Here is a 115,343-nt window from a genome sequence, read left to right as displayed (position 1 = left end):
TGCATATAACTGTTCACCTTCATTTAACTGGAAACAAAAATTAGATGAAAAAACAATTGCAAGCTTCCAAAAAGAAATCGCATCTTACGGTTATAAGTTCCAGTTCGTAACACTAGCTGGATTCCACTCGTTAAACTACGGCATGTTTGAATTAGCACGTGGCTATAAAGAGCGCGGCATGGCAGCGTACTCTGAACTACAACAAGCAGAATTCGCAGCAGAAAAACACGGATACTCTGCAACTCGTCACCAACGCGAAGTAGGAACAGGTTACTTTGATGAAGTAGCTCAAGTTATTACAGGTGGTACTTCATCAACGACAGCGCTAAAAGGATCTACAGAAGAAGCACAGTTTACGAAATAAAAGGAAGGGGCACCTTTTTAAAGGGTGCCCTTGTTATTTTCGGAACGATTCGAGAGTAAATGGAAATACATCAACGGTTTTTCGAATATATTGACTTACCGACAAAAAAGACGATAGTATCAAATCCACTCAGCTCTATGATCGCGAATAAACTTCATATCTTTCTCATAATGCTCTAAATGTCCTTCATCAATCATTCTCTGGAAATTCAAGTCGCCTTCTTGTGCTTTTCTTTTCATATATGTACATAATGCTTCTAATCGTAGTAACACTATTCCTAAGTAATCTTCGTCCATACTTTTACCGTAGGACTGGACAAACAATTTCACTCTTTCTTTCATACGGCTAGCATGTTGTGCCGATTCATAATGAACTGCCTCACCCGATTCTGTATAATACACTCTACTTAAAGGTACACAAGTATAAAGCGTATAAGCGATATCCCAAATTCTTGGACCAGGAGCAGCAACATCGAAATCAATAATACCTACTGGTTTCTCGTCATGAAAAATAATGTTATATATAGCAAAATCGTTATGGCAAATAACCTCAATGTTATTTGGAGTAAGATCCATCGGTTGCCATTCATCTGATAAGGGAAAGTCACTTACCGCATCATGATAAAGGCGGAGCATCTTTGCTATTTCCTTTAAAACATCATTAGATCGCATATATTCTTTTAAAGGATAATTCCCAGCGTCTCCTTCAATAAAGGATAAAATCTCTCTATCTTTTTCATCTACACCTAAAAACTTTGGAGCATGATGAAACCCTTTGTTTTCTAAGTGCTGTAATAATGTATGAATTTTTGCACTACCTGGCTTTAATTCTCGCCGAACAGTATTTTCAGAACGATACACATTTGATACATTTCCCCCTGTAAGCTTTTCCTCGTTGGTGTAGTTTGACATATAATCCCCTCCAATATAACGACTGTACAATTATATTGTAACACTTCAGAACAAGGGATGTAATCGTATTCAAATGATGTTTGTGTTCACTTCATAGTGAAATCCGCACATACTAAAATCAATTATTTACGAATGTACAATCAATTTAATTTGTCAGTTATTTTCAAAAAAGATTGTACATTTCATTTTAAGTATGCTATGATGAAGTCAGTTGAATAGTTAAATTAAGCAATCCATATATTATCAAGTGCCGAAAAACGAACGAGAAAAAGTATGTGAGAACTAGTTTATGTTTCGTGTTTGATAATGTGTGGATTCTTTTTTTATACAGGAAGACTAAAATAAATTGTGTTTTCTTTAGGAGGAAATAATTATGGCAGTAACAGGACAAGTAAAATGGTTTAACAACGAAAAAGGATTCGGTTTCATCGAAGTTCCAGGCGAAAACGATGTATTCGTACATTTCTCTGCAATCGAAACTGAAGGTTTCAAATCTCTAGAAGAAGGTCAAAAAGTTAGCTTCGAAATCGAAGATGGTAACCGTGGACCTCAAGCTAAAAACGTAATCAAACTATAATTTTATAGTTCATTATGGAAAAAAGGATGGCTGCTGCCATCCTTTTTTTTGTTGTAATATACGAGCATAATGATTATATTTGGGGGAAAAGTATACAAATGAAGTCATACTCGATGTTCGTAGTGGGAATAAAGAAGATCTACACAATACGATTGAAGAAATCTCATTCGCCCGTTTTAGATGAATAAGAAAAAATAGTCGGTTTTTTTGAGGACGAAGAAGAGTAAAAGGCTTTCCAAAATGGAAGGCCTTTTACTCTTCTTTTCCAATCTTTTTCTTCTCACGTTTCTTACATTCAGAGCATTTCGATTTACGAAAAGGCTTTGCGAAGAATAGTAGAATGAAAAACAAACCGAATATAATACTAGCTGAATTTTTCACGATCACAATGCTGCTATTTTTCATTTGAATTGTTGGTTGCATTTCTTTTTCTTCCATAGTGGACCTCCATTTATTGGATTTTCCTTTTAATTATAGCAAAGTTAATTGTCGTAATGATGCGAAATGAGGAAGCAGTTGTAAATATTTATCGGTAGTATAAATACATTTTATATAGGTTTTTATTACGGAAACAATATATTGTTATTTTATAATTTAAAAGATGTTTGATAAATGATAAATTATTGTAAAAAAGCGGAATCTGAAAACCATTTCCTTTTCATAGGTGCTAGAATTATATATGCAGCTGCTAATATAAATAGAAAAAAGGAGACAGTAGAATATGGAAAGTAAAGTAGAACGCTATGTTGAAAACTATGTGGTAAATAAAAATACAATGGCCTTACTTCCTGTTATTCTAAGTGAGAAGAAAATTGTTACACGAGTTGTTGAGATGGAAGATTCTTTTTTCGTATTTCAAAGGCCCCTAGATATTATAGAAAGAAGTTGCCGCAAGCATGGCTCTAGTTTCTTAGGTAGAAAAGAAGGAACGAAAGAGTTAACTCATATTACACATAAAGCACCGATTGCGATTAGTCCGGCAGATCAACTTTATTTTTTCCCTACGTATTCTTACTCTAGAAAAGAGTGCGCTTGGTTGTCTCATTTTTATATTGAAAGTAATAAAGAGTTAAAAGATGGAAATGTTATTGTTAGATTTATAAATGGTTTTGCTGTGAAATTAGAAATATCAAAAAGTAGTTTTGAAAATCAACAAAATCGTACAGCGAAATTGCGTACTGAATATGAAGATCGTAGAAAAAAACAAGGAAACCCTTGTTTTAAAGAGATTGATCAAAGGGATGAATCGACATTAAGACCAGCTTATGAGAGAGTGTATGTTGTTAGAGAAGAGGATGTGTAAAAAAGGATTTTAGAAGTAGTTTAAAAAATAGTATTGAGTTTTTTAATATATATTTTTATATAATATAATATTAAAAGAGATTATATCGATTTCGAATTATAGAATAAAAAATAGAAAGTGGGTATTAAATATGAAAAAAGCAGCAAGTGCAGCGGGACCAGAAGCTAAACAAGCGTTGCTAGATTTCTTTGCTTTAGGAAGTATTTATTCTGCTTGTTTTGAATAATGATATAGGAGTGAAATATGACTATCATCAGTACGATTTTCTTCTTTAGTTTTTCAGTATTTTTTGTAATTCGTTACTTAAAATTAAAAAAGACATACGATTTATTAATGATATTTGTAAGCTTGTATGCAGGGATTATGAGTGTGGAATTAATAAGTTTAAGTAAAACGGTATCATATGTTTTAGATACCATAGTTATTGTTCTAGTAATAATTGCTGTAATTCTTTTTCTTAAAGATAAAAAGAATCATTAAATTTTATTATTAAAATTATATTGAAATTCAAAAAGAGTTTGACCCAAAAGTAGCTGAATAGCTACTCGGGTTAACCTCTTTTTTATTTATAGGGTGTATTGTTGATATAAAAACAGCATTATGCACAGCGAATTTATTTTTGAAAAGTACTGAGTGTCACTATGTATATTATTCCTTTCTAAATATTGTCGAATATTGAAAGATTATCATAGCGTAATAATGAAGGAATTCTAATGAAAGATATGGAAACTTAATAATTACATCTCCATATGTCGTATCTACCATTTCCTCTTTCATATAAGCAATGATACAGTAGAGGTAGTACTTAGAGTAAAGGGGTAAAGTGTAGAATGGATTTTCAGACAATCAAAGAGTATTTTTCACCAGAAAATATGGATCATATTGTTGAAAGCTATAAAGCGTTCGGACCACTTCTTGGTATTGGTTTACCGATGATAGAAGCGTTGATTCCGGCATTGCCACTCATCGTATTTGTACTGGCGAATGCTGTTGCATTTGGGTTTTGGCTCGGTTTTCTTTATTCTTGGCTTGGATCAGTAATGGGCGCCTTACTTGTCTTTTTCATTATCCGCCATTTTGGCCGAAGTCGTTTCTTTTCTTTTGTAAATAAGCATGAGAGAGTACGAAAGGCAATGGGGTGGATTGAAAGGAAAGGGTTTGCGCCAATTTTCGTCATATTTTGTTTTCCGTTTACACCGTCTGCGCTTATAAATGTTGTTGCTGGTTTATCTCGCATTAGTGTAAAGCAGTTTGGACTTGCGCTCGCGTTCGGAAAGCTTGTGATGATTTTTATTTTAACGTATATCGGTCATGATTTAATGTCATTTATTCATAATCCGGTGAAATCAGTCATTGTAGCAATTGGTATTTTTATTTTATGGTATGTCGGTAAGAAAATCGAAGTAAAGTTAGAACTACATTAAGAATAGTCTTCTTTATTCAGCTATTTGAGGGTAGTAAAACTCCCACCTCAAAATTCGGTTGGATAGGTGAGAGCCTTGTTGCTCGTAAATGCTGGATTGGTGCGGCTGAAAAGGAGTGGGATGAACAAAACTCCCGCCGATTCAGTTTCACTTTATAAATGCAGGCTTCATTATTAAAGGATAAGGGGAGAAGCTGATGAAGAAAACTTTGAAAAAAGAAGGCATAGAGTGGATACGAACAATTTTAATTGGTGTATTATTAGCTGTATTTTTTCGAACGTTTTTCTTTTCAACGTACGTTGTAGAGGGGAAGTCAATGATGCCGACATTGCAAGATGGCAATATGCTCGTTGTAAATAAGGTGAGTTATCAAGTAGGGGACTTGAACAGGTTTGATGTTGTTGTATTTCATGCGAATAAAAAAGAGGACTACGTAAAACGAATTATCGGTTTACCTGGGGATCAAATTGAATATAAGCATGATAAACTGTATATAAACGGACAATTCGTGGATGAACCTTATTTAGAGACATATAAGAAAGAGATAAATGGACGACAACTAACGGGTGATTTTAAACTAGAAGAGTTAACGAAAGAAAATTCGGTGCCGCCTGGATATATTTTTGTAGTAGGTGATAATCGCCTCGGGAGCTGGGATAGTAGACACTTTGGATTTGTAAAAGCTGATACAGTTGTCGGTAAAGTTGATTTACGATATTGGCCAATTCAAGAGGTGCAAACGAATTTTTCAAAAGGTTGATATAATAGGTAGAAGTATAGAAAAAGACAAACTACTCTGTTTGTCTTTTTTCGTGTACTATAATACAATTATAGTAGCAAACTAACGTTCGTTATGTAAGTGAAAGGTGGGGTTACATGTCACTTCGATTTGTAATTGGTAGAGCGGGAAGTGGAAAAAGTACACTTTGTTTACACGAAGTGCAGGAAGAGTTAAAGCAACGCCCAAGAGGGAAAACAATATTATATCTTGTGCCAGAACAGATGACATTCCAAACGCAGCAGGCGTTAATTGGTAGTGAGGATGTAAGAGGTTCTATTCGGGCACAAGTTTTTAGTTTTTCACGATTAGCGTGGAAGGTACTGCAAGAAGTTGGTGGAGCGAGTCGTCTTCACATTGATGAAGCGGGCGTACATATGTTACTTCGTAAAATTGTAGAGTCTCGTAAAGATGGATTATCGGTGTTCCAAAAAGCAGCGGAGCAAAACGGTTTCTTTGAACATCTTGGCAGTATGATTGCGGAGTTTAAACGTTACAACGTGACGCCATCTAACGTATATGAAATGTGGCAACAATTAGATGCGCATAGTAGCAGTGCAGAACAAAAGCTATTAGCGAATAAAGTGTATGATTTACAACTATTATATGATGATTTTGAACGTGCTTTAATCGGAAAATATTTGGATTCAGAAGACTACCTACAATTGCTAGTCGAAAAGCTTCCACAGTCTGAATATGTAAATGGGGCTGAAATTTATATAGATGGATTTCATTCATTTTCACCGCAAGAACTAGAAATTGTAAGACAGCTTATGATTTGCGGTGCGCGAGTTACGATCACGTTAACGATAGATGAAAAAACGTTAGCACAGCCAGTAAATGAACTAGATTTATTTTATGAAACGACGTTAACGTATGAAAAAATAAAGCAAGTGGCGCGTGAAGAGAAGATAGAAATTGAAAAAACAATTCCACTTATGGAACAACCGCGTTTTCATTCGCAAGCATTAGCGCATTTAGAAACGCATTACGAAGCACGTCCAAATGAAAAGTTTCACGGAGAAGCAAGTGTAACGATTAGTACAGCAGCGAATTTACGAGCTGAAGTAGAAGGTGTTGCCCGTGAAATTCGTAGACTTGTGGCAGATGAAGACTATCGTTACCGAGATATTGCAGTCCTTCTTCGTAACGGAGAAAGTTATTACGATGTGATGCGAACGCTATTTACAGATTATAATATCCCGCATTTCATCGATGAAAAACGCCCGATGTCACATCATCCGCTAGTAGAATGCATTCGTTCTGCACTCGAGATTATTAGCGGAAATTGGCGTTATGATGCAGTGTTCCGCTGCGTGAAAACAGAGCTTTTATATCCATTAGACGTAAGAAAAGAAACGATGCGCGAAGAGATGGATGAGTTTGAAAACTACTGTTTAGCGTACGGTGTACAAGGGAAGAGATGGACTTCTGAGGATCCGTGGATGTATCGCCGCTATCGTTCTCTTGACGATACAGACGAGATGATTACAGACAGTGAACGTGAAATGGAAGAGAGAATAAATCGACTGCGCGACGTTGTAAGAACGCCTGTTATTCGTATGCAAAAAAGGCTGAAGCGAGCGGGAACAGTTATGCAAATGTGCGAAGCTGTTTATTTATTTTTAGAAGAGCTAGACGTTCCGAAAAAACTAGAAGCATTACGTATTCGTGCAGAAGAGAGTGGAGATTTCTTATTTGCGACAGATCATGAGCAAGTATGGGAAGAAGTAATGAGTCTTCTTGATACGTTCGTTGAGATGCTTGGCGAAGAGAAAATGTCACTTTCTATGTTCACAGACGTTATGTCGACAGGTCTTGAGGCGCTTCAATTTGCAAACATTCCGCCGTCATTAGACCAAGTGTTAATTGCTAATATTGATCGTTCTAGATTGTCAAATGTGAAAGCAACATTTGTCATTGGCGTGAATGAAGGAGTTATTCCGGCAGCACCGATGGATGAAGGGATGCTTTCTGATGAGGAAAGAGATGTTCTTAGTGTTGCAGGTATCGAATTAGCACCAACGACGAGACAAACCTTATTAGAAGAACAGTTCGTTATGTACCAAATGGTAACGAGAGCAACTGAGAAATTATATATTTCATGCCCGCTTGCAGATGAGGAAGGGAAGACGTTACTTGCGTCTAGCTTTATTAAGAAAATAAAAAGAATGTTCCCTGATGTGAAAGATACATTTATTACAAATGACGTAAATGATTTATCACGTTCGGAACAAATTTCATACGTAGCAACGCCAGAAGTAACGTTGTCATATGTTATGCAGCAACTTCAAACGTGGAAGCGATATGGATTTGAAGGGAATTTAGATTTTTGGTGGGATGTATATAACTTCTACGTAACTTCAGATGAATGGAAACAAAAAAGTAGCCGCGTATTATCAAGTTTATTCTACCGAAATCGTGCGCAAAAGCTAAGTACAGTTGTAAGTAGAGATTTATATGGAGATAAAATAAAAGGAAGCGTATCTCGTATGGAACTATTTAACCGTTGCGCATATGCTCATTTCGCGCAGCACGGTTTATCGTTAAGAGAGCGTGACATTTTCAAATTGGATGCGCCAGATATCGGGGAACTATTCCATGCAGCGCTGAAGAGAATTGCAGACAGGCTATTACGTGAAAACCGTACTTGGGCGGATTTATCAATAAAAGAGTGTGAGCATCTTTCGGCTGTAGTAATAGAAGAGATTGCACCGTTATTACAAAGACAAATTTTATTAAGTTCAAATCGTCATTTCTATTTAAAACAAAAACTACAACAAATCATTTTCCGTACATCAATCATTCTTCGTGAACATGCGAAGTCAAGTGGTTTCGTACCAGTTGATTTAGAAGTGCCATTCGGTATGGGCGGTACAGGATCGCTTCCGCCGATGGAATTCTCATTACCAAATGGCGTGAAGATGGAAGTAGTTGGCCGTATTGACCGTGTTGATAAGGCAGAAGATGAAAACGGGACGTTCCTACGTATTATTGACTATAAATCAAGCTCAAAAGTGTTAGACTTAACAGAAGTGTATTACGGATTAGCACTTCAAATGTTAACGTATTTAGATGTTGTTACTTCAAATGCACATACGTGGATGAAAAAGGGAGGTACTGCATCACCGGCTGGTGTACTGTACTTCCATATTCATAACCCGATCGTTGAGATGAAGGGTGACGCATCTGAAGCAGAAATTGAGAAAGAGATTTTAAAGAAATTTAAAATGAAAGGACTCGTACTAGGAGATGCTGATGTTGTTCGTTTAATGGATAACAAACTTTCAACAGGAAGCTCTGATATTATTTCTGCTGGTTTGAAAAAAGACGGTAGCTTTAGTGCGCGTTCGAGTATTGCAAGTGAACAAGAGTTTAACGTACTTCAAAAATATGTACACCATACGTTTGAAAATATCGGAAAAGACATTACAGAAGGCGTTATCGATATTGCTCCTTATAAGAAGGGGAATAAAGCGGCGTGTACGTTCTGTAACTTCAAATCTGTTTGTCAGTTCGATGAATCACTTGAAGATAACCAGTTCCGTACGCTAAAAGATATGAAAGATAGCGAAGCGATGGAGAAAATTAGAGAGGAGGTTGGCGGAGAATGATTGAAAATTGGCCTAAAAAACCAGAAGGTAGTCAGTGGACGGATGACCAGTGGAAAGCGGTTGTAGCGAACGGACGTGATATTTTAGTTGCGGCAGCAGCTGGATCAGGGAAAACAGCAGTATTAGTTGAACGTATTATTAAAAAGATTATAAATGAAGAAAACCCAGTCGATGTCGACCGCCTGCTCGTTGTAACATTTACGAATGCAGCGGCGCAAGAGATGAAAAACAGAATTGGGGAAGCGTTAGAAAAGGTATTAATTGATGAGCCAGGATCGCAGCACGTAAGAAAGCAGCTTAGCTTATTAAATAAAGCTTCTATTTCAACGATCCATTCCTTTTGTTTACAAGTAATTAGAGGATATTATTACATGCTTGATGTTGATCCTCGTTTCCGCATTGCGAATCAAACAGAAAACGAATTATTAAAAGAAGAAGTGCTAGATGATATATTAGAAGAAGAGTATGGAATTGAAGATAATAGTATTTTCTTTGAACTCGTTGATCGTTATACGAGTGACCGTAGTGATGATGACTTACAGCGTATGATTTTAGCGCTTCATACAGAATCAAGAGCGCATCCAAATCCGGAAAAATGGCTCGATAAATTAGTAGAAGCATACGACGTGGAAGGAAAGACAATTGAAGATTTAGTGTATGCTTCTTACTTATTAGAAGATGTGAAATTCCAGCTTGAAACAGCAGAGGCACATATTCGTAAAGCGACTGAACTCGCAATGCTTCCTGACGGTCCGGCACCCCGCGTTGAAACACTGCAAGCTGATGCAGTTTTACTTGGAACGTTGTCATCAGCTGCTCGTGAGTCATGGACAAGTGTGTATGAAGCGATGCAAAATGTATCGTGGCAAACGTTAAAGCGCATTAAGAAAAGTGATTACAACGAGGATGTTGTAAAACAAGTGGACTCTCTTCGTAATAAAGCGAAAGATGAAGTGAAGAAATTACAAGAAGAGTTATTTAGCCGCAGACCTGAAAGTTTCTTACGAGATTTTCAAGATATGCATCCTGTATTAGAAAAACTCGTACAGCTTGTAAAAGTATTTACAGAGCGTTTCCAAGCGATGAAGCGGGATAAAGGAATGGTCGATTTCACAGATTTAGAGCATTTCTGCTTACAAATTTTAAGTGAACAAAGTGAAAGTGGTGAAATGAAGCCATCAGCAGTAGCACTTCAATATCGTAATAAATTTGCTGAAGTACTAGTTGATGAATATCAAGATACGAACTTTGTGCAGGAATCCATTATTAAATTCGTAACGAAAGATTCTGAGAGTGAAGGGAACTTGTTCATGGTAGGTGACGTGAAGCAGTCGATCTATCGTTTCCGACTAGCAGAACCAGGCCTGTTCCTAGGAAAGTATAAACGCTTTACGCAAGAAGGATTAGACGGCGGAATGAAAATCGATTTAGCGAAAAACTTCCGTAGTCGTCATGAAGTGTTAGCAGGTACGAACTTTATTTTCAAACAAATTATGGGTGAAGAAGTCGGAGAAATTGATTACGATGCTGACGCTGAATTAAAGTTAGGTGCTACCTATCCAGAAGGTGAAGATGTAGCGGCAGAACTACTATGCATTCAGCAAACGGAAGAAGAGGTAATAGACGGAGAAGAAGGTGCAGAAGTCGAAAAAGCACAGCTTGAAGCTCGCCTTATGGCGCAGCGAATAAAGGCTATGGTTGATTCAGGATATACCGTCTATGATCGCAAAACGAATGAAATGCGACAAGTACAATACCGCGACTTCGTTATTTTACTTCGCTCCATGCCATGGGCGCCGCAAATTATGGAAGAGTTAAAGCTGCAAGGAATTCCAGTATACGCTGATCTTGCGACTGGTTACTTTGAAGCGACAGAAGTAAATATTATGATGAACGTCTTCCGCGTGATCGATAATCCGATGCAAGATATTCCGCTTGCCGCCGTACTTCGTTCACCAATCGTTGGGTTAAATGATGAGGAACTTGCGACGCTTCGTGCTCACGGGAAGAAAGGTTCGTTTTATGAAGTAATGAGCACATTCTTAAAAGGGGCACCACTTGAAGAAGAGCAAGAACTACATGATAAATTAGAGTGGTTCTATAACTTACTGCAAGGATGGCGTGAATTCGCGCGTCAACAGTCACTTTCTGATTTAATTTGGAAAGTGTACGGTGAGACAGGTTATTACGACTTTGTTGGCGGTTTACCAGCCGGAAAGCAAAGGCAAGCAAACCTGCGTGTACTTTATGACCGTGCAAGACAATATGAAGCAACATCGTTTAGAGGATTATTCCGCTTCTTACGCTTTATTGAGCGTATTTTAGAACGCGGTGATGATATGGGAACTGCGAGAGCTTTAGGTGAACAAGAAGATGTCGTTCGTATTATGACGATTCATAAAAGTAAAGGACTTGAGTTCCCAGTCGTATTTGTAGCGGGACTAGGTCGTCGTTTTAATACACAAGATTTAATGAAACGTTTCTTACTGCATAAAGACTTCGGTTTCGGTTCACAATTTATCGATCCTCGTAAACGAATTAAATATACGACATTATCGCAACTAGCAATTAAGCGTAAAATGAAAATGGAATTAATCGCGGAAGAAATGCGCGTGTTATACGTAGCGTTAACGCGTGCGAAAGAGAAGTTAATTTTAATTGGAACGGTTAAAGATGCCAATAAAGAAATGGAAAAATGGCTCGATGCAAGGGAGCATAGTGAATGGTTATTACCAGACCATATACGTGCCGGAGCTTCTTGTTATTTAGACTGGATTGCACCTTCATTATATAGACATCGTGACAGTGAAATGCTTCTTGAATTAGGACAAGGAAGCATTCCAGGTGAAATTTATGAATATGACACGAACTGGAAAGTGGAAGTTGTTGACGGCAAAACGTTACTTGCACCGGAACCGGTTCAAGAAGAGAAACAAGAATTGTTAGAAGCACTTCGTGAGAAAAAAGCTGTTCCGCTACAAAGTGAACGGAAAGAAGAAGTGTACGACAGATTAATGTGGAAGTACGGATATGAGGAAGCAACATCTCACCGTGCGAAACAGTCTGTTACAGAAATAAAGAGAAACTACCAATCAGAAGAAGGTAGCGATAATGCCTTTATTAAAAAACTGCGTGCACCAATTAAAACGCGTCCTCGTTTTATGGAGAAAAAAGGATTGACGTACGCAGAGCGTGGGACAGCAGTCCATGCTGTTATGCAACATGTAGATTTGAAGAAACCAATTACGATTGAAGTTCTTCAAGAGCAAATTGCCGGAATGGTAAATAAGGAATTATTAACATTCGAACAAGCTGAAGAAGTAGCAATTGAAAAAGTGATTTCATTCTTTGACAGTGACCTAGGTAAGAGGGTATTAGCGGCGGAAAGTGTTGAGCGTGAAGTACCATTTACGATGATGCTTGCAGCAGAAGAGGCGTATCAAGATTGGCAAGGTAAGAGTGACGAAACGATACTTGTCCAAGGGGTTATCGACTGCATGATTGAAGAGGAAGATGGTATCACTTTAATCGACTTTAAAACGGATACGATTGAAGGGAAGTTCCCAGGCGGATTCGATCAAGCGAAACCGATTTTAGAAGATCGATATAAAGTACAGCTTTCGTTATATGCAAAGGCGCTTGAAAAAAGCTTGCAACATCCTGTGAAAGAGAAATGCTTATACTTCTTTGATGGCAATCATGTTGTCAAAGTTGAGGAATAGAGGGACTTGAAAATGGCAATGGAAAAAACGTTAAGAACGTGTGAAAAAGGACATGAATACTATAAAAGTAGCGATTGTCCAACTTGCCCAGATTGTGAGAAAGAAAAGAAACCTAAAACAGGATTTCTTTCACTTCTGTCATCACCAGCACGAAATGCGTTACAACATCATGGAATTCACACTATAGAAGAACTCTCAAAATACAGTGAAAAAGAGATTTTAAAACTACATGGTATGGGTCCAGCATCTTTGCCAAAGCTTAGAAAGGCTTTGGAGGAGAGCGGATTATCATTTAAATAAAATGAAACAGTAAACAGTGGAGTTTTTTGATAATCTTGAATGAGATAAAAGAAAAAAGTAGGAGAATATCTCCTACTTTTTTTACGCTGTTCCGATCTGATCTTGATCGGCCACATCAGAATCAAACGTATTTGTTGCGCTAACGCCGCTAAAAGTGTTCACGACAAATCCAACATTGGAAGCTCCAGATCCATTATACGCTTTCGTGTTTTCTTTCGGAGACACGTTATAAAAATCCCCTAAATTGAACGAACCATTACTGTTTTGAACGACGAGATTTCCAACAACAGAAGGCATACTACCCACCTACTTTACTAAGCTTTTTAATTACTATATGAATTATTGTGCGGAAGGTTCATCCGTAATATATTGGCGGATTTGCATAATACGAGAGTTATTAAAAACATAATCAACATTTCCAATTTGAAAGCAACCAGAATTTAAAAGTGTTCGCAATTCAACATTGTTTACTTCAATAAAAGGGCATTCATTTACAATGTTTAATTTTACATCTGTCGTTCGTTTTGGGATTGTGATGTGTTCATCTGTAAAGATTTCAAATGCGTCTAAGCGGCCTTCGTCTTTTATATAACAAGGAATTTCCCTATGGACGGCAAGAGCTCTACTTTTTAATTCCATTTGATTGGCATCTCCAACTTGAAATACGGCACTAATCCCTAAAGAAATAATAGAAACATTTTGGACAACAGACACATGATGTAACATAGTTTCTCAGTCTCCTTAACCTGGAGTAGGAGGGACATCTGTGACTAATGGTACAAATGGACCCTCTGTAACAGTTTCAAATGGTGTATCAAGAATAGAAGATAGTATGAGGAAATTTGCATCCCCAATTAAAAAGAGTGCGGACGACGATACGCCGTTCATTTTAATCTGGCCAACTTTTAATTCGCGATTTACAACGTTAAGATTCATACATACTTACTCCTTTCGGAAATTGCCCGGTATGTGTTGAATAAAAGAGAGGAAAGCTTTGTCGATATCATGTTTCATCGCTTGAATAATGATATCTCGTAAATAATCTGGATCTGTTGAAATTCCTTCATAGGATTGCGTTTGTGATAAATAATAAGGAAGTCTATGCTCCATCTGTTTTTTTATGTCATCAACCATCATTTGTCGATACATTTCATCAAGCGGCGTTCTCTCTTCTTGTTCAAAATGGAGAATTCGATTATATGCTTCATCATCTAAGTAACGATGCATTTCTTGAAGGATGCCTTGGTAAAAATCTGGGTTTGTATCTGTTTCAGGATTTACTTTTAATGTTTCTGTATCCACTTGGAAATCTTCAATTTGCTGTCCTTTTGCTGAAAACGGATTTAAACCGATATTTAAAGTACCATTTAAATTTTCTACTTTTAATTGATCGAATTTGTATTCCACTTTTCCTACAGAAGAGGAGGGGCGATTTTTTAATTCGTTAAGCTCTTCTTGGAGTTGGCGAACTTGATCTTCTAGGTTAAGGATGGTTGCTTGTTGTGCTTGAAGAGCTTGTTGAAGTTGGTGTAAGTAAGTATATATATCTTGATTCATTTTGTGAAACCTCCTTTTCAGTAGGGAGGGTAAAAATATTCCTGCTATATATTTATGACAAGGATGTCTTAAGAAGAACTAGTTGATGGTTTGATAGAAATAATTTGTCCTTTCGCCTGCAATGGGCGAAGGGGCTCTGTAAATCCACCGCTATTTGAGAATTTAGATAGAGCTTTAATACTTCCTGCAGTACCAATTTGGAATACAGAAGAGGTTGTAATGCTATCAATTTTAATGCTATTAATGATGATGCTTTGGTTTACATAAAAATTCAATGCAATCGCCTCCTCTAAGTTGAACCAATTATCGCTTGATCAATTACATCTGAATCATTGACAGTCGTTGCGCTTTGATAATTGTAGACAGAAACGTTATCTCCAACATTAAAAGAGCCGGCCCCAGCAAAAGCGCGTGAATAACTAATAGGCCTAATCGCAAATACATCTCCAATATGAAAAATACCACTTGATCCAATATTGACGATACGAATATGTCCGACCATAGCTGGCATACAAAACACCTTTCGTTTTTAAAATTTTCTTTTCTACTATTGTATGGGCGTTTTCAATAAAATGTGTTTTTTTTTTATAAAAGAAACACACACGTTATTGCGTGTGTGTATTGAGTGTTTGATTAGGGTGAAAATCCGTATGTACATGCCAAATTACATTTAAGAGCCTGTCCAGTTCTTGGCTACAATCCACTGTTTTTTGAGAAGTCATTCCGTAGCGTTCAGCAAAATAAATCATTTTTTCACGTTTTTTTTCAATCGCTTGCTCAAACATTGAAATCGGCTCCATCTCTAAATGAAATTTTTAGTATATATGTAGTACATATTATACAAAAAACCCATAAAAAAGAAACACCTTCGCTAAAAAAAGTAAAATTTCTACATTTTATGCCAAATATAAAGGAGTAACGAATAGAATCTGAGAAGAATATTGTAAAAATTAGCGTGCATGAGAAGGTTTTTTTCTTACGGATGCGAATACAATTAAAGGTCATGAGTTTTAGGATGGAGAGTGGAAATATTGCGTTTGGTAACGGCGAAAAAAGATGAAAAGGTATTTGTAGGTATTGTGGATGAAGAGGAAGAAAAGGTATTGCATGTAAGAGAAGCGCAAAGACAAAAAGGGGAAAAGGTTACGATTCCGATTACAATGTTAGAGTGTATTGAAAGAGGGACCACATGCTTTGAAAAAATATGTGATATTGTAAATTGGGCGAAGGAAAATGAAGGGGCGGCGTATTATCCGTTAACTGAGGTGAAAATATTAGCACCAATTCCAAGGCCAAGGAAGAATATTCTTTGTGTTGGAAAGAACTATCGTGAGCATGCGATAGAAATGGGCGGAGTAGAGTCAATTCCAGAAAATATAATGATCTTTACGAAAGCGCCAACGACAGTTATTGGAATGAATGAAAAAATTAATAGTCATCCCCACGCAACGAATGAACTAGACTATGAAGGAGAACTAGCTATCATTATTGGTAAGCGAGGGAAACAAATAAAAAAAGAAAAAGCGCTTGAGCATGTTTTTGGTTATACCATTATAAATGATATAACTGCTCGCGACATTCAAAGGAAGCATAAACAATTTTTTCTTGGAAAAAGTTTCGATACATTTTGTCCGATGGGACCGTATCTAATTCATAAATCAATGGTTGAAACGCCAAATGCGTTACACATTGAAACGGTAGTAAATGGGGAAGTAAGACAAACTTCAAATACAAATAAAATGATTTTTTCAATAGAAGAAATCATTTCAACGATAAGTAAAGGAATGACGTTAGAGCCAGGCGATATTATTGCAACAGGAACGCCGGCTGGTGTCGGAAAAGGTTTCACACCACCGAAGTTTTTGCATGCGGGTGATGAAGTGGTCATTACAGTAGAAGGAATTGGTACTTTGCGAAATGTAGTGAAATGAAAAAAGAGCTATCTTGTGAAAAGATAGCTCTTTTCTATGGTCTTGGATGATAGAGGTAATCGATAACCGAAAAAGTGTAAAGACCAACGAATGCAAGTGTACAAATACCAAATAGTATAACCGTAAGTGCGCTTTTTTCTCGTCCAAAACCAATGATAGTAAGAATAACAGCAGTCCAAAATGATGCTTTCAGTAGTGTGAATGTAGTAGAAGTGGAGTAGTGGCTAAGCAATGTTACGGAAATTAGGAAGCCAAAGAATGTAACTAAAATAAAAGATGTAGCTAAATAGTTAATATGTTTACCATATCGTAATAACATATCGCACCTGCTTTCTAAAATGAAAATACAGAAAATTACAATTTCATTTTAGTATAAATCAATATAAAAAGAAAGAGGTTGTCCCAACATGTAGGACAACCTCTCTATTATTATGATAATACCGCTTTAATTTTTTGGAACGCCCACTCCAAATCTTCTTCAGAGATTACTAGAGGTGGTGCGATACGAATTACATTTTCGTGTGTTTCTTTACATAATAGCCCAGCTGCTTTTAATTGTTCACAGTAAGGACGAGCTGGCTCGTTTAATTCGATACCGATGAATAAGCCTTTACCACGAATGTCAGTAATCATTGGGTTATCAATTTCTTTTAATTGCCCAACTAATTTTTCACCTAATTGAAGAGAACGCTCTGTTAATTTTTCTTCTTCTAACACTTCAAGAGCTGCGATAGAAACAGCACATGCAAGTGGATTACCACCGAATGTAGAACCGTGAGAACCTGGCTCGAATACGCCTAAAATGTCGCGGTTTGCTGCTACACAAGAGATTGGGAATACGCCGCCGCCAAGTGCTTTACCAAGTATGTACATGTCAGGAGTTACATTGTCCCAATCACAAGCAAATACTTTACCAGTACGGCCTAAGCCAGTTTGGATTTCATCTGCTACGAATAAAACGTTTTCTTTTTTACATACTTCAAGAGCTTCTTTTAAGAAACCAGCTGGTGGGATGTTAATTCCTGCCTCACCTTGGATAGGCTCTAAAATGAATGCAGCTGTGTTTGGTGTAATAGCAGCTTTTAACGCTTCTAAATCACCGTAAGGAATTACAACGATGCCAGGAAGCATTGGACCGAATCCACGCTTGTACTCTTCGTTTGAAGACATAGAAACAGCACCCATTGTACGTCCGTGGAAGTTATCTTCACAAACGATAATTTCAGCACGGTTTGCTTCTACTTTCTTCACATCATAAGCCCAGCGGCGAGCTGTTTTAATTGCAGTTTCAACAGCTTCTGCACCTGTATTCATTGGAAGTACCATTTCTTTATTAGTTAGTTTCGCAACTTTTTCGTACCAAGGACCTAATTGATCGCTATGGAAAGCACGAGAAGTTAACGTAACACGATTAGCTTGGTCAATTAAAGCGTTAATAATTTTTGGGTGACGATGACCTTGGTTTACTGCAGAATATGCACTTAATAAGTCCATATAGCGATTTCCTTCAGGGTCTTCTACCCAAACGCCTTCTGCTTTAGAGATAACGATCGGAAGTGGGTGATAGTTATTTGCTCCGTATGTGTCTGTAAGTTCGATAATATCCTTAGTTTGAATCATGATTGTTCCCCCTTTTGTTATTACAAGAAGTTTGTAAATACTCTAAATATTATATCATTTAAATGTAAAAAAGCGAAACATTTCCTGAAAATAAATGAACATGTTATCATATAGAGTGAAAAAGTGTGAAAAGAGGAGGTAGGGGATACGATGGTACATATGCATATTACAGCATGGGCGTTAGGTTTAATTTTATTCTTCGTTGCGTATTCACTTTATTCAGCAGGAAGAAAAGGTAAAGGTGTACATATGGGGCTTCGTCTTATGTACATTATCATTATTGTGACAGGTTTCATGTTGTACATGGGTATTATGAAGACTGCAACAAGTAACATGCACATGTGGTATGGTTTAAAAATGATAGCTGGTATTTTAGTTATCGGTGGAATGGAAATGGTTCTTGTAAAAATGAGCAAGAACAAAGCAACAGGGGCAGTTTGGGGACTATTTATTGTTGCATTAGTAGCAGTATTTTACCTTGGACTGAAATTACCGATTGGCTGGCAAGTATTCTAATAAAAAATAAAACCACCTAATAATCTCAAAGACTTGGGAGATAAGGTGGTTTTTTTTTACTTTATGTTGCATCGATATGCAACTCTTCTCCGTTTACTTTCGTAAAACGAAACATGTTTTTATTTGACGTAGCGTGACGAACAAAATGGTGCTGCAATGTACAAATCATCTCTTCGTTATCAAATAAAAGAATATTTACTCCTTCGCATGCTTCCTCTTTCGGTAGGAAAGATAAATAATTATGACAATACATGCAATCATATAAAGAGTAATGAAGGGATTGCAATGATTCGGTTAATAATGTAAAGACAGAGTCAGGTAATTCCTCAAGCCATTCCGTATAGCTAAGAAGTAATTTTTTTCGAATTCGTATCATTTCTCCGTTTTGCAAATGGTGCTGTTCGTTGGCGATTTGTAGTACATCTTGTTCATAGAAACGAGCTGGTAGCCAGTTGTTGTTATATAAAATCTCAAAGCCATCTTCGACAATATCTTCTAATAAAAAAGCTTCATCATTTTCATCATCAAAGAATACCCATTCATTGTTTATATATTCTACATTACCGACTGTATGAGCGCGTGGCTGGTTATATAAAATATGGTTACGTTGTATCATATATGATTTCTCCTTTATAAAAAGTAGTTATTTCTGTTATAGACAGTTCGGGCATTCTTTATAACTAGACACACCTAGACATAGGTGGGCATACAATAACACACGTTTTACTGAGTGAAAATGCTATTCCGTATGTGGATAGTACGTTATCGTCAAGTTTTTCATTTTTTTTGATCCGCACCTCTAAGGTGTGGAGTACTGCTCGTTTAGGAAAAGAAATAAGATGGAAGGATGATTCGTATGTGCGGGATTACAGGATGGGTGGATTATAAACGCTCATTAGAAGGAGAACGGGACGTCGTTACGAAGATGGCTGAGACGTTAGCAAAGCGTGGCCCGGATGATAATAAAGTTTGGATTAAAGGCAATGTCGCATTTGGGCATAAACGGTTAATCGTTGTTGATCCTGAGGGTGGTAAACAACCGATGACTTGTTTAAAAGATGAAACGAATTATGCAATTTGCTATAACGGTGAATTGTATAATACAGAAGATATTCGAAAGGAATTATTAAGAAGAGGATATACGTTCAAAGGTCATTCTGATACAGAGGTGCTATTAGCGTCGTATATTGAATGGAAAGAAGAATGTGTCGATCATTTAAACGGTATATATGCGTTTGCTGTATGGGATGAACAGAAGGAACAAGTATTTATTGCACGAGATCGACTAGGTGTAAAACCGCTATTTTATAAATATGATAGTGGGCGATTACTATTTGGTTCAGAGTTAAAAGCGATATTAGCGCATCCAGATGTGAAGGCAGAAGTAACGTTAGAAGGGTTATCCGAAATATTCGGTCTTGGACCGTCTAGAACACCTGGTCATGGCATTTATGCTGGTATAAAAGAATTACGTCCAGGGCATGCGATGACATTTTCAAAGAACGGTTTATGTATATGGAGATATTGGAATGTAGAAAGCAAAAAACATGAAGACTCCTTTGAAGAAACAGTAGAGAAAACACGCTTTTTATTACAAGATGCGATTACAAGGCAGCTCGTTTCTGATGTACCACTATGTACTTTTCTATCAGGCGGTGTAGATTCGAGTGCGATTACAGCAATTGCTGCGAAAGAATACGCAAGGTCAGGAAAAGGGCAATTACACACATACTCTGTTGATTATGAAGATAATGACAAATACTTTAAAGCGAATGCGTTTCAGCCGAATTCAGATGCGCCATTTATTCATTTGATGACGGAGACGTTTCAAACAATCCATCATCGCTGCGTCATTTCAAATGAACAATTAGCACAGTATTTAACAGAAGCAGTAATCGTTCGTGATTTGCCTGGTATGGCAGATATCGATTCGTCATTATTATGGTTTTGCCGTGAAATTAAACAAGATTTTGTCGTCGGTTTATCTGGGGAATGTGCAGACGAAATATTTGGTGGTTATCCGTGGTTTTATAGAGAAGATGATTTACAATCGAGCGCGTTTCCGTGGATGCGCTCCACAGAAGCACGTGAACAACTGCTAAAGAAAGAATGGAGAAGTAAATTAAATTTACAACAATATGTACAACAGCGTTATGAAGAATCTATTCAAGAAGTTCCTATTTTAGAGGGAGAAAACCCAATTGAAGCAAAGAGACGACAACTATTTTATTTAAACATGGTATGGTTTATGACAACATTATTAGACAGAAAAGACCGTATGAGTATGGGCGCAAGCTTAGAAGTACGTGTTCCATTTGCGGATCACCGACTTGTCGAATATGCGTGGAATATTCCTTGGGAAATGAAAATGTATAAAAACCGCGAAAAAGGTCTATTGCGTAAAGCGTTAGAAGGGTTACTTCCAAATGACATCTTATATAGAAAGAAGAGCCCATATCCGAAAACGCATAATCCGCACTATACAAAAGCAGTGACAGTATGGCTACAAGATTTATTAACAGATAAAGGCTCGATTTTGCACGAACTATTGGATAAAGAACAGCTTAGCGGATTAATTGAGTCAGGCGGTAGTGCATTTCAATCGCCTTGGTTCGGTCAATTAAACACAACCTAACTACATCAAATAAATACAGTTAGGCTGCGGTTATTTTATTTTGAAATCTGTAACCTTTATTACTGGTGCAATTGGATTCTTACCTACACGAGCAGGTTTTATTACATCGACTGTAATGGAAGATATAATGGCATTTACTGCTGCTTTCTTGGATTCGTTGTTTAAATTGAACCATTCATTTTTCAACTGATTTAAAAGTTCTTTTATTTCAAATGAAGATGCTGTATCAGTTATATTAGCCAGTTGTTTTTGAATTATGTTCTCTTCTTGGACCAGTGTTAACATGTCTTTTTTATATTCGTTCTTAGGAATATCTCCTTCTATGAACAGATATTTTAAACGTGCTTTCTTATCTTGGATTCTATTATATTGTTCTTGTAAATTACTTAACTCTATGGGTTTCTCTTCAGTATCATCAAGATCAACAATTGCATCTTCCAAGAGGTTTAGAAATTCTTTTTCAATTACATCCTCTGGAACTTGATGCATATCACATGTTCCTTTATGATGTCTTGAACTACATCGATAGCTCATTACAATTCTATTATGGCTTCTTACTTGTTTATTTCCTAAAAAGTGTTTTCCACATCTTGCACATTTTAAAACATTAGAGAATACGAAAAAATTATGCAACCTAACTTTTCCTATCTTTCTACTATCTTGTACTTGTTGAACTGTATACCATGTATCTTTATCGATAAAACTTTCGAAATCCTTTTGAGCAATATCGGTTAAAATATCTTCTCCCCAACGAATTTTCCCAATATAAATTGGATTATTTATAATATAGCGTACTGCATCATAATTAAATATTTTCCCTTGCTTTGTTTTTACACCACGACTGTTTAAAGATTTTACAATACTTATTACGCCTTTTGTTTTAAACATCTCGAATATATATTTTACAATTTCAGCTTCTGTATGATTTATATACAAGTTTCCTTTTTTTAAATCGTATCCCATAGGTGGTTTAGCTCCATTTCTGAGACCTAATTCAGCCTTTTTTTGCATGGAGTCTCGTACGCGTTCCGCTGTGGTTTCTCTCTCCCATTGTGCAAGTGTCGCAACTAATGTAATAAACATTCTTCCAGTAGCGGTCGTTGTATCAAATATTTCTGTACTACTCTTAAATTTAACATTATATTCATCCATGGTTTTTAGAATAGAATGTAGGTCTGAAACGGAACGAGTGAAGCGATCTAATCTATAAACAAGAATAATATCAAATTGTTTTTTCTGCATATCTTTTATCATTTTTTGAAAAGCTGGTCGTTCTGTATTTTTTGCGCTATATCCCTCGTCACAGTAATCATTTACTACTACCCAACCCTGTGATTTAGCATACTGTTCAAGACGAAGTCTTTGCATATCTAATGAAATACCTTCTTCAACTTGCATGTCAGTGGATACACGTCTATAAATGACACATTTCATTAGTTAAACTCCCTTCTTAATTAATTTATATTTTATGTATGTTTTTTATTTATTAGACGAATACTATGTGAAAATACAGGTTGTAGGAGGGGGATTATGAGTCGGAGTCAATTAAGTAGTTGACTCGTGCTTGCAGTGAGATAACTCACTGTTTTTCCGACTGAATGAATTCGTATAAATCTTCCATATTTATATTAAGTTGAGAAGCAATATTTTTAGCGGTTTGATAAGACATAACTGTGTTATTGTTTGCATAAGAATGTATTTGTTGTTTAGCCATGCCGAGTTTCAGTGCTAGATCTACTTGAGTTAATCTCTTCTCTTTTAATATTTCATTCAGTCGACATTTGCCGACTACATACACCTTCTCACCGCCTAATTATTGAATGATTGGGCTCACGCTATATAAAAACTTACCTATAATTTTTATATCTTCACAGTTATCTCGCGAGAATTGTTGGTCCTTGAAGCTCTCATCATGTGAGCAAGGCTCTAAGATCATTAAGTCTGTAAATTTGTACACCTTCTTTAAAGTTGCATAATGTCCATTTACAATTACAGCCGCTATTTCTCCGTTTTCCACATCAGGTTGTTTTTTTAATACTGCGTAATGACCGTTGGGAACAATTTTGTTCATGGATTCACCGTTTACTACAAGTCCAAAAAGTTCATCTATATTATTTGTTTTATATGGAGGTATGATTCTATCTACTATATCTTGTACAGCTTCAATTGGAGTGCCAGCAGCTATTTTGCCGATTACAGGTATTTCTTTTTCAGTCTGTAATAGTCCTAATTGATTTGCTGCTATAAGTGATGTTGTCGTCGTACCACCGTCAATTACATTTCCCTCTTCTGAAATTAATTGCAATACACCATCTACAATAGCGGCTTTTTTATTTTTATAAGTTGTATCAATATCAGCTTTTGTTACACCGAATACGGCAGCCATTTTTTCAAGAACACCTGAACTTGGTTTAGCTCTGTAATTCATATAATCACTTAGTGTACTTCTTGCAATACCAATTTGACTAGCTAATTCAGATTGAGTCATATCATTTTCTTTTAAATACTTTTTTATGTTTGTTACTATAGTTTCTTTTTGTAAATCAGTCATGATTTCACCTCCTATATTGATTACGTTTTTAATATACCATATTACGAATAATTCGTAAAGTGTACGTTTTGTATGGTTTTTTCGTACTTTTGTATTGAAATTACATAAATTTAGTAATACAATGAATCTCGAAGGAAGGGGGTCACACAATGGATTATTTCAAAAGAACATTGAATGAACTCAGGGAAAGTGCAGGATTCAATCAAGCAGAACTTGCCGATATATTAGAAGTATCCCCAAAAACATTATGGTTATATGAACAAGATTCAACTAACATACCAGACGAATTAATCAAAAAGTACATGTACTTGTTTGATGTTCCTTACGAGGATATATTTTTTGGACCTAAGTACGAAAAATTCGTACAAATGAAGAATCGAGTAAAGGAAAGAGCGAGCAACTTAAAAAATATCGTTTCATGAAATTTCGTTATAAATGGATAGTCCTACTGTCCCACATACATATAAATGCATTGAGGTGATAGAGGATGAGTAAGGAACAAATTATTCGTGATGAATATGGGTATGTGGTGAAAGTAATCCTTACAAAAGAACAGTGGAAGAAATTTTTAACACCGTTGATACCAGCTGCACGGGAGCTAATTATACAAAGAAAAGTAGAACAACGAAATAAGGGAAATGAAAGTAAATAATTTTTTTAACATATTTGCGAAATTTGCCGATAAATATTTGTTCTATTAATCAAGGGAGAGTGAACAAAAATGAATGGAGTATTATCAGCAAGTAAATTAATGAAAGCATCTCAAGTACGTCAGCAATGTGCTGAGATGCGTAATAATCCTACACAAATGTTTGTAACTGAAATGAGAGCGAAGCGTAAGTTAAGTGAAATAAACCGCAAGGTTTCATCCCGAAGGGAGGTGAGTTAATTGAAGGAAGTAACTGATCATCCGATTGAAGATATGTTTGGTGATGAAATTTTAAGTGGTGAAACGTACTTTGTGTTCGGTGAACATATCGTACTTGAAGAAAATTTAAAGTCGTACTTAATTGAGAAACAAAATGTTGAATGCTTTCAAGCGCAATAAAAAACCACCTGCGCCAACAGGTGATTTAGAAAATAAAATTCACAGTCATTATAGCATGAAATTTGGTGATGTAAATGAAACTATTTCCGCACCAAGATAGAGCGTTAAACGATACATATGAACATAATCGTGTTGCGTACTACCTTGATATGGGGCTAGGAAAGACCTTTGTAGGCTCTGAAAAGATGTGGGAACTAAATACACCATATAACTTATTAATCTGTCAAAAGTCTAAAATAGACGACTGGAAAGAGCATTTTGAACAACATTATGAATACGAGGTAATTGTTTTTGATAAACAACGCATGGAAGATATTCCGGAAGAAAGTGTTCTAATCGTCAATTATGAGCGGGCTTGGAGACGTGATGAGTTATTGAAGCTAAATAACTTCACACTCATGTTGGACGAGTCTTCAAAAATTAAAAACGATAAGTCCAAACAAACGAAATTCATTTTGAAATTGAATGCAGAAAACATCATATTGCTATCAGGAACACCGACAGGTGGAAAGTATGAAGAATTATGGTCACAACTTCACTTGTTAGGTTGGAAGATTACTCAAAAGTTGTTTTTAAAACAATTTGTGGTCCAAGAGTGGGACGATAGAAACAGTAAGTACAAAATCACCGGTTATAAAAATGTCGACCGTTTAAAAGCGAAATTAAAGCAATACGGTGCGGTGTTCATGAAGACTGAAGAAGTATTTGATTTACCAGAAGCAACGGATGTGAAAGTAAAAATACCTGGTACCAAATTGTATAAGGAATTTAAGAAACATCACATTGTTGAGATTGACGAAGAATTACTTCTCGGTGATACACCTGCAGCTAAGAAATTATATTTGCGACAACTAGCCGGAAGTTATAACGAAAACAAACTGCAGTATGTAAAAGACTTGGTTGAAAGTACGAATGACCGAATTATTATCTTTTACAACTTTAAAAAAGAATATGAAGCATTAGTGGAACTAATTGAAAAACCAATTAGTACGGTTAACGGAAGTCTCAAAGATTTAACAGCTTATGAGAAATTCGAAAACAGCGTAACGCTGATTCAATATCAAGCAGGTGCAATGGGATTAAACCTACAAAAAGCCAATAAGATTCTGTATTTCACGTTGACCGACAAGAGTGAGTTGTTTGAACAAAGTAAGAAACGAACACATCGTATTGGACAAGAAAGGCCTTGTTTCTATTATTACTTGCTTACAGATGGATCAATAGAATGGCGCATGTTAGACGTACTAAAAGAGCGTAAGGATTACACAGATGCGTTATTTGAGAAGGAGGAAGATGTAAATGAATGAAGTACAAGCATTTGAAAATAAATATTTGGCGGTTATGACAGCAATTGCAATTCATACGCAACAAGAAAAGAATCTTGCAGCACAGTCTAAAAAGTTAAAGGAAGAACTTGAAAAAGCAATGGATGAACACGGTATTACGTCTATTGATAATGACTTAATCAAGATTACTAGAGTTGAGGCTACTACATCAACAACGATAGACGTAACAAAATTAAAAGCTGCAGAACCACAGTTATATGGAGAGTTACTTGGTGATTATCCGAAAGTATCGAACAGAAAAGCGCATGTGAAGTTTACGGTGAAGTAAATGAGGGGAACTGTAAAGGTGCAATGGACACCTGCATATCAAAGTTATCATTCTGCTGGTGATGAAAGTGAACCATTTTGCGATGAATGCGAAACATATCTCCAAGATGATTTTAAATTTTGTCCAGGTTGCGGGTCAAAATTAGATTGGGGCGATGTTAAATGAGAGAATCAGCATTTCAAAAACAAGTCATTAAATTCTTAAAAGAGCAAGATGTTTGGCACGTAAAGTATTGGGCTGGATCTCAGTACACGAAAGAAGGTATTCCAGATATTTTAGCTTGTATAAATGGTGTGTTTCATGGAATCGAGTTGAAAACTGATGTTGGGGTTCCAAGTAAATTACAACTCTATAACATTCGCAAGATAAATGATTCAGGCGGTGAAGCTTACATTTTAAGACCGAAGGACTTTGAGTCCTGGAAAGAAAGGTGGTTCTGATGGATAAACCAAAGGAAAAGAAAGTCTTAATTGAAATTGGTAATGTTCGTGTAAAAGAATATGACAGTTTAAATGTTGTAGTAGAAAGGCTCGAAAAGCCATTAAGTAAATCAAACATTGAATCCGTATCGAAATGGAGATTTAAAGGGTATGCAAAGAGCATTCACAGTGCTTTGAAATACATTATTAACAGTGAGCTATTAATCGATAAGAGCAAAGTCGAAGACTTACAGTCCTATGTTGAACAAGTTGAGAAATCAAACGAGACGGTATTAAGTGCCGTTAAGGAAGTGATGGAATGACCCAGTACTCTTACTCACGAGTATCACTATTCAATGATTGTCCATATCATTTTGGATTACGATATATTGACAAACTCACAGAGATTCCTGATTTAACAAGGGCTGATAATGCTTTAATCATTGGCCATGCGTTACATACAGGAATTGAAAATGATGTAGAAACAGCATTAAACGAATACTATAATTCATTTCCAGTAATGAACGATGCGATTGTAGAAGAATCTATGAAACTTGAAATTTTGATTCCAAAAGTACATGAGTTTCTTGAGAAAAATTTCGCGGATTGCGAGTTGGTCCATGAATATAAAATCGATAAACCTAACTACATTGGATTTGTTGATTTAATTGTACAAGCTCCTGATGGTACCTGTATGGTAATTGATTTTAAGTATTCCAATCACATCAAGAACTATATGGATAGTGCTCAGCTGCATATCTATAGGGATTATTTAAAGCAAGATGGATTCAATGTTGAAAAACTAGCATACTTGTTTGTTCCTAAAACAAGTATTAAGAAAAAGCAAGATGAAGATTTACACACGTTTAGAAAACGATTGGTTCAAACAGTTGAAGACTCCAATCTTACTTTTGTACCAATTGAGTTCGATGATATGAAGACAATTTATTTCCTGAATAACATCGATGAAATTGAAAAAACAAAAGACTTTTTCAAACGTAATACAAGTAAAAACTGTTTCGCTTGTAATCCAAGATTCAGACCAAATTATTTAGAAGCAATTGAAAATGCTAAAGGAGAGATTGAAATGATTTTACCTAAAAATGAACGTCGTGAAAGAAAGATTGATACAAAACCGGATCTATGGATCTATGCTGATAGCTACACTGGTAAAAGTACATTCGTAGATAAAGTTGAAAACGTATTGTTCTTAAATACGGATGGTAATACAGATAACACAACGGCACCTGTTATTTCAATTAAAGATGAAGTAACGAAAAAAGGTCGTGTCACAAGTCGTAAATTAGCCTGGGATTTATTCTTGGATGTAGTTGCTGAATTAGAAGCTGCAGATAATGATTTTGAAGCTGTGTCAATTGATTTGGTCGAAGACCTTTATGAACATTGCCGTGTGTATGTATTTGAGAAGAATAGTTGGGAACACGAATCAGATGGATCATACGGTAAAGGTTGGTCAATGGTAACAACTGAATTTAACAATGCTATGAAACGTTTAAAAGCATTAGGATACCAAATCATTTATATCAGTAAAGAAAAAGTTGAAGAGTACACGCTTAAAGGTGGAGCAAAGCGTACAACATTCAAACCAAATATCAATGATAAAGTAGCAAACTTCCTTTCTGGAACAGTTGATTTAACATTACGTGCTTATGTTGATGCAGATGATAAACGATTCTTACAGCTTGCTAAGAAACAAAATGTATTTGGTGGCGGTCGTTATGACTTCCAAGTGGATACAATCCCATTAGATATGGAAGCGTTCATTGAAGAGTTAACTGCAGCACAAGGAGATACTGCAGGTAAAACTGAAAAGCCAAAACGTGAGCGTAAGCAAAAAGAAAAGCAGCAAAATGAAGAAAATGTGGCCAAGAAAACTATGTACTTCCAACATGAAGGATCTGAAGATTTTGTTGTAGTTAAAAAGGGTGAGTCATTAGATTTCTTAGAGGATGACATTTTTGATGAACGTACTAAAAAGGATTATGAAAAATGGCTTGCTGAAAATGAAGAAGAGTCTGCAGATGATGAACCAGAAGAAAAGCCGAAGCGTGAACGTCGTTCTCGTAAAGCTAAAGAAGAAAATGAAGAACCTGCAGAGGAAGAAACACCAAAACGTCAACGTCGCCAACGTAAGCCAGTGGAAGACGATACACCGCCAGGTGAAGCCGATGGTAATGCAACAGCTGAAGAGGAAGCACCTAAACGTAGAACTAGAAGAAAGAGAGGGGAATAATCATGGCAGTAAAAGAACTGAATTCAAAAGAAAAACATTATGCAGATACTCGTGAAGAAGCAGAAGAAATCGTTGAGGAAGCGAAAGATGATGTGTATTTAAAATCATTCCAAATCAGTGAAAAACACAATAAATACGGTACTTATTTCTTGGTTGATTTAGCGTTTAGCTATGATACACCGCGTGAAATTATGGAAAGTGCTGCAGCTAGAGAAGAAGTAGAAGAATTAACTAATCAGCATGAAGGTGTTGAGTATAACGTTAATCCGGATGGGACGACGGAGGTTGTCCCTGGGCAATTGGCAATGAATCAACTAAATGAAAACGAAGGAGACGAATAATAATGACAGAGAAAAAATTCAATTGGGGTAAATTTGATAAAAAGATAGATTTAGAAGCGTTAGCTGCAGATGTAAAAGAAGTAGAAGAAAATGGTGGCGGTGATTTCGAGCCGCTTCCAGATGGTCAATATGAAGTAGCTGTTGAAAAATTAGAGCTTACTGAGTCTAAAAAAGGCGATCCAATGCTTACGATTTGGTTCAAAATTGTGGAAGGTGATTATGAAGGACAACGTCTCTTCTATAACAAGGTGATGCAGCCGCAAAATGATAAGGCATTTGGATTCCAGGTTCACCAAAATAACGAAATGTTACGTGCGTTATGGGATTGTGATAAAGATGATGTTAAGTTTCTTAGCTTTGGAGAGTATGCGGATTTAGTGCTTGATATTCATGAAGACATCGATGGTCAATTTGAATACTTGCTAAGTAAAGAAACAGATAAAAATGGCTTTGACCAATTCAAGATTTTAGAAGTGTTTGAAGTTGAATAAATGAATAAGGGGAGCCAATGAGCTCCCTATTATTTTTGTGAGATACCCAAAAGATTAGTAATCCATGGAGTTAAAATAGGGCTTAATATCAGTCCCAATACAAAAATAAATAAACCAGAGATGGTACTAATCCAGAACCCAGCCCATCTTTCTGAACGTTTTCCTTTATTAACAGAATGATCTACTTGGGCTAATATCGCTGAAGCTTTTTCTTGCTCTACGTCGGCAAGTTTAGAATATCTTTCATATTCAAGCTGTAGAGTTTCGAGATTTTGAGTTCGGTCAATGAGTTCAGTTTCTAATTCTTTTATGATTTGTGAAGTTTCTTTTAATGAATCATTAACTTTTTGAATTTTAATATCAATTGATGTCTCAGATTTTTTTAAATCATCGATTATGTCTAGTAGATTAGTTGTGGGTAGTATTGTGAGACTTCTAAGTGAGCTTTTAACAATGGATTCTATTAATTTTTTATTGGTTTTCATTTAATATCCTCTTTTTCCAAATAGTTCTTTTGATAGTATTATAACAATTTATTTTGAGCTATCAAACAATGGAGCTAGATTAATAATAGTAAGGTTACTGGTTAGGAGTAGAATCATGCTTTTCTATGACTTTGAAGTGTTCCCAAATGATTGGTTAGTTGTTATTGCAGATACCGACAATCAGTCGGAAAAAGTATTTGTTAATAATGAACGAGCTTTAATTGATTACTATCATGAGCATAAAAATGACATATGGATTGGTTACAATTCACGACACTATGACCAATTCATTTTAAAAGCAATTATATGTGGTTTTACACCGCAAGCAATTAATGAATGGATTATTCTTGATCATAAACCAGGGTGGAAGTTTTATAAGGACTTTTGGAAAATACAACTTTATAACTTTGATGTTATGACGAATAAGTTTCGCTCTTTGAAACAATTAGAAGGATTCCAGGGGCATGATATTCGTGAAACGTCAGTGTCATTCAATATAAGACGGGAATTAACAGAAGAAGAGATTGAAGAAGTTATTAAATATTGTCGTCATGATGTACATGAAACAATGCACATTTTCATGGAGACAATTACAGAATTTGAATCACAAGTTGAGCTATTAAAAATGTTTAATCTTCCATTAAGAAACATTTCGAAAACGAAAGCTCAATTAAGTGCATTTATCCTGGATGCAAAACAACCTGCAGTTCCAAGAGACGATGAATTTAATTTTACGTTTCCAGATACATTACAAATTAATAAATACACAGAGGTCCTGGACTTCTATAAAGAAAATAAAGATTACAACAAAGTACTTGAATTAAACGTTGCTGGCGTACCGCACTTGTTTGCTTGGGGTGGTTTGCACGGTGCAAGAAACAATTATTATGGTGAAGGTCACTTTCTTAATATCGATGTTGAAAGTTATTATCCGGCACTCATGATTGAATACGGTTATTTATCAAGGAACATTAAAGACCCTGCTAAGTTTCGTGAAATCCGTGATACAAGACTAAAATACAAAGCTGCTAAAGATAAACGTCAGGCACCATTAAAGATTGTAATTAATGGTACATATGGAGCAATGAAAGATAAATACAATGGACTTTATGACCCACTTATGGCCAATAATGTTTGTATTGCTGGAATGACATTGCTCCTGGATCTAATTGAAAAGCTTGAACCATATTGTGAGGTTATCCAATCAAACACTGATGGTGTCCTGGTTAAATTACGTAATTATGAGGATTACGATTTAATCGATGATATTTGTTATGAGTGGGAACAACGTACACGAATGGGATTAGAGTTTGATGAATTTGTAAAAGTAATTCAAAAGGACGTTAATAATTACATCTTAGTAGATGCTGACGGTAACTATAAATCAAAGGGTGCGTATGTAAAGAAGTTGAATCCACTTGATTATGATTTACCAATTGTAAATGAAGCCGTCGTAAATTATTTCGTAAAGGACATTGATCCGGAGAAAACAATATTTAATTGTACAGAGTTAGTGAAGTTCCAAAAGATTGTAAAGATTAGTAGTAAATATAGTCACGCCCGATACGGTACCAGACGAATGAACGAAAAGGTATTTCGAGTGTTTGCTAGTGTGGATGAGAACGACAAACAGTTATGTAAAGTAAAAGACGGTGTTGCTGAGAAAATAGCATATGTGCCTGAACGATGTTTTATTATGAATGATGATTTGGACGGGAAGGAAATCCCATCCAAATTAGATTATTGGTGGTACTGGACATTGGCTAATAAAAGAATTGATGACTTTTTGGGGAAATAATAATTATTACTGTTTAACAGCATCTCGGTTCTTTATACCATTTTTTACACCCTTGGGCATTGCATCATACATATCATCAATTTCTTTTGGAGCAGTAATTAGGTCGTCTACAACTAAATTAATGAGTTTTAACAAGGTAGATGGTACCCAAGGTTGTTCTTCTAAATTTATTATTCCAGAATGAGCGCCAGAGTTACCATAAACTCTAATTACATCTAGTGCCTTTTCTGTTCTTTTACTAATTTCACCATCCTTTATAACTTGACCTATTTTATCGTTTAAAGAACCATTCTTATATTCAAGATGTACAAGTAGTTTTTCTAGTGTGAGTCTTGATAAAGCAGCAGAGGAACCCAGTGATAGATGCATTACTGAACCAGCTTCTTTAAAGGTTTTCCTAATATGTTCAGGCATATCTTTATGTGGTTGAGGATAATTTGCACAATTCATCGGATATACTTGCAACTCGTCACATTCCATAGATTTTAACCAATATGTAGTAGAGTCACACTTGCTACAAGTTGCTTGGATAATTCCTTGTAACCAACCTTTTTCAAAGGGATTAGTAGGTTTTTCTGGTCCGAAAGTATATTCGACACCTGTATATTCAGGATCTATTTGATTACTCTGTCCTTGACGCCAATATGGGCCATATACATATTCCCAACGGTGTGAAGCAATGTCGAAACAATGCGGGCATACGAAAGTAGGATGTTTTAATGCATTTTGAAATAAATATTTAGACATCGAAAAGTACCTCCAATTTTTTACTTAATTTTACCATGAAAGTAGGTGATGAACATGTATAAGGGTTATTTAAAAGGTAATGGGAAACATGCTGCTAGTAAGTTTAAAGATGGAACAAAACTATTATCCTATCATACAGCAAGAAAAGAAGATTCATTTGTGGGTATTCTGGACGATGAATACATTATGGTTGATGTCGATGATATAGGAGAAGCTGAAACATTATTGGACATTATCGAAGATAAGAACATTAATTGTTCCGTATTAGAAACGACAAATGGCATGCATTTTTATTTCAAAGGCTATGACATAACGGCCAATAAAATAAAATGGTTCTCCAATATCAGTATACTTTGTGATTACAAGTTAGGTATTAAGAACACAGCTGATCCACTCAAGATTGATGGTAAAACTCGTAGATGGTTACGAAAATGCACAGAACATGATTCATTGCCAAGTTGGTTATATCCATATAATAAGAAGAATCCGAACCTTACCAAAATGGGCGAAGGTGATGGACGTAATGATAAATTATTTACTTACATCTTAAAGCTGCAGTCACAAGGAATGGCTAAAAATGATATTAAAGAAACCATTTCTATTATAAATAACTACATTTTAGAAGAACCGGTGACACAAGGTGAACTAAATGTAATCTTACGTGATGAAGCATTTATGAAGGAGTCCTTTTATATAAAGGGTTCCTTCCAACATGAAAAGTTCGGTGATTTCCTGATTAATGAACATCATATTTGCAAAGTCACTAATGTTCTTCATATTTATAAAGATGGTGTATATTCGGACAAGCAAGAAGACATTGAAGAAGCAATGATTCGTCACATTCCAGCATTAAAGAGAATGCAACGTCAAGAAACAATTGCTTACCTACAGCTAAAGGCAAAACATAAAAATTTCGCCTCTACCAAATATGTAGTTGTTAAAAACGGTGTATTTAATTTAGAAACGTGGCAATTAGAAGATTTTACACCGGAGATTATTACACGTAATAAAATACCGGTTGCTTATATTCCTGGTGCTTATTGTGAAGTAACTGATAAAACATTCAATAAAATTGCCGTGAATGATAAAAAGATTCGGGCCATTTTAGAAGAAATCCTTGGATACATTTTGTTCCGGAGGAATGAGTTTGCAGCTACATTCATTCTCACTGGTGATGGTAGTAATGGTAAATCATCATATTTAAAAATCATTCGTAAGTTAATAGGTTCAGATAATGCATCATCATTAGATTTAAATGAGTTGGATCAGCGCTTTAAAACAGCCGAGTTATTTGGGAAGTTAGCAAACATTGGTGATGATATTGGTAAAGGTTATATCAAAGAATCATCTATATTTAAGAAGCTTTCTACTGGTGAAACATTAAACGTAGAAAGAAAGGGTAAGGATCCATTCGACTTTACGAATTATGCAAAGTTAATCTTTAGTGCAAATGAAATGCCGCGCATTAATGATTTTAGTGATGGATTAGGTCGAAGACTTCAAATTGTGCCGTTTAAGGCAAAGTTTACACCGAATGATGATGATTACGATCCTTTTATTACTGATAAGCTGCTTAGTGATGAATCGATGCAGTATGTGTTGAACCTGGCATTAAAAAGCTTGAAACGATTACTTGTTGAGAAGAAGTTCACGAAATCAAAAGCGGTTGAAGCTGAATTGATTAAATATCAGGAAGAAAACAATCCGATTATTAGTTTTGTAAATAATGAGGATGTTGAATTGGAACGTGCGGTAGTTGGTGATGTTTATCTGCAGTATAAAGTATATTGTGCGGAAAATGGTTTTCAATCCGTGAGCAATATCAACTTTAGCAAACAAGTTACTCAATTATTTGGTTACAAATCACATGTACAAAGAGTAGATGGAAAAAATAAAAGAATCTTTGTTAGTGAATAATTTTTAAGCTCGTGACTTTTTTCGGTCAAATACCCTATGTTTTTGACCGTTTTTGGTCACTAAAAACACACTACTTTCACTAATATATGGTAAAAAACACACCTTGTAACGGATAAATGCGTTACGTGTAACAGATATCTGTTACGTTAAAAACCTAGTCATATCAAGGGTTTAAGGGTGTTGTAACAGATGTAACAGATAAAATCACTTTCTTTTAAAATATATAGTGAAAAAATAAAAAGATAAATATATAAAAGAAATTTAGGGGTAAATGCGTTACGTTTTGATGCTTGAAGTGTCATGAACTCTTGATACACAAGGGTTTTAGCGCGTAACAGATGTAACAGAACGTAACGCATTTTACTCTAAAAAAGGTAGGTGAATCATCATTTGTTTGACTGGCTGAAAGACTATCAGAAATTAGAAGAAGATATTGAGTACTTAGATTACAACTTAGATAAAACAAAAGCTGAATTAAAACGCTGGATCAGTGGTGATTTGCGAGATGTACGTTTAACTGCTGAGTCAGAAGGTGCCAAGGTAGAAGAACGTATTGAAGCAATTGAATATGAATTAGCACATAAGATGAACGATATGCATAAACTGAAAAGGTTAATCAGTAAGTTCAGAGGTTTAGAAAATCGGATACTTAAAAAGAAGTATATCGATGGAATGACATTAGAAGAGGTTGCTGAAAGTGAAAAGTATAGTGCAAGTCACATATATCAAAAACATGCTGAGATTATGAGACGAATAAAGTTTGCTAAAGAACTTACACTTTACTAACAGTAAATTGACTCTATGTTACCTGTTGAAAAAATGATTTATAGTAATAACATAAGAAATTGACGAAAGGGCAACTGGTGCACGGTTGCTCTTTTATTATGTAAAAATTACATAGGTGGTGTTAAGTAAATGATTACTGAAATAAGAAAAACAATATCTGGTACAGAGTATTGGGATAATGAAAAGAAGAAGACTCTATTTGTTCCAACTGGTGAAGAGCCAGGATTCGAAGTAACGGTTAATCCTGAGAGTATGATCATGGGTGTGGACTTAGCGAGCGGTAAAGATATGACATTGGTTAGTGAAGTACCAGTGCTAAGTAACATGACAGTGAAAGAGTTACGTGAGCATGCTAATGAGTTAGGTATTGAGATTCCAACTGATGTTAAAAGGAAAGAAGACATCATTGAATTATTATCATGAAATACTGTTACTTCAATGGCTGCCATAACAAGATGAGCAAGGGACGTTACTGTGAAGAACATAAGCGTAATAAACCAAGGAAGAAGAAAGATAAGAAGAATATCTATCATCATGAGAACAAACCATTCTATCGAACTGATGCATGGAAGTATGTTAGGTCAAAGGTATACGAAAGAGAGAATGGCTGCTGTCAACGGTGTGGAGGGTTCGTCTTTGGTAGGCGTGCTCATGTTCATCACATCATACCAATCAAAGAAGATGAAACACTTAAATTAGAAGAGAATAACCTAAGATTACTTTGTCCAGTTTGTCATACAATCGAAGAAAATGAAGATAAACCGAAAAAAGTTTTTCCGAGTTATTTTGGAAGCCCCCCTATCAAAAATTAAAATTACCTCTCTGGGGAGGATAGGTAGCGTAGGGGGCATTTCTATCGTTAGACAACATTTTTAAAAAATAAAGGGGGGTGTGAAATGTCTACGAAAAAAGAACGTCAAAAAATAGTTGCCGATAAAACAGAAGCTGAGAAAAATCGGATATTAAAAATCATGCGTGATGCAGATATTTACACCCTTACTTTAGATCCGTTAATTGAATCATATTTAGATATTTTCGAAGTTTACATGACGATGTTTATCGAATGGAAAGAAAAAGGATTTCCGCCTACTCAACGTCACACCAATAAAGCAGGAGCCACAAATAATTCAAAGCATCCATTGGCGCAGCAAGTAGAAACTTGGGCAGATAAGAAAACAAAAGCATTGGATTTATTGGGGCTTACTAATAAAGCAAAACCGGGTAAATATGTCACTGGTGGTTCTACCGTTGGAAAAAATGAAGAGGTGGAAAAACCTACAGCAAAGGTTAGTGAGTTGGATAAACATCGTGCGAAATGGAGAAAAATGACTAATTAATGTTATAATTTATGTAAAAATGAATAGGAGATACATAGATGGATAACATTAATATTTCAAATTTAGTACAAGTAATTTCTCCAATAGTAGGTATTGTTATTTCGATAGTGGCAATTATTATTTCTGTACTTTCCTTAAAAGTAACTAAAAATTCTATTGAAGAAGCAAATAGACCATATGTAGTTGTTTACAGGGATTATATACAAGTTTTATCTAACATCCATGAATATTTAATTATAAAAAATTTCGGTAAAAGTGGGGCTACTATTGATTCTATTATTTTTGATCCTAGTTATGTCGATTCAAGGACAGGAAAAGGATTTTTCGAGAATACCAGGGATACTTTTATAGCACCAGGACAATCGATATCTACAGTCGTTTCCTCAAACGCCTTTGGTGAAGAACATAGTGGTAGAGTTAAGGTTACAATAAAATATCATACAGAGCAAAAAGAGTATCAAGAGGTAATAACTTTAAATGACGAAGCACGCCGAGATATCGTATTTGCAAAACAAAAGGCAAACAAAAGATCCATTGAAGAAGTTATGACAAATGCTACTGAAGAAGTTCTAAGAAGACATCTTTAGACAGTTTAGGTCACACATTTGTGTGGCTTTTTTATTATGCCTTGGAGGTGGTGTTTATGTGATTAAACGTGGCGTTAATTATGCAGATATTTATGCAAAACAAGTAAGAAAGAATCCTAAAAAATATCCTGATACTATCAAGGCAATGGTAGATCGTTATTATAAATGGAAAAAGCGTAAAGATATTTGGTTCGATGTGGACCGTGCAAATGAAATGATGGATTGGGTTGAAACATTTGTCCGTCACACTAAAGGTGATTTGGCTGGACAACCTTTTATCCTGGAAGATTGGGAGAAGTTTGCTTATTCCTGGATATATGGATGGGTTCATAAGAATGAAAAAGGACAAATTGTCCGAGTTACTCGTGAAGCTTACATTCAGGTTCCTAAGAAGAATGGTAAAACTTTAATCGGTGTTGGTGCTCTTGGTTATGCGATGTACGGTGAAGGAGTACTTAGTGCCGATTGTTATTGTTGTGCGAGTGATTTTAACCAGGCTCAATATGCAGCAAAGCCATTTGCAGCAACAATTATGAACCATGATGTATTAATGGATTGCTCACACATTTATAAAGGGCCAAAAGGCACTATTTCCAGTGTGACTTATGACTACATTCGTGATGATTTAGCTTATCAGAACCAATTCATTGTAATGAGTAAAAACATTCAATCCATTGAGGGTTCCAATCCACACTTTATTTTAAATGATGAGCTTCATGCTCAAGAAAATATGGATCAGTACGATAACTTTAAATCAGCACAGGTTTCTCGTGCTGAGCCGATTATGTTTAATATATCAACGGCTGGTAAAGGTTCTTCATCGGTTGGTATGCGAGTATATCGTGAAGCGAAAGAAGTATTGAAACGTGATGATAATGACTCAAGTTTCGTCATGATATACGAACCTAACAAGAATTATGACTGGACAGACCGTAATGTTTGGGCAATGGTTAATCCAAATATCGGTGTGTCTGTTACGATGAGTGCTCTTGAAACAGAATTCATCTCAGCATCACGTTCAGCGCATAAAAAAGCCGAATTTCTTTCTAAACATTTGAATGTATTCGTAAATGGAGCTGAAAACTTCTTTGAACAAGGACAAGTTGAGCATGTTCTTGTGGAAGACCTGGGCGATTTAACAGGTGAAACGTGCTATATCGGTTTAGATTTATCGAAAACAACCGATTTAACATGTGTAAGCTTGAATTTCCCTAATGCTGGTTATACCGAAGATGGAAAGTCAATTTTAAAGGTTAAACAAATGTATTTCGTACCAACTGAAGATATTGAACATCGCGAAAAAGAAGATAACGTTCCGTATACTGATATGGCTGAGCGTGGCTTTGTTACTTTTTGTGATGGAAAGATGATAAATCAGGACCAGGTTATGGATTATATTGTGGAATGTTTAAATCTGTATGATGTACAACAAATAAACTACGATCCAGCCATGTCTCAAAAGTTAATTGAAAAACTTGAGAATCTTGGTATTGAATGCATTTCTGTAAGTCAGTTCCCTAACGTTATGAATGCAATGATGGATGATTCTGAAATACTCATTTATGAAAAACGTATAATGACCGATAATCCTTTGTTTGTTTATTGTGCTCTTAATGTTGTAGTAGTAACAAATATTAACGGCATGAAAGCCCCGAGTAAGCGACAGTCCAAAAAGAAGATTGATGGATTTGTTGCTTTTTTATGTGCTCATAAAGAAACAATGATGGTTATGGATAGCATATCTGAAGAAGGTATGGATGAATTGATTGGTGATATTTATCGATAAGTAGTGAAACAAAATAAAACAGCTTAGCCCGGAAACTAAGACTAAACTGTTTTATCACTTACTGTAATTATTAAAAGGATCTAATTGATGCTCTTGGTCCGTCACCATTACGAAAAGACTCACTAACTTCTTTTGAAGTAGTTATGTATAAATCCACAATTTCACTTGGTGATTTACCAGTTAAGTCTTGATTCTGTAAGTAGAGCATTGTTAATGCTTGAATTTTATTACTTGGGAATGTATTTAAGTTAACATTATTAGCCATAATATCCACCTCCTTCTATTTGATTTTATCAGAAAAGAGAGTGTAAGTTTAATAATTTTGTCTTGAAAGGCGGTGAGAAATTGGGTTTAAGGGATAGGTTTTCAAATTATTTATTTAAACAGGCTGAAAAGCGTGGCTACCTTGATGATGTTTTAGGAAAAAGTATTCGTTATGGTGGCGTATATGTAACGGATTCGAACATCTTACAATCTAGTGATGTTTACGAGTTGTTGCAAGACATCAGTAATCAAATGGTATTGGCTGACATTGTTGTAGAAGATGAATTGGGGAATGAAATCAAAGATGATATTGCACTTCAAGTCTTAAGAAATCCTAACAATTATCTAACACAATCTGAGTTCATTAAATTAATGACTAATACCTATTTACTCGAGGGTGAAACATTCCCAATATTAAATGGTGCTCAAATACATTTAGCTTCAAATGTTTTTACTGAGTTAGATGATAATTTAGTAGAACATTTTAATATTGGTGGTCACGAAATTCCTCCATTTATGATTCGTCATGTGAAAAATATTGGCGCAGATCATTTAAGAGGAAAAGGTCTTCTTGATTTGGGAAGAGATACACTCGAGGGCGTTATGTCAGCGGAGAAAACTTTAACTGACAAATATAAGAAGGGTGGACTATTAGCATTCCTGTTAAATTTGGATGCTCATATCAATCCACAGAATGGTGCACAATCAAAGTTAATCAATGCAATTTTAGATCAATTAGAATCAATTGATGAATCTAGGTCTGTAAAAATGATTCCTCTTGGAAAAGGGTACTCAATTGATACGCTTAAAAGCCCGCTAGACGATGAAAAGACCCTGGCATACCTAAATGTATATAAAAAAGATTTAGGTAAATATTTAGGCATAAATGTGGACACATACACAGAGTTAATCAAAGAAGATATTGAAAAAGCGATGATGTATATCCACAACAAAGCAGTTAGACCAATAATGAAGAATTTTGAAGACCATTTGAGTCTTCTTTTTTATGGCCAAAATTCAGGGAAACGTATCAAATTTAAGATTAATATTCTTGATTTTGTTACTTATAGTAACAAAACGAATATTGGCTACAACCTTGTGCGTACAGCCATTACTTCACCTGATAATGTCGCTGATATGTTGGGATTCCCTATACAAGGTACAAAGGAATCACAAGCTATATACATTTCAAATGACTTGACTGAAATCGGTAAGAAAGAAGCGGCCGGCGGTTCATTGGGAGGAGGTGAAGAGAATGAAAATTGAGGTTCGAGGGAATCAAGTCATACTTGATGGATATGTAAATGTTGTGGACAGAGAAAGTCGAATGTTGCCTTCTCCGAGGGGGTATTTCAAGGAAAGAATTGTTCCAAAAGCGTTTGAGAAAGCATTGAATAAAGCAAAGAATGTGGACTTGCTTTTTAATCACAACAAAAATAGAAAGCTTGGTTCTATTGAAAATGGCAATTTGGAATTGTATGAAGACAATATTGGTTTAAGAGCCATTGCTACAGTTACAGATGAACAAGTAATTGAGAAGGCAAAAAATAAAGAATTGCGTGGTTGGTCATTTGGTTTTGTTTCCGAAAAAGATTCATGGGAAGATGGCGAATCTGGTGTTCAAAAACGATCTATTGAAGAACTGGAACTTTTAGAAGTTTCTATTTTGGATATGACACCAGCTTATGTTGCTACTTCTATTGAAACCAGGGGCGAAAATGCAACCATGATTGAAATGAGAAGTACAGAGGCAGCTGTAAAAACAGTTGTGGAAGATGATACAGAAGAAAGAAACAACATTATTAAACAAATAAAAAAAGTTCTGGAGGACAATTAACATGAAATTAAAAGAAATCTTAAAAGCATCTCAAGCACGAAATAAAGCTCGATTAGCAGAATTACAAGGTAAAGTTGAAAAAGGTGAAGTTCGTTCAGAAGAATTAGCAGCAGTTAAGGCTGAGGTAGAAGCATTGACAGAAGAAGCAAAAACTCTTGCTGATGCAATTGCGAAATTAGAAGAGGAAGAAAAAGAAGAAGATCCAGACAAAAAGAAGGGTGAGGACCCAGAGAAAAAAGAAGATCCAGCAGCAAAAGAAAATCCGGATGCAAAAACTGACCTGTCAGAAGAGCAACGTTCTGAAATCATGGTAGCTATTGGAACAGGTCTTTCTACTAAAGGTCATAAATCTACTAAAAACAAAGAAACAGAAACTCGTTCAGCTTTCGCTAATTATATTGTTGGTAATATTGATGAGCGAGAAGCCCGTTCATTAGGGTTAGTTACTGGTAATGGTTCTGTTACGATTCCAGATTTCTTAAGTAAAGAAATTATTACGTATGCACAAGAAGAAAACTTCTTACGCCGATTAGGAACAGGAGTAAAAACAAAAGAAAATATTAAGTATCCTGTTTTAGTTAAAAAGGCAGAAGCACAAGGTCATAAAAATGAACGAACAAATAATGAAATTCCGGAAACAGATATTGAATTTGATGAAATTGAACTATCTCCAACAGAGTTTGATGCGCTTGCTACAGTAACGAAAAAGTTATTAGCACGTACAGGTTTACCAATTGAACAAATCGTTATGGACGAGTTGAAAAAAGCTTATGTTCGTAAAGAAACTCAATACATGGTTAATGGTGATGAAGCTAATAACATCAATGATGGTGCGTTAGCAAAGAAAGCTGTTGAATTTAAAACGGAAGAAAAGGATCTATACAATTCATTAGTAATAATGAAAAATACACCTGTTAAAGAAGTGCGTAAGAAAGCACGATGGGTGTTAAATACAGCAGCACTAACAAAAATTGAAACAATGAAAACCGATGATGGTTTCCCATTACTTCGTCCATTTAATCAAGCGGAAGGTGGAATTGGTTATACGTTATTAGGCTTCCCTGTTGAGGAAGAAGATGCAATTGATATTGCAGGTGAACCAGATACACCAGTCTTCTACTTTGGTGACTTCTCTAAATTCTATATTCAAGATGTCATTGGATCATTAGAAGTACAGAAATTAGTTGAGTTATTCTCACGTACAAATCGTGTAGGTTTCCGTATTTGGAACTTACTAGATGCACAACTAATTCATTCGCCATTTGAAGTTCCAGTTTATAAGTATGTTTTAAAAGCTTCTACTGGAGCTTAATATGGACGAATTAATTGAGAAATTAAAATCTCATATTCATTGGGAAGAGGGTATGGACGAAACCATGCTCTCTTTTTATATCATTCAAGCAAAGACTTATGTAAAGAATGCGACAGGCAAACAGACCGAGTATTTAATTATTATGGTCGCCGGTATTTTCTATGATTACAGGGTCGCTGAAAAAGAATTAGAACAAGCACTTGATGCTTTAACACCGTTCTTTGTTCAGGAGGTTTTTGTCGATGAAGAGACAGACAAATAAACTCAGATGGATGGGAGAACTACTTAAATTAGGAGAAACCATTGATCCAGACACAGACCGTGTTGTGATGGGGTATCCATTAGAACGCAAGATTCGTTATAACAACATTGGAGTTACGGCCACTGATAAATTCACGACAAAAGATACGAATGAAATTGTAAAGAAAATTGAGGTTCGTATTGATAGGGATATTGAAAATAATCAAAAGGATTACCGTGTAAAAGTAGGTGGTCGTATTTATGATATTGAGCGCATTTACGTAAAAGAAGAAGACCGATCGATGGAGGTGTCACTGTCTTATGCAAATTAGCTTTGAACAGTTGCGAACCCTTATGAAGCAATCTGGTATTCCAGTTTCTCGTGATAGTGCTCCTACAGGTTCAGATTACCCTTATATTGTGTATGAATTTGTGAATGAGCAGCATAAGAGAGCTTCTAATAGAGTCTTAAACGATATGCCACTTTATCAGATTGCAGTTATCACAAATGGTACTGAAAAAGATTACGAGCCATTAAAGGATGTTTTTAACGATGCAGGCGTTTCTTATTCTCAGTTTGATGGAATGGGTTATGACGAGAATGATGATACCATAACGCAGTTTATAACATATGTGAGGTGCATTCAATAATGGCATCTAATAATAATGGTTTTGCTGATGCTTTGGAGGATATCAATACATTACTTAGGGTTAATAAACAAGTAGAAAAGCAGTTTTTGGAAGAAGCGGCTAATTATTTTATTAGCAAATTAAAACCAAAAATTAAATTATCTAATAAGAACAAGAAAACTCATTTAAGAGAAAGTCTGAAAGTCGTTGTAAAAAATGACCTTGTATCTGTGGAATTCGAAGATGACGCTTGGTATTGGTATCTATACGAAAATGGCCATAAAAAAGCAAATGGCAAAGGTCGTGTGAAAGGAAAACACTTTGTACAGAATACCTTTGATGCAGAAGGTGACAAGATAGCAGAAATCTTAGCTCAAAAAATAATAGATAGAATGTGAGGATGATAGAAATGGCAGGGACAAAAGAAAAAGAACTATTGTATCCAGTAGGTATTGAGTCATTGTATATTGCAATGATGGTAGGAGGAAAAGATACAAAATTGGCAATCCCTACTTACGAAGAAGAAATCTACCAAATGGATAATATCGTTGAGATTGGTATTGCTGGTAATAGTACAATAACTCAGAAATGGGCATCTAATAAATTATTTGTTAATGCAAGCAAAAACTCAAAGTACACATTATCTTTAAGTCACGTAGCCTTACCACAAATCGTTAAAGATGCAATTTACGGTTATCTTGCTGAAAAAGGTGTTGTATTCAATAAAGCAACGTTAAAAGAGTTTCCAATGTTTGCAGTTGGCTTTGTAGCTCCTTTAAGTGACGGCTCACGTATTGGCCGTTGGTATCCTCGTGTACAGGTTACACCAGGTGAAGAGAAATTTACTACCACAACGGAAGAAGCAGAAATTCAAGATCAAGCGTTAGCTATGGAAGCTACTCCTTTGTTATTCAATGATGTAACAGAAGTAGACTTTTCGGAAGCTCGTTCTTCAGCAACAGGTATTACTGTTGAGGATTTCATGAAGCAAGTTATTTGTGATAAATCTCAATTATCGTTGCTAGGAACAGGCACAGGAGAATAGGAGTGATAATATGGCACGTTTAAGTGATTTAGTTAACGTTGATATAAATTTAAATAAAATTAAAATACAGGGAGTTGAGATTCCTGTTATTTTTACATTTGAATCATTCCCTTATGTGGAAGAATCCTATGGTAAACCATATCATGAGTTCGAAAAAGAAATGAATGAAATGTTGGCAAAAGGAGAATTCAGCTTAGGGGAACAAGAAGCAAAACTGATGCGCTCGTTAATTTATGCAATGGTGCGAAGTGGTGGAACAGAGTGTACACCAAATGAAATTAAAAATGCTATTCCACTTTATGATGTACCTGGTATTTTCCAAGTAGTATTCGAAATCTTTAACGGTCAAAACTTCCAAATTGAAGATATGGAGAAGTTGAAGAAAGAAAAAAAGTAAAGAACATACTGAATGAAAATGAAGAATCTCAGTCCGAGTTGGACTGGGATTTTTATTTTTATGTCGGTAATACGTTGCTCGGTTTAAGTATGGATGACTTTTGGAAAATCACTCCTAATCATTTTTTAAAGCAATACATTATGCATCTTAGATACAACAATCCTGATGCACTTGAAGAGAAAGCAGCAAAACCAAAAAGGGTTTATTTAGATCAGACTCCATTTTATTAAGAAATGAGGTGAAAATATGCCAGGGAATAAAGAAAGAAACGTTGTTCTTAATTTTAAAATGGATGGACAAGTTCAGTATGCTCAGACATTGAAGCAAATTAACATGGTGATGAATAACGCAGCAAAAGAATACAAGAATCATATTGCAGCAATGGGTCAAGATGCCACTATGACCGATAAACTAGCAGCTGAAAAGAAAAAGTTAGAAATTCAAATGGAAGCAGCTAAGAAACGTACATCAATGTTACGTGCTGAATATGAAGCAATGTCTAAGGATACTAATACAACCGCTGAACAACTTAATAAAATGTACGGTAAATTGCTAGATGCAGAACGTGCTGAAACTTCTCTTAATAATGCAATGAAAAGGTTAAATGATGGTCTTTCGGAGCAAGCCATTGAAGCGCGAGAAGCACGTGGAGACATGGAGAAACTTGAAGCTAATACTAAACGATTAGAAGCTGAACAAAAGCGCCTGACAAGCTCGTTTAAGCTTCAAAATGCCGAACTAGGAGCGAATGCTAGTGAAGCTGATAAGTTGGAATTAGCGCAGAAACAACTACGTCAGCAGATGGAAATGACTGATAGAGTCGTCCACAATTTAGAACAACAATTAAGCGCAGCTAAACGTGTATACGGTGAAAATTCCACTGAAGTACAGCAACTTGAAACAAAATTAAATCAAGCTAAAACCACATTGAAGCAATTTGAGAATTCATTGCAGAGTGTTGGTCGAAGTGGAGATCAAGCTGCAGACGGTATGGAGCAACTTGGTAAGAAATTAGATTTGCATAATATGATGGAAGCTACTCAAATACTTCAAGGAATGTCTCAACAGTTAATTGAACTTGGTAAAGCTACAGTGGGTATAGCGATAGATTTTGATAGGTCTCAAAGGAAAATACAATCTTCATTAGGAGTAACTCAAAAAGGTGCAGAGAATCTCGGTAAGATTTCAAAAGATGTGTGGAAAAAGGGGTTTGGTGAAAGTCTTGAGGAAGTTGACCAAGCTCTTATAAAAGTTTTTCAAAACATGCGTGATGTTCCGCATGAAGAATTACAAGGTGCATCTGAAAATGTTTTAACATTAGCTAAAGTCTATGATGTGGACTTAAATGAAGCAACTCGTGGTGCAGGACAAGTAATGAGTCAGTTTGGATTATCTACAGAGAAAACATTTGATCTATTAGCAGCAGCAGCCCAAGAGGGTCTTAATTACTCGGATGAATTGTTTGACAACCTTTCAGAATATGTTCCCCTCTTCAAACAAGCAGGGTTCTCAGCTGAAGAGATGTTCACCATTCTTGCGAATGGAACGCGTGACGGCGCTTATAATTTGGATTATATCAATGATACAGTTGCTGAATTCGGAAAGAAAGTACAAGACGGATCAAAAGGTACAGCGAATGCGTTTGCTGATCTTTCCGAGGAAACGCAAGCAGTTTGGAAATCATTTAATGATGGTAAAGCAACAGCCGCCGATGTGTTTAAAGCTGTAATAGGTGATTTAGGAAGCATGGATGACAAGGTAAAACAGAATCAAATTGGAGTTGGCTTGTTTGCTACCCGTTGGGAAGACATGGGGGCTAAAGCTGTATTAGGTCTTACTGATGTAAACGGTGGTCTTGGTGATGTAAATGGTCGTATGGAGGAAATGAAAAAGCTTCAAGAAGAATCACTTGGCCAACAATTTCAAAAAGCATTAAGAGAAACACAAGCAGCCTTTGAACCGCTTGGCAAGAAGCTTGCTGAATTAACTAAAGATGTTTTACCACCAGTAGTAGAGGGAATTAAATCGGTAGTTAATTGGTTCACTAAATTACCTGATCCGATTCAAAATTTTGTTTATGTTTTTGCTGGATTAGTAGTTGTATTAGGTACTTTAGCACCCATTATTGCGGCAGTTGTAGTATCGGTTGGTGTATTAGGTGCATCACTTGGAATTGTCATGCTTGTTATCGCTGGAGTAGCGGCTGTAATAGCGGGCGTTATTTGGGCTATAAAAAATTGGGGTGCCATAACCGATTGGCTTTCTGAAAAATGGTCGCAATTTAAAGATTGGTTTGGTGAATTGTGGTCGGGAATAGTTCAGGCGTGTAGTGATGGGTGGTCTTCCACAGTTGAGTACTTCTCAGAAGCCTGGTCTTCATTTATTGAAATGATGCATGAATTTTTTGACCCGATAGGTCAGTTTTTTAGTGATTTATGGTCAGGAATTGTCGAAACAGCGTCATCTTGGTGGTCGTCACTTGTTGAAACAGCATCTGAATTGTGGGGAACATTGGTACAAGCTTGGCAGGATACGTGGGATACGATACTTACCGTCTTAGATCCAATTATTTCTTTGATTTCTACAGTTTTAGAAGCAGGATGGTTACTTATCCAAGCGGGGACACAAATTGCGTGGTCTGTCATAAGTAAGTACATTATTGATCCGATGACTGAAGCGTATAACTGGTGTAAGGAACAACTTGGAGAACTAGTTTCTTGGTTAAATTCACAGTGGGAAACGGTGAAATCTTATACACTCGCAGCATGGAATTTGGTAAAACAATATGTGATTCAACCAGTCCAAGAATTGTGGAATTGGACAAAGCAAAAACTTGGGGATTTAGCTAATTGGATATTATCAAACTGGGAAACTATAAAATCCTATACGCTTACGGCTTGGAATTTAGTGAAGAAATATGTGATTGATCCAGTAACTGAAGCCTATAATTCAACTAAGCAAAAATTTACTGATTTATATAATTCAGCTAAAGAAAAATTTGATTCTGTGAAAAATGCGGCTAAAGAAAAATTTGATGCGGCAAAACGATTCATTATGGATCCAATAAAAGAAGCGGTTGATGGGGTGAAGGGATTTATTGATAAAATCAAAGGATTCTTTGATAATTTGAAGTTGAAAATTCCTAAACCTGAAATGCCTAAGCTTCCACATTTCAGTCTGCAGACTAGTTCTAAAACAATTGCAGGTAAAGAAATCTCTTATCCATCTGGTATTGGTGTAGAATGGCGTGCTAAAGGTGGTATTTTCACTCGTCCTACTATCTTTGGAATGAACGGTGGACAATATCAGGGTGCAGGAGAAGCTGGACCAGAGGGTGTTTTACCTTTAAATGAGAAAACACTCGGTGCAATAGGGAAAGGTATCGCTGATACCATGTCACAATCAAATGGTGATGTTGTAGTCCATGTTTATTTAGATGTGGATGAAGTAAATACAAGACTTGCTCCTGGTATGAGTAAGCAGCTAAATCAGAACAATAGAATTAGCGCTCGTGGTCAAGGGGTGATTTTGTGATTACATTAGACGATAAATATAGATTAGAAGACTTTGGTTTCATTTGTGAACCGGGTTATGATGACCCATTAACACCTTCTTTTTCAAGGAAAACGTATAGTATCCCTGGAAGAGAGGGTGTTATTCCGTTTGGAATGGAAATAAAGGAGAAAGAATTTGCGTATCCATTGATGATTATGGAAAGGTTTCATATAGAAATGCAGCGTAAGTTTGAAAAATTCACGAGCTTTTTCTTTGATCAATATGGAAATCCAAGAAAGGTTAAGATGGTACGTGATTATGACCCGGGAAAATTTTATTATGTAGAATTAGCACAACAAATTACGCCAGATAGGCTACCTGAAGATGGAAAGTTTGTATTACCTTTAGTTGCATATGATCCACGTGGTTATTCTATTGTCAAAAGTACAGATAAAATTAAATGGGGTACACGTATACCTTTTGCGACACAAATACCATTTGGATATAAACCTTCACAATATAATGTCGTTTCATCTCAGACTTTAAATGTTGATAATAATGGTTCTTTAGTTGTTCGGCCTATTATTGAAATTTCAGGGACGGTGACAGAACTAATTCTCAATATTAATAGTGAGGTTTTTAATTTTGGTAATTTAAAAAACGAAACCTTATTAATCGATGCGCAGCATTATACTGTTAAAAAAAACAGTCAAAATTATTTATTTAAAATGACAGGTAACTTGGAAAAAATAGAACTTTTTCCAGGTAATAATACCGTACAGATTGGTGGGTCTAGTATTAATTTAAAAGTAACATTTAACTTCCGAGGAAAATACTGATTGGTGGTGGCATAAATGACAGATATACCTTTAGTTTCAATAGATGATGATTTACCAGACGGTCTCCCAAAAATCAATCAAGGTATAAAAAATTCATATGAAGCATTAAATAGATCGATTAAATCAGAAGAAAAATCAGCCATTGCCCAAGAGAAAGCAATGGCAGCGGATGAATTATCTAAAAATGTTAAGGAACAGTTGAATCAAGTGGTTATTGAAGGTTCTATTGATCCGGAGACAAAACAAGCAAGGGTAGATGCTTTAGGTAACCCACACGATACCTTAAAAGGACGTTCAGATAGTGACTTTTTGATACATGCTAATCAAATTAATGTTCTTCAACAAAATAAACGTACAGTATTAGACAATTATGTTGGAACGAAAATGATTGCTCATAAAGGTGCGATGAATTTAGCTCCCGAAAATACGATTCCAGCTTTTGAACTAGCTGGAAAATATGGATTTGAATTTATAGAGCTTGACGTGAGTGTAACGTTAGATGGTGTTTTAATTATTAATCACGACGCGACTATTGATGCTATGACGAATGGTAATGGAACTATCGCAAACATGACATATGAACAAATTCAAAGATTTAATGTTGATATGGGGCCGAATATTAACATCTATGAAGGTACTAAACTTTGCACATTGGAAGATGTATTGAAAATTACTGTTAAATACAACCTAGTTCCTTTTGTAGAGCTTAAAAATATAAACGACCAAAATAGAGACTGTATGAATGTTTATAATATGTTGAAAAAATATGGATTAACAAAAAAGAGCGTTATAGTATCCTATAACAAAGCGTGGTTGGAATTCATACGTGACATCGATAAGGATATAGTGCTAGGAATTATTTTAAACCCTTGGAGTATTGAAAATGTAGATTATATAAAATCATTAGGAAACGCCTTTTTAATGTGTGATAGGTACAGTGCTACTGTAGAAAATGTGCAATATTGCCATGAAAACGGAGTGAAAATAGCAATATATAGTCCCACTGGAACAGGGAGCATTGATCTACTCTCTGAGCAACGAGAGTATACTATGCGAGGTGTAGATTTTATTTTAACAGGAAGTTTGTTATAAAAAGGAGGATGCATATATGTCGATTTATCAAGATGTAGACTATGCACTTTTAAATATTGATGATTATGTAAAATACCGTTCTTCATCTTCGTTTAATAAAGTAGATTCAGCTTCCCAAGTCACAGATGACACTTTTTACTTCGATACAGCAATTCGACTATTAACAGCGCAATCATCAAACGCAAAATCTGGTGGTTTTAACTTTTACTTCGAGAATACCTACATTGGAGACATCATTGAAATAGAATGTGAGATTCGTTCTGTAACTGGAGAATATCCACGCATTTATTTCAATGGAATTTCTTTTCCTGGTCCATCTGGTATCGAAGCTGACAGTACCTATATGGCTCCTTCTCAACAAGGTCAATGGGAATTTATGAAGCGTGAATTTATTGTTAGAAACACACAATATAATAACTATAAATTTTTTATCGGACTCATAACAAATTCAGCAGGTAAGTATCAGTTAAGGAATTTGAAAGTTCGTCTTAAAAGAACTGTTTTTAATAAGAAAAATGAAATAAGCAAAACTTATACAATCAATAAATATAACGGATCATGGGTTTTTGATGAATACAGCGATAGTGACAAAGGCAATTTGAGTTATGAAGGGAATTCTTTAAAGGTTGCTTTTGATTTACCATTCAACAAAAAACCAATTCCGTTGGTTACACTAGGGAATAGTCTTGCAGTAAAGTATAAGATTATAGCTAATGCAAAAGTGGACAATGTATTAATAACTTTTTATGATGAAAATAATGTGGCTGTTTCTGCCGAAGCGGTTGTTAGTAACAATACGTTATTCCATTTAGCTGTTTTTGGTAAAAATTAAGGATTCAAAGCGGGTGATGTAATGTTAAGACTCTACAACAAACAACTGCAGCTCAAGGCTTATCTTGAGAATGCATTTAAAATATCTTATGAGCAGCAGTTCAATTCAATTTGGACGGCTGCTTTTTCTATGCCTTTAGATGATTCGAAAAATGATGAAATAATTGCATTAGATTTCCTTGAGTTATTTGATAATGGTAAGCGAATAGGAATGTTTCGTATTATCCCTAAACAGACTGTGAAGAACGAAAATAATCAAACGATAACATATAAATGTGAGCACGTCTTGGCTACTTTGCTAAGTGACGTGCTTTTTCGTTATCATCAATTATCGAATTATACAACCAGGGAAGTACTTGAATATTTATTAAGTCAACAAGAGACTAAACATTGGCGATTAGGTAAATGTGATTTTGTTAGATATTTTCATTATAGTTGGGAGCACGAAAATACAATATTAGGTCCAATCTTTAGTGTTCCAAAACCATTTGATGAACAACATGCATGGACATGGGATGATTCAATAGAAAACTATCCCTGGACATTAAATTTAGAAAGAGCAAGTACTGAGATTACTGGTGAACTTCGTCATCGCAAAAATTTAAAAGGGATTACAAGGGTAGATGATCCGTTAGGTATTATTACTCGTATTTATCCTATGGGATATGGAGAAGGAGTTAACCAGTTAGACATTACCAAAGTTAATCCAACAGGGAAGCCGTATATAGAAGCGCCGGCACATATTATCGAAAAATATGGTATTGAGAAGGAAATTTGGGTGGATAGACGTTTTGAAAATGCTGATGTTTTATTCAGTTCGGCGCAGGCGGATTTAAACAAAAAATGCAGACCAAAAGTCACGTATTCTGTGGATGCTATCGATTATGAATTAATAGATCCATACAAACTTGAAAAATATGAATCTGGTAAATTGGTACGTATTCATGATGAGGAATTAGGAATTGTGGATGTTCGTTTAATGAAAAAAGGTAAATCTGATGTTACAGTAAATCCACTTGATATGAGTTTGGAAATAGGAGACCCACTTGAAGATTTAGGGACTACACAGGCAGATTTGGAGCGTAGACAAAAGATTAATGAAACGTATTCGCAAGGTGCAACTAATATAGATTCACACGATTATAACGATAATTGCGACCCTGAGAACCCAGCTGTAATTAAGTTCTTTTTACCAGAAGACCTGGTGAATATAAACTCACTTATTTTAACTTATGAAACCGAAGAATTCAGGGCGTATAGTAAAGCAACAAAGGGTGGAGGAGCGATTGTAGAATCTACCTCTGCCGGTGGGGCCGTAGTAAACTCAACAAGCGCTGGTGGTGGAGTTGTAAATTCGACTTCTAGTGGTGGCGGTTCTACGCAAACATCTAGCAGCGGCGGTGGAAGTACACAAACATCCAGTTCAGGTGGCGGCGGTGCATTTACAAGTGAAGCTGGAGGTGGCTCTGTAACATCATCTAGTGGTGGTGGTAATCATCGTCATATGATGTTTGGTTTTCAAACGAAAATCGGTGATAATCCAGCAGGAATGGATTATATGAACTATACCGCAGCAGAAAGTAATGGCGGTGGAGCTATAGGGGTAGCAATTCCGGCAGGAGGTGAAGAAGACCTTTGGACATATACAGCATCCGGAGATCATTCTCATTCAGTTTCTATCCCATCACATAAACATCAGGTTAATATTCCTAACCATTCTCATAGTGTGACTATACCGAATCATACACATAGCGTGTCTATTCCAGATCATACGCATCAAATTAGCATTCCTAACCACACGCATGAGATAAATATACCGAATCACACACATACCATTACTTTGCCAGACCATACACATGATATTCAGCATGGCATTTATAAACTATCAGAGAAACCAGGAAGAGTAACTATTAAGGTTGATGGAAATATAGTCCCTGTGGACTCTATATCAGCGCAGAATATTAATCTTATCCCTTATCTATCTAAAGATGGCGGAGGAAAGATTGAGCGTAACAAATGGCATGAGATAACTATTACGCCTGATAAATTAGGAAGAGTTAATGCCAATATTATTTCACGTTTATTCATTCAATCACGTACAGGAGGAACATTCTAATGAACAAAGCAACAGAAGCATTGATAAAAAAGCTAGTTGGCAATACACCTATTATTATGAATGTAACAATTACTGTTGACGAACCAATTATAGGAGCCGAACAGAAAGGGATTTTCGATAAATGTAATATTAAATACTCAGAGAAATTACAAAAGGAGATGGAACAACATGCAAACAATTGAAATCCATACACAAGGCGGATTAAAGCATACAGTACAAACAGAAGGATATGACGCAGAATCATTGAATACGAAACTAAATGACAATGATTTAATTACAGTATTAATTGGTGATTTTATTATTCAACGAATTGATGTGAAACGTATTATTCCATTAAGTATTTCTAATGTGGAAGGTACTAAAAAAGTAGAAGTTCATACGAACGGTGGAAAGGTAATTGAGATTACGACAAACGATTATGACCCAATCTTTTTAAATGAACAATTGAACAATAGTAATACTATTACCGTTGTAATTGGTGAGTATATTTTTTCACGAATCGATGTGAAGCAAATCGTTCCTGTAAAAGATGAGTCTAAGGAACAGAACGACCAATAAAATAAGGAACAGTAGAAGAATTTTTTTAATGTAATAAATAAAAATTTTAATTTAAATACCTTACATTTTATATAAATAGGATTCTCTCTAATGTATAATTATTTCTAAAGAGAAGAAGTGCAGAAGGAGAGAAAAGATTGAATATCGCAAATTTATTTAAACATCCAGGAATACCTTTCGCTAGTTTGTCATGTTCTTTTAAGTACAAACCCAAATTAGTTCATAAATTTCCTATAAGAGCGGCATGGGGGACCAAGATGAAAAAAGACAAAACGGCAAAAATTCATGTGAATGGACGATTAACATTAGGTCTTTTTTCGACAAGAGTGGGGGAAATTGGACAAATTAATTTAGATAAAACTGTTGTACAATTGGGTGAGCATAGTGTACTCGAGACAAAAGGCGGGAATGTTCATTTAGGCCCAGGAGTTCGTACAATTGTTGGTCCAAACGCAAAATTATCTATAGGTACCAATTCTTTCATTTCCTCTAATAGTCTAATTATCTGTAAAGAGTTCATAGAAATCGGTGATAATTGTGCTATTTCATGGGATGTGCAAATTATGGATACAGATTTTCATTCATTTGTAGAGGATGGCGAAAGTAATATATCAACAAAACCTATAAAAATCGGCAATGATGTATGGATAGGTAGCCGCGTTACAATTTTAAAGGGAATCACAATCGGTGATGGTGCAGTAATTGGCGCCGGATCAGTTGTTACAAAAGATGTCCCTTCAAAAACGGTGGTAGCAGGTAACCCTGCACGTATAGTAAAAGAAAATATAGAATGGAAAATTTAATCCTCATTAACGAAAAGGAGCGGAAATTCGCTTCTTTTTTGTTTGAAAAGAGAATTAGTGTGAAATTCACACAGAATTAACATGAACTTAACATTGAATATTTACTATATATTATAAGTCAGCACATATAGGAGGATACTATGGAAACGGAAGGTAACATCATTAAAGGGATTCGATATGGTGGTGCGATATCTATAGGCTTCTGGGTTCTACTTTATTGTTTATTAAAAATGTTAATTCTTCAATAAGGATTTCATAACAAAACAAAGCGTGCTCACAGCAGGCTTTTTTTATTGCTAAAAAGGAGATGGATAACAGTGGAAGATGCAATTTTTAATTCAATGATGCAACAAGGAGCATTCGCAGCGTTATTCGTGTGGATGCTTTTTACTACTCAAAAAAAGAATGAACAACGTGAAGAACAGTATCAAGCAGTTATTCAAAAAAACCAAGAAGTTATTGAAGAACAGGCAAAAGCTTTTGGATCTATTTCTAAAGACGTAACAGAAATTAAACAAAAACTTTTTGAAGGAGACGATAAATAATGGGACACATTGTAGATATTTCAAAATGGAACGGTAATATTAACTGGCCAGTTGCAAAGCAATACATTGATTTCATCATCGCTCGTGTGCAAGATGGTTCAAATTATGTAGATCCATTATATAAAGGATATGTACAAGCAATGAAGCAGCATAACATTCCTTTTGGCAATTATGCGTTCTGTAGGTTTGTATCGATTAATGATGCAAAGAAAGAAGCACAAGACTTCTGGAATCGTGGTGACAAGAGTGCTACGGTTTGGGTGGCTGATGTAGAAGTAAAAACAATGGACGACATGAGAGCGGGTACACAGGCGTTTATCGATGAGTTATACAGTTTAGGTGCTAAGAAAGTCGGTTTATATGTTGGACATCATATGTACGCTCCATTTGGAATGGCAAATGTAAAAGCTGACTTTGTATGGATTCCTCGTTATGGCGATAATAAGCCAGCTTATCCATGTGATATTTGGCAATACACAGAAACAGGTCATGTGGAGGGGATTGGTAAGTGTGACTTGAATTGCTTAGTTGGGAATAAGGGGTTAGAGTGGTTTACCGGAGTAGAGAAAATAATGGCAGCTAGTCAATATGATTCTAGTTGGTTTACCAAACAAGACGGTGTATTTACTTTAGATAGAACAATCCATTTACGTGATAAACCAAGGGACGGAAATATCATTGCTACGCTTAATAAAGGTGATAATGTAACATATGATGCGTACGGTTATGAAAAAGACGGTTATGTGTGGATACGTCAACCGCGTTCAAACGGATATGGTTACATTGCAACAGGTGAAACTTCAAGCGAAAAACGTGTTAGTAGTTGGGGTTCATTTAAATAAAAAGGGCCGGCTCTTAATTGAGTCGGCTTTTTTCGTTTTAACCAATATTTTCTTGATAAATTTTCCAAAAGAACGTTATTATCATATAAGAGTGATTATCCTTTGGGATGTACCGTGTATAAAAATAAAAATTGGAGGATCGAATACGAAATTAGCTGTAATCGGTGAATAAGAAAAGGCACTTATAAAAGTACCTTGAATGAATTTTAGAGGCAAGCATATTTATTTTTGAAAATTATCAGCGAACTAATTTGAATCCGCCACCTGAATATTGAATAATTCTAGCATTGAGTAAACGATTAAACATTTCTAATTCATCCAACAGATTTACAAAGTGCTGGGCAGAATCCTGGAATTTACCACCATATAATTGATCATCTAACCATTGACGGAAATAATGTAAGTCCTCTTCACTTCGATTAATAAGATATCTAATAATGTCATCTTTTTCAAGGTTATTACTTGTTTCAATTGTTGATATACTCCTTGGGGCATTTATACTTCCAATTATATTAAACCGAATAACGGGTATATTATTTTCACTCCAAATGGTCACTTGTCCAGGATTAAATGTTGTATATCTCTTACCATCGATATAAATATAGCCAAATACTATATCAACTCTTTCGTAATACCATTCGCATTCGTAGGGAATATCAGGGATACCACTTTCTGTTAAACGAAAAATTCCTTTTCGTTCATTTTCTGCTTGTCTTGGAGAAATGGTTCGTTGTTTTTGATATTCTGCTTGTTGATGCGTATTCAATCCACGGTTCTCAGTTTTAACAGGAGTATATTTTTCAGCACGTTTTAAGAATTCATTATATCTACTCATTTGGCAATCCCCTTTAATGATTTTTATTACAAATCAGATATCTTTCTAACTTGTTTTTCCTTCTTCTTAAAATTCTTCTTGTATTGTTTGAAATCTTCTTTATCCACATAAAATTTCTCGCCTGTAGCTACATTTTTTACTAATCGTGTTTTCATGAAAAAGAATTTTGTATAATAGTAAACTAAAAATGCCACTAAAGAAAAAGTGAAGGTTGGAATAAATAGAATAACCGCAACGATTATTAACGCAACATCTACAGACGAATATATTGGCTTTAGTACTAGACGTTTCCCCGCTGCAGCTTGAGCTTGTTCTAGTTGTTGCATGCGTTGTAGCGATGCTACAGTATCATAACTCATGAAATAACCTCCTGATATATAATAACAACATCATTATATCAAACATTGGAGATATTGGTATTATTTATCAATGTTTGGTTCGAATTTATGTTTGCCTTCCACAAATATTTCATAGGTCATTTTGATACAAAAGTCTATAACTTCCTGATCATCGTGCATCAGTGTAACGCCTGGTACCTTATTGTTTTGAAAATCCTTAATCGCTTGTATCATTTCTTGATTCGTTTTCATCATACATTCCCCGTTTCTAAATTTTTATTATGCACCCATAAACTCTTTATCAAAGTAGAACTTGTCCATTAAGTTATTTACAATCCCGTTGAAATAAGCGAATTTACCCTTCTTCATTTTTGCTCCGGATTTAATTTTCATAACAAACTCTTTAATAGCTTTCAAGCCAATTGTAAGCTCCTGGTCCTTATCAAATGCTTTATCACCCGTAGAGAAGTTTGTAACTTTATTGCACTGTCTTACAACCTTCCACAGTTCTTGAATTGTTTTAGATTCACTGTAAAAAGAGCTAACTAAAGAAATAAAACGTTGTGGTACCCAGTGAGCAACAAAATCAGCTTCTTTAATGTTTTCCTTAGGTGTATTGCTATTCTCATTACTATTACGTTTGTTTATATCTTTTATATTTTGTTTTAAGGAAACAGGGGTTGTTTTAATGGTAGGACACTTTGTAGGACTTTTTGTATCTACCTTGTTGGACACTTCTTCCACAATTGGTTGAATAATAATAGCGTTAGAAGTTTGTAACATATCTTTTGTGCGCTTCATTGCTACTTGTTTAACCATCTCTAGATCCACAAGCTTCTTCATTAAACGTTGTACAGTTTTATATGAAACTTCCATTTTTTCAGCTATTCTATTTTTACATAGGAAACTAACACCTACATATTTGCAACTGTGGCGCTTTAAAATTTCAAGTAATGTAATTAGTTTAGATTGTACGTCAGTACGTTTAATAGACATACGGATAGTGTCTCTGTATGCACGTATAGTTTGATTTAGTTCTTCTATTTCTTTAAATGTAGAAAGATTGTGGAAGGATTCTTTAGTTGCTATAACATCGATACGTTTCTTTTTCATAATATGAGCTCCTTTGTATAAACAAAAAAGCAACAGAATGCCAGGTGTAAGCAAACTGTTGCTATGGAGCCCTTACGTACTGTAAAATAGTCCGTAAGAGTACAGCAAGTGTTTGCCTAGTTAGAGTAGGCGGACGGTATATAGAGTGTTGGTCGCACTTTATATACACGCTGTGCTCTTTTGTTGTAGTTATATAGTGTTCGGTCAATTAATGACTGGTCCGCAGCTTTTAGCTCATTTAGCGCAAATTCATGTTTGGTTTAAAGAGTATGGGGTAAATATTAAAGAATAGAAGAAAAGCGACTTGCATAAAAGTAAGTCGCTTTTCTATTAAATAAATTGTCAAATAAAATTCAAAATCATATTAGAAATAATACTTATTTAGAATAATTATTTTGACATACTTATTATTAGTTGTTATAATTGGAAACAAATGTTCTTGAAAAAGATTCTCATTTATAAAATTGAGGTGTTATATAGATGACAAAGAAAAAAATAGGTTTACTCGTAATGGCGTATGGAACGCCAGAATCATTAGATGATGTAGAAGCGTACTATACACATATTCGCCACGGGCATAAACCTTCAGAAGAGGCACTCCAAGACTTAATCAGACGCTATAAAGCGATTGGCGGAATTTCACCACTTGCAAAAATTACGAAAGAGCAAACGCATAAATTAACAGATTCTATGAATAATATATTTACAGAGTATGAATTTACTTGTTACTTAGGCTTAAAACATATTGCTCCATTTATAGAAGATGCAGTAGAAGAGATGAAGCGCGATGGAATTGAGCAAGCGATTAGTATCGTATTAGCACCGCACTATTCTACATTTAGCATTAAAGCGTATAATGATCGTGCTATTCGTCTTTCAAAAGAAATCGGTGGTCCTGTTATTGAACCGATTGAACAATGGTACGATGAACCGAAGTTTATTTCGTATTGGGCAGAGCAACTAAAAGAAACATTTACAAAGATTGAAGATAAAGAGAAAGCAGTCGTAATTTTTTCAGCACATAGTTTGCCAGAGAAAATTATTGCAGCAGGGGACCCTTATGTGGAGCAATTGCAGCATACGGCAGATTTAATTGCGAAGGCTGCCGATATTCGAAACTATACAACGGGGTGGCAAAGTGCTGGAAATACGCCTGACCCATGGATTGGTCCGGATGTGCAAGATTTAACGAGAGATTTATTTGAAAAGCATGGTTATGAATCTTTCGTATACTGTCCGGTTGGGTTTGTAGCAGAGCATTTAGAAGTTTTATATGACAATGATCACGAATGTAAAGTTGTAACTGATGAATTAAACGTGGCATATTTTAGACCGAATATGCCAAATTCACAATCTGTATTTATCGATTGCTTAGCTGAAATTGTTTCCAAAAAAATGAAGGAAATAGTTGACAAGAATTTAGTTTTGAATAATAATTAGTTTATAATAATTTTAAATAAATAATAATTATCATGAAAGAAAGAGGAGGATCCCCCTAGATGAATCCAAATAATCGCTTAACAACAAACCAAGGTGCTCCAGTTGGAGACAACCAAAATTCTCGTACAGCTGGTCGCCGTGGACCGGTATTATTAGAAGACTATCATTTAGTAGAAAAACTTGCGCACTTTGATCGTGAACGTATTCCAGAGCGTGTTGTGCATGCACGTGGTGCAGGTGCTCACGGTGTGTTCGTAACGAAAAACAGCATGAAGCAATATACGAAGGCAGCATTTTTACAAAATGAAGGAACTGAAACGCCTGTATTTGTTCGTTTCTCAACGGTTATTCATGGTCAAGGTTCTCCGGAAACAGCTCGTGATCCACGTGGGTTCGCTGTTAAATTTTATACAGAAGAAGGAAATTACGATATCGTAGGTAACCACTTACCAGTCTTCTTCATTCGTGATGCAATTAAATTCCCTGATATGGTGCATTCTTTAAAACCAGCACCTGATACAAATGTTCAAACACCAGATCGTTACTGGGATTTCATGACGTTAAGTCCGGAATCTACACATATGATGACGTGGGTATTTTCTGATTACGGTACACCAGCAAGCTATCGTGAAATGGAAGGTTTCGGTGTCCATTCATTTAAATGGATTAATGCAGAAGGTAAAATCGTCTACATTAAATATCACTGGAAACCACAGCAAAGTGTACGTAACTTAAGTGCAAAAGAGGTGCAAGAAGTACAAGGAAAAGACTTCAACCATGCAACTCGTGACTTGTTCGATGCAATCGAAAAAGGAAATTATCCGAAGTGGGATTTACACGTGCAAGTGATGCAACTAGATGAAACGGATTCTTTAGACTTTGATCCACTAGACCCAACGAAAGTATGGCCAGAAGATCGCTTCCCGTTAATTGAAGTAGGGACGATGACGTTAAATCGTAACCCGAAAAACTTCTTCGCTGAAGTAGAACAAGTGGCGTTCTCTCCAAGTGCAACTGTAAATGGTATTGAACCATCTGAAGATAAATTATTACAAGGTCGTTTATTCTCTTATCCAGATACACAGCGTTACCGTCTTGGTGCGAACTACTTACAAATTCCTGTAAACTGCCCGTACGCAGCTGTTCATAATCAACAACGTGATGGTGCGATGCAAATCAATCAAAACCCATCTACAATTAACTATGAACCTAGTCGTCATACTGAAAATCCAGTTGAAGACCCGACTTACCGCGATTCAACTATGAAAGTAGAAGGCTATGTATCTCGTGAAAAAATTGACAAACCAAATGATTTCAAACAAGCAGGTGAGCGTTACCGTTCATTCTCTAAAGAAGAGCAAGACAATTTAATTGCAAACTTAACAAATGACTTAAAAGACGTAAATGAGCGCACGAAATTACTAGCTATTTGTAACTTCTTCCGTGCAGATCATGATTACGGAATGCGTTTAGCGCAAGCTTTAAATGTTGATATTACGCAATATGTGGGAAATGCTCCGAAATAAATAGAAAAAGACGACCGGGTTTCGGTCGTCTTTTTATGTGTAAAATAAGCTTTACACGGGGTGTTTTTCATTTTCGTCATGTCGGAATTTGTTGGTAAATCGATATTCTGTGTCGAAATGTCGATATAATGAAAGAATCGCTGATATATTTAAAAAATCGTCGATATATCCGAATAATCGTTGATATATTCATGAATATACCAACTAGGGTATACCACTGACAGTATAATAAAAAGAGATGCAATCTACTACTAATAGATTGCATCTCTTTTTTTAATTCACTCGCTCAGTATACTCATAAGCCTTCTCACCGTGCATCGAAATATCAAGTCCCATATGTTCTTCGTGCTCATCTACCCGAACAGGGAGGAAGTAGTTGATCGCTTTAATAATGGCGTATGTCATTAAAATTGTGAATGCATATGTTGCTCCGATTGCGACAAGTTGTTTAAATAGTAAAGCTGCGTTTCCGTAAAATAATCCGTTAGCGCCATCAGCATTTACAGTAGTAGTTGCAAAGAGTCCTGTTGCAATACCGCCCCAAGTTCCGCCGATACCGTGGCATCCGAATGCATCAAGTGTATCGTCGTATCCGAATTTTGTTTTTAAGAAAAAGACTGCTCCGAAGCATAATACGCCGCCAATTGCTCCGATAAGAAGGGCGGAGAAAGGTGTAACGAACCCGCAAGCTGGTGTAATAGCGACTAGACCAGAAACTACACCACAAGCAGCCCCCATTGCAGTCGGTTTTGATTGGAAGAACCATTCTGAAAGCATCCAAGTTAATGCAGAGGCAGCAGCGGCTATATTTGTATTAATAAATGCAGTTAAAGCTACGTCGTTTAAAGATAATGCACTTCCGACGTTAAAACCGAACCAGCCGAACCATAGTAAGCCTGCGCCTAACATTGTGAATGGTAAATGGTGAGGAGAAGTACCGTTTATGTTTTTTCGTTTTCCAAGGAAAATAGCTAATACAAGGCCGGCGACCCCAGATGTAATATGAACGACATTACCGCCAGCGAAGTCTAACGCGCCGAGTTCTCTTAGCCATCCGCCAACGCCCCATACCCAATGAGCGACAGGATTGTAAACGATTGTTGTCCATAGAAGGATGAAAATAAGGAAAGCAGAAAATCGCATTCTTTCGGCGAATGCACCTGAAATTAAAGCGGGAGTTAAAATGGCGAACATGAGTTGGAACATCATAAATAAATTGTGAGGAATAGTAGATGAGTAGTCTGGATTTGGTGCGTAGGTAACTCCGTTTAAACCGAACCAATCGAGTGTACCGATAAGTCCGTGCCAATCTGGTCCGAATGATAAAGAATAGCCGATCACAATCCACTGAATCGAAACGATAGCCATCGCACTATAACTATGCATTGTCGTGCTGAGTACGTTTTTACTGCGAACCATGCCCCCATAAAAAAGTGCCAATCCTGGTGTCATTAACATGACCATTACTGTCGTTACAAACATAAAAACCGTATCTCCTGTATTCATTCTCTCTCCTCCTATTATGTTAGAAAAAATAACATCGATTTGTTATGTTTCATATCATATTCGAAATGAAATGAAAAATCAACTAAAAATTCAGAAAACTTTATACTTCATGTTAGAAAATCTAACATGAAGTATTTTGAGGGAATGAAATCAACGTATGTGATTCGCCCTAAAAATTGGTATAATATTCTTACGATTAAAAAACATGGGGGATGCGTGTGAGGAAAATACGGACTAGGAAACTATTTATTTGTTTTTGTTTAGCTGTCGTTTTGTTTGTGCCAATACATACGTTTGCAGATGAAAAAAGAGAGTGGCGAGACGAAGTCATATATTCCATTATGATTGATCGCTTCAATAATGGAGAACCGAAAAATGACAAACAGTTAGAAGTTGGCAATTTAGAAGGATATCAGGGCGGAGATATAAGAGGGATTATAAAAAGACTGGATTACATAAAAGAAATGGGCTTTACCGCTGTTATGCTTTCTCCGCTTTTTGAAAGTGGAAAGTATGATGGGGTAGACGTGCGTAATTTTCAAAAGGTAAATGAACATTTCGGAACAGGAAATGATGTGAAAGAACTTGTACATGAAGCGCACGCAAAAGGAATGAAAGTTGTACTTCAATTTCCACTTGGGGAAAACGAAAAGCAAGTCATCGACGCGATGAAATGGTGGATCAAAGAAGTCGATTTAGATGGAAGTTATGTAATACATAGTGAAAAAAAGCCGCGTTCTTTCTGGAATGACGTGCAAAAAGATATGCAAGTGATAAAGAAAGATTTTCGTGTTATAACAAAAGAAGATAGTGAATATAACGAAAAAATAGTAGAATCGTTTTCCAAAGCGGATGTATCGGTGAAACCTTTATATGATGTGAGTAAAAAAGAAGGGGAATCCATTACATTTTTAGATAATCAAGATACAAAAAGATTTGCCCGTATTGCAAAAGAGAATATGAATTATCCACCATCTCGTTTGAAACTAGCTCTTACATATTTATTAACATCACCTGGTATTCCGAATTTTTATTACGGGACTGAAATTGCATTAGATGGAGGGGATACCCCGGATAATAGACGATTAATGGATTTCAAATCAGATGAAAAATTTGTGCAGCACATAACGAAACTCGGTGAGCTTAGACAAGCGAGACCATCTTTACGCCATGGAACGTTTGAGCTTTTATACGATAAAGATGGAATGAGTGTACTGAAACGAAAGTATAAAGATGAAGTAACATTAGTAGCGATTAATAATACGAAAGAAACACAAAAAGTTGCTTTACCTGTAAGTGCAATTGGCGAAAAACAAGAGTTACGAGGATTGTTAGAAGATGAAATTATAAGAGAAGAAAACGGAAAGTTTTATCTTATTTTAAAGCGCGAAGAATCAAATGTGTATAAAATTAGCGGAGAAACAGGTGTGAATTGGTTATTTATCTCCTTAATAGTCGGTGTGAACGTATTATTTATTGCGTTTTTAATTGCGGTTAAAAAGAGACGGAAATGAGTAACGGATGTGTTGTTCTTAATAAGTACGAAAACTCCTCTAATGAGAGGGGGCAGGCTAAGGAGAAGACTATCTCCCTAGCCTGTTTTTGTGTGAGAACCGATAAAAAAAGAGAAGAAGTTCCTTATGATGGATATGTATTAGTCTCTATAGAAGGATTAGTTTCGCTAAATCATTTTCTTCTTATGAGTGAGGTGACAGTTCGTTTTCATTGTATTCTACTATTTTTGTAAAGGAAGACTCTTGCCTCAAAATGCAGCTGAACAAAGAAGTGAAAAGACCGATAGAAGAAACAATAATTGCAACTATATTGATTTTACATTACATTAAAGGATGAAAAAATATTCTGATACTCATTGAGGGCTATATTTGGGGAGGAAAAATGGGATTTTACGATTTGGGTATTACCATTAAAGAACTTAGAATGAAAAAGAATATATCACAATCCGAATTGTGTCATGGAATATGTTCGCAAAGTCAAATTAGCAAAATAGAAAAAGGTATGATTTATCCATCTAGTATATTGTTATATCAGTTATCTGAAAGACTTGGTATTGATCCAAATAATATTTTCGCACTAACGCAAAATAAAAAACTAAAATATGTAGAAAATGTAAAATATGTAATGAGAGATTGTACAAAGCAAAAACAATATAATGAACTTTACGAAATAGTGAAACAAGAGAAAAACGAAAATAATTTCCAGTTAAAAGAAGATAAACAATTTCTAATATGGCATGAAGCCATTGCTATATTTCATGTAAATAAATCAATAAAAACTGCTTTAAATCTTTTAAATAGTGCACTAAAACTAACTGTAACGAATGTTGATTTTTTATCAGAAAGAGAAATAGATATTATGCAGTCGATGGCTATATTTCATTGGGCAAATAAAGAGTATGAAAAGAGTATTACTATATTAAGAAGGTGTTTAGCTAATTTTAATAAGTTAGATTTTCCTAGAGATAAAGAGATTAAATTAAAAATCATTTTTAATTTAGCGAAAATTTTAGGTCTTGCCAATCAACATGAAGAGGCAATAAAATACAATGATATGGGTATTAAATTAGCTATTAATCTAAATACTTTATATTTATTAGGTGAATTATATTATGGGAAAGCTTGGAACTTGCTAAAGCTAGAACAATATAATGAAGAAGATGTGGCTGACAACATGAAAAAAGCATTATTTATCTTTGAACTAACAGAAAAAGAAAATCTAATAAAAATGGTTAAAGAAAAATATTTTGAAAAACAAAATAAAAAATGATTCATAATTTCTGATGAATATCTTATTAATTTCTATAAAAAAAGGCACCTTACGGTGTCTTTTTTATAACTTATATCATCAATTATTACATTTTATAGGTTTCTTATACCAAGCTTTGTTGATGTATTTACACTTCGCAGGTGTTGAAGTTTTAGGTGTATCCTCGGGTGTAGTTATATTATTAGAACACCCTGCAATATATAGACAGAATGTAGTTAATAAAAAACATAGTATTAATTTCTTCAAATAACCACTTCTAACTCTTGTTTAATTAACATTTTTTCATAAAATAAATTCCTTACTAATTTTACATTACATGAAAGGGTGGAAAATATTCTTATACTCATAATTTGTTACATTTGAGTGGGGAGGGAGGTTTTTGCGCCGATTATTAAAAGGACCTTCTTCATTTATGCATAATAATTAAATACTCATTCTAACTATCCGATTGCTCGTAATCTTAGACTTTGTAATATTTTCTCTACCGCTACTGCGAACTGCTGGATAACTGCTTGTAAGTCATCACGGCTTTTCGCTGTAACACGTACTTGGTCATCTTGTACTTGTGTTTTTACTTTTAATTTCATTTCTTTAATGATGTTGTTAATTTTTTTCGCGTTATCTTTATCGATACCTTGTTGAAGTGTTGCGCGTTGGCGAACAGTGTTACCAGTCGCAGCTTCAACTTTTCCGTAATCCAAGTTTTTAATTGGAACGTTACGTTTTACAAGTTTAGAAATTAGAACGTCTTTTACTTGGTCTAATTTGAACTCATCGTCAGAAGTTAAAACTAGTACTTCTTTTTCTAATTTAATATCACTTTTACTTCCTTTAAAGTCATATCGGTTTTGGATTTCCTTTAATGCGATGTTAATTGCGTTTGTTACTTCAGGTAATTCTACTTTCGAAACGATGTCAAAAGAACTATCTTTTGCCATAGTTAGCACCTCCAAATAAATTTCTATCTTTTCATGCACCTAAATAGGCTATGTAATATACATATTAAAGTATAGCGGAAAATACATCGATTAGATAGAGTGTTGCAACTTAAGTGTTTTGACGGATCATCTGTAGGGTAATATAGTCCTATAGATAAAGTCTTTATTTAATTATAGTGAATTTTGGGCAGTTGGACAAATAAAGGAAAAATCGTGTTATAATTAACTTTTGTTTGGAATGATAAAAAATATAAAAAAGTTAATTATATATATAGAAGGGAATTAAAAAATATGTATTTACAATTAGGATCGATTGAACAGGTAACTGTTTTACGCGAAACGGAAATCGGCTATATGGTTGGGAATGAAGAAGAAGAAATCTTCTTACATAAAAACGAATTAGTTGGAGAAATTGCAGAAGGCGATACGATTGATGTATTCTTATACCTTGATCACCAAAATCGTATTTCAGCAACAATGAAGGAGCCGCTTATTACAACTTTTGATTGGAACTGGGTAAAGGTTGTAGAAGTTATTCCTAGTTTAGGTGTGTTTGTTAATATTGGTGTATCAAAAGATATACTAATCCCAGCTGATGAGTTCCCGATTTATATGCCAGTATGGCCAGAGGTTGGAGACGAATTATATTGTACGTTAAAATTAACGAATCGTGATCGCCTTATCGCTCTTCCGGCAAGAGACAGTGATATGCAAGAAATTATCGTAGATGCGACGCCATCTATGCGTAATAAAAACGTCAATGGACGTGTGTATCGTTCACTTCAAGTTGGTTCATTCATACTAACTGATGAGCATTTCCGTGCTTTCTTACACCATACTGAAAGAAAAGAACAAGTCCGCATCGGTGAACGTGTAACAGGTCGTATTATTGACGTGAAAGATGATGGTACAATTAATATTTCACTTCTTCCTCGTAAAGAAGAAGGAATGGAAGATGATGCTGCAGTACTTTATGCATATATGGAAGAACGAGGCGGAGCGATGCCGTTTTGGGATAAGAGCAACCCAGAAGACATTAAAGAACGTTTCAATATGAGTAAGGCTGCATTTAAGCGTGCACTTGGTAAGTTGATGAAAGAAGAGAAGGTTTACCAAGAAGAAGGTTGGACTTACTTTAAGAAATAAAGTGAATGAAAAAAGAACTATTTTTTCTCTAAATTTTTAAGAGAAGAGATAGTTCTTTTTTATTATAAAGTAGATAAAAAGTAAATAAGGTGTAATAAAACGTTTAATCTACAAATATTTTACTGTATTTATAAGGAAAAAGGAATATAAAATGGTAAATTGTCGGAAAATATACATTTTTGAAAAAACGTTACGATATTGTCGTTTTTATGTTGAAGCCCCTTAGAAAATTCTTTAAATTGTTAATTGTAAGAATAAAACCGATGCGAATTAGGGGTGAATGTATGGAAAAGAAGCAAGTTAAGAAAAAGTGGTATAGGTACTTCATATAGCTTATGGTAGTTGCATTAATTGTTACTTCTATACCGATGAATGGACTGGCGGAAACGGCACCGCCGTTTACAACAAAGACGGTGTCCGCCTAGCAATGAAAATCCAAGATCAATCGGTATACTACCACTATAACCCGCGCGGTGACGTAATAGCAATGACCGACAAGGACGGACAAATAGTCGCAAGCTATGAATATGATGCATGGGGGAACGTCCTAAAGAGCGAAGCGAAAGGTATCGCAGCAGATAATCCATTTGGATATGCAGGATACATGTATGATAAAGAGATTGGTATGTATTACTTAATTGCGAGATACTATAATCCAGACCATGGTGTGTTCTTGTCGGTGGATCCTGATCCAGGTGATGAAGATGATCCAGTAACGCAGAATGGGTATACGTATGGTGATAATAATCCGGTGATGATGGTGGATCCGGATGGGCATTGGGCATATCGGCCTTGGGGGACGACACCAATGCCATATTATAATAATCGTACAGCGTATGCACATTTTAAGGGAGTTAAGTCTGGAGTAATTGCGGTAAGAAATAGTTATGCAGGATTTGTTGGGTTTGGAAATGTAGCGAATAAGGTATTAACTTTTGGTGCAGGTACAATTTATGGATGGAAAACATCTAAAAATAAATCGAAAAACCAAATTGCAAACTTATCTCCCGGACAGCGTGTTGCCAAACAGCAAATAATAAAAAATGCAGCGAAATCAGCTGCTAAAGGAGCATTGTTTGCTGGTAGTAAAGCTGTTGGCGTGATAGGAATGATTCCGGATGCGGTGACTTTTGTAGATGGATATTATAAAGGGTATAAAAAAGGATATAAAGATTATGAGCCGAAAAAAATTAATTCTAAGAAAAGAAGGAGATAGATTAATAAAATGGAGACGACACATACAATGATTAGTATATATAATGTTGTTTTTATTGTAGCATTATTGGTGATTATGTTGAAAAGGAAAAACTATCTGGCTACAATAGTATTAGTAGTAAGTCTCATATATACAATTCTAGTAAGTTTTACTTCATATATGTCGTTCTTGGGTTACGCAATTAACACGATAATTGTAATTTTTCTAGGGATTAGTTTCATCTTAGCTGGTATTTTTGAAAAAGAAAAGTAAAGCCGATTCGGTGTATCTCAAAATCTAAACAAATAGTTTGATTTTTGGATACACTTTTTTATTTTAAATAACGCATTCCTTCTATCTATTATGGTGACAGTAGGAAAGTTAAGGTCAATTAGCTGAAGATTAGATGTCTATAGGTTTTGAGAAGAGATTCATGAGGGGTGATATAGTGACTGAATTCGATGAACGACTAATATGGATGTATGGAATCATAGTAATGGCCTTTTTCGGAGTAAAGTTTATTGGGCTTATTATTAGGAGTAAGGTGTATTCATTAGCTATGTTTTTAATTCCATTTGCTGTTCTCTATGCATTGTATTTTACGCCTCTATCATCAATTTCTATACTGGTCCGTCTATTGATATTTGGATTATCTTTTTTAATAGTGTCCGTTATATTCTATTTCATTGAGGTCAAATGATGGGTATTAATAGATTCGGGGTTAAATGAAAGATATTAGTTGTAGTCTACTTGACCTTAATTTTTTTGTCTAGTTCAGTGTAGTAGGTTCATAGACAAAGTAAGTGTAATGAAATGTTTTAATAGTTTCTGATGAATTTTGCACACTTTTAGTTACAAGAGATCAAGAGAGAATAGATGAGATATTGAAAGGAAGGTACGAGAGTGCAAGATAATGTACTAGAACAATTAATAAACCGGCTTTCAGTATTATCCCCAGAAAAAGAACGTGAAATAGCAGCGGTTGATTTACATGATATATATGAGAGCACTGAAAAATTCGAGCGATTGCTTGAAAATATTATGAACTCGCAGCAGTCTAAAGAAGACTTAATAGATACGTTAATTGAAGTGGAGGTAGAATTAGATCATATCAATTGGCATTATAAAAGCTTAAAGAAAAAGTTGAAAGTATTGATGAAAGATTAAAAAAGCACAGTCTTATCTTTTTAAATAAGACCATGCTTTTTTTAGTTTCCCTGCTCAAATATAAGAGAAAATGTATCGTTTAATTCACTATCATTTATTTTAATATTTGCTTTTTTTAATTCCTTTTGTATTAACTTGTGACTGAATGTAGGATCGGCAATACGTTCTGCTTCTAAGTTTTTACGAATAGAGTCTTTCACTTCATCATAAGGCTTTAAATCTTTTTTATCAGTTAATTTAATAATGTGATAGCCGTTTGGTGATTTAACGGGATTGCTAATTTGTCCGACTTTTAGTTTGTAGGCAGCTGTTTCAAATTCAGGCGCCATTCTGCCTGAATTGAAGTATCCAAGGTCTCCACCTTTATCTTTTGATAGTAGATCTTGTGATTCTTGTTTTGCTAATTCTTCAAATGAAGCGCCAGCATCTAATTTTTTCTTTATTTCTTTCGCTTCATTTTCGTCACTTACTAAAATATGACTCGCTTTAATTTCTGGTTTATAGTGGTCTTTCACGTCTTTTTCTGTAACACTTTTCTTAATTGCTTCATTCATAGCAAGTTTGAACTTAATTTGATTTTTGAAATCAGCTTCATCTTTTAAACGATTGTTTTCTAGTACAGCTGTGAATTGATCGCCGTATTGCTTTTTCGCTTTTTGTACTTCTTTATCTACATCATCGTCAGATACTTTATATTTTTTCGTGATAACGTCTTGTGCCATCATTTCGTATAGCATGTCTTTTCCGTAACGATCTTTCAACTGTTTTTCGAAGTCGCTCTTCTTAATGGTTGAGTCTGTTGCTGTAGCGACTGTAGCTGAGCTGTTTTTTTGTCCACAAGCAGCTAGCATTAATATACTTATTAGTGCAGTAATAATGAAAATGTATTTCCCTCTCATGCCAACACCTCATCCGAATATGTTATCGCTATTGTAGAATATAGAAGTGAACATGAAGTGAATTTTTAATGTTTTTTCCCTGTAAAATGTAAAAAAAGTACATCAACAATATTGTTGATGTACGATGGAATCAAAGGTGATCGGTCTTTTTAGAATAGGAACGCTTACCTTGCTGAATATTTTTTTGTTCTTGCTCATTTTTTTGTGTACGCTTTGCATTATTATCGCGTGCTTTTTTGTCGTTATCACTCGTATGTGGCATATGTATCAACTCCATTTCTAAACGTTGTACGTTTATCATTTCCTTTTTCGTAAAGACTATGTATAGCAGTGCATTCATGAATAATAAAGGTGGATTCGAAATGGATTTGAAGTTGAATTATACCGAACTTATAAAGAAGTTAATCGTTGTAATCGTCGCAGGTTTGTTAAACGCGATTGGAATGAATTTATTTTTAACGCCAGCGAAAGTGTACGCGAGTGGCTTTGCTGGATTGTCCCAATTGTTATCGCAAATATTAGGTGACTTTTTATCTATTCACATATCAACGGGGGTATTGTTTAGTTTGTTTAATATTCCCGTCGTTATTTTAGCATGGAAAAAGGTTGGAAAGGCCTTTACTTTCTTTAGTTTTCTTTGCGTCATATTTATGACTTTGTTTCTAGAAATTATCCCGGTTAGAGCAGTTTCGAACGATATTATATTAAATGCGATTTTTGGTGGGATTATTTCGGCGATTGGGGTAGGGATTGCGTTGAAGTGGGGGGCTTCTACAGGTGGTTTAGATATAATCGCCATGATTTTATCAAAGATTAAAGATAAGCCTGTCGGTACGTATTTTTTCTTCTTTAATGCACTGATCATTATTGCGGCTGGCTATGTGTATGGATGGGAAAAAGCATTATATACTTTGGTGACTTTGTATGTGTCAACGCGAATTATCGATGCGATTCATACGCGTCATGTGAAAATTACAGCACTAATCGTTACGAAGAATGGGGCAGATGTACGAAAGGCGATTCATTCTCGCTTAGTGAGGGGGATTACAACTATACCAGCAACAGGCGCTTATACAAATGAAAATAAGGAAATGTTAATGATTGTTATTACGCGTTATGAGTTATATGAATTAGAAAGGGTTATTAGGCAAGTGGACCCAGGTGCATTTACAAACGTATTACAGACGGTTGGGGTGTTTGGCTTGTTTCGAAAAGATTAAAGAGGACCAAAGCTGGTCCTCTTTTTTAATGTAAATTCGTAATGTTTTGTAACTGCTCTTGCATTTCGCGTAGCTGAACTTTTTCAGCTGTTGAAGAGTTTGCATAAGCAGAGTGCAAAGCGTTTTTTGCCCTATATACGAGATCTTGTTGCTCAGTACCGCTTGAACAAGATACGGCATTTGCAACGGCATCTCTAGCTTGTTGGAATAGTAAGTTCCCCATTTAAACCCCTCCAAAAGAAGAGTTACTTCTCGCTTTTTCTGCCTCAGCTAATGTACCTCTGTACGGGAATCTTGCATCATGCTTCATAACAGCATCGGCTCCTTGTTGGATAAAACGTTTTGATTTGTTCTTTTTACCCATTCGAAAAACCCCCTTTATTTAGCTGAAAACAATCGACGCGATAATCCGGCGTCTAATAATAGTATGAGCGTTTGGCGAGAAACTATAAGCAGGGAATTTTTAGATTATAATCCAAGAACCTCTTCTAAATATAGCGCAATACCATCTTCTTCATTCGTTAATGTCGTATGATTTGCGAGTGATTTTAATTCAGGAATTGCATTACCCATTGCGATGCCATGACCAGCAAATTCAATCATTTCAAAGTCGTTATCTTCATCACCGAAAGCGATAATTCGCTCTTGTGGAATGTTGTAATGACTAGAAATTTTTTGTAATCCGACAGCTTTATTTAACCCGTTTTTTACGATTTCAATAATCGGCCAAGGTGCGCCCCATTTTCTATGGTCGATTACTTCAGCATGCATATCAGTTAAATGTTGACGAATTGCACTGGAATGCTCGTCATGTGCGTCAATTAATAAGCAGGTTGGATGATCGTTTAAAATATTTAATAAGTCTCCTGTAAAAATATTTGGAGAACCGAATTCGAAAATATGTTTTTTATCTTCATCAATTTCACGAACATACACATCGTCCATTACTTCAGCGTATATATTTTTCACACCAAAATCAAAGCAAGCTCGGACAATTTCTTGGGCTGTTGCTAGCTCAAGAGGAGAGTGATGTGTTCCCCACTTTGAATCAAGAGGATGATGTACGTAAGCGCCATTAAAGTTTACGATTGGTGTGTTAAGACCAAGTTCTTTATAGTAATCAAAACTAGCACGGAATGGACGTCCTGTTGAAATAACGACAATATGTCCTTGTTCCTTTGCTTTTGCAATTGTATGTTTTGTTCGAGTGGAAATTATTTTGTTGTCTGTTAATAAAGTGCCGTCTAAGTCTAATGCGATTAAATGCTGTTTATTCATAATTTCACCTCTTATAATAATTTTTTTGTTTCTATCTATATTTCCGTTTTTAATATGCAGAAATAAGAGGTTAAACTGGGTGAGAACACCAAAGATGGAAAGTTCACTATATATCCATCTTACGTCGCAAAGTGCTGTGGTGTCTACTATTTCTCGCTGGAAATTAAGAAAAGTCAACAACTTTTTAGAAAGTTCAAACAATGTTTCTTTCATTATGTACAAATTGTGAAAAGGGTTACATTGCTCGTGTGATGAGGCTTATAATGAACATGTAATCTTCTCGTATATGTTTGACTCTCCTTTGAAGCTGGCCTATAGTAGGTTGGTTTCTTTTTTTTCTACAAATAGGAAAGAAATCCCTTCCTAAGCTTGTATCATTCATGTATATGTACAAGAACGAAATGTAGTACTTGTTTCCTAAACATGACAGAAAAGCTTTCTTTTAAAATGGATATACTAATGAGGAAAAGACGTCATGGAAGGAGAATGGAAATGGGACAAAATCGCAGGTTTCGTTCTGGACAAAAAGCGCCAAACGATGGCATTTACGTAGAAATTGGTGAAACAGGAAGTATGGTAAAAGATCCGCAAATGGTGAAATTAACTGCGGGTGAAAAGTTTCCAGATAACGCGAATCATAACCGTCAGTGGACATATAAAAGAAAACCGTAACAGGAGCCGCAATCATTATTGCGGCTTTTTTGTCGTTATGCATTGCGTATATTTTTCAGTTGTATAATGAATGTTCCCTTTTTCTTTTTCCAATAATAAGTTTGAAAATACATAAGCAAAATTATTGTATAAAAAAGTCAGTTGGCGTATAATCAAATTAAAGGTCAAAGAAAGTCAAACATTTGGAGGACTGTAAAGATGGACTTAAATCAAATGACAACAAAAACACAAGAGGCGATTATGAGTGCCCAATCTTTAGCGGTATCTCATCATCATCAAGAAGTAGATACTGTTCATCTCTTGTTTACATTATTAGAAGAGCAAGATGGGTTAGCAGTGCGTATTTTTCAAAAAATGAATGTCGATATAGAAGCGTTAAAGCAAGGCGTCGAAAGTTTAATTAAGAAAAAACCTTCTGTAACGGGAAGCGGTGCAGAAGTAGGAAAATTATATATAACAGGTGCTCTGCAACAACTACTTGTAAGAGCAGGAAAAGAAGCAGAGAAATTGCAAGATGACTACATTTCAGTTGAACATGTATTGCTTGCTTTTTCAGAAGAAAAAGGCGATATAAATCAATTACTTACAAGATTTCACATTACAAAAGATAACTTATTACAGTCTTTAATGACAGTTCGGGGGAATCAAAGAGTGACTAGTCAAAATCCAGAAGCAACTTATGAAGCGTTAGAAAAATATGGTCGTGATTTAGTGGCGGAAGTGAGAGCAGGGAAAATTGATCCTGTTATCGGTCGCGATAGTGAAATTCGACGTGTAATCCGCATTCTTTCACGTAAAACGAAAAACAACCCGGTTTTAATTGGTGAACCCGGTGTTGGTAAAACAGCAATCGTTGAAGGATTAGCACAGCGTATTGTGAAGAAGGATGTACCAGAAGGATTAAAAGATAGAACAATCTTCGCATTAGATATGAGTGCGCTTGTAGCTGGAGCGAAATTCCGTGGTGAGTTTGAAGAGCGTCTGCAAGCTGTATTAAATGAAATTAAAAAGAGTGAAGGTCGCATTTTATTATTCATTGATGAACTTCACACAATCGTCGGCGCTGGTAAAACAGAAGGTGCGATGGACGCAGGAAATATGTTAAAACCGATGCTTGCGCGTGGTGAACTGCATTGTATCGGGGCGACAACGTTAGATGAGTATCGTAAATATATTGAGAAAGATCCAGCGCTAGAAAGACGTTTCCAACAAGTATTAGCAGAAGAACCAACTGTTGAAGATACAATTTCCATTTTACGTGGTTTAAAAGAGCGCTTTGAAATTTATCATGGTGTAAATATTCATGACCGCGCGATTGTAGCAGCATCCGTTTTATCAGATCGATATATTTCGGATCGTTTCTTACCAGATAAAGCGATTGATCTTGTTGACGAAGCGTGCGCAACGATTCGAACAGAGATTGATTCTATGCCGACAGAATTAGATGAAGTAACGCGCCGCATTATGCAGCTGGAAATTGAAGAAGCGGCTCTTGGAAAAGAGAAGGACTTTGGTAGCCAAGAACGCCTGAAAACGTTGCAACGTGAATTATCGGATTTAAAAGAAGTTGCAAGTGGTATGAGAGCGAAATGGGAGAAAGAAAAAGAAGACATTCATAAAGTGCGTGACTTACGTGAACATTTAGAGCGCTTGCGCCGTGAGTTAGAAGAAGCAGAAGGAAATTACGATTTAAATAAAGCAGCTGAACTTCGTCACGGGAAAATTCCAGCTATCGAAAAAGAGTTAAAAGAAGCGGAAGAAATGGGTGCACATAATAAACAAGAGAATCGCTTATTACGTGAGGAAGTAAGTGAAGAAGAGATTGCTGATATTGTTTCACGCTGGACTGGTATTCCTGTCGCAAAACTCGTTGAAGGTGAACGCGAGAAATTACTACGCTTAGAGCAAATTTTATCAGAGCGTGTCATCGGACAAGAGGAAGCGGTAAGCTTAGTATCAGACGCAGTTCTTCGTGCACGCGCTGGTATTAAAGACCCGAACCGTCCAATTGGTTCCTTCATCTTTTTAGGACCGACAGGTGTTGGTAAAACAGAACTTGCAAAAACGTTAGCACAGTCTTTATTCGATAGTGAAGAGCAAATGATTCGTATCGACATGTCTGAGTATATGGAGAAACACGCTGTGTCACGCTTAATTGGTGCGCCTCCTGGATATGTTGGGTATGAAGAGGGCGGTCAATTAACAGAAGCGGTAAGACGTAAACCGTATTCAGTTATTTTGTTAGACGAAATCGAAAAAGCACATCCAGAAGTATTTAACATTTTATTACAAATGTTAGATGATGGACGCATTACAGATTCTCAAGGACGTACAGTAGACTTTAAAAACACGGTTATTATTATGACTTCAAATATTGGATCTGCTCATTTGTTAGATGGATTAGAAGCAGATGGCTCAATTAAAGAGGAATCAAGAGAACTTGTAATGGGGCAATTAAGAGGACATTTCCGACCAGAGTTTTTAAACCGTGTCGATGAAATTATTTTATTCAAACCTCTTACAACGAATGAAATTAAAGGTATTGTTGATAAAATTGTAAAAGAATTACAAGGGCGTTTAGCTGACCGTCATATTACAGTAGAATTAACAGACGCAGCGAGAGAATTTGTTGTAGAAGCTGGCTTTGATCCGATGTACGGAGCTCGTCCATTAAAACGATATGTACAGCGTCAAGTTGAGACGAAATTAGCGAGAGAATTAATTGCAGGAACAATTACTGATAACAATCACGTAGTTGTTGATGTAGAAAATAACGAATTAGTCGTTCATGTAAAGTAAAATAAAAAAGAGTTCGGATAAAATCCGGACTCTTTTTTTAGTGTTGTTCTACTGGCTCGTTTGGAATTGTAGCTGAAATTGCTAGTACAAATACCGCAAGAACAACTGAGAAAATAGACGCTTGGTTAAAATCGTATGTACCGCCAGTCATAGAGCCGATTACGTAGCTCATCATATGTACAAGCGCGAACGACCAAATTAATGCCCAAATGAAACGCATATTTTACACCTCTATTCGTTCAATCTGTCCTTATTGTAACACAATTGAAAAAAGAATATAGAAAAATATTTGTAGATTTTTCAACGCAAATTTGCATTCCGTTCATACATTATAGAAGAGTACTTTTATACGTTTAGAAAATAAGGCGGGGGAAAAATGAGTATTACGGAACGTTTTTTTTATTTAGAAAAAGAACCATGTGTCATTTATTTACCGGAGAAGCCAAATGGATTTTCTGTTATGCTTCTCGGTGATTATAACTACTTTATTGAGAATGGTACAAGTTTATGGACACAGCATGCAGGTAGATCTTATTTTTTACATGGCCTTATTGAGGAAGGCTACACGGTCTTTTCCTCTAATTTATACGGAAGACATTGGGGAAACGACCAATCTGTTCGTCTAGCAAAACGTTTATATGATGTTGTTTTGAGAAAAGAGACATTAAATGCGAAAATGCACATTATGGCAGATGGTATGGGTGCACTTGTAGCACTTGAAATGATGAACAAATACCCTGAATGTATACGCTCTGTCGTTATGTTAAATCCGTGTTTAGATTTACCAGAATATGTGGAGTTTGAAAAAGAGCATAAGTTTTTTTACAAAAGATTAGTGAAGGAATTAAGTTTGGCGTATGATTCCAAAGAAGAAGAATTAGAATCCAAAATAAATAAGAAATCATTTACGCTTCTTCCGTCTTGTGTACCTGTTAAAGTTTTCGTATCAACACAAGAAAAAAGAGGAAGAAAACAGTTGTTACGTAAATATGAGAAAATGAGGCAATTCAATCAATGCGATACTTCTGTCTTATTCCATCTGCAAGATGTGAAATATAAAATGGTTAGGCAAACGACTGATTTCTTTAAAAAATATGAAGAAGAATTGTGAAGCTCCCATATACATAAATGAGGAGCTATTTGTTTCAAGGAGAAAGGGTTGGTGGTATGGAGCGCGTGCTAATTATAGGTGCACTTACGTTTGTAGGTTATCACCTTGTGAATAAAATGATTGCAGAAGAAGTAGAAGTGTACGGTCTTGATTTTGATGAATTCGAGAATATGACAAAAATTAATGAAGAGAAGTTATTGTTGATTGGACGAAATGCGTTATTTACGTATTATTCGATAAGAGATGAAGATGGATGGAGATCAGTAGAAGGAGAGAAGTTCGATACGGTTTACTTTTGCTTGTATGAGCCAAATCAACAAAGTGGTTTTCGGAATGAAAGAGTTATATTACAGTATTTAAAGCGGATTATAAGAATGTGTGCAGAGCAGAAAGTGAAGTTAAATCTAATTTCTTCTATTGAAGTAGGAAACGCAGATGAATCTGAAAATAAACGTTTATTTTTGAAAGTGGAAGAAGGATTGAAAAAAGGAGAGGCACCATATAGTGTATTTCGAGTTCCTACATTATATGGGCCATGGCAACCATCTTTTATGATGTATCATCAGCTCATTTTATCAGAACTGGATGAGAAAGAGTGCTATTATGCGAGTGAGGAAAATGGAAGTGATCTATTGTACGTGGAAGATGTATGTGAATACTTATGGGAAAATGGAATGAACGAGGAGCATCTCGGCATATACAATTTACTTAGTGGTAAAAAGTCATTATGGAAAATAGGTATGAACCTTTTACGTGCAACGGATAAAGTGAATAAAAAGAATGAGGAAGAACGAAATGATGCTGTCGAGGTTATTTCGATAAAAAGAAATACCCCGTTAGAATACGGTTTAAATAAACAATTGGCACATATGAAAAAATATAAAGAGTTATACGAAGGATAGCGAGCGTGTTACACTATGTATGTGAAAGTTTTAATGGAGAGGAAGAACATAATATGAATGAGAAAAGCATGCAATTTTTACAAATCGCAATGAAGCATTTACCAGAAGCAAAGGCCATCTTAGATTCGAATGGAATTGCGCTTGATATGGAGAAAGCACAACCAGTATTAGAGTTATTGATGAAAGTTATGAACGAAGCATATGAGCTTGGGAAAGCAGATAAAGAATAAAATTTTCTTTTTTGGAAGGGAAGAGAGGCTCGAACCGTGGATAGAAGCGGTTCGGGCCTTTTTATATTTCAAAAGAAACAGGAAAGGTATGTTTCTGTTTCTTTTAATAAACAATAAAGTGAATAATGCTGGATTTATGGTTTAGCTGAAATATATTCTAGACAAAAATACATTTATGTTTTAAAATTAGTACCAAGTCATAATAATTGATATAAAACGGAGGGCTGCGATGTGAACGTGGGCATTTTAGGGATCGGAAGATATGTGCCAGAAAAAGTAGTCACAAATCACGATTTAGAGAAAATCGTAGATACATCTGATGAATGGATTCGTACGAGAACGGGAATTGCAGAAAGACGCATTGCCGATGATACAATAGATACTTCATATATGGCGGTAGAGGCTTCTAAAAAAGCACTTGAAGATGCCGGGATTAGCGGAGAGGATATCGATCTGATTTTAGTGGCAACAGTAACACCAGATCGCGCATTCCCAGCAGTAGCTTGTGTCATTCAAGAAGCCATTGGCGCAAAACACGCAGCCGCAATGGATTTAAGTGCAGCGTGCGCTGGTTTTATGTACGGAATGATTACAGCGCAGCAATTTATTCAAACGGGAACTTATAAAAATGTATTAGTAGTTGGTAGTGATAAACTATCTAAAATTGTAGACTGGAATGATCGAAATACAGCAGTACTATTTGGAGACGGAGCTGGTGCAATCGTAATGGGGGCTGTTTCAGAAGGAAGAGGCGTTCTATCTTTCGAATTAGGAGCAGACGGAAGCGGCGGTAAGCATCTTTATCAAGACGAGTATGTTATGATGAACGGCAGAGAAGTCTTTAAATTTGCTGTTCGCCAACTTGGTGATTCCTGTCTTCGCGTGTTAGAAAAAGCGGGACTTACGAAAGAGGATGTGGATTTTTTAGTACCACATCAAGCGAATATTCGTATTATGGAATCTGCAAGAGAGAGATTAAATTTACCACAAGAAAAAATGAGTATGACAATTGAAAAGTTTGGTAATACATCAGCTTCTTCAATTCCAATTGCAATGGTAGAGGAATTGCAAAATGGACGTATTCAAGATGGTGATTTAATTATACTTGTTGGTTTCGGCGGCGGATTAACATGGGGAGCAGTTGCTCTTCGTTGGGGTAAATAAGGACTGAGAGAAAAAAAGGAGTGTATTTTGTATGGAGAAAAAGAGGGTCGTAATTACAGGACTAGGAGCTGTTACACCGATCGGAACAGATGTTGAAACAGCGTGGGAAAACATTAAAAAGGGTGTATCTGGAATCGGACGACTTACAAGAATTGATCCGGAACTGTTTCCAGCAAAAGTAGCAGCAGAAATTAACGACTTTGAAGTCGAGAAATATATTGATAAAAAAGAAGCGCGCCGTATGGATCGCTTTACACAATATGCAGTAGCAGCAGCGAAAATGGCAGTTGCAGATGCAAAGCTTGAAATTACAGAAGAAAACGGACCTCGAATTGGTGTATGGATTGGTTCTGGTATTGGCGGTATGGAAACATACGAAGAACAATTTAAGATTTTTACTGAGAAAGGTCCGCGCCGCGTGAGCCCATTCTTCGTACCGATGATGATTCCAGATATGGCAGCAGGTCAAGTATCGATCGCAACAGGAGCAAAAGGAATTAACACTTGTTCTGTAACGGCTTGTGCATCTGGTGCAAACTCAATTGGTGATGCATTTAAAGCAATTCAGCGTGGTGATGCTGATGCGATGATAACAGGCGGAGCTGAAGCGCCGTTAACAAGTATGGCATTTGCAGGATTTAGTTCAGCGAAAGCATTAACATTTAATGAAGATCCAGCAACAGCTTGCCGTCCGTTTGATAAAAACCGTAGTGGTTTCGTAATGGGTGAAGGTTCAGGTATTTTAATTCTTGAAGAATTAGAGCACGCATTAGCTCGTGGTGCTCACATTTATGCGGAAATCGCTGGTTACGGTGCAACTGGTGATGCATTCCATATTACAATGCCGGCTCCTGGCGGTGAAGGCGGCGTGCGTGCAATGCGTCAAGCTTTAGCAGATGCAGGTCTACAGCCAGAAGATATTGATTACATTAATGCGCACGGTACAAGTACGGATGCGAATGAAAAGTATGAAACGATGGCAATTAAAGAAACGTTCGGTGAGCATGCGTACAAAGTAGCAATTAGCTCAACGAAATCAATGACAGGTCACTTATTAGGAGCAGCTGGTGCTGTTGAAGCGATCTTCTCAATTAAATCAATTACAGACGGAGTAATCCCTCCAACAATTAACTATGAAACACCAGATCCAGAATGTGACTTAGATTACGTACCGAATAAAGCGAGACAACAAGAAGTAAATGCAGTATTAAGTAACTCACTAGGATTCGGTGGTCATAACGCAGTATTAGTATTTAAATCGTATAAATAATAGATGAGATAAGGAGTTTTTTCGCACTATATTGCGAAAAAACTCCTTATTTATTTTTACGCCTTTTTCTCCTTTTGCATATACATAAGAAAAAGGAGGGATAAAGATGGGGATTGTTGAAACTGCTGAGTGGTTACATCTATATTATGGACGGCCAGAAAAGCTGTGTGAAAAGTTTACGAAGTATATCCCGCTGCCAAAAGAAAGGTTGTATCGCTTTTTAATTTCTAAAGGTATGTATCGCCCTGTTATGCGAGGAGAACGAGAAATTAAAGAGTTAGAGAAAAAGGAAGTTTGGAAAGAGTTACGTACGGAGTATGAGAAACTAAAAAATTGGTTAAAAGGTCCGGATGTCCCTGTCTTTATTTTATTATCAGATTCATATAATCGAACTATACAAGAAGAGTATAACGGTAGAGCTGGATTATCTATGCGTCACGTTATTTTCTTATTCGTATGTGGACGGAATTCGGTGGAAGAATTAAAGGTGTTATTGGCGCATGAATATCATCACATATGCAGGTTACATCAAATTGAGACGAAAGAAACAGAATATACATTACTTGATACGATGATTATGGAAGGGCTAGCTGAGCAAGCGGTAACGGAAAGATATTCAGAAAAAAACAATGCACCGTGGACGACGTATCTTTCAAAAGAAGAGGCTATTTATTATTGGAAAAATGTTGTACATGAAAGAATAAGTATAAAACGAGGAACAAGGGAGCACGACATCTTATTAAATGGATTTCACTCTTATCCGAAGATGCTTGGTTATGCGCTTGGATTTCATATTGTCAAAGATTGTGTAACATTGGAAGGAGAAGATACACTTTCTTTATTATCTATAGATGCAAAAGAAATATTGAATAAAGCAAATACATTTCATATATAAAAAACAGGAGCTCTATTTCCTGTTTTTTTTAGTATTAATAGAAGAAAAAATAATAATTAGAATATATTTCCTTAGGTGGAATAAAGTTAAGAAAAATTGAACATAATGATTGATACAAACAGTAGTGAAGTGAGGGGTAGTGAATGTTATATCTACATGATGTATGGGTAAATTGGTTTGAAGGTGAAGAGAATGGGTATAACGTTTGTCATTTTTACGAATGGCGGAAAGATGATACGATTGAGCTATTAGATCAAGTGCCATTATTAAAAGTAGATGCCACATTATATCATTACATCGAGGACGAATTGTTAGAGCTTCCGCAAAAATTGTTGGAAGACGTACATCATAAGGCATATATTCGTAAAAATCATGAACGTTTGCAGCAGGAGTATTGCTTTGTTGTTACAGATGGAAAAGGAATTATTGCGATCGACACAATTGGTTACAATGTACCAATTCGAAAGAGCAGACTTATACCGCGCCAAGAGCAGATGGTATATGAGATGGTAGAAAATGTACAAGCAGAAAAGTATGAGTTCCAAGTAGAAGAAATGGAAAAAGAACATCATATTTTATCACCATCACCTTTCATTATGAATGGCTTAACTCGTAAAGAAAGACAGCTGAAACAATTATTATTTATGGCGTTAGATCAATTACATACAACGAAAAACACAGCAGAAATTCGCTATTGGTTCACAGAGTGGGATCCATCAGCATACGGAATGGTTCAACATATGGAATTTGAAGATATTTGGGCTAAACTGTATGATGAAGCGAAAACAGGCTGGTCTGAGAAGCACGAACAATTATGTGAACGTCTCGTAAAAGGACAGCCATTTTTTGAAAAGTTATGGGAAATGGAAAACGAGCAAAAGGTAAATTAAAAAACCGCCAATTGGCGGTTTTTTTAATTTGTTGTAACTTAGCTCCGGCGGCAAGAATGTTCGGTGACTTCGCGCCTTCCTGCGAGGCAAAAAACGCCTCTACGTCAGGAGCTCCATCCCCCTCACATTCTAAGCGAGCCGCTTCCGCTTTTTACATTACCTACGTTTTCTACTTAGTCCCATTGCGTTTTCTACTTTGCGTAGTTGTTTGAATGCAACGCGGTTTGCTTTTTCTGCACCTTTGTCTAGAATTTCGTCTAGTTCTGGTGAGTTGATTAGTTCGTTATATTTGTCTTGGATTGGACGAATTGCTTCTACGACTACCTGTGCTAGGTCGCCTTTGAAGTCGCCGTATCCTTTTCCTTCGTACATTGCTTCGATTTCTTCAACTGTTTTTCCAGAGAATGAAGAGTAGATTGTTAATAAGTTAGAGATGCCAGGTTTGTTTTCTTTATCAAATTTCACGATACCTTCAGAATCAGTTACAGCACTTTTAATTTTCTTTTCAATTGTTTTTGGTTCATCAAGCATACTGATCATTGCTTTTGGATTCGGATCAGATTTGCTCATTTTTTTCGTAGGTTCTGTTAATGACATAACGCGAGCTCCTACTTTTGGAATACGAATTTCAGGGACAGTGAACACTTCACGGAAGCGTTTGTTGAAACGCTCTGCTAGGTCGCGTGTTAATTCCATATGTTGTTTTTGATCATCACCAACAGGTACAATTTCAGTGTTGTAAAGTAAAATATCAGCAGCCATTAATGGTGGATACGTTAGTAATCCAGCTGGAACTGAATCTCTACCAGAAGATTTATCTTTATATTGCGTCATACGCTCTAATTCTCCAACGTAAGCAACTGATTGCATAATCCATCCTAGTTGAGCGTGTGCTGGTACTTCTGATTGTACAAATAAAGTAGCTTTTTCAGGATCGATGCCACATGCTACATAAAGTGCAGCAAGACTGCGAATGTTTTTACGAAGTTGTACGGGATCTTGAGGTACTGTAATCGCATGTTGGTTTACAATACAGAAATAACAGTCGTGTTCATTTTGAAGCTCTGTAAATTGCTTCATAGCTCCTAAATAGTTTCCAAGTGTAATCGTTCCACTCGGCTGAATACCAGAAAAGATAACTGACATAAGTAATTCCTCCTAAATTTGAATGCGTGATGGGGAAGAGAAGGCAAACAAAAAAGCCCATTCATCCCAAAAACTATAGGGACGAATGGACCGCGGTACCACCCTAATTATTTCACTACTGTGAAATCTCTCTAATCCATAATAACGTTTGGATATAACGCCAAAGCCTACTACTTTCGGTTCGGTTTGGTGCTCAAAAGCCCATTCCATACTGCGCAATTACTTGTTCACACCAGCCACAAGCTCTCTGAAATTGCCTCAATATGTACTCTTCTTTATCATCGCATACATATAAATTTATTTATTGTTACCTAAGCTCTTTTAATATGAAAGAACTAAAGTTTTATAACAAAATGTTTTGCTGATTATTATATCATATGGGATAGTGTTTGCAAACTACATCAAAATAGTAAAACTAATGAGGGTCGAGAACAACCCAAGAACGATACCGGTAATGCAAATTGGATACGTCCATTTGAATGAATATGTTTTATAAATACGTTCTTTCTTATCGGCAGGTTCCTCTACTTCTTCAATTAAAGACTCAATTTTTTTGTTCGTACCAAATACTCTTTGGAAGGCGTAAATTGTTACGTTAAAAAATCCATTTTGAAATATGAATAAAAAACCGCCTATAAGAATAAAAAATAGTGCGACATAAAACGATATATTGACAAAATTCAACAAAAATTGCGATGAAACGAGGAATGCGCCAATACTAGAAGCGATTATCGCTATGGAAATTAGTATACAAGTATGAAAAAAAACTTTATTCAAAATGTTCCCCTCCGTCAAAATATTACTAGAATTATTATACTATAAAAGCTATAATATGTACTAGAATTAATTTTTTGAAAATTATACGCAATTAAAGGTCTGATTTCAAGATGATGGTAGCAATGTTAACGTATCCCTTTACAAAAAAATAAAAAAATAAACATTTTATTAAAAATTTTAACAAAAAAACAAAAAACTATATTCACAATTGTTATATTATATGTATAATGAAAATTGTAGAAACTTGGAGATTATTCTTTCAATTCTACATTTTTACAAGTGAGGGTACAGGAAGTGCAATTAGGGGAGGCAACACAACATGAAGAAAAAGATACCGTTATTACTTGCATCGACGTTGACTGTCAGTATGTTAGGAGCTTGTAGTTACCAAAAAGAGGATAATAAAGCAGGCGCAAAAGAAAAATCCTCAAACAAGCAAGTGTTAAATCTAACCGAGACAGCTGAAATCCCAACTATGGATACGACGTTATCAACAGATGCAGCATCTTCTAACATCATGAATAACACAATGGAAGGATTATATCGTCTGGGGAAAGACGATAAGCTTGTTCCAGGTGTCGCTAAATCTTATGAGAAATCAGAAGATGGCAAAAAGTATGTATTTAAGTTACGTGAAGATGCGAAATGGTCTAATGGTGAACCTGTAACAGCGAAAGACTTCGTTTATTCTTGGCGAAGAGCTGTAGATTCAAACACGGGTGCCAAGTTTGCTTACATACTATTTGATGTTAAAAATGCGGAGAAAGTTAACAAAAAAGAATTACCAGTTGAAGAACTTGGTGTAAAGGCAATTGATGATCATACACTTGAAGTGGAATTAGATAACCCTGTTCCTTATTTTGTAAGTTTAACAGTCTATCCAACATTGTATCCTTTGAATGAGAAGTTTGTAACAGAACAAGGAGCAAAATTTGGATTAGAATCCAATACGACACTTTATAATGGTCCATTCGTATTAAATGAATGGAAGCATGAACAAAGTTTCCAACTTAAGAAAAATCCAACGTATTGGGAAAATAAAGAAGTAAAACTTGAGGAAATAAACTTCAATATTGTTAAGGATCGTTCAACTGCTATAAATTTATATGAAACGAAAGCCATTGATCGTGTAGTCTTAACATCAGAGTTTGTAGACAAATACAAATCAGATGCTGACTTTAAAACGATTAAGAGACCATCTACACAATTTATTCGCTTAAATGAAAAGAATAAATTTTTAGCAAATAAAAATATCCGAAAAGCAATTGCAATGTCCTTTGAGCGTGAAAATATCGGGAAAGTTATCTTAAACGATGGTTCAGAGGGGATATATGGTTTTGTTCCGAAAGGCTTAGCAAAAGGTCCGAATGGAAAAGACTTCCGTGAAGAAAACGGAAAGCTTATCAAAGAGGATATTAAAGAAGCTCAAAAATACTGGGAAGCTGGTAAAAAAGAACTTGGTGTAGACAAAGTAGAGTTAGAGCTATTAAACTTTGATACTGATGATGCTAAAAAAATCGGAGAGTATTTAAAAGGCCAATTTGAAAAGAACTTACCAGGTTTAACAGTTTCAACAAAAATGCAGCCATTTGCACAAAAATTAAAACTTGAAGCAAGTGGAGATTACGCAATGTCATACGCGGGATGGAGTCCAGATTATATGGATCCAATGTCATTCCTTGAAATGTATACGACAGGTAATGCGCAAAACAAAGTAAATTACGCAAATGCAGCGTATGATGATTTAATTAAAAAAGCGAAAACAGAAGTTGATGTACAAGCTCGCTGGGATGCATTATTACAAGCAGAAAAACAACTGCTTGAAGATGCAGCGATTGCTCCAGTATATCAACCAGGAAAAGCTTATTTACAACGTGGCTCAATTACTGGCCTATTAGAACATAAATATGGCGGAGAATTTAGCTATAAGTGGGTTGAACTAAAAAACTAAAAATGGTTTCCATCATGAATAAGGGTATATGCCTATGATGGGCATATGCTCTTATTTTAAAAAAATAAAAGTAAGAATATTTTAAACTATCTTATTGCTTTTGAGAAAAACGGGGAGGTGCTTGACTATGGGACGTTATGTATTAAAACGTTTCGTGTACATGGCTTTGACATTATTTTTAATTACTACACTGACTTTCTTTTTGATGAAATTACTTCCGGGTTCTCCGCTTAAAAACCAGGAGAAACTATCACCGGCACAAAAAGAAATCATTCTTGAAAAATATGGCTTAAATGATCCAGTACCAGTTCAATATGCACGTTACTTAGGTAACTTAGCAAAAGGTGATTTAGGGGTATCATTCCAATATGATAACCGTCCAGTAACAGATATGATTGTGGATCGCATTGGACCATCAGCACAACTTGGTTTACAAGCGATTATATTAGGAACATTTATCGGTTTAATTTTAGGAATCGTTGCGGCACTTCGTAACAATACGTGGGTCGATTATGGGGCGACAATTATTTCCGTACTCGGGATGTCGGTACCATCGTTCGTATTCGCCGCATTACTACAATATTTCGTAGGGGTAAAACTTGGGTGGTTCCCAGTAGCATTCTGGAAAGGACCAGAGTTTACCGTAATGCCTACAATCGCTTTATCGATGGCAGTTATCGCAACAATCGCACGTTTTGCTCGTGCAGAGTTAATTGAAGTTATGCAAGCTGATTACATTTTAACAGCGAAAGCGAAAGGAATTAGCCAAGGTGTTATCATTATTAAACACGCACTTCGTAACGCGTTAATTCCAGTAGTAACAATTTTAGGACCAATGGTTGCAGGTTTAATTACAGGGACATTAGTTATTGAGCAAATTTATGCTGTACCAGGACTAGGGGAACAGTTCGTTAAATCTATTACAGTGAATGACTATACAGTTATTATGGGAACTACAATTTTCTATAGTGCGATTTTCATCTTAGTTATTTTCATTGTCGATATTTTATACGGAATTATTGATCCTCGTATTCGTTTAGCGGGAGGGAAAAAATGATGAAAGATGTACAAAAATTATCTCCAGATTTATTTCAACAAGCCAATCAAAATAATGTTGATAATGAAGTCATTGCCCGTCCAAGCTTAACGTTTTGGCAAGATGTAAGAAGACGTTTGTTCCAACATAAAGGAGCAATGTTCGGTTTCGTTTTATTAGCGCTTATTATATTACTAGCAATCTTAGGACCGATGGTAAGTAAGCATTCTTATAAAGAGCAAGACTTAGGTCGTGCGAAATTACCACCGAAAATTCCTGTTATTGAAAATGTTCATTGGCTACCATTTGACGGTACAGATCAATATGGTGTTGACCAATATGAAAAACGTGATATTAAAGAGTATTTCTGGTTTGGTACAGATGATCTTGGCCGCGATTTATGGACAAGAACATGGGAAGGTACGCGTGTATCATTATATATCGCTCTTTTAGCAGCGGCGATTGACTTAGTAATTGGGGTTGCTTATGGAGGTATTTCAGCGTTCTATGGCGGTAGAGTAGATAATATTATGCAACGTGTTATGGAGATTATTAACGGTATTCCATACTTAATCATCGTTATTTTAATGGTAATCATTATGGGATCTGGTATATGGTCAATTACACTAGCAATGGCGATTACAGGTTGGATAGGGATGTCACGTATCGTTCGTGGACAAATCCTGAAATTAAAAAATCAAGAATATGTATTAGCATCTCGTACATTAGGTGCAACAAATACACAATTAATTGTAAAACACTTAATCCCGAACGTAATGGGACCAATTATCGTAATGACAATGTTTACAATTCCAACAGCAGTGTTTGGTGAGGCGTTCTTAAGCTTCATCGGTTTAGGTATTCAGCCACCATTCGCATCACTTGGTTCTCTTGTAAACGATGGTTATAAATCAATTCAAACGTATCCACATATGATGTTCATCCCAGCGGTTGTCATCAGTATGTTAATCTTAGCATTCAACTTAATGGCAGACGGATTACGCGACGCGTTAGATCCAAAAATGCGTAAGTAAAAGAGGGGAGAAGTAAAAATGAAAACATTGCTAGAGGTAAAAGATTTGCAAGTCTCCTTTGATACACATGCAGGTGAAGTACAAGCTGTACGCGGTGTTACTTTTGATTTGAAAAAAGGAGAAACATTAGCGATTGTAGGAGAATCTGGTTCTGGTAAATCAGTTACTTCTAAAGCGTTAATGGGATTAATTCCGAATCCTCCAGGGCGTATTAAAAACGGTGAAATCGTATTTGAAGGTCGTGACTTAACGAAACTGACAGAAAAAGAAATGCAGCAAGTGCGCGGGAAAGATATCGCGATGATTTTCCAAGATCCAATGACATCATTAAATCCAACGATGACAATTGGGAATCAAATTATGGAAGGTCTTATTAAACACCAAGGGATGAGTAAAGCAGACGCACGTAAAGTTGCGTTAGAATTAATCGACCTTGTAGGTATTCCGAATCCAGAAGCGCGTTTAAAACAATATCCTCACCAATTCTCAGGTGGTATGAGACAGCGTGTAGTTATTGCGATGGCGTTAGCTTGTAACCCGAAATTATTAATTGCCGATGAGCCGACAACAGCGCTAGACGTTACAATTCAGGCGCAAATTTTAGAGCTTATGAAGGACATTCAGCAAAAAACAGAAGCGGCAATCATTTTCATTACACATGACTTAGGTGTAGTGGCAAACGTTGCGGACCGCGTAGCAGTTATGTACGCAGGTAAAGTTGTTGAAATTGGAACGGTTGATGAAATTTTCTACAATCCAAAACATCCATACACTTGGGGCTTAATCGCATCTATGCCAAGTTTAGATGGTTCAGAAGAAGAGTTATACGCAATCCCTGGAACGCCTCCAGATTTATTAAAGCCGCCAAAGGGAGATGCTTTTGCACCACGTAATCCACAGGCATTGAAAATTGATTTTGAAATGGACCCACCTTTATTTAAAGTAAGTGATACACACTATGCGGCAACTTGGTTACTTCACGAGCAAGCTCCAGAAGTAAAACCACCGGCAGTCGTTGAAAAACGCATTCTTCAAATGAAAGCAGGTGAACAACATGACTAAACAACGTGAGAAATTAATTGAAGTAAAAAATGTAAAACAGCACTTCGACGTGAGTGGTGGTGTTGTCAAAGCGGTTAATGATATTTCATTTGATATTTACCGCGGAGAAACATTTGGTCTTGTAGGAGAATCAGGTTGTGGTAAATCGACAACTGGAAGAACGATTATTCGTTTATATGATGCAACTGCTGGTGAAGTGTTGTTCGATGGTGAAAATGTACATGGTAAAAAATCACGTGCAGAGCTGAAGAAATTCAACCGTAAAATGCAAATGATTTTCCAAGATCCATATGCATCATTAAACCCTCGTATGACAGTAGGGGATATTATTGCAGAAGGTATTGATATTCACGGACTAGCAAAAGGTAAAAAAGAGCGTATGGACCGTGTTCATGAATTATTAATCACAGTTGGTTTAAATAAAGAGCACGCAAACCGTTTCCCGCATGAATTCTCAGGTGGACAACGTCAACGTATCGGTATCGCCCGCGCACTTGCTGTAGAGCCTGAATTTATCATTGCCGATGAGCCAATCTCAGCACTTGACGTATCAATCCAGGCGCAAGTTGTAAACTTACTGAAAAAGTTACAAAAGGAAAAAGGTTTAACATACTTATTCATTGCCCATGATTTATCAATGGTAAAATACATTAGTGACCGCATTGGCGTAATGTACCGTGGTCAAATCGTTGAGCTAACAACAAGTGAAGAGTTATATGCGAATCCAATTCATCCATATACGAAATCACTATTATCAGCAATTCCGCTTCCAGATCCAGATTATGAGCGCAATCGTAAACGTATCGTATACGATCCATCTCAGCATGATTATGCTAGTGAAGCACCGACAATGCGTGAAATTCGCCCAGGACATTTCGTACTATGCTCTGAAGCAGAGTATAAGAAATATAAAGAGATTTATCAATAATAAAAAAGCCAATCTTCCGTTATGGAAGATTGGCTTTTTTCTACTATATAAAAGAGTTGTCAACATTTCTCGGTAAGTCGATTTATTTAAAGCATCGCTCATATAAGTTTCATTTACTAAAGACTACACCTTAATCAAACGAGTATTATTGCGCCTGAACAGAAACAATCTCTTCTTTTTCTTCAGGTTTAACAAGTGCATAACGCTCCCACGCTCTACTTTTCCAGCGGAAGAACATAATAATGGCACGTGTCCATTCATCGATAGCAATGGCTAGCCAAATACCAACGAGCCCCATATCTAAATGGAAGGCGAAAAAATAACCGAGTGGTAAACTCATTAACACCATAGAGAATGCGCCGATTAAAACAGGATATTTTGCATCACCAGCTGCACGAAGTGAATTGATAATAACGATGTTCATCGTGCGTCCCGTTTCAAGTAGTATACTTAGTAAAAGAACTGATGCACCTAATGTAATAATGTGCGGATTATCTGTAAATAGTCCCATTAATTGTGTGCGGAATGTAATAACGAGAGCGACCATACATAAAGTGACGCCAATTGCCCATTTCACACTTTTCCATACGCGTTCATATGCTTCATCTTTTTCACCACCGCCAACGAGGCGCCCGATAATAATTGCTGTTCCCATACCGATTGCAATAGCGAATAAATAAGTGAACATAGAAATATTCGTAGCGTATTGTCTAGCCGCTAATGATTCCGTTCCTAAGTACGTTGCATAATACAGAAAGACAATTTGGCAAGCTTGATACATAACTTGCTCAAATGCAGAGGGAATCCCGATTTTTAAAATTTTCCCGATGTATTCTTTTGATAAGGTGAAGTAATATTGTATTTTCACACGGTATTCCATAACGCGGTACAGTAACCAGAAGAAAACGATAAGAGCGATTAATCTGCTGACAGCAGAAGAAATGGCAGCCCCTTGTACACCGAGTTCTGGGAAACCAAATTTCCCGAAAATGAGTACATAGTTTCCAGCGATATGAATAATATTCATTCCAAGTGAAATAAACATCGCTTGCTTTGTGAAGCCGTGTACGCGGATAATTGCGGCTAATGAATTAATAATAGCTTGAAGGAAAATAGCTCCCCCGACGATGGATAAATAGTTTTGTGCATACATGAGTACATCGCCTTGTAAGTTCATTGCCATCATCATATGTTTTGAAAATAAAAGAAAACCAGCGCTTATAACGAGTCCGACCACTAAATTTAATGTGACGGCTAAAGCTGATATTTTAGATGCTTCCATAAAACGTTTGGAACCGAGGTATTGAGATACGACGATAGCTGCGCCGTTCCCGATGACTTCTAGTACCAAAATAGCGATATGGAGATATTGATTCGCTGCACCAACCCCAGATACAGCATCGTCTGATAATGCACTTAACATGAAAGTATCAGCGATCCCCATTAACATAAATAGAAAAACTTCTAGAAAAATAGGCCATGTTAATAAGAATAAACTTAATTTCTCTGTTGGCCCGTTTTTTGCCTGAATTGCTGTCATGTCCGTCCCCTCTTTACCGATATCTATTTTTAGCAAGGTGTATCGTAACATACTTTCTTATCCTTTGCACCCATTTGAGCCTACATATTTTTAATATGAAGGGCCTGCAATTTTATGTTAAAAAGAGAAGGATAATTATGCACAAAATATTATGAAATATAAAATTTATTTTTCTCTGATAATTTAGAAAAATATAAAAATAGTTATTATCGACACTTTAGCGAGGGGAAATAGTAATATAAAACGTTTACATGGATACATTTTTTAACAGAAAATTTTAATAAAATAGAAATATAAATATACAAAAAATATATTTGTGTGTATAATATGAATTATTAGAACATATATATATTTCTTTCTGTTTGGAAATGAAAGGGCTAACATTTTTTGGAGGGTGGAAGTATGAAAAAAAAGATACCAGTTTTTGTAGCATCAACAGTAGCAATGAGCATGATGTTAGGGGCATGTAGCTATCAAAAAGATGAACCGCAAGCGAACGCAAAAGGGGATAGCGGGAAAAGCGGTGCGAAGCAAGTTATTAATCTGACAGAAGTGTCTGAAATTCCGACAATGGATACAACACTTGCCTCGGATGCTGCTTCTTCAAAAGTTATGAATAATACAATGGAAGGGCTATATCGACTTGGGAAAGGCGATAAGTTAGTTCCAGGTGTAGCGAAATCTCATACGAAATCTGAAGATGGTAAAAAATATACATTTAAATTGCGTGAAGACGCTAAATGGTCGAATGGTGATCCTGTAACAGCAAAAGATTTTGTATATGCATGGCAAAGAGCTGTTAACCCGGATACGGCAGCGAAATCAGGATATATTATGTTAGATGTGAAAAATGCAGAGAAAATTAATAAAAGAGAGCTATCACCGGATCAATTAGGTGTAAAAGCGATAGATGATTATACATTAGAAGTTGAATTGGATAACCCAGTTCCATATTTTCTTGATTTAACGGTGTATCCACTATTTTTCCCATTAAATGAGAAGTATATGAAAGAACAGGGAGAAAAATTTGGTTTGGAAGCAAATACAACGTTGTATAACGGTCCATTTGTATTAAATGAATGGAAGCATGAACAAAGTTTCCAACTAAAGAAAAATCCAGGTTATTGGGATCAAAAAGAAGTGAAATTAGAAGAAGTTAATTTTAATGTTGTAAAAGATACAGGAGCAGCTGTTAATTTATATAATACGAATGCGATTGACAGAGTTGGTTTATCAGCGGAATTAGTTGATAAGTATAAAGGGCAAAAAGATTTTAAAACAATTAATGATCCAACTGTGTTCTTCTTGCGTTTTAATCAAAAAAATCCAGCGTTAGCTAACAAAAATATTCGTAAGGCTATTTCTAGTGCATACGATCGAGATGGTATTGGTGAGGTTATTTTAAACAATGGTTCTAAGGGAGCTTATGGTTTAGTACCATCTGATTTTGTTAAGGGACCAGATAAGCAGGATTTCAGAAAAGAAAATGGAAAACTTTCAAAAGTAGATGTGAAGGAAGCTAAAAAATTCTGGGAAGCAGGAAAGAAAGAATTAGGTAAGGATAAAATAGAACTAGAATTTTTAAACTTTGATAATGAAGAATCTAAGAAAATTGGTGAGTATGTAAAGGGAGAATTAGAAAAGAATTTACCAGGTCTAACAGTAACGATTAAGATGCAACCATTTGCACAAAAATTAAAACTTGAAGATAGTGGACAGTTTGATATTTCATTTACTGGATGGGGACCTGATTTCCCTGATGCAATCACATTCCTTGATATGTTTATAACAGATGGTTCACAAAATAAAATGAGTTATTCTAATGCCCAGTATGATGGCCTTATTAAAAAGGCAAAGCAAGAAGGTTCAGATGTAAAAGGACGTTGGAATGACCTGTTAAAAGCGGAAAAAATCTTATTTGAGGATGCAGCAATTGCACCAGTATTCCAACGAGGTAGATCTATATTAGAAAGAGAAACAATTAAAGATGTATATATCCACAAATATGGCGGCGAATTAAGCTTTAAGTGGGCATCTGTAGAAAAATAAAAAAAGCAGGCTAACCGCCTGCTTTTTTTAATACGTACGTTTCTTATAAATACCTTTCCCGCCAACTTGGTTCCAGCCGGATTGGACATCCAAGCTTTTATTAACAAACTTCATTTTTTCTTTTCCGCCAAAGAGTTTTTCACCAATGCTATTTGTAATGACACCAATCAATGCTGTGATTCCGATGATGAGGGCAGCAACAGTGACAAAATCAATAAAAAAAGCAATCATTTGCAAATTCCCCCTTTGCCTGTCTGTATGTTTATTGTATGAGATAAAAGATAAAAAAGAAAGAAATGTCAGAAAAATAATTGATTTATTTTAGAAATCGTATAGACATGGATGAGGATGTTTGTTAAAATAAGAACAAGTGTTCCTTTTGATTCTCACTTTTATAGTCTTACATTTCTTAATTGATTTATGAAGAAAAGGTAAGAAAACGTTCTCTTTTTCATAGAGAAGATTATGGGGAAATAACTGTATATCACATGAAAAATCTATGACAAGCCAGTATTAAGAGGGTTGAAGGTTATTGTTAAATTACAGCTGAAGTGAGTTTGATCATGTTACATAGCAGTGGAATACACGGAAGAGTTTTCTCAATTAGAAGGAAATTTACTGTATATTTCTTGCAAAATCTATTGTATAATGATTATAGAAGTTACTTATTAAAAGTAATTGTTGTTTGCTCAAAGTTGTTGCTTACATGAAATGAGATTTTTTGCACTTTGTTATAAGACAAGGTATCGTAAAAAATTGCTGAATTTAGAAATTTAAACTGTAATTAGTACAGAATTTGTACTCTTTAAGGAGAGTGAGCTTTGTATGGTAACATTATATAGTTCTCCAAGCTGTACGTCTTGTAGAAAGGCGAAATTATGGCTAGAGGAAAATCATATTCCTTATACAGAACGTAATATTTTCTCAGATCCATTAACGATTGAGGAAATTAAAGAGATTTTACGTATGACAGAAAGCGGAACGGATGAGATTATTTCTACTCGTTCGAAAGTTTTCCAAGAATTAAATGTAAACTTAGAGTCTTTACCACTTCAAGATTTATATAAGATGATTCGTGACTATCCAGGGATTTTACGTCGTCCAATTATGATTGACGAGAAGCGCCTTCAAGTAGGTTACAATGAAGACGAAATCCGCCGTTTCTTACCACGTACAGTAAGAACGTTTCAATTACGTGAAGCACAGCGTCTTGTAAATTAATTATAATAACATGAAAACCTTCTACCTATTATATAGTAGAAGGTTTTTTTTAATGTTTCACATTTCGTAATCGAACTTGTTGCACGATAATACCGATGCATAGAACAGTGAAAATGAATAAGAAAGGCATGCTTGTGGTGAAATTTGGATTATTATGAAAGAACGTTGCAAGCCTGTCTTCATGTGTAACCATTTTTCCTGCTGTATAGGCGAGAATCGCTGCTCCGCAATAAATGAGGAATGGAAAGCGTTCCATAAGTATTAAAATAAGTTTGCTGCCCCAAATAATAATCGGGATAGAAATGAGTAAGCCGATTATTACGAGTAAAAATCTTCCGTGAGCTGCACCTGCAATGGCAATAACGTTGTCAAACCCCATAACGAGATCCGCGAATACAATTGTACGCACAGCTTGAAATAAAGTTGTTTTCCCCTGAATAGCAGAAAGATCGTTGCTATTATCAGTTAGTAAATTTACTGCAATTAATGTAAGTAAAACGCCCCCGATAAGTTGTAGAAATGGAATGTCGAGTAAATAGACAGCTAGTATAGTAAGGATAATTCTTAGTACGATTGCTAAAAGAGTACCAATCAAAATGGCTTTATTTCGTTTCGATTCAGGTAAATTTCGGCTAGCTAGTGCGATGACGATTGCGTTGTCACCACCTAATACAACATCGATACCGACAATCATTAGTACAGATGTTAAAAACTCTAAGTCCATTCGTCTGCCTCCATTTATGATGTTTTAATAAGCGAACTGTATGTATGTGGTGAAGAGAGAGACTAAATAATCTTCTCTAATAAAAGTTTCACTTTATTACAGTGTACGGGGGAGGGTGGAAATGTATGTCCAAATTTTTCATGAGTGAGAAATCGCTATAATGATATATTTGTGTAGATGGTCGAATAAAGATAGGCATATAACTATTTTTGTAAAATAAATCGATTTTATTTCCATTCTGGAGAATCTTATCATAAAATGAGAGTACAAGAATCTATTGATTTGTCATATGAGTGGGGAATCCCTTCATAACAATTCTAAGCAGGAAGGGAGAGTTGTATTTTGGATATTGAAAGAATTAATGACCATACGATGAAATTTTTTATTACGTACATTGATATAGAGGATAGAGGGTTTAATCGTGAAGAAATTTGGTATGACCGCGAACGAAGTGAAGAGCTCTTTTGGGAGATGATGGACGAAGCTCGTGATCATGATGATTTCTTTATTGATGGACCGTTATGGATTCAAGTGCAAGCAGTCGATAAAGGGATTGAAGTACTTGTAACGAAAGCAGAGCTTTCAAAGGATGGACAAAAGCTAGAACTACCAATAGGTGTAGATAAAATTATAGACATTCCTCTAGATGAAGGCATTGAATCATTATTCCAGCAAGAATTAGTGGAAGAGGTAGAGAAACAAGCAGGAACAAACTTTAACGAAGATGGTACGTTTGGATTTTTAATTAAATTTAATGATTTTGAAGATGTCATTTCATTAAGCCACCGTCTTATCTTTGAAGATATAAAAGATGAGCTGTATTCATTTGAGAACCGCTATTATGTATATGTGGAATTCGATGAAGTGCTACATGATGAAGAAGAAATTGATCGTATTTTAAGTATTGTTTTAGAATACGGAGAAGAATCAACTTTAACAATTCATCGTGTAAGTGAGTATGGGAAACAAATTGTGAAAGAGCATGCGCTTGAAACAATTCGCAATAATTTTCCTGCTAAAACGTAGGCCGATTTCTGTAGTATGAAATCGGCTTTTTATATGAAGAATAGGAAAGCTTTCTTAGTAAGGAGGTAAGAGATGAAAAATACGTTAAAGTTGATTTTCTTTGTTTTACTATTGTTCGCGTTATTTGTTTCGTTACGTATGTTTATTGATGTAGCATTTTATTCGGATGTAATTGGTATAAAAGATGTTTCGATTTTAGGTATTATTAGTATTTTATTTACGGTATCTGCATTTTTAATTGGCTGCGTTATTTTCTTAGAGAACCGTCATCCGTCTAAAACACTTACATGGCTCATTGTGTTAGGTATTTTTCCGGTATTTGGATTCTTCGCTTATTTATTATTTGGACAGAACTTTCGGAGGAAGAGAATGTTCCAAAAGAAGGCGTTGCTCGATGAACAAGCATTTTTACAATATAAAGGGCATGAAGATTACGAAGAACGGATTTTGCGCAATCATAAGCACCAAGAGCTGTTATTTCGTTTAGCGGACCGCTTAGGCGCTTTAAATATTTCATTTCAAACTGAAACGAGAACATTAACAAATGGAGATGAAACGTTTCAGGCCATTTTAGATGGATTAAAACGAGCGAAACACCACATTCATATGGAATATTACATTGTGCGTGATGATAAGCTTGGAACAGAAATTAAAGATATTTTAATACAGAAATCAAAAGAAGGTGTTGTCGTTCGTTTTTTATATGATGCGGTTGGAAGTTTTAGATTATCGAATTCATATATTGAAGAATTGAATGATGCAGGAGTAGAAATGATTCCGTTTTTCCCTGTGCGCTTTCCGATTTTAAACGATAAGATTAATTATCGAAACCACCGGAAAATCGTTATTATTGATGGAAATGAAGGATTTGTCGGTGGATTAAATATTGGTGATGAATATTTAGGGAAGGATAAATATTTCGGTTTTTGGCGAGACACGCATTTATATTTGCGTGGTGAAGCTGTTCAAAGCTTGCAACTTATTTTCCTTCAAGATTGGTTTTATATGACTGGTGAGGCTGTGCTGGCCCCTGAATATTTACAAGCGAAAGCAGTTGAGGGTGATCATTGGGGAGGCGTACAGCTCGTTGCAGGTGGACCAGATAATAAATGGGAAACAATTAAACATTTATACTTTGCCATGATTTCATCTGCACGGAAATCAATTTGGATTGCGACGCCGTATTTCATTCCAGATGATGATATTTTATCCGCATTAAAGGTAGCTGCACTTGCTGGTATTGATGTCCGTTTGTTAATGCCGAGTAAGCCTGATAAGCGCACCGTCTTTTACGCATCGAGATCGTACTTCCCAGAGCTATTAGATGCAGGGGTAAAGATATATGAATACGAAAAAGGCTTTCTTCATAGTAAAGTTGTCATTGTCGATTCTGATTTAGCTTCAATTGGGACTGCTAATATGGATATGAGAAGTTTTCATTTGAACTTTGAAGTAAATGCCTTTTTATATGATACAGACAGCATTCGAAAACTTGTTCAAGATTATAAAGAGGATATAGAAGAATCAAGTGAAATTCATGTCGATCGTTTTCATAAAAGGCGTCTTCATAGACGAATTGTTGAATCGACGTATCGATTATTATCACCTTTATTATAAAAAGAGATGTCCGAAATTGGGACATCTCTTTTTTAAAAGGAATTTGTAATAAATTGTAGAATATAAGGAGCTGAAAGGGTGTGATTCCGATGTTTATCGCCAAAAGAGAAAATGGAGAAAAAATTCATCTACTCTATCATCATGATGAAGAGCTTTTACATCGTATGCGTAAAATGGAAAGCTTCTTTTGCATAGCTTGCGGGAAGGAAGTGCAAATGAAATTAGGGAAACAAAAAAGTTGGCATTTTGCTCATAAGAAAATGGACGCGTGTCTTGCCTTTTATGAAGCAGAATCTATGTATCATATGCACGGTAAAGAATTGTTATATAGGTGGTTCAAACGTCAAAACTTTCCTGTGTATATAGAGCACTATCTTCCAGAAATTCAGCAACGACCAGATATTTTCATAGAGAGAGCAGGGAGAACAATTGCGATTGAATACCAATGCGCCAATCTCTCTATAGAGCAGCTGTACAAACGAACCTATTCGTATTGGCGAGCTGGTATACAGGTCATTTGGATCATTGGTGGAAATCAATTGAAGAGGCAATCAGCATATTGGATGAAATTCTCCTCACTTATGGCTTTCTCCTTACAATCTTATCCTCAGCCATTTCTTATTTTCTTCTGTTCGAAACAAAAATCATTTATGAAATGCGCGTTTCTCACTTCATTTTCTACAAGCGTCTCTTTCTCACATATTATCTATTTACCAACTGAAACGACTACTTTTGAAATGCTCTTTTCTCCCGTCTCTTTCCGAAAAGAAACATTAGGTGAGGAATGGAAAAAGCGAAAGAGCTATTTTCGGCAAAATGCTCTGCAGATTTGGAATTACAATCATAAGTCACTATTACGCCTTTTATATCAATGTAAATGTACCCCAGCGAATTTTCCTTCTGAAATCGGTGTGCCACTCCCGTCCTCATTTGCTTTTCAAACAAATCCATTTATATGGCAAGCTTTTCTATATATAAAGTGTATAGGTGAGCTTACGGTAGGGGATTGTATTTCTCTTCAATATGTATGTAGTTATGTGAAAACGTATACGAAAAGGCGCATGCTCCCGTACTTTTCACGGCATATATGGAAAGTAGCAGTTGCTGAATATATGACATTTTTATGTTATGCAGGTGTATTGCAGAAAGTAGGGACTTATAAGTACCGGAAAAAAAGAGAAGTAGTTATGTTAAAAACAGAGGAGGAAGTTATAAAATATGATGAAATTTGCTTAACGTATGCCTTATCTTTATTTGAGGCAAAGTACAACATGAGAGAAGGAAAAGGGGATATAATAAAGACTGATCGTGAAGGAATTACATAAGAAAAATCGAATTGTATGTAAGTAGAGATATTTAAAGGAGGGCTTAAAGGATGTCTGAACAAAACACAACAAAAACATTACCAAATCGCAGTGAGATTGAAGAATCAAACACATGGCGATTAGAAGATATTTTCCAAACAGATGCAGAATGGGAAAAAGAATTCCAAGCTATTAAAGGGCTATTACCGAAGTTAACTGAATTTAAAGGGAAACTTGGTGACTCTGCGGACAATTTGCTTGAGGCATTGCAATATGAAGACGAAATTTCAATGCGATTAGGTAAGCTATATACATATGCACATATGCGTTACGATCAAGATACAACAAACTCTGTGTATCAAGCGTTAAATGACCGCGCAACAAATTTATATTCACAAGTATCTAGTAGCACAGCATATATTGTGCCTGAAATTTTATCGATTGCAGAAGATACACTGCAAACATTCTTGACAGAAAATAGAGACTTAAGTGTATATGAACATGCATTAGAAGAAATTACGCGTCAACGCCCGCACGTATTATCTGAAGCGGAAGAGGCTCTATTAGCAGAAGCATCTGAAGTAATGAGTGCGTCAAGTAATACATTTGGTATGTTGAATAATGCGGATTTGAAATTCCCATCTATTAAAGGTGAGGATGGAGAAGAAGTGGAAATTACACATGGTCGTTACATTCAGTTTTTAGAAAGTGATGATCGTCGTGTGCGCGAAGATGCATTCAAAGCTGTATATGAAACGTACGGGAAATATAAGAACACATTTGCAAGCACGTTAAGCGGAGCTGTGAAACGTAATAATTTCAATGCGCGTGTTCGTAAATACGATTCTGCACGTCAAGCGGCATTAAGTAATAATAATATTCCTGAAGCGGTGTATGATCAACTTGTTGAATCTGTAAATGATAATTTACACTTGCTACATCGTTACATTGATATTCGTAAGCGTGCACTAGGACTTGATGAGCTTCATATGTATGATTTATATACACCACTTGTACCAGAAGTGAAAATGAACGTGAAGTATGAAGAAGCACAAGACATGTTATTAAAGTCTTTAAACGTACTTGGTGATGAGTATGTTGACATTTTAAAAGAAGCATATGAAAATCGCTGGGTAGATGTGTATGAGAATAAAGGAAAGCGAAGCGGAGCATATTCATCTGGTGCCTATGGAACAAATCCGTATATTTTAATGAACTGGCATGATAATGTAAATAATTTATATACACTTGCTCATGAGTTCGGTCATTCCGTGCATAGTTACTATACAAGAAAGACGCAGCCGCACGTATACGGTGATTATTCAATCTTCGTTGCGGAAGTAGCATCAACTTGTAATGAAGCACTTCTAAACGATTATTTATTAAAAACGACAGAAGATAAGAAAGAGCGTCTATACTTATTAAATCATTATTTAGAAGGATTCCGTGGTACTGTATTCCGTCAAACGATGTTCGCAGAGTTTGAGCATATTATTCATAAGAAAGTACAAGAAGGACATGCGGTTACGCCAGACATGTTAACGGAGATCTACTATGATTTAAATAAGAAATATTTCGGTGATGCTTTAGTAATCGATGAAGAAATTGGTTTAGAGTGGTCTCGTATTCCGCACTTCTACTACAACTATTACGTATACCAATACGCAACAGGATTTAGTGCAGCAACGGCTTTATCTAAACAAATTTTAGAAGAGGGGCAACCAGCAGTAGAACGTTACATTAATGAGTTCTTAAAAGCAGGAAGCTCAGATTATCCAATTGAAGTGCTGAAAAAAGCTGGAGTAGATATGGCATCTCCAGAACCGGTAAAAGAAGCGCTACAAGTATTTGAAGAGAAATTAAATGAATTAGAAGCACTATTATTTGAAGAGAATTAATTGTAAAGACGAGGAATTTACCTCGTCTTTTTTTGTTTTAAATATTTTTGTCGATATTTGTCGAAAAAATAAGGTGAATTTCTTTCTTTTTTCTAAATTAGAAGGCATTTTTACAGGTGATTTTTGTAGTTAAAACCTTTAAATCGTTTTTTATGGTTGAAATAAGAGAGAGCGATGACAATGACTCCAAATAAAAGAGGGAAGGCAATAATTTTAGGAAAAGCTTGTAGTAGAGAGAGGATGTACAAGAAAAAAGAAACGATGACAGCTAGTAAGATAAGTAAAATATACGTTTTTTTCATACAGAACACCTCCAAAATAGCTTTTTTATAGCTTATTCAGAAATGAAAACGTTTAGAATGTGACAAAAGTGTGAAATTCGACAAAAGGGGTTGTCATCTGACGTCGAATCTTGTAATATAATAAGCGTGAACGAATTCACATACAAACATATACCCCTTTGTTTGAACGTGAAAATTTCTCCCATCCCCTTTAATATTTTTATAAGCCGTAAAGAAGAAGACCTGGTGTTTTACACCAGGTCTTTTTCTTTTGCTATCCATTTCCAATAACGCTCACATTTTACGTCAATCATTTGTACTTTTCGTTTCAGTTGTAATTTTTTCAGTTCACGCTCGATCTCTTGCTGCGAGCAGTCATATATAAATGCTACTTCTTTTGAAGATATAAATTGCGTTGCTTCTAGTAACACTTCTAAAGGTGGTAATGGTTCTGGCTCAATTTCACATTTTACAAGTTCTTTCAATAATTGTACGTATACGTCGTAGGAATAAGTTCCAGCGATTTTAATACCTTCTTCATCTGAATTCGCATGAAAGAATACGAGAGAAGGTATTTCTGTAATATGCATCTCATTTGTAAATTTTAAGTCACATTGGAAAGCTTTTTTTGCGCTAGCGGAATGTAGGTCTTTTTTAAATTCTTCTACATCAATATCGCTATCTCTTGCACATGCAAGTAATAATTCACAGTCAGGGTTTGATACATTTTCAAGGAAAATGTATTCTTGGAGTTTTCGCAAAAACTTCGAACCTGCTTTTCGGCCCTGTAACTCCGCTGCCTTAATTGCCATCGAAACTAAATATGGTGTTGACGATGCTTCTTGCATATGTACCTTTCCATCACATGAAAAACCTTGTAAACTTGTTGTCTTTTCCCACACAAATCGAATATTAGCAGGTTTATTCCATTTGTGTGAGGAAGCGTTCGTTCCGTCCACTTTTCCAGTTACGATATGACGAATAGAGAAGTATTTCCCGTATTCAAGCCATAGTTTAATAATAAAGGGCTCAATTTCCCAGCAATCTTTACAAAGTGGATCAATAAATAAATATGCTTCTACAGACTTATGCTCACATGCGGAAGGAGATGGCATATTTATATGCGTTGCTTCCTGCTTATCCATTACACTTCACCTGTTTCGTTTGGAGTATTAACCATATGCTGAGCAGTTAACGCTAAACGTTCAAAAACGAACTCTCTTATATGACCGTGCACTCCTGTGTCATCCATTGCTTGCTCCATACATGATAGCCAAGCCTCTGCTCGTTTTGGAGTAATCTCAAACGGAAGATGGCGTGCTCTTAACATAGGGTGACCATGTTCTTCAGTGTACAAATTAGGACCACCTAAATATTGCGTTAAAAATTGTTTCTGCTTCCTAGCGGTTTCTGTTAAATCATCTGGGAAGATGGGAGATAGGTCAGGGTGTTTACTGACATAGGAATAAAACGTGTCTACTAATATTGCAATGCATTGTTCACCGCCAATTGCTTCAAATGGTGTCATCGGTTGCTTGCTCATCCTTTATAAACTCCTTTTTCCATGAAATGTATATCTATTGTAGCAATGGAATGTTCCAGAGGGCAAATAAACAGCCTTCATAACGTTCTTTGCTTATTTTTCAAATGTAAAAGAATCTTTTCCTTTTAAAAAGTGAGATATATCCACTAGTAGAACGTATTCACTAGTGGAATTTTCACTTTAGCGTGCTTTGTTTTGTTTGGCAAGGAAAAAGCGTTTTACTTTATTATTTGTATGACGTATTGGTATGTCGTGCTGTTTTAATAAATGAATAAACGCAGCTTTTCCTGTTTCTTCATCTTGCACTTCAAATTCAATTTCATAATCATCGTGATTGTAATAGAAACTATGATCAAAGACAAGCGTTCCACCTTCAAATAGTGTTTCGGCTCTTTCAGTTGTTAAACTACCCATATAAGTTAAAGTGGAAACAGGAATTTGTAATTTGTGTAGTTGATCCATTACAGCCCCTGGAATGATTACGTTTGTTTTCATCATCATTCTTGCTTCGTCTTCTGTTACGATTTGATGCGTTTCTAACAAGCCGACTTCTGCAGGTTGTTTCAATGTTAATGTATAAGTTTCTCCTTTATGACGAATACGAAGTGCAGAGCCAGCTTCTTTTAACGAGAAGCCCGGTGTTTCAAAGTAGTGATTCACCTGTTTCGTAAATACCTCAATAGAGAATGATTTACATAATGTATCGAATTCTTCTTCTGTAACAATATTTTTAAATTCAATTTCAATTTCTTGTGTCATTGTATGTGCGCTCCTTTTAAAAAATAATTCTTTACACATTATCGCTTTTTCATAAATTTGGTTCAATGTTTTATTTGTTTGCGTCCATGTTATGATACAATAATACTGTTAAGTAAGACAGGAAGTTGAGATGGAGGAGTTAGAGCATGCAAAATAAAATTCAAGTTAAGAGCGTAGAAAAGAGAGAGAATGCGCTTATTTTTTGTGCGGAAAATAATGAAATAGAGGTAAAGGAGCTAAGTGCGCGTAATCACGTACTTGTAGACTCAGACAATTTATCATTTTTATATATTTTAGAAAACGAATCATCTTTCATTTATGTAAGTATTCCGCACACATGCTGGGAATCAATGCATGAAGCGATGAATAACGATATAGTAATGTTCGTTCGTGTGAACGACGTTGAAATGGAATTAGAAAATTTAAAAGAAGAAGTAGAATATTTAGTTGAAAATATTGAAGGTAATGCAAATTACGGAGAAGAACTAGTAACTGCTGTAGAAAAAGTATTTCTATAAGCAAATGGATTGATTTTGGTGGTGGTTGAAATGAATCGAAATTGGGAAGAATTTTTAGCACCTTACCATCAAGCGGTGGCAGAGCTGAAAGTGAAACTAAAAGGAATGCGTACTCAATTTGCAATGTTAACAGAGCATTCTCCAATTGAGTTTGTAACAGGAAGGGTAAAGTCGGTTGCTAGTATTATTGATAAAGCGGAGAAGAGAAATGTACCGTTAGACCGGCTGAGAGAAGATATGCAAGACATCGCGGGCCTTCGAATGATGTGTCAATTTGTTGATGAGATTAAGCCTGTTGTAGAATATCTTCGAAAACGAAATGACTTTGAAATCGTGGAAGAACGTGATTATGTCACGCAAAAGAAAGATAGCGGCTATCGCTCTTATCACGTTGTCATTAGTTACCCCGTTCAAACGATTCAGGGAGAAAAAAAAGTATTGGTAGAAATCCAAATACGCACGTTAGCAATGAATTTTTGGGCAACAATTGAGCATTCTTTAAATTATAAATATAGTGGACGTTTTCCTGAAGATATTAAAATACGCTTGCAACGCGCAGCGGAAGCGGCGTTTTTATTAGATGAAGAAATGTCTTCTATTCGTCTTGAGATTCAAGAAGCGCAGAAAGCTTTTTCAAGAAAACAAGAAACGAAAGATTCCGAATCATAAACTAAAGGGTGTTGGGCGATGAAATTTACAATTATGTCAAAGGGAGATCAATCATCAGATACACTGGCAAGCACGATGAAAGAATACTTGCTAGATTTTGGATTTATAATGGATGAAAAGGAACCCGATATTGTAATTTCTGTTGGGGGAGATGGAACGCTTTTATATGCATTTCATCGTTATTATAATCGATTGGATGAAACAGCATTTGTTGGTGTACATACAGGGCATTTAGGTTTCTATGCAGATTGGTTACCGACAGAAGTAGAGAAATTAGTAATTGCAATTGCTAAAACACCATTCCAAGTGGTGGAATATCCGCTTTTAGAAGTGATTATTCGCTATGTGAATGGGAGTAAAGAGTCACAGTATTTGGCGATGAATGAAGCAACTGTTAAAAGTGCGGAAGGTACATTAGTAACAGAAGTGGAAATACGCGGAGAGTACTTTGAAACGTTCCGCGGGGATGGCCTTTGTATTTCTACTCCTTCGGGAAGTACTGCGTATAATAAGGCGCTTGGCGGAGCGATTATTCACCCTTCTATTGAAGCGATTCAAATTGCAGAAATGGCATCTATTAATAACCGTGTGTTTCGTACTGTAGGCTCGCCACTCGTATTGCCGAAGCATCATACATGTGTGTTGAAGCCGGCTGCAGGAATGAACTTACAAATTACGGTGGACCATTTAACGATGGTTCATCAAGATGTGAAATCAATCCAGTATCGCGTTGCAAACGAGAAAGTACGATTTGTTCGTTTCCGTCCGTTCCCGTTCTGGAAACGAGTTCGTGACTCGTTTGTTGCAGATAAATAGAAAGGGTTTATATATTTGAACAGATTTACATTGAAATGGGATATAGAATCGGCTGAAGAGGGAACTTTAGTTAGAGAATTTTTAAAAACAAAAGGGATTTCTAAAGCCGCCTTAACGGATATAAAATTTCGCGGCGGAGCTATTGAAGTAAATAATCAACATGCCAGTGTTCGTCATCAGTTGCAAGCTGGTGAAGAATTACGTGTCTTTTTTCCAGTGGAAGAAAGAAGTGAAGGGATGATTAAAGAAGATATCCCTTTATGTATTGTATATGAAGATGATGCGGTTCTTGTCATAAACAAAGAGGCGAACATGTCAACGATTCCGTCTAGAGAACATCCGGCAGGTAGTGTTGCGAATGCGCTCTTATCTCATTATGATAAGCAGCATCTTGCAAGTACGGTGCATATCGTAACAAGATTAGATCGTGATACTTCAGGGCTTATGCTTATTGCAAAAAATCGTTTCGTGCATCATCTTTTATCGAAACAGCATCAACAAAAAGCTGTGAAAAGGACATATGAAGCAATTGTTCACGGTGAGATGATAGAACGAGAAGGAACGATTGATGCACCGATTGGACGAAAATCGGATAGCATTATTGAGCGAACCGTTTGTGAAAATGGGCAAAGAGCAGTTACTCATTTTAGAGTGATGGATAGCGCCAATCATAAGACGCATGTATCACTTGAGCTTGAGACCGGAAGAACGCATCAAATTCGTGTACATATGGCTCATATAGGCCATCCGTTACTTGGTGATGATTTATATGGAGGAAGAAGAGATGTGATAAAACGTCAAGCACTTCATAGTACATCTTTGACGTTTTATCATCCTATTTTAGAGAAGGAAATGTCTTTCACTACAACGATTCCAAGCGATATGGAAGAGGTATTAAGGCATACTTAAAAAGGGAACAAAATTCTTATGTAACGAAGAATTTTGTTCCCTTTTTTCTTAGCGGAATAATATTAAAATTTGATTTTCACCCGTGCGCTTTATAACGAAAAAGCCACTTTCGGATTTTGTAGCAATGCCATCGTTATTTGGACGACAATATCCATGCGTTTCGCAAGTACCGTCATCGCGTACTAACATTTGTCCAATTAACCCGACAGGAAGCCACTCGGTACGATCTTTTCTTGCTATATATTTGCAAGTTGGATCCCATTCTGTATTTAAAAGAGGTTGTATGTCTTGCGATTCCGTACGTACATATTGGCGTTTTCCAAAGTTATCTGTTTTATAGCGTTTTTGCCAACTTAAAGCACCGCTATTTCCTATAAGGGCGGGGGTTGCACTAGATATTCCTAAAATGAATGAATCGTTTGAAGTAGCGATCCGAATTTTTTCTTCGCTACTAAATGTAACGAAATAACCTACATCAATAAAATGATTGTCTGTTGTTTCAAACATTTGTGCAAAATCAGTTCCACTTGCATTGTAAGAAGCGCCATCAATATACATTTCCCCATTATGAGCAAGCCACTTTGCACCGATATTATGATCGGTTTCATTTGTGCCGTTTGCAATAAACCAAGAATAAGATTCTTCTGCTGTGCCGAAGCGCCCCATAATATGGCTACCTGCAAAATGAGCTGTTGATGTATGATTACCTTCCGCATGAGAAGAGAATCCGTTAGCGATAGTCGCGGTTCCTTCTGCATGTGCTGCTTCGCCTAAAGCAATTGTATGTTTACCTTCCGCATGAGAATAAGAGCCACCTGCTGTCGTTTCACTTCCTTCACTATGGGAACTATGTCCAGTTGCTTTCGTTTTTGATCCTTCCGCATGAGAGAAAGAAGCTTTTGCGTGTGTAAGAAGTCCTTCTGCATGTGAAGCTGTACCCTCTGCATTAGAGTGAAGCCCCTCTGCATGTGCATATCGTCCCCCTTTTTTTACTTTTGTATTTTCAGGTGTAGGAGTTTGAATTATGATCGTTTTTTCTGTTTGTATATCATTGGATGGTGCTAATGCTTCTCTTATTTTTTTCACTTGATTTATAATAGCAGCTGGAATTTCTGATTCTGCTTTTTTATTTATTGCTACAGGGATGTCTTCTTCTGTATTTTTCTCTGTTTGCTCAGAAGGCACAACCTGTTCAGTGTGAGTAGAGAGAGGTTTATTTTTTTGCTGCATCTTTGTTTTTCTATTATCGATTATGCGGCTCATTACAGCATTTTCTAAAGAGACATATTTTGGTTTAGCTTTGTTTTTGGGGGAAGCCCCTTGTCCGTCCAGTTCTTCTAAAGCTGCAGCTCGAATGCTGCACCAGTTGTTAATTCCGTACATGGGCAGATAAAAAGGCGGGCATTTTCTTTTTTGTTTAAAAGATTTTTTCTTCATTCTGTCACCTCCTGCGACAGTATATGCCGTGTAATTAAAAAAAGATGCACTTTATTGCATCTTTTTTTAATTACTTTACCTAGTTTTTATAGGAGAGCCTCCTAAATGATACGGTAATCCTCGTAATTTGTGAATGATATCTAAATAAGGGTCGTTATGAAATTGGGCGGAATTTCTCATGGACAAAAGACAGGGAGGAAGGGACGGAAACGGTCTCCATCTCAGGATAACGTAGTCCGGTTAGTTTGCCACCAAATACAGCGCCAGTGTCAATATTGACTGTATGATTTACGAAGCGAGGTTCTTTAACGGGTGTATGTCCATATACAATCCAAGCTTTTCCTTTATATTCTTGTGCCCAGTCGCGACGGACAGGAGAGCCGTCAGCATGTTTTTCTCCTGTAATATCGCCATATAATACAAAGGTCTGTACTTTTTTATCTTGTCTTCCTATGTAATCTTGCCGAATTCCAGCGTGACATACAATTAACCTTTTCTCATCGAGTACGTGATATAAAGGGGATTGCTCATAAAGTGTGATGAATTTTTCTTTTATAATGTTTTGTTTATGAGAAGGCAGTGCTTCATATTCGGCAACAGTTGTTTCGAGTCCATGAGCGATTGTCACATTACGCCCAAGGAAAAAACGGTATAGTTTATTACAGTGATTTCCCGGAGCGTAATAAGCTACTTTTTTATTTATGACAAGTTCCCATACAATTTCAATCATACGTAATGAATGAGGGCCGCGATCTGTAATATCACCAACAAAAGCAAGCTTACGTTGGTCAGGGTGAAACGGCAGGTCACTATTCCAGTTGTATCCGAGTTTCGTCGTTAAATCTTGAAACTCTTGAAAGCATCCATGAATATCCCCTATAATGTCAAATTTCATATTTAAACCTCCACCATATTTTTCATTAGTATATCTAAAAAAGGATAGAGATAAAAATATACTGTTTTTGCTCGTCATTTAAACATAAAGATTTTCGTTCTTGAGCGAACATTTAAAACGAATCCAATCGCTATCATGTATGTGAGTAAGGAACTTCCTCCGTAGCTCATAAGGGGTAATGTAATTCCTGTAATAGGTAGTAATCCGATGGTCATCCCGATATTTTGAAATACTTGAAAGGTAAACATTCCGATTGTACCAGCACAGATGTAACTACCGAAAGGGTCATTACTTTCTAAAGCGATATGAATCATGCGGAAAATAAGTAGGAAAAAAAGTGAAATAATGACACTTGCACCTAAGAAGCCGAATTGCTCAGCGACATTGGTGAAAATAAAATCTGTATGTGGTTCTGGAAAGTATACTTGTCCATTTTCCCAACCTTTTCCTTGCATTTCCCCTGATCCAGTAGCTAAGAAAGCTTGTCTTAATTGATAGCCTTGCGCATCATATTTGTATGGCGCTAACCAGCCGTAGAAGCGATTTAGTTGATATTCTTGTAAAATGTGTGCTTTAAAGAATTTTGTATGAGTAAAAAAAATATACGTTAATGTAACGCCAGCTACAAAAATACCAGAAACTAATCCGAAAATAAAACGCCAACGTATACCAGAAACTAGTATCATTGCTGCGAGCATAGCTGAAATTACCATTGTGTTTCCTAAATCAGGTTCCTTTGCAACAAGTAGTAGGGGTGGCAAACTTGTTGCACATATTTTTCCGAGTAATAAAAAATCGTCGTGTATTGTTCGGAAAAAATATTTCTCATTGTGATTTGCTATAATTCGTCCGGTGACGATAATTAAAAACAATTTCATAATTTCAGAAGGCTGGAAATTTCCGATGCCTGGAAGCCTGTACCAAGCGGTCGCACCTTTTATTGTAACGGCACCTGGTACTTGAAGTTCTAGTCCAATTAGTAGTACCAATGCAAAGCTATATAAATACCAAGCAATTTTTTGATAACGATCGAAATCGATAATCATAATAAAACCGATGGCTATAAATCCAATGAAGTACCATTGGATTTGCTTTAATACAAAATTTACATTTTGCAAAAATGGTGGTAAAGAGGCTTGTGCACTTGCAATTGCAAAGCAACTAACAGTCCCAATGGCAAATAAGATGAATAGTAATACGTAGTCTATTTGATATTGAGAATTTGGATCTTTCAATGTATGTATTCCTTTCTATCGCCTAGTAAGTATAATGGATCATGTCATGAAAAAAATAATATACAAGCAGACTATTCATACATTTATTCCACTATTTGTAGGAAGTCATACATCACGAGGAAGGAATAGCTCCTCCCTTGTGATGGACTATATTGCACGGAGCTCTTTTGTAATGATATTTAAACAATAAGAAAGTCGTGCATGTGTATTTTTATCTGGAATGAGGTTTGGAAATAGATCGTAAAATTTGGTCGCATTTTTATACCATCCGTAAGCTCTTATCAAACCTTTTTTATAATATTTGGCGTCTTGTAAGAAACCATACTTTTTCGAGGTTAAAACGAGCTGAGAAAAATCTTCACAGCCCTCAAGGAATTTGTGACGTACTTGCTGTCCAGTATGAAGACGGAATGAACTTAAGGGCTCAGTTATATACATCGCATCGCCTTTTGAAAGTAAACTTATCCAAGAGGCCATATCAACACTACAACCATATTTTCTGCCATTTAAAGTGCCGAAAGGTTCCGTTAATAGGCTTTTTCTAAAGAGTACGATTGTAGGCTCACCGATAATATTTTGTCCTGCTAGAAGCATACGGTTTCCAAAATCTTTCCCATTTAGTAGAGTATCTTCATCATATAATTTTTTCATGGAGGGATGTTGTTCAATTATATCTCCATTATCATCAATCCAAGTGCGATAGGATGTGATAAGCGCGAGATTCTTATTTAAGTCTTGTTGAAAATGAAACATCATTTTTTCGATTTTATTATTATAAAATGTATCATCGTCCATTAAGAAATTTATGTACTCTCCATTTGACTGTTCTAAGAGCATGAGGGCGTTATGAAATTGTCCTAGAGTAGAGGCATTTCGAATGTATGTTATATGTTTATGCTTATGTAAATAATGTCTGTATATTAATTTTTCTGTTTCATTATTTGTACTATCGTCCCCTACAATAATTTCAATATTTGAATACGTTTGCGCTAATGCACTTTCTAAAGCAATTTTAAAATAATGTGGTCGATTATAGGTGGGAATAAGGATAGAAACGAGAGGCGGATTTTTTATATTATTCATATACAACTACCTTTCAGAAGTTTTTTGTGTAAGAATAATATCTTGATAACTTGTGTGTTCAGTTCTGCTACACCATGAACCATAATGAGGGGGGGACTGTATTTCTAGCCCATGTTTATTTAATAGGGCACGAATATCTTCCTCAGGATAGGCAACTGCGAAATTAGGGATATCTTTATTTAGAACATAACAATTGTCAATTTGATGATAAAAACCTAACGTACTTAGTCCTGCATTTAAGTAATAGGATGATTCAGGGTTAATTAAAAAGAAAGTAATAAAACATCTCCCATCTTTTTTCAGAACTCGTGCAATCTCGCATACGTAATGTTCTAATTCTTTCGGAAGGAGATGGGTAAATACAGACGTTAAAAAAATAAAATCGAATGATTCATCTTCATATGGAAACTTGTATTGGGAAGCATCTTCTTTTCCATCGGGATTGTAGAATTGATTATATATATCGACATGTTCAAAATGGAAATTGTTACGGCGTGTAGAAATGTTATTTTTGCACCATGTAATTCCCGTATTGAATAAGTCAAAGCCATAATAAGTACCTTCATCGCTTAAATAATTCATTAATGGAACCGCCATTCGGCCAATGCCACAGCCTACATCTAACACTGTTTCATTTGATTTTAAATTGCCAATTTCAATAAAATACTGCATAAATTCTTTTCCAACTTCTTCAAAATTACCACCTACATATTGAACGAGTTCTGGGGGTGGAATTAATGTGATTTTTTTCTCGTTTTCGTTCATACATTCACTCCGTCCTTGTAGTAAAGTAGGGGATTTCTATTGTATATATAAGTTAATCATTTATAGTGAGGGGAACTTTACACAATTAGTTCTTATGAATAAGTAGTGTAATAGAACCCCTCAAAAAATAAAATTGTATTCTATTCTTTTCGCCAATAAATACCGAAATCATCAATCTTAGTAATAGGAGCTTTTAAGTTTCTTTCATTTCTGAAATCTGTTACAGCCTCTGCGCATGTTACCAATCCGTAATCATCAATAATAATATAGCCGCCTGTTGAAACTTTATCGTATAAGTTTACAAGACTATCCATCGTTGATTCATACATATCACCATCAAGGCGAGCGATTGCAATTTTTTCTATCGGTGCTGAAGGTAATGTATCTTTAAACCAACCCTTTAAAAATTTCACCTGATCATTTAATAAATCGTATTTTCTAAAGTTTTCTTGCACTGTTTCTAAAGAAACTCGTAAGTAATCGAATGTGTGCAAATAATCACCGTAATCTTTCGGATATTGTTCTAAGTTAGGTGCTGGCAGACCTTCAAACGAATCGGCAACCCACACAGTACGATCCGTAATGTTGTTTGCTTGTAAAAAACCATTCATAAAAATGCAAGATCCTCCGCGCCATACACCCGTTTCAATAAAATCACCTTCTATATTTTCCCTTACAACAGCTTCCATCGCCTCATGCAATTGATTCATACGTTTTCGACCAACCATACTGTGTGCTGCTCTTGGCCAATCCTTGCCACCTTGACGCTCACTTTGTGAAACGTTAGGATCAACGATTTTCAAATTGTGATTTTCTACGTATTGCTTAAGAAATAAAGGAAGTGGAACTGTAACTGGTTCATATGATAGCTCTTTAGATATATGTAGCGAAGCAGGTAAGTATGGTTCGTATTCTAACCATATTTCAAATAAAATTGTTTTCTTTAATAACTCGAGATAAAGCTGGACAGCTGATTTGTTTTCCATATAAGTGCCTCCTGCGGAATGTCATACAACATTATGACTATGTAGAAAAGAAAGATTTAATGATTGAATTTAACAATGAAAAAGCAGTAAAACTGATATCAGTCTTACTGCTACGTACAAAATTAAGCGATTTTCTCAATGATAATTGATGCACTTGTACCAAGAGCTAGCGATAATCCAATTCCTGTAACAACTGCTTCAACGAGTGATGGTGTTGTAGTAATTTGTGTAATGGCTTGGATAACGATAGGAGCTCCAAGTGAAATTAAGCTTGTGCCCGCACCCGGTACATTAACTCCATTAACTTGAATCCCAAGACTTCCTAATAAACTTACTGCCGCTGTATAAGCAATAACAGTAATTTTATAGAAGCCAGTTTCACTAATTACGAAAGTATCGGCATCCATTTGAGAAATTGCCGTACCAAACTGAGATCCAACGGTATTAAATGGTACTGGATCATTAATCCCAAGAGCCAAAGAAACTGTAGCTGAGTTAAAGGCATACAATCCTGCTGGAAGTCCTAAGCCAGAAGGTCCAGTTGGCCCAGTCGGCCC

124 protein-coding genes, 5 pseudogenes and 1 other annotated feature (1 of these 130 running past the window's edge) are annotated in these 115,343 nt (G+C 35.8%); of the genes and pseudogenes, 83 read left to right on the top strand and 46 right to left on the bottom strand.

Annotated features, from left to right (window positions below; genetic code table 11):
- A protein-coding gene (gene aceA / locus DN392_RS06645; protein ID WP_000787360.1) for an isocitrate lyase crosses the window boundary here: on the top strand, nt 1-364 show its end. Its footprint begins 914 nt before the window's first position; 364 of the gene's 1,278 nt are visible here — the last part of the coding sequence; the start codon falls outside the window, past its left edge; it ends in the stop codon at nt 362-364.
- A 119-nt stretch (nt 365-483) separates the two neighbouring features.
- Here the strand turns inward: aceA and DN392_RS06640 are convergent, their stop codons facing one another.
- On the bottom strand, nt 484-1,275 hold the full coding sequence (locus DN392_RS06640) for a phosphotransferase (protein ID WP_000074028.1): 792 nt from the start codon (nt 1,273-1,275) through the stop codon (nt 484-486).
- Between the two features lie 373 nt (nt 1,276-1,648).
- Between DN392_RS06640 and cspA the strand changes: the two genes are divergently transcribed.
- Nucleotides 1,649-1,852, top strand: coding sequence for an RNA chaperone/antiterminator CspA (gene cspA / locus DN392_RS06635; RefSeq protein ID WP_000301521.1), 204 nt, complete (start codon nt 1,649-1,651; stop codon nt 1,850-1,852).
- Between the two features lie 252 nt (nt 1,853-2,104).
- Here cspA and DN392_RS06630 read toward each other — a convergent pair whose 3' ends face one another.
- On the bottom strand, nt 2,105-2,290 hold the full coding sequence (locus DN392_RS06630; RefSeq protein ID WP_000391438.1) for a hypothetical protein: 186 nt from the start codon (nt 2,288-2,290) through the stop codon (nt 2,105-2,107).
- A 283-nt stretch (nt 2,291-2,573) separates the two neighbouring features.
- Here DN392_RS06630 and DN392_RS06625 point away from each other — a divergent pair, with 283 nt between their 5' ends.
- The 6 genes from DN392_RS06625 (at nt 2,574) to DN392_RS06590 (ending at nt 12,993) form a co-directional block, all read left to right on the top strand.
- On the top strand, nt 2,574-3,155 hold the full coding sequence (locus DN392_RS06625) for a competence protein ComK (RefSeq protein ID WP_000444426.1): 582 nt from the start codon (nt 2,574-2,576) through the stop codon (nt 3,153-3,155).
- Between the two features lie 830 nt (nt 3,156-3,985).
- Entirely contained in the window at nt 3,986-4,579 is a 594-nt protein-coding gene (locus DN392_RS06610) for a TVP38/TMEM64 family protein (protein WP_000347517.1), read from the top strand.
- 196 nt (nt 4,580-4,775) lie between these two features.
- Complete coding sequence (gene lepB, locus DN392_RS06605) at nt 4,776-5,339, top strand: signal peptidase I (RefSeq protein WP_000751908.1); 564 nt, start codon at nt 4,776-4,778, stop codon at nt 5,337-5,339.
- Between the two features lie 116 nt (nt 5,340-5,455).
- Nucleotides 5,456-8,971: a helicase-exonuclease AddAB subunit AddB gene (gene addB, locus DN392_RS06600; protein WP_088321066.1), complete on the top strand. Its 3,516-nt coding sequence runs from the start codon at nt 5,456-5,458 to the stop codon at nt 8,969-8,971.
- Entirely contained in the window at nt 8,968-12,693 is a 3,726-nt protein-coding gene (addA, locus tag DN392_RS06595; RefSeq protein WP_048567027.1) for a helicase-exonuclease AddAB subunit AddA, read from the top strand. Before addB ends, addA begins: the two co-directional genes overlap by 4 nt.
- A gap of 12 nt (nt 12,694-12,705) precedes the next feature.
- On the top strand, nt 12,706-12,993 hold the full coding sequence (locus DN392_RS06590) for an RNA polymerase alpha subunit C-terminal domain-containing protein (RefSeq protein WP_001240557.1): 288 nt from the start codon (nt 12,706-12,708) through the stop codon (nt 12,991-12,993).
- 81 nt (nt 12,994-13,074) lie between these two features.
- On the opposite strand, the gene gerPF is transcribed toward DN392_RS06590, so the two are convergent.
- The 7 genes from gerPF to DN392_RS06555 all read right to left on the bottom strand — a co-directional run bounded on the left by gerPF (nt 13,075) and on the right by DN392_RS06555 (nt 15,335).
- On the bottom strand, nt 13,075-13,290 hold the full coding sequence (gene gerPF, locus DN392_RS06585; protein ID WP_001141570.1) for a spore germination protein GerPF: 216 nt from the start codon (nt 13,288-13,290) through the stop codon (nt 13,075-13,077).
- Between the two features lie 42 nt (nt 13,291-13,332).
- Complete coding sequence (locus DN392_RS06580) at nt 13,333-13,719, bottom strand: spore germination protein GerPE (RefSeq protein WP_000902337.1); 387 nt, start codon at nt 13,717-13,719, stop codon at nt 13,333-13,335.
- A 15-nt stretch (nt 13,720-13,734) separates the two neighbouring features.
- Nucleotides 13,735-13,929, bottom strand: coding sequence for a spore germination protein GerPD (gene gerPD, locus DN392_RS06575; RefSeq protein ID WP_001052804.1), 195 nt, complete (start codon nt 13,927-13,929; stop codon nt 13,735-13,737).
- A 6-nt stretch (nt 13,930-13,935) separates the two neighbouring features.
- Complete coding sequence (gene gerPC, locus DN392_RS06570; protein WP_088321069.1) at nt 13,936-14,550, bottom strand: spore germination protein GerPC; 615 nt, start codon at nt 14,548-14,550, stop codon at nt 13,936-13,938.
- A 68-nt stretch (nt 14,551-14,618) separates the two neighbouring features.
- A complete protein-coding gene (gene gerPB / locus DN392_RS06565) occupies nt 14,619-14,825 on the bottom strand; it encodes a spore germination protein GerPB (RefSeq protein WP_001012506.1) in 207 nt (68 codons plus the stop codon).
- A gap of 14 nt (nt 14,826-14,839) precedes the next feature.
- Nucleotides 14,840-15,061, bottom strand: coding sequence for a spore germination protein GerPA (gene gerPA / locus DN392_RS06560; protein ID WP_001111187.1), 222 nt, complete (start codon nt 15,059-15,061; stop codon nt 14,840-14,842).
- Between the two features lie 94 nt (nt 15,062-15,155).
- Nucleotides 15,156-15,335 (bottom strand): aspartyl-phosphate phosphatase Spo0E family protein, encoded by a 180-nt coding sequence (locus tag DN392_RS06555; protein ID WP_000462847.1) that lies wholly within the window; start codon nt 15,333-15,335, stop codon nt 15,156-15,158.
- Between the two features lie 246 nt (nt 15,336-15,581).
- Here DN392_RS06555 and DN392_RS06550 point away from each other — a divergent pair, with 246 nt between their 5' ends.
- Nucleotides 15,582-16,481: a fumarylacetoacetate hydrolase family protein gene (locus DN392_RS06550; protein WP_001241719.1), complete on the top strand. Its 900-nt coding sequence runs from the start codon at nt 15,582-15,584 to the stop codon at nt 16,479-16,481.
- A gap of 34 nt (nt 16,482-16,515) precedes the next feature.
- On the opposite strand, the gene DN392_RS06545 is transcribed toward DN392_RS06550, so the two are convergent.
- Nucleotides 16,516-16,800 (bottom strand): hypothetical protein, encoded by a 285-nt coding sequence (locus DN392_RS06545; protein WP_000926860.1) that lies wholly within the window; start codon nt 16,798-16,800, stop codon nt 16,516-16,518.
- Nucleotides 16,801-16,910: 110 nt separating this feature from the next.
- The gene (rocD, locus tag DN392_RS06540) at nt 16,911-18,101 is read right to left on the bottom strand and encodes an ornithine aminotransferase (protein WP_000616656.1); all 1,191 of its coding nucleotides are present in this window, start codon (nt 18,099-18,101) and stop codon (nt 16,911-16,913) included.
- A gap of 150 nt (nt 18,102-18,251) precedes the next feature.
- On the opposite strand from rocD, the gene DN392_RS06535 reads away from it, so the two are divergent.
- Complete coding sequence (locus DN392_RS06535; protein WP_000233490.1) at nt 18,252-18,617, top strand: YisL family protein; 366 nt, start codon at nt 18,252-18,254, stop codon at nt 18,615-18,617.
- Nucleotides 18,618-18,678: 61 nt separating this feature from the next.
- Here the strand turns inward: DN392_RS06535 and DN392_RS06530 are convergent, their stop codons facing one another.
- Nucleotides 18,679-19,233, bottom strand: a complete 555-nt coding sequence (locus DN392_RS06530) for a DUF2777 domain-containing protein (RefSeq protein ID WP_000616070.1) — start codon at nt 19,231-19,233, stop codon at nt 18,679-18,681.
- 240 nt (nt 19,234-19,473) lie between these two features.
- Here DN392_RS06530 and asnB point away from each other — a divergent pair, with 240 nt between their 5' ends.
- Entirely contained in the window at nt 19,474-21,252 is a 1,779-nt protein-coding gene (gene asnB, locus DN392_RS06525; RefSeq protein WP_149237959.1) for an asparagine synthase (glutamine-hydrolyzing), read from the top strand.
- A 30-nt stretch (nt 21,253-21,282) separates the two neighbouring features.
- Here asnB and DN392_RS06520 read toward each other — a convergent pair whose 3' ends face one another.
- The 3 genes from DN392_RS06520 to DN392_RS06510 form a co-directional block, all read right to left on the bottom strand.
- Nucleotides 21,283-22,686: a recombinase family protein gene (locus tag DN392_RS06520; RefSeq protein ID WP_149237958.1), complete on the bottom strand. Its 1,404-nt coding sequence runs from the start codon at nt 22,684-22,686 to the stop codon at nt 21,283-21,285.
- A 145-nt stretch (nt 22,687-22,831) separates the two neighbouring features.
- Complete coding sequence (locus tag DN392_RS06515) at nt 22,832-23,050, bottom strand: helix-turn-helix domain-containing protein (RefSeq protein WP_144534603.1); 219 nt, start codon at nt 23,048-23,050, stop codon at nt 22,832-22,834.
- Nucleotides 23,051-23,065: 15 nt separating this feature from the next.
- Nucleotides 23,066-23,803, bottom strand: a complete 738-nt coding sequence (locus DN392_RS06510) for a LexA family protein (RefSeq protein WP_149237957.1) — start codon at nt 23,801-23,803, stop codon at nt 23,066-23,068.
- A gap of 149 nt (nt 23,804-23,952) precedes the next feature.
- On the opposite strand from DN392_RS06510, the gene DN392_RS06505 reads away from it, so the two are divergent.
- The 12 genes and pseudogenes from DN392_RS06505 (at nt 23,953) to DN392_RS06460 (ending at nt 29,970) form a co-directional block, all read left to right on the top strand.
- Entirely contained in the window at nt 23,953-24,225 is a 273-nt protein-coding gene (locus DN392_RS06505; RefSeq protein ID WP_144534601.1) for a helix-turn-helix transcriptional regulator, read from the top strand.
- Nucleotides 24,226-24,290: 65 nt separating this feature from the next.
- Nucleotides 24,291-24,455: a hypothetical protein gene (locus tag DN392_RS30265; RefSeq protein WP_179955920.1), complete on the top strand. Its 165-nt coding sequence runs from the start codon at nt 24,291-24,293 to the stop codon at nt 24,453-24,455.
- Between the two features lie 69 nt (nt 24,456-24,524).
- Nucleotides 24,525-24,692: a hypothetical protein gene (locus DN392_RS30260; protein WP_179955919.1), complete on the top strand. Its 168-nt coding sequence runs from the start codon at nt 24,525-24,527 to the stop codon at nt 24,690-24,692.
- Between the two features lie 15 nt (nt 24,693-24,707).
- Nucleotides 24,708-24,851, top strand: a pseudogene (locus DN392_RS06500) (YqaI family protein); the annotation flags it as partial.
- A 74-nt stretch (nt 24,852-24,925) separates the two neighbouring features.
- Nucleotides 24,926-26,158, top strand: coding sequence for an SNF2-related protein (locus DN392_RS06495; RefSeq protein WP_149237955.1), 1,233 nt, complete (start codon nt 24,926-24,928; stop codon nt 26,156-26,158).
- The gene (locus DN392_RS06490) at nt 26,151-26,465 is read left to right on the top strand and encodes a hypothetical protein (RefSeq protein ID WP_149237954.1); all 315 of its coding nucleotides are present in this window, start codon (nt 26,151-26,153) and stop codon (nt 26,463-26,465) included. Before DN392_RS06495 ends, DN392_RS06490 begins: the two co-directional genes overlap by 8 nt.
- Before the next feature lie 18 nt (nt 26,466-26,483).
- Complete coding sequence (locus tag DN392_RS06485; RefSeq protein ID WP_168403635.1) at nt 26,484-26,630, top strand: zinc-ribbon domain-containing protein; 147 nt, start codon at nt 26,484-26,486, stop codon at nt 26,628-26,630.
- Nucleotides 26,627-26,905, top strand: coding sequence for a PDDEXK family nuclease (locus tag DN392_RS06480; protein WP_097980069.1), 279 nt, complete (start codon nt 26,627-26,629; stop codon nt 26,903-26,905). Before DN392_RS06485 ends, DN392_RS06480 begins: the two co-directional genes overlap by 4 nt.
- Nucleotides 26,905-27,207, top strand: coding sequence for a hypothetical protein (locus DN392_RS06475; protein ID WP_149237953.1), 303 nt, complete (start codon nt 26,905-26,907; stop codon nt 27,205-27,207). Before DN392_RS06480 ends, DN392_RS06475 begins: the two co-directional genes overlap by 1 nt.
- Nucleotides 27,204-29,138, top strand: coding sequence for an AAA family ATPase (locus DN392_RS06470; RefSeq protein WP_149237952.1), 1,935 nt, complete (start codon nt 27,204-27,206; stop codon nt 29,136-29,138). Before DN392_RS06475 ends, DN392_RS06470 begins: the two co-directional genes overlap by 4 nt.
- 2 nt (nt 29,139-29,140) lie before the next feature.
- Entirely contained in the window at nt 29,141-29,479 is a 339-nt protein-coding gene (locus tag DN392_RS06465; protein ID WP_149237951.1) for an organic solvent tolerance protein OstA, read from the top strand.
- 2 nt (nt 29,480-29,481) lie between these two features.
- Nucleotides 29,482-29,970, top strand: a complete 489-nt coding sequence (locus DN392_RS06460) for a DUF669 domain-containing protein (protein ID WP_149237950.1) — start codon at nt 29,482-29,484, stop codon at nt 29,968-29,970.
- Nucleotides 29,971-29,999: 29 nt separating this feature from the next.
- Here the strand turns inward: DN392_RS06460 and DN392_RS06455 are convergent, their stop codons facing one another.
- Nucleotides 30,000-30,455, bottom strand: coding sequence for a hypothetical protein (locus tag DN392_RS06455; RefSeq protein ID WP_149237949.1), 456 nt, complete (start codon nt 30,453-30,455; stop codon nt 30,000-30,002).
- Nucleotides 30,456-30,570: 115 nt separating this feature from the next.
- On the opposite strand from DN392_RS06455, the gene DN392_RS06450 reads away from it, so the two are divergent.
- Nucleotides 30,571-32,253: a hypothetical protein gene (locus DN392_RS06450; RefSeq protein ID WP_149237948.1), complete on the top strand. Its 1,683-nt coding sequence runs from the start codon at nt 30,571-30,573 to the stop codon at nt 32,251-32,253.
- Between the two features lie 6 nt (nt 32,254-32,259).
- On the opposite strand, the gene DN392_RS06445 is transcribed toward DN392_RS06450, so the two are convergent.
- Nucleotides 32,260-33,000 (bottom strand): DUF4145 domain-containing protein, encoded by a 741-nt coding sequence (locus tag DN392_RS06445; protein ID WP_149237947.1) that lies wholly within the window; start codon nt 32,998-33,000, stop codon nt 32,260-32,262.
- Nucleotides 33,001-33,054: 54 nt separating this feature from the next.
- Here DN392_RS06445 and DN392_RS06440 point away from each other — a divergent pair, with 54 nt between their 5' ends.
- The 7 genes from DN392_RS06440 to DN392_RS06410 all read left to right on the top strand — a co-directional run bounded on the left by DN392_RS06440 (nt 33,055) and on the right by DN392_RS06410 (nt 39,413).
- Nucleotides 33,055-34,917 carry a DNA primase family protein gene (locus tag DN392_RS06440; RefSeq protein WP_149237946.1) on the top strand — a complete coding sequence of 621 codons (1,863 nt, stop codon included), beginning with the start codon at nt 33,055-33,057 and terminating at the stop codon, nt 34,915-34,917.
- 390 nt (nt 34,918-35,307) lie between these two features.
- Nucleotides 35,308-35,703, top strand: coding sequence for a hypothetical protein (locus DN392_RS06435; RefSeq protein ID WP_149237945.1), 396 nt, complete (start codon nt 35,308-35,310; stop codon nt 35,701-35,703).
- Between the two features lie 129 nt (nt 35,704-35,832).
- The gene (locus tag DN392_RS06430; RefSeq protein ID WP_149237944.1) at nt 35,833-36,126 is read left to right on the top strand and encodes a Rho termination factor N-terminal domain-containing protein; all 294 of its coding nucleotides are present in this window, start codon (nt 35,833-35,835) and stop codon (nt 36,124-36,126) included.
- Nucleotides 36,123-36,515 (top strand): HNH endonuclease, encoded by a 393-nt coding sequence (locus DN392_RS06425; RefSeq protein ID WP_149237943.1) that lies wholly within the window; start codon nt 36,123-36,125, stop codon nt 36,513-36,515. The genes DN392_RS06430 and DN392_RS06425 overlap by 4 nt, the downstream gene beginning before the upstream one ends.
- Before the next feature lie 84 nt (nt 36,516-36,599).
- Complete coding sequence (locus tag DN392_RS06420) at nt 36,600-37,040, top strand: P27 family phage terminase small subunit (protein ID WP_086390981.1); 441 nt, start codon at nt 36,600-36,602, stop codon at nt 37,038-37,040.
- Between the two features lie 38 nt (nt 37,041-37,078).
- On the top strand, nt 37,079-37,627 hold the full coding sequence (locus tag DN392_RS06415; protein ID WP_149237942.1) for a hypothetical protein: 549 nt from the start codon (nt 37,079-37,081) through the stop codon (nt 37,625-37,627).
- Between the two features lie 58 nt (nt 37,628-37,685).
- Nucleotides 37,686-39,413, top strand: a complete 1,728-nt coding sequence (locus DN392_RS06410; RefSeq protein WP_149237941.1) for a terminase large subunit — start codon at nt 37,686-37,688, stop codon at nt 39,411-39,413.
- Between the two features lie 70 nt (nt 39,414-39,483).
- Here DN392_RS06410 and DN392_RS06405 read toward each other — a convergent pair whose 3' ends face one another.
- Nucleotides 39,484-39,678, bottom strand: coding sequence for a hypothetical protein (locus tag DN392_RS06405; RefSeq protein ID WP_149237940.1), 195 nt, complete (start codon nt 39,676-39,678; stop codon nt 39,484-39,486).
- An 80-nt stretch (nt 39,679-39,758) separates the two neighbouring features.
- Between DN392_RS06405 and DN392_RS06400 the strand changes: the two genes are divergently transcribed.
- The 19 genes and pseudogenes from DN392_RS06400 (at nt 39,759) to DN392_RS06305 (ending at nt 56,259) form a co-directional block, all read left to right on the top strand.
- Nucleotides 39,759-40,943 (top strand): phage portal protein, encoded by a 1,185-nt coding sequence (locus tag DN392_RS06400; protein ID WP_149237939.1) that lies wholly within the window; start codon nt 39,759-39,761, stop codon nt 40,941-40,943.
- A complete protein-coding gene (locus DN392_RS06395) occupies nt 40,933-41,514 on the top strand; it encodes an HK97 family phage prohead protease (protein WP_149237938.1) in 582 nt (193 codons plus the stop codon). The genes DN392_RS06400 and DN392_RS06395 overlap by 11 nt, the downstream gene beginning before the upstream one ends.
- Before the next feature lies 1 nt (nt 41,515).
- Entirely contained in the window at nt 41,516-42,826 is a 1,311-nt protein-coding gene (locus tag DN392_RS06390; RefSeq protein WP_149237937.1) for a phage major capsid protein, read from the top strand.
- 1 nt (nt 42,827) lies between these two features.
- Nucleotides 42,828-43,088 (top strand): head-tail connector protein, encoded by a 261-nt coding sequence (locus DN392_RS06385; RefSeq protein ID WP_149237936.1) that lies wholly within the window; start codon nt 42,828-42,830, stop codon nt 43,086-43,088.
- On the top strand, nt 43,069-43,398 hold the full coding sequence (locus tag DN392_RS06380) for a hypothetical protein (protein WP_149237935.1): 330 nt from the start codon (nt 43,069-43,071) through the stop codon (nt 43,396-43,398). Before DN392_RS06385 ends, DN392_RS06380 begins: the two co-directional genes overlap by 20 nt.
- A complete protein-coding gene (locus DN392_RS06375; protein ID WP_149237934.1) occupies nt 43,388-43,717 on the top strand; it encodes a hypothetical protein in 330 nt (109 codons plus the stop codon). The genes DN392_RS06380 and DN392_RS06375 overlap by 11 nt, the downstream gene beginning before the upstream one ends.
- A complete protein-coding gene (locus tag DN392_RS06370; RefSeq protein ID WP_149237933.1) occupies nt 43,717-44,094 on the top strand; it encodes an HK97-gp10 family putative phage morphogenesis protein in 378 nt (125 codons plus the stop codon). The genes DN392_RS06375 and DN392_RS06370 overlap by 1 nt, the downstream gene beginning before the upstream one ends.
- Nucleotides 44,095-44,105: 11 nt before the next feature.
- Nucleotides 44,106-44,741: a major tail protein gene (locus DN392_RS06365; RefSeq protein WP_149237932.1), complete on the top strand. Its 636-nt coding sequence runs from the start codon at nt 44,106-44,108 to the stop codon at nt 44,739-44,741.
- Nucleotides 44,742-44,751: 10 nt separating this feature from the next.
- Complete coding sequence (locus DN392_RS06360) at nt 44,752-45,138, top strand: hypothetical protein (protein ID WP_149237931.1); 387 nt, start codon at nt 44,752-44,754, stop codon at nt 45,136-45,138.
- A 246-nt stretch (nt 45,139-45,384) separates the two neighbouring features.
- Nucleotides 45,385-48,672 carry a phage tail tape measure protein gene (locus DN392_RS06350; RefSeq protein ID WP_149237929.1) on the top strand — a complete coding sequence of 1,096 codons (3,288 nt, stop codon included), beginning with the start codon at nt 45,385-45,387 and terminating at the stop codon, nt 48,670-48,672.
- A complete protein-coding gene (locus tag DN392_RS06345) occupies nt 48,669-49,472 on the top strand; it encodes a phage tail domain-containing protein (protein WP_149237928.1) in 804 nt (267 codons plus the stop codon). Before DN392_RS06350 ends, DN392_RS06345 begins: the two co-directional genes overlap by 4 nt.
- 15 nt (nt 49,473-49,487) lie before the next feature.
- Nucleotides 49,488-50,564 carry a glycerophosphodiester phosphodiesterase gene (locus DN392_RS06340; RefSeq protein WP_149237927.1) on the top strand — a complete coding sequence of 359 codons (1,077 nt, stop codon included), beginning with the start codon at nt 49,488-49,490 and terminating at the stop codon, nt 50,562-50,564.
- A gap of 16 nt (nt 50,565-50,580) precedes the next feature.
- Nucleotides 50,581-51,396 (top strand): hypothetical protein, encoded by an 816-nt coding sequence (locus DN392_RS06335; protein ID WP_149237926.1) that lies wholly within the window; start codon nt 50,581-50,583, stop codon nt 51,394-51,396.
- 21 nt (nt 51,397-51,417) lie between these two features.
- Complete coding sequence (locus tag DN392_RS06330) at nt 51,418-53,511, top strand: phage tail spike protein (protein WP_149237925.1); 2,094 nt, start codon at nt 51,418-51,420, stop codon at nt 53,509-53,511.
- A complete protein-coding gene (locus tag DN392_RS06325) occupies nt 53,511-53,693 on the top strand; it encodes a hypothetical protein (RefSeq protein ID WP_134188530.1) in 183 nt (60 codons plus the stop codon). The genes DN392_RS06330 and DN392_RS06325 overlap by 1 nt, the downstream gene beginning before the upstream one ends.
- A complete protein-coding gene (locus DN392_RS06320) occupies nt 53,680-54,069 on the top strand; it encodes a hypothetical protein (RefSeq protein ID WP_149237924.1) in 390 nt (129 codons plus the stop codon). Before DN392_RS06325 ends, DN392_RS06320 begins: the two co-directional genes overlap by 14 nt.
- Nucleotides 54,070-54,695: 626 nt before the next feature.
- Nucleotides 54,696-54,872, top strand: a pseudogene (locus DN392_RS31130) (DapH/DapD/GlmU-related protein); the annotation flags it as partial.
- Between the two features lie 317 nt (nt 54,873-55,189).
- Nucleotides 55,190-55,417, top strand: a complete 228-nt coding sequence (locus DN392_RS06310) for a BhlA/UviB family holin-like peptide (protein WP_149237922.1) — start codon at nt 55,190-55,192, stop codon at nt 55,415-55,417.
- Nucleotides 55,417-56,259: a GH25 family lysozyme gene (locus tag DN392_RS06305; RefSeq protein WP_149237921.1), complete on the top strand. Its 843-nt coding sequence runs from the start codon at nt 55,417-55,419 to the stop codon at nt 56,257-56,259. The genes DN392_RS06310 and DN392_RS06305 overlap by 1 nt, the downstream gene beginning before the upstream one ends.
- Nucleotides 56,260-56,497: 238 nt before the next feature.
- Here the strand turns inward: DN392_RS06305 and DN392_RS31350 are convergent, their stop codons facing one another.
- Genes DN392_RS31350 through DN392_RS06290 form a run of 4 tightly spaced genes read right to left on the bottom strand, consistent with a single transcriptional unit; the run spans nt 56,498 to nt 58,545 of the window.
- Nucleotides 56,498-57,094 carry a hypothetical protein gene (locus DN392_RS31350; RefSeq protein WP_149237920.1) on the bottom strand — a complete coding sequence of 199 codons (597 nt, stop codon included), beginning with the start codon at nt 57,092-57,094 and terminating at the stop codon, nt 56,498-56,500.
- A 26-nt stretch (nt 57,095-57,120) separates the two neighbouring features.
- Nucleotides 57,121-57,453, bottom strand: coding sequence for a hypothetical protein (locus DN392_RS06295; protein ID WP_149237919.1), 333 nt, complete (start codon nt 57,451-57,453; stop codon nt 57,121-57,123).
- Nucleotides 57,454-57,513: 60 nt separating this feature from the next.
- Complete coding sequence (locus DN392_RS30250; protein WP_179955918.1) at nt 57,514-57,684, bottom strand: hypothetical protein; 171 nt, start codon at nt 57,682-57,684, stop codon at nt 57,514-57,516.
- Between the two features lie 27 nt (nt 57,685-57,711).
- Nucleotides 57,712-58,545, bottom strand: coding sequence for a helix-turn-helix domain-containing protein (locus DN392_RS06290; RefSeq protein WP_149237918.1), 834 nt, complete (start codon nt 58,543-58,545; stop codon nt 57,712-57,714).
- 199 nt (nt 58,546-58,744) lie between these two features.
- Here DN392_RS06290 and DN392_RS31120 point away from each other — a divergent pair.
- From DN392_RS31120 to katB, 3 genes and pseudogenes are all read left to right on the top strand, one after another.
- Nucleotides 58,745-58,837, top strand: a pseudogene (locus DN392_RS31120) (aspartate--ammonia ligase); the annotation flags it as partial.
- 188 nt (nt 58,838-59,025) lie between these two features.
- Nucleotides 59,026-59,985 (top strand): ferrochelatase, encoded by a 960-nt coding sequence (hemH, locus tag DN392_RS06280; protein WP_061672203.1) that lies wholly within the window; start codon nt 59,026-59,028, stop codon nt 59,983-59,985.
- A gap of 59 nt (nt 59,986-60,044) precedes the next feature.
- Nucleotides 60,045-61,511, top strand: a complete 1,467-nt coding sequence (katB, locus tag DN392_RS06275; protein ID WP_001069188.1) for a catalase KatB — start codon at nt 60,045-60,047, stop codon at nt 61,509-61,511.
- Nucleotides 61,512-61,784: 273 nt separating this feature from the next.
- Here the strand turns inward: katB and DN392_RS06270 are convergent, their stop codons facing one another.
- The gene (locus tag DN392_RS06270) at nt 61,785-63,017 is read right to left on the bottom strand and encodes an ammonium transporter (protein WP_064449366.1); all 1,233 of its coding nucleotides are present in this window, start codon (nt 63,015-63,017) and stop codon (nt 61,785-61,787) included.
- Between the two features lie 218 nt (nt 63,018-63,235).
- Between DN392_RS06270 and DN392_RS06260 the strand changes: the two genes are divergently transcribed.
- Nucleotides 63,236-64,531: an alpha-amylase family glycosyl hydrolase gene (locus tag DN392_RS06260; RefSeq protein ID WP_064471081.1), complete on the top strand. Its 1,296-nt coding sequence runs from the start codon at nt 63,236-63,238 to the stop codon at nt 64,529-64,531.
- A gap of 382 nt (nt 64,532-64,913) precedes the next feature.
- Nucleotides 64,914-65,801 (top strand): helix-turn-helix domain-containing protein, encoded by an 888-nt coding sequence (locus tag DN392_RS06250; protein WP_064449368.1) that lies wholly within the window; start codon nt 64,914-64,916, stop codon nt 65,799-65,801.
- A gap of 440 nt (nt 65,802-66,241) precedes the next feature.
- Here the strand turns inward: DN392_RS06250 and DN392_RS06245 are convergent, their stop codons facing one another.
- Complete coding sequence (locus DN392_RS06245) at nt 66,242-66,739, bottom strand: YajQ family cyclic di-GMP-binding protein (protein ID WP_255447877.1); 498 nt, start codon at nt 66,737-66,739, stop codon at nt 66,242-66,244.
- A gap of 291 nt (nt 66,740-67,030) precedes the next feature.
- Between DN392_RS06245 and DN392_RS06240 the strand changes: the two genes are divergently transcribed.
- The 3 genes and pseudogenes from DN392_RS06240 to DN392_RS06220 all read left to right on the top strand — a co-directional run bounded on the left by DN392_RS06240 (nt 67,031) and on the right by DN392_RS06220 (nt 70,247).
- Nucleotides 67,031-67,885 carry a CvfB family protein gene (locus DN392_RS06240; protein WP_000281279.1) on the top strand — a complete coding sequence of 285 codons (855 nt, stop codon included), beginning with the start codon at nt 67,031-67,033 and terminating at the stop codon, nt 67,883-67,885.
- 337 nt (nt 67,886-68,222) lie between these two features.
- A pseudogene (locus DN392_RS30670) lies at nt 68,223-69,101 on the top strand (RHS repeat domain-containing protein); the annotation flags it as partial.
- 882 nt (nt 69,102-69,983) lie between these two features.
- The gene (locus DN392_RS06220; RefSeq protein ID WP_064471077.1) at nt 69,984-70,247 is read left to right on the top strand and encodes a hypothetical protein; all 264 of its coding nucleotides are present in this window, start codon (nt 69,984-69,986) and stop codon (nt 70,245-70,247) included.
- A gap of 41 nt (nt 70,248-70,288) precedes the next feature.
- Here DN392_RS06220 and prsA read toward each other — a convergent pair whose 3' ends face one another.
- A complete protein-coding gene (gene prsA, locus DN392_RS06215; RefSeq protein WP_064449372.1) occupies nt 70,289-71,146 on the bottom strand; it encodes a peptidylprolyl isomerase PrsA in 858 nt (285 codons plus the stop codon).
- Nucleotides 71,147-71,276: 130 nt separating this feature from the next.
- On the bottom strand, nt 71,277-71,408 hold the full coding sequence (locus DN392_RS06210) for a DUF3941 domain-containing protein (RefSeq protein WP_001120852.1): 132 nt from the start codon (nt 71,406-71,408) through the stop codon (nt 71,277-71,279).
- A gap of 100 nt (nt 71,409-71,508) precedes the next feature.
- Between DN392_RS06210 and DN392_RS06205 the strand changes: the two genes are divergently transcribed.
- Nucleotides 71,509-72,366: a YitT family protein gene (locus DN392_RS06205; RefSeq protein WP_000364451.1), complete on the top strand. Its 858-nt coding sequence runs from the start codon at nt 71,509-71,511 to the stop codon at nt 72,364-72,366.
- A 25-nt stretch (nt 72,367-72,391) separates the two neighbouring features.
- On the opposite strand, the gene DN392_RS06200 is transcribed toward DN392_RS06205, so the two are convergent.
- From DN392_RS06200 to DN392_RS06190, 3 genes are all read right to left on the bottom strand, one after another.
- A complete protein-coding gene (locus tag DN392_RS06200) occupies nt 72,392-72,589 on the bottom strand; it encodes a DUF3813 domain-containing protein (RefSeq protein ID WP_000527398.1) in 198 nt (65 codons plus the stop codon).
- Nucleotides 72,590-72,730 (bottom strand): hypothetical protein, encoded by a 141-nt coding sequence (locus tag DN392_RS06195; RefSeq protein ID WP_000516816.1) that lies wholly within the window; start codon nt 72,728-72,730, stop codon nt 72,590-72,592.
- 104 nt (nt 72,731-72,834) lie between these two features.
- A complete protein-coding gene (locus DN392_RS06190) occupies nt 72,835-73,644 on the bottom strand; it encodes a Cof-type HAD-IIB family hydrolase (protein ID WP_001041224.1) in 810 nt (269 codons plus the stop codon).
- A 492-nt stretch (nt 73,645-74,136) separates the two neighbouring features.
- Here DN392_RS06190 and DN392_RS06185 point away from each other — a divergent pair, with 492 nt between their 5' ends.
- Complete coding sequence (locus DN392_RS06185) at nt 74,137-74,316, top strand: YjzC family protein (protein WP_000531420.1); 180 nt, start codon at nt 74,137-74,139, stop codon at nt 74,314-74,316.
- A gap of 198 nt (nt 74,317-74,514) precedes the next feature.
- Complete coding sequence (gene clpB / locus DN392_RS06180; protein ID WP_064449374.1) at nt 74,515-77,115, top strand: ATP-dependent chaperone ClpB; 2,601 nt, start codon at nt 74,515-74,517, stop codon at nt 77,113-77,115.
- 37 nt (nt 77,116-77,152) lie between these two features.
- Here the strand turns inward: clpB and DN392_RS06175 are convergent, their stop codons facing one another.
- Nucleotides 77,153-77,335, bottom strand: a complete 183-nt coding sequence (locus DN392_RS06175) for a YjzD family protein (RefSeq protein WP_001211110.1) — start codon at nt 77,333-77,335, stop codon at nt 77,153-77,155.
- A gap of 156 nt (nt 77,336-77,491) precedes the next feature.
- On the opposite strand from DN392_RS06175, the gene DN392_RS06170 reads away from it, so the two are divergent.
- The 7 genes from DN392_RS06170 to DN392_RS06140 all read left to right on the top strand — a co-directional run bounded on the left by DN392_RS06170 (nt 77,492) and on the right by DN392_RS06140 (nt 83,577).
- Nucleotides 77,492-78,226 carry a lipase family protein gene (locus DN392_RS06170; protein ID WP_000028707.1) on the top strand — a complete coding sequence of 245 codons (735 nt, stop codon included), beginning with the start codon at nt 77,492-77,494 and terminating at the stop codon, nt 78,224-78,226.
- Between the two features lie 29 nt (nt 78,227-78,255).
- A complete protein-coding gene (locus DN392_RS06165) occupies nt 78,256-79,128 on the top strand; it encodes an NAD-dependent epimerase/dehydratase family protein (protein ID WP_000486168.1) in 873 nt (290 codons plus the stop codon).
- A 53-nt stretch (nt 79,129-79,181) separates the two neighbouring features.
- Nucleotides 79,182-79,358, top strand: coding sequence for a ComZ family protein (locus DN392_RS06160; protein ID WP_001003337.1), 177 nt, complete (start codon nt 79,182-79,184; stop codon nt 79,356-79,358).
- 231 nt (nt 79,359-79,589) lie between these two features.
- The gene (gene fabH, locus DN392_RS06155; RefSeq protein ID WP_001100551.1) at nt 79,590-80,522 is read left to right on the top strand and encodes a beta-ketoacyl-ACP synthase III; all 933 of its coding nucleotides are present in this window, start codon (nt 79,590-79,592) and stop codon (nt 80,520-80,522) included.
- A gap of 31 nt (nt 80,523-80,553) precedes the next feature.
- Complete coding sequence (gene fabF / locus DN392_RS06150) at nt 80,554-81,792, top strand: beta-ketoacyl-ACP synthase II (protein ID WP_000412643.1); 1,239 nt, start codon at nt 80,554-80,556, stop codon at nt 81,790-81,792.
- Between the two features lie 106 nt (nt 81,793-81,898).
- Nucleotides 81,899-82,687: a DUF2268 domain-containing putative Zn-dependent protease gene (locus tag DN392_RS06145; RefSeq protein WP_064449375.1), complete on the top strand. Its 789-nt coding sequence runs from the start codon at nt 81,899-81,901 to the stop codon at nt 82,685-82,687.
- A 143-nt stretch (nt 82,688-82,830) separates the two neighbouring features.
- A complete protein-coding gene (locus tag DN392_RS06140; RefSeq protein WP_000966116.1) occupies nt 82,831-83,577 on the top strand; it encodes a YjbA family protein in 747 nt (248 codons plus the stop codon).
- A 156-nt stretch (nt 83,578-83,733) separates the two neighbouring features.
- Here the strand turns inward: DN392_RS06140 and trpS are convergent, their stop codons facing one another.
- Together trpS and DN392_RS06130 are read right to left on the bottom strand one after the other, a co-directional pair.
- Complete coding sequence (trpS, locus tag DN392_RS06135; RefSeq protein ID WP_000110999.1) at nt 83,734-84,723, bottom strand: tryptophan--tRNA ligase; 990 nt, start codon at nt 84,721-84,723, stop codon at nt 83,734-83,736.
- Nucleotides 84,724-84,797: 74 nt separating this feature from the next.
- Nucleotides 84,798-85,014: a binding site (T-box leader), on the bottom strand.
- Nucleotides 85,015-85,119: 105 nt separating this feature from the next.
- Nucleotides 85,120-85,500: a DUF3899 domain-containing protein gene (locus DN392_RS06130; RefSeq protein ID WP_001045005.1), complete on the bottom strand. Its 381-nt coding sequence runs from the start codon at nt 85,498-85,500 to the stop codon at nt 85,120-85,122.
- A 319-nt stretch (nt 85,501-85,819) separates the two neighbouring features.
- On the opposite strand from DN392_RS06130, the gene DN392_RS06120 reads away from it, so the two are divergent.
- From DN392_RS06120 to DN392_RS06100, 5 genes are all read left to right on the top strand, one after another.
- Nucleotides 85,820-87,451, top strand: coding sequence for a peptide ABC transporter substrate-binding protein (locus DN392_RS06120; protein ID WP_000727226.1), 1,632 nt, complete (start codon nt 85,820-85,822; stop codon nt 87,449-87,451).
- Nucleotides 87,452-87,578: 127 nt separating this feature from the next.
- Nucleotides 87,579-88,508, top strand: a complete 930-nt coding sequence (gene opp3b / locus DN392_RS06115) for an oligopeptide ABC transporter permease (protein ID WP_000534165.1) — start codon at nt 87,579-87,581, stop codon at nt 88,506-88,508.
- Nucleotides 88,505-89,521, top strand: coding sequence for an oligopeptide ABC transporter permease (gene opp3C / locus DN392_RS06110; protein ID WP_000974096.1), 1,017 nt, complete (start codon nt 88,505-88,507; stop codon nt 89,519-89,521). Before opp3b ends, opp3C begins: the two co-directional genes overlap by 4 nt.
- Nucleotides 89,522-89,539: 18 nt before the next feature.
- Nucleotides 89,540-90,583 (top strand): ABC transporter ATP-binding protein, encoded by a 1,044-nt coding sequence (locus tag DN392_RS06105; protein WP_000854346.1) that lies wholly within the window; start codon nt 89,540-89,542, stop codon nt 90,581-90,583.
- Nucleotides 90,576-91,511, top strand: coding sequence for an ABC transporter ATP-binding protein (locus tag DN392_RS06100; RefSeq protein WP_000166340.1), 936 nt, complete (start codon nt 90,576-90,578; stop codon nt 91,509-91,511). Before DN392_RS06105 ends, DN392_RS06100 begins: the two co-directional genes overlap by 8 nt.
- Nucleotides 91,512-91,656: 145 nt before the next feature.
- Here the strand turns inward: DN392_RS06100 and DN392_RS06095 are convergent, their stop codons facing one another.
- On the bottom strand, nt 91,657-93,102 hold the full coding sequence (locus DN392_RS06095) for an MATE family efflux transporter (RefSeq protein WP_002108704.1): 1,446 nt from the start codon (nt 93,100-93,102) through the stop codon (nt 91,657-91,659).
- Nucleotides 93,103-93,453: 351 nt separating this feature from the next.
- On the opposite strand from DN392_RS06095, the gene DN392_RS06090 reads away from it, so the two are divergent.
- Nucleotides 93,454-95,100, top strand: a complete 1,647-nt coding sequence (locus DN392_RS06090) for a peptide ABC transporter substrate-binding protein (protein WP_000727246.1) — start codon at nt 93,454-93,456, stop codon at nt 95,098-95,100.
- Nucleotides 95,101-95,127: 27 nt separating this feature from the next.
- Here DN392_RS06090 and DN392_RS06085 read toward each other — a convergent pair whose 3' ends face one another.
- Nucleotides 95,128-95,331 carry a hypothetical protein gene (locus DN392_RS06085; RefSeq protein WP_000559978.1) on the bottom strand — a complete coding sequence of 68 codons (204 nt, stop codon included), beginning with the start codon at nt 95,329-95,331 and terminating at the stop codon, nt 95,128-95,130.
- Between the two features lie 594 nt (nt 95,332-95,925).
- On the opposite strand from DN392_RS06085, the gene spx reads away from it, so the two are divergent.
- A complete protein-coding gene (gene spx, locus DN392_RS06080; protein ID WP_000258267.1) occupies nt 95,926-96,321 on the top strand; it encodes a transcriptional regulator Spx in 396 nt (131 codons plus the stop codon).
- A gap of 49 nt (nt 96,322-96,370) precedes the next feature.
- Here the strand turns inward: spx and DN392_RS06075 are convergent, their stop codons facing one another.
- Nucleotides 96,371-97,045, bottom strand: coding sequence for a TerC family protein (locus DN392_RS06075; RefSeq protein WP_000362605.1), 675 nt, complete (start codon nt 97,043-97,045; stop codon nt 96,371-96,373).
- 342 nt (nt 97,046-97,387) lie between these two features.
- Here DN392_RS06075 and mecA point away from each other — a divergent pair, with 342 nt between their 5' ends.
- From mecA to pepF, 4 genes are all read left to right on the top strand, one after another.
- Nucleotides 97,388-98,071, top strand: a complete 684-nt coding sequence (mecA, locus tag DN392_RS06070) for an adaptor protein MecA (protein ID WP_000350721.1) — start codon at nt 97,388-97,390, stop codon at nt 98,069-98,071.
- Nucleotides 98,072-98,143: 72 nt separating this feature from the next.
- On the top strand, nt 98,144-99,688 hold the full coding sequence (locus DN392_RS06065; protein WP_000799209.1) for a cardiolipin synthase: 1,545 nt from the start codon (nt 98,144-98,146) through the stop codon (nt 99,686-99,688).
- Nucleotides 99,689-99,768: 80 nt separating this feature from the next.
- On the top strand, nt 99,769-101,013 hold the full coding sequence (locus tag DN392_RS06060; protein ID WP_071743001.1) for a competence protein CoiA: 1,245 nt from the start codon (nt 99,769-99,771) through the stop codon (nt 101,011-101,013).
- A gap of 50 nt (nt 101,014-101,063) precedes the next feature.
- Complete coding sequence (gene pepF, locus DN392_RS06055; protein ID WP_000003404.1) at nt 101,064-102,890, top strand: oligoendopeptidase F; 1,827 nt, start codon at nt 101,064-101,066, stop codon at nt 102,888-102,890.
- A 110-nt stretch (nt 102,891-103,000) separates the two neighbouring features.
- Here the strand turns inward: pepF and DN392_RS06050 are convergent, their stop codons facing one another.
- The 4 genes from DN392_RS06050 to DN392_RS06035 form a co-directional block, all read right to left on the bottom strand.
- The gene (locus DN392_RS06050) at nt 103,001-103,192 is read right to left on the bottom strand and encodes a hypothetical protein (RefSeq protein WP_002108703.1); all 192 of its coding nucleotides are present in this window, start codon (nt 103,190-103,192) and stop codon (nt 103,001-103,003) included.
- Nucleotides 103,193-103,422: 230 nt separating this feature from the next.
- The gene (locus DN392_RS06045; RefSeq protein WP_000360672.1) at nt 103,423-104,316 is read right to left on the bottom strand and encodes a ClpXP adapter SpxH family protein; all 894 of its coding nucleotides are present in this window, start codon (nt 104,314-104,316) and stop codon (nt 103,423-103,425) included.
- Nucleotides 104,316-104,714, bottom strand: a complete 399-nt coding sequence (locus DN392_RS06040; protein ID WP_000043382.1) for a globin domain-containing protein — start codon at nt 104,712-104,714, stop codon at nt 104,316-104,318. The genes DN392_RS06045 and DN392_RS06040 overlap by 1 nt, the downstream gene beginning before the upstream one ends.
- A 180-nt stretch (nt 104,715-104,894) precedes the next feature.
- Nucleotides 104,895-105,473: a CYTH domain-containing protein gene (locus DN392_RS06035; protein WP_000191103.1), complete on the bottom strand. Its 579-nt coding sequence runs from the start codon at nt 105,471-105,473 to the stop codon at nt 104,895-104,897.
- A gap of 146 nt (nt 105,474-105,619) precedes the next feature.
- On the opposite strand from DN392_RS06035, the gene DN392_RS06030 reads away from it, so the two are divergent.
- From DN392_RS06030 to DN392_RS06015, 4 genes are read left to right on the top strand one after another with little or no spacing between them, the layout of a single operon-like run.
- Nucleotides 105,620-105,991, top strand: a complete 372-nt coding sequence (locus DN392_RS06030; protein ID WP_001179998.1) for a UPF0738 family protein — start codon at nt 105,620-105,622, stop codon at nt 105,989-105,991.
- A 30-nt stretch (nt 105,992-106,021) separates the two neighbouring features.
- Nucleotides 106,022-106,660: a GTP diphosphokinase gene (gene yjbM, locus DN392_RS06025; RefSeq protein ID WP_001081480.1), complete on the top strand. Its 639-nt coding sequence runs from the start codon at nt 106,022-106,024 to the stop codon at nt 106,658-106,660.
- 18 nt (nt 106,661-106,678) lie between these two features.
- Nucleotides 106,679-107,476 carry an NAD kinase gene (locus DN392_RS06020; protein WP_000673190.1) on the top strand — a complete coding sequence of 266 codons (798 nt, stop codon included), beginning with the start codon at nt 106,679-106,681 and terminating at the stop codon, nt 107,474-107,476.
- Between the two features lie 15 nt (nt 107,477-107,491).
- Nucleotides 107,492-108,385: an RluA family pseudouridine synthase gene (locus DN392_RS06015; RefSeq protein ID WP_001079117.1), complete on the top strand. Its 894-nt coding sequence runs from the start codon at nt 107,492-107,494 to the stop codon at nt 108,383-108,385.
- A gap of 48 nt (nt 108,386-108,433) precedes the next feature.
- On the opposite strand, the gene DN392_RS06010 is transcribed toward DN392_RS06015, so the two are convergent.
- The 7 genes and pseudogenes from DN392_RS06010 to bclA form a co-directional block, all read right to left on the bottom strand.
- Nucleotides 108,434-109,822, bottom strand: a complete 1,389-nt coding sequence (locus DN392_RS06010; RefSeq protein WP_000730329.1) for a peptidase G2 autoproteolytic cleavage domain-containing protein — start codon at nt 109,820-109,822, stop codon at nt 108,434-108,436.
- Between the two features lie 154 nt (nt 109,823-109,976).
- Nucleotides 109,977-110,717, bottom strand: coding sequence for a bis(5'-nucleosyl)-tetraphosphatase PrpE (gene prpE, locus DN392_RS06005; protein WP_000667005.1), 741 nt, complete (start codon nt 110,715-110,717; stop codon nt 109,977-109,979).
- A 74-nt stretch (nt 110,718-110,791) separates the two neighbouring features.
- Nucleotides 110,792-111,952, bottom strand: a complete 1,161-nt coding sequence (locus DN392_RS06000) for an FtsW/RodA/SpoVE family cell cycle protein (RefSeq protein ID WP_000654711.1) — start codon at nt 111,950-111,952, stop codon at nt 110,792-110,794.
- 147 nt (nt 111,953-112,099) lie between these two features.
- Entirely contained in the window at nt 112,100-113,035 is a 936-nt protein-coding gene (locus tag DN392_RS05995; protein ID WP_001059627.1) for a glycosyltransferase family 2 protein, read from the bottom strand.
- A 6-nt stretch (nt 113,036-113,041) separates the two neighbouring features.
- Nucleotides 113,042-113,800 carry a class I SAM-dependent methyltransferase gene (locus DN392_RS05990; RefSeq protein WP_048567031.1) on the bottom strand — a complete coding sequence of 253 codons (759 nt, stop codon included), beginning with the start codon at nt 113,798-113,800 and terminating at the stop codon, nt 113,042-113,044.
- Nucleotides 113,801-113,940: 140 nt separating this feature from the next.
- Nucleotides 113,941-114,786, bottom strand: a complete 846-nt coding sequence (locus DN392_RS05985; RefSeq protein WP_064471075.1) for a TylF/MycF family methyltransferase — start codon at nt 114,784-114,786, stop codon at nt 113,941-113,943.
- A 122-nt stretch (nt 114,787-114,908) separates the two neighbouring features.
- Nucleotides 114,909-115,343 (bottom strand): annotated as a pseudogene (bclA, locus tag DN392_RS05980) (collagen-like exosporium glycoprotein BclA); the annotation flags it as partial.

Origin of the sequence: Bacillus sp. BB51/4 (assembly GCF_008368845.1) — a bacterium.
Taxonomy (GTDB): domain Bacteria; phylum Bacillota; class Bacilli; order Bacillales; family Bacillaceae_G; genus Bacillus_A; species Bacillus_A wiedmannii.
This window is presented reverse-complemented; position numbering and strand designations above follow the sequence as displayed.

Coding starts and splice junctions, on each gene's coding strand:
- DN392_RS06640 (WP_000074028.1), bottom strand. CDS start 1,275: ATGTCAAACTACACCAACGAGGAAAAGCTTACAGGGGGAAATGTATCA.
- cspA (WP_000301521.1), top strand. CDS start 1,649: ATGGCAGTAACAGGACAAGTAAAATGGTTTAACAACGAAAAAGGATTC.
- DN392_RS06630 (WP_000391438.1), bottom strand. CDS start 2,290: ATGGAAGAAAAAGAAATGCAACCAACAATTCAAATGAAAAATAGCAGC.
- DN392_RS06625 (WP_000444426.1), top strand. CDS start 2,574: ATGGAAAGTAAAGTAGAACGCTATGTTGAAAACTATGTGGTAAATAAA.
- DN392_RS06610 (WP_000347517.1), top strand. CDS start 3,986: ATGGATTTTCAGACAATCAAAGAGTATTTTTCACCAGAAAATATGGAT.
- lepB (WP_000751908.1), top strand. CDS start 4,776: ATGAAGAAAACTTTGAAAAAAGAAGGCATAGAGTGGATACGAACAATT.
- addB (WP_088321066.1), top strand. CDS start 5,456: ATGTCACTTCGATTTGTAATTGGTAGAGCGGGAAGTGGAAAAAGTACA.
- addA (WP_048567027.1), top strand. CDS start 8,968: ATGATTGAAAATTGGCCTAAAAAACCAGAAGGTAGTCAGTGGACGGAT.
- DN392_RS06590 (WP_001240557.1), top strand. CDS start 12,706: ATGGCAATGGAAAAAACGTTAAGAACGTGTGAAAAAGGACATGAATAC.
- gerPF (WP_001141570.1), bottom strand. CDS start 13,290: ATGCCTTCTGTTGTTGGAAATCTCGTCGTTCAAAACAGTAATGGTTCG.
- DN392_RS06580 (WP_000902337.1), bottom strand. CDS start 13,719: ATGTTACATCATGTGTCTGTTGTCCAAAATGTTTCTATTATTTCTTTA.
- gerPD (WP_001052804.1), bottom strand. CDS start 13,929: ATGAATCTTAACGTTGTAAATCGCGAATTAAAAGTTGGCCAGATTAAA.
- gerPC (WP_088321069.1), bottom strand. CDS start 14,550: ATGAATCAAGATATATATACTTACTTACACCAACTTCAACAAGCTCTT.
- gerPA (WP_001111187.1), bottom strand. CDS start 15,061: ATGCCAGCTATGGTCGGACATATTCGTATCGTCAATATTGGATCAAGT.
- DN392_RS06555 (WP_000462847.1), bottom strand. CDS start 15,335: ATGTTTGAGCAAGCGATTGAAAAAAAACGTGAAAAAATGATTTATTTT.
- DN392_RS06545 (WP_000926860.1), bottom strand. CDS start 16,800: ATGTTATTACGATATGGTAAACATATTAACTATTTAGCTACATCTTTT.
- rocD (WP_000616656.1), bottom strand. CDS start 18,101: ATGATTCAAACTAAGGATATTATCGAACTTACAGACACATACGGAGCA.
- DN392_RS06535 (WP_000233490.1), top strand. CDS start 18,252: ATGGTACATATGCATATTACAGCATGGGCGTTAGGTTTAATTTTATTC.
- DN392_RS06530 (WP_000616070.1), bottom strand. CDS start 19,233: ATGATACAACGTAACCATATTTTATATAACCAGCCACGCGCTCATACA.
- asnB (WP_149237959.1), top strand. CDS start 19,474: ATGTGCGGGATTACAGGATGGGTGGATTATAAACGCTCATTAGAAGGA.
- DN392_RS06520 (WP_149237958.1), bottom strand. CDS start 22,686: ATGAAATGTGTCATTTATAGACGTGTATCCACTGACATGCAAGTTGAA.
- DN392_RS06510 (WP_149237957.1), bottom strand. CDS start 23,803: ATGACTGATTTACAAAAAGAAACTATAGTAACAAACATAAAAAAGTAT.
- DN392_RS06505 (WP_144534601.1), top strand. CDS start 23,953: ATGGATTATTTCAAAAGAACATTGAATGAACTCAGGGAAAGTGCAGGA.
- DN392_RS30265 (WP_179955920.1), top strand. CDS start 24,291: ATGAGTAAGGAACAAATTATTCGTGATGAATATGGGTATGTGGTGAAA.
- DN392_RS30260 (WP_179955919.1), top strand. CDS start 24,525: ATGAATGGAGTATTATCAGCAAGTAAATTAATGAAAGCATCTCAAGTA.
- DN392_RS06495 (WP_149237955.1), top strand. CDS start 24,926: ATGAAACTATTTCCGCACCAAGATAGAGCGTTAAACGATACATATGAA.
- DN392_RS06490 (WP_149237954.1), top strand. CDS start 26,151: ATGAATGAAGTACAAGCATTTGAAAATAAATATTTGGCGGTTATGACA.
- DN392_RS06480 (WP_097980069.1), top strand. CDS start 26,627: ATGAGAGAATCAGCATTTCAAAAACAAGTCATTAAATTCTTAAAAGAG.
- DN392_RS06475 (WP_149237953.1), top strand. CDS start 26,905: ATGGATAAACCAAAGGAAAAGAAAGTCTTAATTGAAATTGGTAATGTT.
- DN392_RS06470 (WP_149237952.1), top strand. CDS start 27,204: ATGACCCAGTACTCTTACTCACGAGTATCACTATTCAATGATTGTCCA.
- DN392_RS06465 (WP_149237951.1), top strand. CDS start 29,141: ATGGCAGTAAAAGAACTGAATTCAAAAGAAAAACATTATGCAGATACT.
- DN392_RS06460 (WP_149237950.1), top strand. CDS start 29,482: ATGACAGAGAAAAAATTCAATTGGGGTAAATTTGATAAAAAGATAGAT.
- DN392_RS06455 (WP_149237949.1), bottom strand. CDS start 30,455: ATGAAAACCAATAAAAAATTAATAGAATCCATTGTTAAAAGCTCACTT.
- DN392_RS06450 (WP_149237948.1), top strand. CDS start 30,571: ATGCTTTTCTATGACTTTGAAGTGTTCCCAAATGATTGGTTAGTTGTT.
- DN392_RS06445 (WP_149237947.1), bottom strand. CDS start 33,000: ATGTCTAAATATTTATTTCAAAATGCATTAAAACATCCTACTTTCGTA.
- DN392_RS06440 (WP_149237946.1), top strand. CDS start 33,055: ATGTATAAGGGTTATTTAAAAGGTAATGGGAAACATGCTGCTAGTAAG.
- DN392_RS06430 (WP_149237944.1), top strand. CDS start 35,833: ATGATTACTGAAATAAGAAAAACAATATCTGGTACAGAGTATTGGGAT.
- DN392_RS06425 (WP_149237943.1), top strand. CDS start 36,123: ATGAAATACTGTTACTTCAATGGCTGCCATAACAAGATGAGCAAGGGA.
- DN392_RS06420 (WP_086390981.1), top strand. CDS start 36,600: ATGTCTACGAAAAAAGAACGTCAAAAAATAGTTGCCGATAAAACAGAA.
- DN392_RS06415 (WP_149237942.1), top strand. CDS start 37,079: ATGGATAACATTAATATTTCAAATTTAGTACAAGTAATTTCTCCAATA.
- DN392_RS06405 (WP_149237940.1), bottom strand. CDS start 39,678: ATGGCTAATAATGTTAACTTAAATACATTCCCAAGTAATAAAATTCAA.
- DN392_RS06395 (WP_149237938.1), top strand. CDS start 40,933: ATGAAAATTGAGGTTCGAGGGAATCAAGTCATACTTGATGGATATGTA.
- DN392_RS06390 (WP_149237937.1), top strand. CDS start 41,516: ATGAAATTAAAAGAAATCTTAAAAGCATCTCAAGCACGAAATAAAGCT.
- DN392_RS06385 (WP_149237936.1), top strand. CDS start 42,828: ATGGACGAATTAATTGAGAAATTAAAATCTCATATTCATTGGGAAGAG.
- DN392_RS06380 (WP_149237935.1), top strand. CDS start 43,069: ATGAAGAGACAGACAAATAAACTCAGATGGATGGGAGAACTACTTAAA.
- DN392_RS06375 (WP_149237934.1), top strand. CDS start 43,388: ATGCAAATTAGCTTTGAACAGTTGCGAACCCTTATGAAGCAATCTGGT.
- DN392_RS06370 (WP_149237933.1), top strand. CDS start 43,717: ATGGCATCTAATAATAATGGTTTTGCTGATGCTTTGGAGGATATCAAT.
- DN392_RS06365 (WP_149237932.1), top strand. CDS start 44,106: ATGGCAGGGACAAAAGAAAAAGAACTATTGTATCCAGTAGGTATTGAG.
- DN392_RS06360 (WP_149237931.1), top strand. CDS start 44,752: ATGGCACGTTTAAGTGATTTAGTTAACGTTGATATAAATTTAAATAAA.
- DN392_RS06350 (WP_149237929.1), top strand. CDS start 45,385: ATGCCAGGGAATAAAGAAAGAAACGTTGTTCTTAATTTTAAAATGGAT.
- DN392_RS06340 (WP_149237927.1), top strand. CDS start 49,488: ATGACAGATATACCTTTAGTTTCAATAGATGATGATTTACCAGACGGT.
- DN392_RS06335 (WP_149237926.1), top strand. CDS start 50,581: ATGTCGATTTATCAAGATGTAGACTATGCACTTTTAAATATTGATGAT.
- DN392_RS06330 (WP_149237925.1), top strand. CDS start 51,418: ATGTTAAGACTCTACAACAAACAACTGCAGCTCAAGGCTTATCTTGAG.
- DN392_RS06325 (WP_134188530.1), top strand. CDS start 53,511: ATGAACAAAGCAACAGAAGCATTGATAAAAAAGCTAGTTGGCAATACA.
- DN392_RS06320 (WP_149237924.1), top strand. CDS start 53,680: ATGCAAACAATTGAAATCCATACACAAGGCGGATTAAAGCATACAGTA.
- DN392_RS06305 (WP_149237921.1), top strand. CDS start 55,417: ATGGGACACATTGTAGATATTTCAAAATGGAACGGTAATATTAACTGG.
- DN392_RS31350 (WP_149237920.1), bottom strand. CDS start 57,094: ATGAGTAGATATAATGAATTCTTAAAACGTGCTGAAAAATATACTCCT.
- DN392_RS06295 (WP_149237919.1), bottom strand. CDS start 57,453: ATGAGTTATGATACTGTAGCATCGCTACAACGCATGCAACAACTAGAA.
- DN392_RS30250 (WP_179955918.1), bottom strand. CDS start 57,684: ATGAAAACGAATCAAGAAATGATACAAGCGATTAAGGATTTTCAAAAC.
- DN392_RS06290 (WP_149237918.1), bottom strand. CDS start 58,545: ATGAAAAAGAAACGTATCGATGTTATAGCAACTAAAGAATCCTTCCAC.
- hemH (WP_061672203.1), top strand. CDS start 59,026: ATGACAAAGAAAAAAATAGGTTTACTCGTAATGGCGTATGGAACGCCA.
- katB (WP_001069188.1), top strand. CDS start 60,045: ATGAATCCAAATAATCGCTTAACAACAAACCAAGGTGCTCCAGTTGGA.
- DN392_RS06270 (WP_064449366.1), bottom strand. CDS start 63,017: ATGAATACAGGAGATACGGTTTTTATGTTTGTAACGACAGTAATGGTC.
- DN392_RS06250 (WP_064449368.1), top strand. CDS start 64,914: ATGGGATTTTACGATTTGGGTATTACCATTAAAGAACTTAGAATGAAA.
- DN392_RS06245 (WP_255447877.1), bottom strand. CDS start 66,739: ATGGCAAAAGATAGTTCTTTTGACATCGTTTCGAAAGTAGAATTACCT.
- DN392_RS06240 (WP_000281279.1), top strand. CDS start 67,031: ATGTATTTACAATTAGGATCGATTGAACAGGTAACTGTTTTACGCGAA.
- prsA (WP_064449372.1), bottom strand. CDS start 71,146: ATGAGAGGGAAATACATTTTCATTATTACTGCACTAATAAGTATATTA.
- DN392_RS06210 (WP_001120852.1), bottom strand. CDS start 71,408: ATGCCACATACGAGTGATAACGACAAAAAAGCACGCGATAATAATGCA.
- DN392_RS06205 (WP_000364451.1), top strand. CDS start 71,509: ATGGATTTGAAGTTGAATTATACCGAACTTATAAAGAAGTTAATCGTT.
- DN392_RS06200 (WP_000527398.1), bottom strand. CDS start 72,589: ATGGGGAACTTACTATTCCAACAAGCTAGAGATGCCGTTGCAAATGCC.
- DN392_RS06195 (WP_000516816.1), bottom strand. CDS start 72,730: ATGGGTAAAAAGAACAAATCAAAACGTTTTATCCAACAAGGAGCCGAT.
- DN392_RS06190 (WP_001041224.1), bottom strand. CDS start 73,644: ATGAATAAACAGCATTTAATCGCATTAGACTTAGACGGCACTTTATTA.
- DN392_RS06185 (WP_000531420.1), top strand. CDS start 74,137: ATGGGACAAAATCGCAGGTTTCGTTCTGGACAAAAAGCGCCAAACGAT.
- clpB (WP_064449374.1), top strand. CDS start 74,515: ATGGACTTAAATCAAATGACAACAAAAACACAAGAGGCGATTATGAGT.
- DN392_RS06175 (WP_001211110.1), bottom strand. CDS start 77,335: ATGCGTTTCATTTGGGCATTAATTTGGTCGTTCGCGCTTGTACATATG.
- DN392_RS06170 (WP_000028707.1), top strand. CDS start 77,492: ATGAGTATTACGGAACGTTTTTTTTATTTAGAAAAAGAACCATGTGTC.
- DN392_RS06160 (WP_001003337.1), top strand. CDS start 79,182: ATGAATGAGAAAAGCATGCAATTTTTACAAATCGCAATGAAGCATTTA.
- fabF (WP_000412643.1), top strand. CDS start 80,554: ATGGAGAAAAAGAGGGTCGTAATTACAGGACTAGGAGCTGTTACACCG.
- DN392_RS06145 (WP_064449375.1), top strand. CDS start 81,899: ATGGGGATTGTTGAAACTGCTGAGTGGTTACATCTATATTATGGACGG.
- DN392_RS06140 (WP_000966116.1), top strand. CDS start 82,831: ATGTTATATCTACATGATGTATGGGTAAATTGGTTTGAAGGTGAAGAG.
- trpS (WP_000110999.1), bottom strand. CDS start 84,723: ATGTCAGTTATCTTTTCTGGTATTCAGCCGAGTGGAACGATTACACTT.
- DN392_RS06120 (WP_000727226.1), top strand. CDS start 85,820: ATGAAGAAAAAGATACCGTTATTACTTGCATCGACGTTGACTGTCAGT.
- opp3b (WP_000534165.1), top strand. CDS start 87,579: ATGGGACGTTATGTATTAAAACGTTTCGTGTACATGGCTTTGACATTA.
- opp3C (WP_000974096.1), top strand. CDS start 88,505: ATGATGAAAGATGTACAAAAATTATCTCCAGATTTATTTCAACAAGCC.
- DN392_RS06105 (WP_000854346.1), top strand. CDS start 89,540: ATGAAAACATTGCTAGAGGTAAAAGATTTGCAAGTCTCCTTTGATACA.
- DN392_RS06100 (WP_000166340.1), top strand. CDS start 90,576: ATGACTAAACAACGTGAGAAATTAATTGAAGTAAAAAATGTAAAACAG.
- DN392_RS06095 (WP_002108704.1), bottom strand. CDS start 93,102: ATGTTACGATACACCTTGCTAAAAATAGATATCGGTAAAGAGGGGACG.
- DN392_RS06090 (WP_000727246.1), top strand. CDS start 93,454: ATGAAAAAAAAGATACCAGTTTTTGTAGCATCAACAGTAGCAATGAGC.
- DN392_RS06085 (WP_000559978.1), bottom strand. CDS start 95,331: ATGATTGCTTTTTTTATTGATTTTGTCACTGTTGCTGCCCTCATCATC.
- spx (WP_000258267.1), top strand. CDS start 95,926: ATGGTAACATTATATAGTTCTCCAAGCTGTACGTCTTGTAGAAAGGCG.
- DN392_RS06075 (WP_000362605.1), bottom strand. CDS start 97,045: ATGGACTTAGAGTTTTTAACATCTGTACTAATGATTGTCGGTATCGAT.
- DN392_RS06065 (WP_000799209.1), top strand. CDS start 98,144: ATGAAAAATACGTTAAAGTTGATTTTCTTTGTTTTACTATTGTTCGCG.
- pepF (WP_000003404.1), top strand. CDS start 101,064: ATGTCTGAACAAAACACAACAAAAACATTACCAAATCGCAGTGAGATT.
- DN392_RS06050 (WP_002108703.1), bottom strand. CDS start 103,192: ATGAAAAAAACGTATATTTTACTTATCTTACTAGCTGTCATCGTTTCT.
- DN392_RS06045 (WP_000360672.1), bottom strand. CDS start 104,316: ATGGATAAGCAGGAAGCAACGCATATAAATATGCCATCTCCTTCCGCA.
- DN392_RS06040 (WP_000043382.1), bottom strand. CDS start 104,714: ATGAGCAAGCAACCGATGACACCATTTGAAGCAATTGGCGGTGAACAA.
- DN392_RS06035 (WP_000191103.1), bottom strand. CDS start 105,473: ATGACACAAGAAATTGAAATTGAATTTAAAAATATTGTTACAGAAGAA.
- DN392_RS06030 (WP_001179998.1), top strand. CDS start 105,620: ATGCAAAATAAAATTCAAGTTAAGAGCGTAGAAAAGAGAGAGAATGCG.
- yjbM (WP_001081480.1), top strand. CDS start 106,022: ATGAATCGAAATTGGGAAGAATTTTTAGCACCTTACCATCAAGCGGTG.
- DN392_RS06020 (WP_000673190.1), top strand. CDS start 106,679: ATGAAATTTACAATTATGTCAAAGGGAGATCAATCATCAGATACACTG.
- DN392_RS06010 (WP_000730329.1), bottom strand. CDS start 109,822: ATGAAGAAAAAATCTTTTAAACAAAAAAGAAAATGCCCGCCTTTTTAT.
- prpE (WP_000667005.1), bottom strand. CDS start 110,717: ATGAAATTTGACATTATAGGGGATATTCATGGATGCTTTCAAGAGTTT.
- DN392_RS05995 (WP_001059627.1), bottom strand. CDS start 113,035: ATGAATAATATAAAAAATCCGCCTCTCGTTTCTATCCTTATTCCCACC.
- DN392_RS05990 (WP_048567031.1), bottom strand. CDS start 113,800: ATGAACGAAAACGAGAAAAAAATCACATTAATTCCACCCCCAGAACTC.
- DN392_RS05985 (WP_064471075.1), bottom strand. CDS start 114,786: ATGGAAAACAAATCAGCTGTCCAGCTTTATCTCGAGTTATTAAAGAAA.